The organism is Rhodococcus sp. 06-470-2, from assembly GCF_002258235.1.
In the GTDB taxonomy this organism is placed as follows: domain Bacteria; phylum Actinomycetota; class Actinomycetes; order Mycobacteriales; family Mycobacteriaceae; genus Rhodococcoides.
The window spans coordinates 229,006-342,340 of sequence record NZ_NOYB01000041.1; the positions used below are offsets into that span (position 1 = coordinate 229,006).

113 protein-coding genes, 2 tRNA genes and 1 other RNA gene (2 of these 116 running past the window's edge) are annotated in these 113,335 nt (G+C 64.9%); 61 read left to right on the plus strand and 55 right to left on the minus strand.

Going from position 1 to position 113,335, the window contains the following annotated elements:
• A protein-coding gene (locus CH276_RS24390; RefSeq protein WP_094632036.1) for a homogentisate 1,2-dioxygenase crosses the window boundary here: on the minus strand, positions 1-506 show its 5' end (the start). Its footprint begins 688 nt before the window's first position; the window shows 506 of its 1,194 coding nt (coding positions 1-506); it begins with the start codon at positions 504-506; its stop codon lies beyond the left edge, outside the window.
• A 72-nt stretch (positions 507-578) separates the two neighbouring features.
• On the minus strand, positions 579-1,151 hold the full coding sequence (locus tag CH276_RS24395; RefSeq protein ID WP_082322465.1) for a MarR family winged helix-turn-helix transcriptional regulator: 573 nt from the start codon (positions 1,149-1,151) through the stop codon (positions 579-581).
• A gap of 49 nt (positions 1,152-1,200) precedes the next feature.
• Between CH276_RS24395 and CH276_RS24400 the strand changes: the two genes are divergently transcribed.
• On the plus strand, positions 1,201-1,410 hold the full coding sequence (locus tag CH276_RS24400) for a hypothetical protein (RefSeq protein ID WP_032395383.1): 210 nt from the start codon (positions 1,201-1,203) through the stop codon (positions 1,408-1,410).
• Here CH276_RS24400 and CH276_RS24405 read toward each other — a convergent pair.
• The gene (locus CH276_RS24405) at positions 1,382-1,783 is read right to left on the minus strand and encodes a hypothetical protein (RefSeq protein ID WP_094632038.1); all 402 of its coding nucleotides are present in this window, start codon (positions 1,781-1,783) and stop codon (positions 1,382-1,384) included. The genes CH276_RS24400 and CH276_RS24405 overlap by 29 nt on opposite strands.
• Before the next feature lie 83 nt (positions 1,784-1,866).
• Between CH276_RS24405 and CH276_RS24410 the strand changes: the two genes are divergently transcribed.
• From CH276_RS24410 to CH276_RS24425, 4 genes are all read left to right on the plus strand, one after another.
• The gene (locus CH276_RS24410) at positions 1,867-2,748 is read left to right on the plus strand and encodes a dioxygenase family protein (RefSeq protein ID WP_094632040.1); all 882 of its coding nucleotides are present in this window, start codon (positions 1,867-1,869) and stop codon (positions 2,746-2,748) included.
• A gap of 212 nt (positions 2,749-2,960) precedes the next feature.
• A complete protein-coding gene (locus CH276_RS24415; RefSeq protein ID WP_373557279.1) occupies positions 2,961-4,382 on the plus strand; it encodes a lipase family protein in 1,422 nt (473 codons plus the stop codon).
• Between the two features lie 54 nt (positions 4,383-4,436).
• Positions 4,437-5,078: a TetR/AcrR family transcriptional regulator gene (locus CH276_RS24420; protein WP_032395380.1), complete on the plus strand. Its 642-nt coding sequence runs from the start codon at positions 4,437-4,439 to the stop codon at positions 5,076-5,078.
• Between the two features lie 31 nt (positions 5,079-5,109).
• Positions 5,110-6,219, plus strand: a complete 1,110-nt coding sequence (locus CH276_RS24425; RefSeq protein ID WP_094632042.1) for a CaiB/BaiF CoA transferase family protein — start codon at positions 5,110-5,112, stop codon at positions 6,217-6,219.
• On the opposite strand, the gene CH276_RS24430 is transcribed toward CH276_RS24425, so the two are convergent.
• Together CH276_RS24430 and CH276_RS24435 are read right to left on the minus strand one after the other, a co-directional pair.
• Positions 6,216-6,947 (minus strand): SIMPL domain-containing protein, encoded by a 732-nt coding sequence (locus CH276_RS24430; RefSeq protein WP_230596768.1) that lies wholly within the window; start codon positions 6,945-6,947, stop codon positions 6,216-6,218. The two genes, CH276_RS24425 and CH276_RS24430, sit on opposite strands and share 4 nt — an antisense overlap.
• 38 nt (positions 6,948-6,985) lie before the next feature.
• A complete protein-coding gene (locus tag CH276_RS24435) occupies positions 6,986-7,537 on the minus strand; it encodes a YceI family protein (RefSeq protein WP_094632044.1) in 552 nt (183 codons plus the stop codon).
• A 66-nt stretch (positions 7,538-7,603) separates the two neighbouring features.
• On the opposite strand from CH276_RS24435, the gene dhaL reads away from it, so the two are divergent.
• The gene (gene dhaL / locus CH276_RS24440) at positions 7,604-9,256 is read left to right on the plus strand and encodes a dihydroxyacetone kinase subunit DhaL (protein ID WP_094632046.1); all 1,653 of its coding nucleotides are present in this window, start codon (positions 7,604-7,606) and stop codon (positions 9,254-9,256) included.
• On the opposite strand, the gene CH276_RS24445 is transcribed toward dhaL, so the two are convergent.
• The 5 genes from CH276_RS24445 to CH276_RS24465 form a co-directional block, all read right to left on the minus strand.
• Entirely contained in the window at positions 9,240-9,725 is a 486-nt protein-coding gene (locus tag CH276_RS24445) for a GAF domain-containing protein (RefSeq protein WP_045198226.1), read from the minus strand. The two genes, dhaL and CH276_RS24445, sit on opposite strands and share 17 nt — an antisense overlap.
• Positions 9,701-10,390, minus strand: a complete 690-nt coding sequence (locus CH276_RS24450) for a DUF998 domain-containing protein (protein ID WP_230596767.1) — start codon at positions 10,388-10,390, stop codon at positions 9,701-9,703. Before CH276_RS24450 ends, CH276_RS24445 begins: the two co-directional genes overlap by 25 nt.
• A 9-nt stretch (positions 10,391-10,399) precedes the next feature.
• Positions 10,400-11,440, minus strand: coding sequence for a hypothetical protein (locus CH276_RS24455; RefSeq protein ID WP_141214777.1), 1,041 nt, complete (start codon positions 11,438-11,440; stop codon positions 10,400-10,402).
• Positions 11,441-11,524: 84 nt separating this feature from the next.
• The gene (locus CH276_RS24460; RefSeq protein WP_094632050.1) at positions 11,525-11,941 is read right to left on the minus strand and encodes a very short patch repair endonuclease; all 417 of its coding nucleotides are present in this window, start codon (positions 11,939-11,941) and stop codon (positions 11,525-11,527) included.
• Positions 11,938-13,086 (minus strand): DNA cytosine methyltransferase, encoded by a 1,149-nt coding sequence (locus CH276_RS24465; protein ID WP_176459437.1) that lies wholly within the window; start codon positions 13,084-13,086, stop codon positions 11,938-11,940. The genes CH276_RS24460 and CH276_RS24465 overlap by 4 nt, the downstream gene beginning before the upstream one ends.
• Before the next feature lie 178 nt (positions 13,087-13,264).
• Here CH276_RS24465 and CH276_RS24470 point away from each other — a divergent pair, with 178 nt between their 5' ends.
• Positions 13,265-15,058: an ABC transporter ATP-binding protein gene (locus tag CH276_RS24470; protein WP_094632054.1), complete on the plus strand. Its 1,794-nt coding sequence runs from the start codon at positions 13,265-13,267 to the stop codon at positions 15,056-15,058.
• Positions 15,051-16,874 (plus strand): ABC transporter ATP-binding protein, encoded by a 1,824-nt coding sequence (locus tag CH276_RS24475; RefSeq protein WP_094632056.1) that lies wholly within the window; start codon positions 15,051-15,053, stop codon positions 16,872-16,874. Before CH276_RS24470 ends, CH276_RS24475 begins: the two co-directional genes overlap by 8 nt.
• 10 nt (positions 16,875-16,884) lie before the next feature.
• Here the strand turns inward: CH276_RS24475 and CH276_RS24480 are convergent, their stop codons facing one another.
• Positions 16,885-17,226 (minus strand): hypothetical protein, encoded by a 342-nt coding sequence (locus CH276_RS24480; protein ID WP_094632203.1) that lies wholly within the window; start codon positions 17,224-17,226, stop codon positions 16,885-16,887.
• Positions 17,227-17,414: 188 nt separating this feature from the next.
• On the opposite strand from CH276_RS24480, the gene CH276_RS24485 reads away from it, so the two are divergent.
• Positions 17,415-17,930: a putative glycolipid-binding domain-containing protein gene (locus CH276_RS24485; protein ID WP_032395594.1), complete on the plus strand. Its 516-nt coding sequence runs from the start codon at positions 17,415-17,417 to the stop codon at positions 17,928-17,930.
• On the opposite strand, the gene CH276_RS24490 is transcribed toward CH276_RS24485, so the two are convergent.
• Positions 17,903-18,874 (minus strand): prephenate dehydrogenase, encoded by a 972-nt coding sequence (locus tag CH276_RS24490; protein WP_094632205.1) that lies wholly within the window; start codon positions 18,872-18,874, stop codon positions 17,903-17,905. The two genes, CH276_RS24485 and CH276_RS24490, sit on opposite strands and share 28 nt — an antisense overlap.
• Before the next feature lie 63 nt (positions 18,875-18,937).
• On the opposite strand from CH276_RS24490, the gene CH276_RS24495 reads away from it, so the two are divergent.
• The 4 genes from CH276_RS24495 (at position 18,938) to CH276_RS24510 (ending at position 20,423) form a co-directional block, all read left to right on the plus strand.
• Positions 18,938-19,477 carry a tRNA adenosine deaminase-associated protein gene (locus CH276_RS24495; protein WP_094632207.1) on the plus strand — a complete coding sequence of 180 codons (540 nt, stop codon included), beginning with the start codon at positions 18,938-18,940 and terminating at the stop codon, positions 19,475-19,477.
• Positions 19,478-19,501: 24 nt separating this feature from the next.
• The gene (locus CH276_RS24500; protein WP_045198239.1) at positions 19,502-19,936 is read left to right on the plus strand and encodes a nucleoside deaminase; all 435 of its coding nucleotides are present in this window, start codon (positions 19,502-19,504) and stop codon (positions 19,934-19,936) included.
• Positions 19,937-20,043: 107 nt separating this feature from the next.
• The gene (locus tag CH276_RS24505) at positions 20,044-20,241 is read left to right on the plus strand and encodes a CsbD family protein (RefSeq protein ID WP_032395366.1); all 198 of its coding nucleotides are present in this window, start codon (positions 20,044-20,046) and stop codon (positions 20,239-20,241) included.
• Between the two features lie 91 nt (positions 20,242-20,332).
• Positions 20,333-20,423: transfer RNA gene (locus CH276_RS24510), tRNA-Ser, on the plus strand.
• 220 nt (positions 20,424-20,643) lie between these two features.
• Here the strand turns inward: CH276_RS24510 and CH276_RS24515 are convergent.
• From CH276_RS24515 to CH276_RS24525, 3 genes are read right to left on the minus strand one after another with little or no spacing between them, the layout of a single operon-like run.
• Positions 20,644-21,099 carry a hypothetical protein gene (locus CH276_RS24515; protein WP_094632058.1) on the minus strand — a complete coding sequence of 152 codons (456 nt, stop codon included), beginning with the start codon at positions 21,097-21,099 and terminating at the stop codon, positions 20,644-20,646.
• Between the two features lie 35 nt (positions 21,100-21,134).
• Positions 21,135-22,049, minus strand: a complete 915-nt coding sequence (locus tag CH276_RS24520; RefSeq protein WP_032395348.1) for an alpha/beta hydrolase family protein — start codon at positions 22,047-22,049, stop codon at positions 21,135-21,137.
• Positions 22,046-23,056: a PHP domain-containing protein gene (locus CH276_RS24525; RefSeq protein WP_094632209.1), complete on the minus strand. Its 1,011-nt coding sequence runs from the start codon at positions 23,054-23,056 to the stop codon at positions 22,046-22,048. Before CH276_RS24525 ends, CH276_RS24520 begins: the two co-directional genes overlap by 4 nt.
• A 120-nt stretch (positions 23,057-23,176) precedes the next feature.
• Here CH276_RS24525 and CH276_RS24530 point away from each other — a divergent pair, with 120 nt between their 5' ends.
• Positions 23,177-23,866, plus strand: coding sequence for a YceI family protein (locus CH276_RS24530; protein WP_032395347.1), 690 nt, complete (start codon positions 23,177-23,179; stop codon positions 23,864-23,866).
• Here the strand turns inward: CH276_RS24530 and CH276_RS24535 are convergent.
• Positions 23,847-24,752, minus strand: a complete 906-nt coding sequence (locus CH276_RS24535) for a sterol desaturase family protein (RefSeq protein ID WP_045198246.1) — start codon at positions 24,750-24,752, stop codon at positions 23,847-23,849. The two genes, CH276_RS24530 and CH276_RS24535, sit on opposite strands and share 20 nt — an antisense overlap.
• A 114-nt stretch (positions 24,753-24,866) precedes the next feature.
• Between CH276_RS24535 and CH276_RS24540 the strand changes: the two genes are divergently transcribed.
• The 7 genes from CH276_RS24540 (at position 24,867) to tgt (ending at position 34,095) form a co-directional block, all read left to right on the plus strand.
• On the plus strand, positions 24,867-25,502 hold the full coding sequence (locus CH276_RS24540) for an SOUL family heme-binding protein (protein ID WP_254924431.1): 636 nt from the start codon (positions 24,867-24,869) through the stop codon (positions 25,500-25,502).
• Between the two features lie 59 nt (positions 25,503-25,561).
• Entirely contained in the window at positions 25,562-26,020 is a 459-nt protein-coding gene (locus CH276_RS24545; RefSeq protein WP_032395344.1) for an RrF2 family transcriptional regulator, read from the plus strand.
• A gap of 86 nt (positions 26,021-26,106) precedes the next feature.
• Complete coding sequence (locus tag CH276_RS24550; RefSeq protein WP_094632062.1) at positions 26,107-26,745, plus strand: TetR/AcrR family transcriptional regulator; 639 nt, start codon at positions 26,107-26,109, stop codon at positions 26,743-26,745.
• A gap of 2 nt (positions 26,746-26,747) precedes the next feature.
• On the plus strand, positions 26,748-29,048 hold the full coding sequence (locus CH276_RS24555; RefSeq protein ID WP_094632064.1) for an MMPL family transporter: 2,301 nt from the start codon (positions 26,748-26,750) through the stop codon (positions 29,046-29,048).
• A gap of 80 nt (positions 29,049-29,128) precedes the next feature.
• Positions 29,129-30,859, plus strand: a complete 1,731-nt coding sequence (locus tag CH276_RS24560; RefSeq protein ID WP_032395341.1) for an ABC transporter ATP-binding protein — start codon at positions 29,129-29,131, stop codon at positions 30,857-30,859.
• An 8-nt stretch (positions 30,860-30,867) separates the two neighbouring features.
• Positions 30,868-32,808 carry an ABC transporter ATP-binding protein gene (locus tag CH276_RS24565; protein WP_303396068.1) on the plus strand — a complete coding sequence of 647 codons (1,941 nt, stop codon included), beginning with the start codon at positions 30,868-30,870 and terminating at the stop codon, positions 32,806-32,808.
• A 48-nt stretch (positions 32,809-32,856) separates the two neighbouring features.
• On the plus strand, positions 32,857-34,095 hold the full coding sequence (tgt, locus tag CH276_RS24570) for a tRNA guanosine(34) transglycosylase Tgt (protein ID WP_094632068.1): 1,239 nt from the start codon (positions 32,857-32,859) through the stop codon (positions 34,093-34,095).
• Here the strand turns inward: tgt and CH276_RS24575 are convergent.
• Positions 34,049-34,735 carry a pyridoxamine 5'-phosphate oxidase family protein gene (locus CH276_RS24575; RefSeq protein ID WP_094632070.1) on the minus strand — a complete coding sequence of 229 codons (687 nt, stop codon included), beginning with the start codon at positions 34,733-34,735 and terminating at the stop codon, positions 34,049-34,051. The two genes, tgt and CH276_RS24575, sit on opposite strands and share 47 nt — an antisense overlap.
• Position 34,736: 1 nt before the next feature.
• Positions 34,737-35,219 (minus strand): MarR family winged helix-turn-helix transcriptional regulator, encoded by a 483-nt coding sequence (locus tag CH276_RS24580; RefSeq protein ID WP_032395585.1) that lies wholly within the window; start codon positions 35,217-35,219, stop codon positions 34,737-34,739.
• Positions 35,220-35,332: 113 nt separating this feature from the next.
• Between CH276_RS24580 and CH276_RS24585 the strand changes: the two genes are divergently transcribed.
• From CH276_RS24585 to CH276_RS24600, 5 genes are all read left to right on the plus strand, one after another.
• Complete coding sequence (locus CH276_RS24585) at positions 35,333-36,937, plus strand: DHA2 family efflux MFS transporter permease subunit (protein ID WP_094632072.1); 1,605 nt, start codon at positions 35,333-35,335, stop codon at positions 36,935-36,937.
• Positions 36,934-37,071 (plus strand): hypothetical protein, encoded by a 138-nt coding sequence (locus CH276_RS28640; RefSeq protein WP_176459420.1) that lies wholly within the window; start codon positions 36,934-36,936, stop codon positions 37,069-37,071. Before CH276_RS24585 ends, CH276_RS28640 begins: the two co-directional genes overlap by 4 nt.
• 32 nt (positions 37,072-37,103) lie before the next feature.
• On the plus strand, positions 37,104-41,492 hold the full coding sequence (locus CH276_RS24590) for an amino acid adenylation domain-containing protein (RefSeq protein WP_254924433.1): 4,389 nt from the start codon (positions 37,104-37,106) through the stop codon (positions 41,490-41,492).
• Positions 41,493-41,560: 68 nt separating this feature from the next.
• Positions 41,561-42,037, plus strand: coding sequence for a DUF2231 domain-containing protein (locus CH276_RS24595; RefSeq protein WP_032395336.1), 477 nt, complete (start codon positions 41,561-41,563; stop codon positions 42,035-42,037).
• A complete protein-coding gene (locus CH276_RS24600) occupies positions 42,030-42,749 on the plus strand; it encodes a VIT1/CCC1 transporter family protein (protein WP_032395335.1) in 720 nt (239 codons plus the stop codon). The genes CH276_RS24595 and CH276_RS24600 overlap by 8 nt, the downstream gene beginning before the upstream one ends.
• A 2-nt stretch (positions 42,750-42,751) precedes the next feature.
• Here CH276_RS24600 and CH276_RS24605 read toward each other — a convergent pair whose 3' ends face one another.
• Entirely contained in the window at positions 42,752-43,633 is an 882-nt protein-coding gene (locus CH276_RS24605; RefSeq protein WP_094632076.1) for a M56 family metallopeptidase, read from the minus strand.
• A complete protein-coding gene (locus tag CH276_RS24610; protein ID WP_032395333.1) occupies positions 43,630-44,001 on the minus strand; it encodes a BlaI/MecI/CopY family transcriptional regulator in 372 nt (123 codons plus the stop codon). The genes CH276_RS24605 and CH276_RS24610 overlap by 4 nt, the downstream gene beginning before the upstream one ends.
• 144 nt (positions 44,002-44,145) lie before the next feature.
• On the opposite strand from CH276_RS24610, the gene CH276_RS24615 reads away from it, so the two are divergent.
• Genes CH276_RS24615 through CH276_RS24625 form a run of 3 tightly spaced genes read left to right on the plus strand, consistent with a single transcriptional unit; the run spans position 44,146 to position 47,040 of the window.
• Positions 44,146-45,000: a tryptophan 2,3-dioxygenase gene (locus tag CH276_RS24615; protein WP_032395332.1), complete on the plus strand. Its 855-nt coding sequence runs from the start codon at positions 44,146-44,148 to the stop codon at positions 44,998-45,000.
• Positions 44,997-46,208 carry a kynureninase gene (locus tag CH276_RS24620; protein WP_094632078.1) on the plus strand — a complete coding sequence of 404 codons (1,212 nt, stop codon included), beginning with the start codon at positions 44,997-44,999 and terminating at the stop codon, positions 46,206-46,208. Before CH276_RS24615 ends, CH276_RS24620 begins: the two co-directional genes overlap by 4 nt.
• On the plus strand, positions 46,189-47,040 hold the full coding sequence (locus tag CH276_RS24625) for a PaaX family transcriptional regulator (protein ID WP_094632080.1): 852 nt from the start codon (positions 46,189-46,191) through the stop codon (positions 47,038-47,040). The genes CH276_RS24620 and CH276_RS24625 overlap by 20 nt, the downstream gene beginning before the upstream one ends.
• Here the strand turns inward: CH276_RS24625 and CH276_RS24630 are convergent.
• The 4 genes from CH276_RS24630 to CH276_RS24645 all read right to left on the minus strand — a co-directional run bounded on the left by CH276_RS24630 (position 47,000) and on the right by CH276_RS24645 (position 50,256).
• Positions 47,000-47,749 (minus strand): queuosine precursor transporter, encoded by a 750-nt coding sequence (locus CH276_RS24630; protein ID WP_094632082.1) that lies wholly within the window; start codon positions 47,747-47,749, stop codon positions 47,000-47,002. The two genes, CH276_RS24625 and CH276_RS24630, sit on opposite strands and share 41 nt — an antisense overlap.
• A 78-nt stretch (positions 47,750-47,827) precedes the next feature.
• On the minus strand, positions 47,828-48,568 hold the full coding sequence (locus CH276_RS24635) for a hypothetical protein (RefSeq protein ID WP_094689135.1): 741 nt from the start codon (positions 48,566-48,568) through the stop codon (positions 47,828-47,830).
• A 103-nt stretch (positions 48,569-48,671) separates the two neighbouring features.
• Positions 48,672-49,532 (minus strand): tRNA glutamyl-Q(34) synthetase GluQRS, encoded by an 861-nt coding sequence (gluQRS, locus tag CH276_RS24640; protein WP_094632086.1) that lies wholly within the window; start codon positions 49,530-49,532, stop codon positions 48,672-48,674.
• Positions 49,533-49,542: 10 nt separating this feature from the next.
• Positions 49,543-50,256 carry a haloacid dehalogenase type II gene (locus CH276_RS24645; protein ID WP_254924436.1) on the minus strand — a complete coding sequence of 238 codons (714 nt, stop codon included), beginning with the start codon at positions 50,254-50,256 and terminating at the stop codon, positions 49,543-49,545.
• Between the two features lie 285 nt (positions 50,257-50,541).
• Between CH276_RS24645 and wrbA the strand changes: the two genes are divergently transcribed.
• Positions 50,542-51,141, plus strand: coding sequence for an NAD(P)H:quinone oxidoreductase (gene wrbA, locus CH276_RS24650; RefSeq protein ID WP_032395327.1), 600 nt, complete (start codon positions 50,542-50,544; stop codon positions 51,139-51,141).
• Between the two features lie 44 nt (positions 51,142-51,185).
• On the opposite strand, the gene CH276_RS29115 is transcribed toward wrbA, so the two are convergent.
• From CH276_RS29115 to CH276_RS24675, 5 genes are all read right to left on the minus strand, one after another.
• A complete protein-coding gene (locus tag CH276_RS29115; protein ID WP_254924437.1) occupies positions 51,186-51,317 on the minus strand; it encodes a hypothetical protein in 132 nt (43 codons plus the stop codon).
• Positions 51,318-51,475: 158 nt separating this feature from the next.
• The gene (locus tag CH276_RS24660; RefSeq protein WP_094632090.1) at positions 51,476-52,507 is read right to left on the minus strand and encodes an ABC transporter ATP-binding protein; all 1,032 of its coding nucleotides are present in this window, start codon (positions 52,505-52,507) and stop codon (positions 51,476-51,478) included.
• On the minus strand, positions 52,504-53,277 hold the full coding sequence (locus CH276_RS24665) for an ABC transporter permease (RefSeq protein ID WP_094632092.1): 774 nt from the start codon (positions 53,275-53,277) through the stop codon (positions 52,504-52,506). The genes CH276_RS24660 and CH276_RS24665 overlap by 4 nt, the downstream gene beginning before the upstream one ends.
• Positions 53,274-54,113, minus strand: coding sequence for an ABC transporter permease subunit (locus tag CH276_RS24670; protein ID WP_094632094.1), 840 nt, complete (start codon positions 54,111-54,113; stop codon positions 53,274-53,276). The genes CH276_RS24665 and CH276_RS24670 overlap by 4 nt, the downstream gene beginning before the upstream one ends.
• Positions 54,110-55,321, minus strand: coding sequence for an ABC transporter substrate-binding protein (locus CH276_RS24675; protein ID WP_254924438.1), 1,212 nt, complete (start codon positions 55,319-55,321; stop codon positions 54,110-54,112). The genes CH276_RS24670 and CH276_RS24675 overlap by 4 nt, the downstream gene beginning before the upstream one ends.
• A gap of 168 nt (positions 55,322-55,489) precedes the next feature.
• Between CH276_RS24675 and CH276_RS24680 the strand changes: the two genes are divergently transcribed.
• Positions 55,490-56,158, plus strand: coding sequence for a TVP38/TMEM64 family protein (locus tag CH276_RS24680; protein ID WP_254924439.1), 669 nt, complete (start codon positions 55,490-55,492; stop codon positions 56,156-56,158).
• Positions 56,155-56,766, plus strand: a complete 612-nt coding sequence (locus CH276_RS24685) for a CDP-alcohol phosphatidyltransferase family protein (RefSeq protein ID WP_094632098.1) — start codon at positions 56,155-56,157, stop codon at positions 56,764-56,766. Before CH276_RS24680 ends, CH276_RS24685 begins: the two co-directional genes overlap by 4 nt.
• Here CH276_RS24685 and CH276_RS24690 read toward each other — a convergent pair.
• Entirely contained in the window at positions 56,738-58,174 is a 1,437-nt protein-coding gene (locus tag CH276_RS24690; RefSeq protein ID WP_254924440.1) for a dihydrolipoyl dehydrogenase family protein, read from the minus strand. The two genes, CH276_RS24685 and CH276_RS24690, sit on opposite strands and share 29 nt — an antisense overlap.
• Positions 58,175-58,237: 63 nt before the next feature.
• On the opposite strand from CH276_RS24690, the gene CH276_RS24695 reads away from it, so the two are divergent.
• A complete protein-coding gene (locus tag CH276_RS24695; protein WP_094632102.1) occupies positions 58,238-58,888 on the plus strand; it encodes a class I SAM-dependent methyltransferase in 651 nt (216 codons plus the stop codon).
• Between the two features lie 116 nt (positions 58,889-59,004).
• Positions 59,005-59,433 carry an NAD(+)--rifampin ADP-ribosyltransferase gene (gene arr, locus CH276_RS24700; RefSeq protein ID WP_094632213.1) on the plus strand — a complete coding sequence of 143 codons (429 nt, stop codon included), beginning with the start codon at positions 59,005-59,007 and terminating at the stop codon, positions 59,431-59,433.
• Positions 59,434-59,582: 149 nt separating this feature from the next.
• Here the strand turns inward: arr and CH276_RS24705 are convergent, their stop codons facing one another.
• Both CH276_RS24705 and CH276_RS24710 read right to left on the minus strand, forming a co-directional pair.
• Positions 59,583-60,305, minus strand: a complete 723-nt coding sequence (locus tag CH276_RS24705; RefSeq protein ID WP_032395321.1) for a mycothiol-dependent nitroreductase Rv2466c family protein — start codon at positions 60,303-60,305, stop codon at positions 59,583-59,585.
• Positions 60,306-60,369: 64 nt separating this feature from the next.
• Positions 60,370-61,278, minus strand: coding sequence for a LysR family transcriptional regulator (locus tag CH276_RS24710; protein WP_176459421.1), 909 nt, complete (start codon positions 61,276-61,278; stop codon positions 60,370-60,372).
• Positions 61,279-61,415: 137 nt separating this feature from the next.
• Between CH276_RS24710 and CH276_RS24715 the strand changes: the two genes are divergently transcribed.
• Positions 61,416-62,831: an MFS transporter gene (locus CH276_RS24715; protein WP_094632106.1), complete on the plus strand. Its 1,416-nt coding sequence runs from the start codon at positions 61,416-61,418 to the stop codon at positions 62,829-62,831.
• Complete coding sequence (locus tag CH276_RS24720) at positions 62,828-63,574, plus strand: 3-hydroxybutyrate dehydrogenase (protein ID WP_032395318.1); 747 nt, start codon at positions 62,828-62,830, stop codon at positions 63,572-63,574. Before CH276_RS24715 ends, CH276_RS24720 begins: the two co-directional genes overlap by 4 nt.
• Before the next feature lie 214 nt (positions 63,575-63,788).
• Here the strand turns inward: CH276_RS24720 and CH276_RS24725 are convergent.
• Positions 63,789-63,876, minus strand: a tRNA-Ser gene (locus CH276_RS24725).
• 95 nt (positions 63,877-63,971) lie between these two features.
• Here CH276_RS24725 and ffs point away from each other — a divergent pair.
• Positions 63,972-64,066, plus strand: an RNA gene (gene ffs / locus CH276_RS24730) — signal recognition particle sRNA small type.
• Positions 64,067-64,119: 53 nt separating this feature from the next.
• Complete coding sequence (locus tag CH276_RS24735) at positions 64,120-65,406, plus strand: aminotransferase class I/II-fold pyridoxal phosphate-dependent enzyme (protein ID WP_032395317.1); 1,287 nt, start codon at positions 64,120-64,122, stop codon at positions 65,404-65,406.
• A gap of 54 nt (positions 65,407-65,460) precedes the next feature.
• Here the strand turns inward: CH276_RS24735 and CH276_RS24740 are convergent, their stop codons facing one another.
• The gene (locus CH276_RS24740; protein WP_032395316.1) at positions 65,461-66,978 is read right to left on the minus strand and encodes a DHA2 family efflux MFS transporter permease subunit; all 1,518 of its coding nucleotides are present in this window, start codon (positions 66,976-66,978) and stop codon (positions 65,461-65,463) included.
• 104 nt (positions 66,979-67,082) lie between these two features.
• Here CH276_RS24740 and CH276_RS24745 point away from each other — a divergent pair, with 104 nt between their 5' ends.
• Positions 67,083-67,754 (plus strand): TetR/AcrR family transcriptional regulator, encoded by a 672-nt coding sequence (locus tag CH276_RS24745; RefSeq protein ID WP_032395315.1) that lies wholly within the window; start codon positions 67,083-67,085, stop codon positions 67,752-67,754.
• Between the two features lie 185 nt (positions 67,755-67,939).
• Entirely contained in the window at positions 67,940-69,190 is a 1,251-nt protein-coding gene (locus CH276_RS24750; protein WP_094689136.1) for a lipase family protein, read from the plus strand.
• A 25-nt stretch (positions 69,191-69,215) separates the two neighbouring features.
• Here the strand turns inward: CH276_RS24750 and CH276_RS24755 are convergent, their stop codons facing one another.
• Positions 69,216-69,545 (minus strand): YnfA family protein, encoded by a 330-nt coding sequence (locus CH276_RS24755; RefSeq protein ID WP_032395314.1) that lies wholly within the window; start codon positions 69,543-69,545, stop codon positions 69,216-69,218.
• Between the two features lie 105 nt (positions 69,546-69,650).
• Here CH276_RS24755 and phoU point away from each other — a divergent pair, with 105 nt between their 5' ends.
• From phoU to CH276_RS24790, 7 genes are all read left to right on the plus strand, one after another.
• A complete protein-coding gene (phoU, locus tag CH276_RS24760; RefSeq protein ID WP_032395313.1) occupies positions 69,651-70,304 on the plus strand; it encodes a phosphate signaling complex protein PhoU in 654 nt (217 codons plus the stop codon).
• A 37-nt stretch (positions 70,305-70,341) separates the two neighbouring features.
• On the plus strand, positions 70,342-71,145 hold the full coding sequence (locus CH276_RS24765) for a transglutaminase-like domain-containing protein (RefSeq protein ID WP_052049483.1): 804 nt from the start codon (positions 70,342-70,344) through the stop codon (positions 71,143-71,145).
• 33 nt (positions 71,146-71,178) lie between these two features.
• Complete coding sequence (locus CH276_RS24770; RefSeq protein WP_141214778.1) at positions 71,179-72,411, plus strand: hypothetical protein; 1,233 nt, start codon at positions 71,179-71,181, stop codon at positions 72,409-72,411.
• A gap of 326 nt (positions 72,412-72,737) precedes the next feature.
• Complete coding sequence (locus CH276_RS24775) at positions 72,738-75,461, plus strand: helix-turn-helix transcriptional regulator (protein ID WP_094632110.1); 2,724 nt, start codon at positions 72,738-72,740, stop codon at positions 75,459-75,461.
• Positions 75,462-75,567: 106 nt separating this feature from the next.
• Positions 75,568-76,143: an HhH-GPD-type base excision DNA repair protein gene (locus CH276_RS24780; protein WP_032395311.1), complete on the plus strand. Its 576-nt coding sequence runs from the start codon at positions 75,568-75,570 to the stop codon at positions 76,141-76,143.
• Between the two features lie 51 nt (positions 76,144-76,194).
• The gene (locus tag CH276_RS24785; protein WP_094632112.1) at positions 76,195-78,588 is read left to right on the plus strand and encodes a helicase-associated domain-containing protein; all 2,394 of its coding nucleotides are present in this window, start codon (positions 76,195-76,197) and stop codon (positions 78,586-78,588) included.
• Between the two features lie 44 nt (positions 78,589-78,632).
• The gene (locus tag CH276_RS24790) at positions 78,633-80,891 is read left to right on the plus strand and encodes a DNA polymerase III subunit gamma and tau (protein WP_094632217.1); all 2,259 of its coding nucleotides are present in this window, start codon (positions 78,633-78,635) and stop codon (positions 80,889-80,891) included.
• A gap of 12 nt (positions 80,892-80,903) precedes the next feature.
• Here CH276_RS24790 and CH276_RS24795 read toward each other — a convergent pair whose 3' ends face one another.
• Complete coding sequence (locus tag CH276_RS24795) at positions 80,904-81,140, minus strand: hypothetical protein (RefSeq protein WP_094632114.1); 237 nt, start codon at positions 81,138-81,140, stop codon at positions 80,904-80,906.
• A 232-nt stretch (positions 81,141-81,372) separates the two neighbouring features.
• Between CH276_RS24795 and CH276_RS24800 the strand changes: the two genes are divergently transcribed.
• Positions 81,373-82,584 carry an acetyl-CoA C-acetyltransferase gene (locus tag CH276_RS24800; RefSeq protein WP_094632116.1) on the plus strand — a complete coding sequence of 404 codons (1,212 nt, stop codon included), beginning with the start codon at positions 81,373-81,375 and terminating at the stop codon, positions 82,582-82,584.
• A gap of 9 nt (positions 82,585-82,593) precedes the next feature.
• The gene (locus tag CH276_RS24805; RefSeq protein WP_032395307.1) at positions 82,594-84,729 is read left to right on the plus strand and encodes a 3-hydroxyacyl-CoA dehydrogenase NAD-binding domain-containing protein; all 2,136 of its coding nucleotides are present in this window, start codon (positions 82,594-82,596) and stop codon (positions 84,727-84,729) included.
• A gap of 64 nt (positions 84,730-84,793) precedes the next feature.
• Here CH276_RS24805 and CH276_RS24810 read toward each other — a convergent pair whose 3' ends face one another.
• The 5 genes from CH276_RS24810 to fadD5 form a co-directional block, all read right to left on the minus strand.
• Entirely contained in the window at positions 84,794-85,456 is a 663-nt protein-coding gene (locus tag CH276_RS24810; RefSeq protein ID WP_176459422.1) for a GntR family transcriptional regulator, read from the minus strand.
• 12 nt (positions 85,457-85,468) lie between these two features.
• Positions 85,469-86,641 carry a cation:proton antiporter gene (locus CH276_RS24815; protein ID WP_094632118.1) on the minus strand — a complete coding sequence of 391 codons (1,173 nt, stop codon included), beginning with the start codon at positions 86,639-86,641 and terminating at the stop codon, positions 85,469-85,471.
• Positions 86,642-86,660: 19 nt separating this feature from the next.
• The gene (locus CH276_RS24820) at positions 86,661-87,143 is read right to left on the minus strand and encodes a cation:proton antiporter regulatory subunit (protein WP_032395305.1); all 483 of its coding nucleotides are present in this window, start codon (positions 87,141-87,143) and stop codon (positions 86,661-86,663) included.
• 68 nt (positions 87,144-87,211) lie between these two features.
• Positions 87,212-87,526: an integration host factor, actinobacterial type gene (gene mihF / locus CH276_RS24825; RefSeq protein WP_008712632.1), complete on the minus strand. Its 315-nt coding sequence runs from the start codon at positions 87,524-87,526 to the stop codon at positions 87,212-87,214.
• 246 nt (positions 87,527-87,772) lie between these two features.
• Positions 87,773-89,329, minus strand: a complete 1,557-nt coding sequence (fadD5, locus tag CH276_RS24830) for a fatty-acid--CoA ligase FadD5 (protein WP_094632120.1) — start codon at positions 89,327-89,329, stop codon at positions 87,773-87,775.
• 183 nt (positions 89,330-89,512) lie between these two features.
• On the opposite strand from fadD5, the gene CH276_RS24835 reads away from it, so the two are divergent.
• Complete coding sequence (locus CH276_RS24835) at positions 89,513-90,715, plus strand: TetR/AcrR family transcriptional regulator (RefSeq protein WP_254924442.1); 1,203 nt, start codon at positions 89,513-89,515, stop codon at positions 90,713-90,715.
• 11 nt (positions 90,716-90,726) lie between these two features.
• Here the strand turns inward: CH276_RS24835 and CH276_RS24840 are convergent, their stop codons facing one another.
• Together CH276_RS24840 and CH276_RS24845 are read right to left on the minus strand one after the other, a co-directional pair.
• The gene (locus CH276_RS24840) at positions 90,727-91,623 is read right to left on the minus strand and encodes an oxygenase MpaB family protein (protein ID WP_094632124.1); all 897 of its coding nucleotides are present in this window, start codon (positions 91,621-91,623) and stop codon (positions 90,727-90,729) included.
• A gap of 2 nt (positions 91,624-91,625) precedes the next feature.
• Positions 91,626-93,122 carry an aldehyde dehydrogenase family protein gene (locus CH276_RS24845; RefSeq protein ID WP_094632126.1) on the minus strand — a complete coding sequence of 499 codons (1,497 nt, stop codon included), beginning with the start codon at positions 93,120-93,122 and terminating at the stop codon, positions 91,626-91,628.
• Between the two features lie 122 nt (positions 93,123-93,244).
• On the opposite strand from CH276_RS24845, the gene CH276_RS24850 reads away from it, so the two are divergent.
• Positions 93,245-94,387 (plus strand): acyl-CoA dehydrogenase family protein, encoded by a 1,143-nt coding sequence (locus CH276_RS24850; RefSeq protein WP_094632221.1) that lies wholly within the window; start codon positions 93,245-93,247, stop codon positions 94,385-94,387.
• A 6-nt stretch (positions 94,388-94,393) separates the two neighbouring features.
• Entirely contained in the window at positions 94,394-95,032 is a 639-nt protein-coding gene (locus tag CH276_RS24855; protein ID WP_094632128.1) for a GntR family transcriptional regulator, read from the plus strand.
• On the opposite strand, the gene CH276_RS24860 is transcribed toward CH276_RS24855, so the two are convergent.
• Positions 95,021-95,629, minus strand: a complete 609-nt coding sequence (locus CH276_RS24860) for a TetR/AcrR family transcriptional regulator (RefSeq protein WP_094632223.1) — start codon at positions 95,627-95,629, stop codon at positions 95,021-95,023. The two genes, CH276_RS24855 and CH276_RS24860, sit on opposite strands and share 12 nt — an antisense overlap.
• 92 nt (positions 95,630-95,721) lie before the next feature.
• Here CH276_RS24860 and CH276_RS24865 point away from each other — a divergent pair, with 92 nt between their 5' ends.
• Entirely contained in the window at positions 95,722-96,540 is an 819-nt protein-coding gene (locus CH276_RS24865) for an oxygenase MpaB family protein (RefSeq protein ID WP_094632130.1), read from the plus strand.
• Positions 96,541-96,549: 9 nt separating this feature from the next.
• Here CH276_RS24865 and CH276_RS24870 read toward each other — a convergent pair whose 3' ends face one another.
• Genes CH276_RS24870 through CH276_RS24880 form a run of 3 tightly spaced genes read right to left on the minus strand, consistent with a single transcriptional unit; the run spans position 96,550 to position 99,826 of the window.
• Positions 96,550-98,916: an FdhF/YdeP family oxidoreductase gene (locus CH276_RS24870; protein ID WP_094632131.1), complete on the minus strand. Its 2,367-nt coding sequence runs from the start codon at positions 98,914-98,916 to the stop codon at positions 96,550-96,552.
• A gap of 48 nt (positions 98,917-98,964) precedes the next feature.
• A complete protein-coding gene (locus tag CH276_RS24875; RefSeq protein WP_032395297.1) occupies positions 98,965-99,225 on the minus strand; it encodes an acyl-CoA-binding protein in 261 nt (86 codons plus the stop codon).
• A gap of 16 nt (positions 99,226-99,241) precedes the next feature.
• Positions 99,242-99,826 (minus strand): TetR/AcrR family transcriptional regulator, encoded by a 585-nt coding sequence (locus CH276_RS24880; RefSeq protein ID WP_045198328.1) that lies wholly within the window; start codon positions 99,824-99,826, stop codon positions 99,242-99,244.
• Positions 99,827-99,849: 23 nt separating this feature from the next.
• Here CH276_RS24880 and CH276_RS24885 point away from each other — a divergent pair, with 23 nt between their 5' ends.
• Together CH276_RS24885 and CH276_RS24890 are read left to right on the plus strand one after the other, a co-directional pair.
• Entirely contained in the window at positions 99,850-100,782 is a 933-nt protein-coding gene (locus CH276_RS24885; protein ID WP_094632133.1) for an oxygenase MpaB family protein, read from the plus strand.
• Between the two features lie 29 nt (positions 100,783-100,811).
• Positions 100,812-101,594, plus strand: coding sequence for an alpha/beta fold hydrolase (locus CH276_RS24890; protein ID WP_094632135.1), 783 nt, complete (start codon positions 100,812-100,814; stop codon positions 101,592-101,594).
• Positions 101,595-101,646: 52 nt separating this feature from the next.
• Here CH276_RS24890 and CH276_RS24895 read toward each other — a convergent pair whose 3' ends face one another.
• Positions 101,647-102,963 carry a class I SAM-dependent methyltransferase gene (locus tag CH276_RS24895; protein WP_094632137.1) on the minus strand — a complete coding sequence of 439 codons (1,317 nt, stop codon included), beginning with the start codon at positions 102,961-102,963 and terminating at the stop codon, positions 101,647-101,649.
• Complete coding sequence (locus CH276_RS24900; RefSeq protein ID WP_176459423.1) at positions 102,960-104,405, minus strand: FAD-binding oxidoreductase; 1,446 nt, start codon at positions 104,403-104,405, stop codon at positions 102,960-102,962. The genes CH276_RS24895 and CH276_RS24900 overlap by 4 nt, the downstream gene beginning before the upstream one ends.
• A 256-nt stretch (positions 104,406-104,661) precedes the next feature.
• Between CH276_RS24900 and CH276_RS24905 the strand changes: the two genes are divergently transcribed.
• Positions 104,662-105,096: an SRPBCC family protein gene (locus tag CH276_RS24905; protein ID WP_032395571.1), complete on the plus strand. Its 435-nt coding sequence runs from the start codon at positions 104,662-104,664 to the stop codon at positions 105,094-105,096.
• Here CH276_RS24905 and CH276_RS24910 read toward each other — a convergent pair.
• Complete coding sequence (locus tag CH276_RS24910) at positions 105,093-105,755, minus strand: hypothetical protein (protein WP_254924443.1); 663 nt, start codon at positions 105,753-105,755, stop codon at positions 105,093-105,095. The two genes, CH276_RS24905 and CH276_RS24910, sit on opposite strands and share 4 nt — an antisense overlap.
• 63 nt (positions 105,756-105,818) lie before the next feature.
• On the opposite strand from CH276_RS24910, the gene CH276_RS24915 reads away from it, so the two are divergent.
• From CH276_RS24915 to CH276_RS24930, 4 genes are all read left to right on the plus strand, one after another.
• The gene (locus CH276_RS24915) at positions 105,819-106,250 is read left to right on the plus strand and encodes a hypothetical protein (protein ID WP_217901434.1); all 432 of its coding nucleotides are present in this window, start codon (positions 105,819-105,821) and stop codon (positions 106,248-106,250) included.
• Between the two features lie 209 nt (positions 106,251-106,459).
• Complete coding sequence (locus CH276_RS24920; protein WP_032395293.1) at positions 106,460-106,798, plus strand: YbaB/EbfC family nucleoid-associated protein; 339 nt, start codon at positions 106,460-106,462, stop codon at positions 106,796-106,798.
• 9 nt (positions 106,799-106,807) lie between these two features.
• The gene (gene recR / locus CH276_RS24925; RefSeq protein WP_045198346.1) at positions 106,808-107,416 is read left to right on the plus strand and encodes a recombination mediator RecR; all 609 of its coding nucleotides are present in this window, start codon (positions 106,808-106,810) and stop codon (positions 107,414-107,416) included.
• 126 nt (positions 107,417-107,542) lie between these two features.
• On the plus strand, positions 107,543-108,550 hold the full coding sequence (locus tag CH276_RS24930; protein ID WP_094632145.1) for a type IV toxin-antitoxin system AbiEi family antitoxin domain-containing protein: 1,008 nt from the start codon (positions 107,543-107,545) through the stop codon (positions 108,548-108,550).
• 32 nt (positions 108,551-108,582) lie between these two features.
• On the opposite strand, the gene CH276_RS24935 is transcribed toward CH276_RS24930, so the two are convergent.
• The 3 genes from CH276_RS24935 to CH276_RS24945 all read right to left on the minus strand — a co-directional run bounded on the left by CH276_RS24935 (position 108,583) and on the right by CH276_RS24945 (position 111,529).
• Positions 108,583-109,293 carry a type 1 glutamine amidotransferase gene (locus tag CH276_RS24935; protein WP_094632147.1) on the minus strand — a complete coding sequence of 237 codons (711 nt, stop codon included), beginning with the start codon at positions 109,291-109,293 and terminating at the stop codon, positions 108,583-108,585.
• Positions 109,286-110,548, minus strand: a complete 1,263-nt coding sequence (locus CH276_RS24940; RefSeq protein ID WP_094632225.1) for a Mur ligase family protein — start codon at positions 110,546-110,548, stop codon at positions 109,286-109,288. Before CH276_RS24940 ends, CH276_RS24935 begins: the two co-directional genes overlap by 8 nt.
• A gap of 84 nt (positions 110,549-110,632) precedes the next feature.
• A complete protein-coding gene (locus tag CH276_RS24945; protein WP_094632227.1) occupies positions 110,633-111,529 on the minus strand; it encodes an EamA family transporter in 897 nt (298 codons plus the stop codon).
• Between the two features lie 72 nt (positions 111,530-111,601).
• On the opposite strand from CH276_RS24945, the gene CH276_RS24950 reads away from it, so the two are divergent.
• Positions 111,602-112,513, plus strand: coding sequence for a LysR family transcriptional regulator (locus tag CH276_RS24950; protein WP_094632149.1), 912 nt, complete (start codon positions 111,602-111,604; stop codon positions 112,511-112,513).
• Here CH276_RS24950 and CH276_RS24955 read toward each other — a convergent pair.
• Positions 112,482-112,859, minus strand: a complete 378-nt coding sequence (locus CH276_RS24955) for an SHOCT domain-containing protein (protein ID WP_032395289.1) — start codon at positions 112,857-112,859, stop codon at positions 112,482-112,484. The genes CH276_RS24950 and CH276_RS24955 overlap by 32 nt on opposite strands.
• A gap of 134 nt (positions 112,860-112,993) precedes the next feature.
• Positions 112,994-113,335, minus strand: the 3' portion of a protein-coding gene (gene leuA, locus CH276_RS24960; RefSeq protein WP_032395288.1) for a 2-isopropylmalate synthase. It continues 1,470 nt past the right edge of the window; only the last 342 of its 1,812 coding nucleotides appear in the window; its start codon lies off the right edge, out of view; it ends in the stop codon at positions 112,994-112,996.

The following is a 113,335-nucleotide window of genomic DNA, read 5'->3' on the forward strand; positions in this document are numbered from 1 at the left end:
CGCAGGGTGCCGTCGGGAATCCAACGGTGCGTCGTCGAGCGCGGAATGAGTACGTAGTCACCCTGCTGTGCCTGGAGGGTTCCGAATACCGTTTCCACTGCAGCAGAACCGGATTCGATGTACACCATCTCGTCACCGATCGAATTGCGATACAGCGGTGAGGTTTTCGACGCGACAACATAGGACAGTCTGACGTCGGCGTTACCGAGGACGAGTCGCCGGCCGGTGACGACGTCGGTGTCGGCGACGACGGAGTCCGGGAACAGTTCGTGCAACGTCAGGTGTCGCGGCTTCAGCGGATGGTTCGGCGTCGTCGATTGATCGGGAAGCTCCCAGATCGTGGCATCGACGATGGCCGACGGAATGTGGCGGTGATAGAGGAGAGACGAGTCCGAGGAGAAGCCCTCTTCGCCCATCAGTTCCTCGAAGTAGAGGTTGCCCTCTGGAGTTCGATGCTGGGTGTGCCGCTTCGGCGGCACCGATCCGAGCTGCCGGTAGTAGGCCACGTCGTCGCTCCTGGGTCGAGTTCACCGGATGTAGTAAATACATTAACTATTTTGACGTGATCTACGCAACTCTCAGTTGCGTCCGCGGACGTCGAACTGGCTTCGATTCGTGATCAGCTTGGTCAACAACATCACCAGAATCCGCTGCTCGGGCTCGGTGAGCGCGCTGGCCCACGCGTTCTCCCGCTCGTTCTGCTCGGCGAACGTCTCGACCATCTCTGCGTGACCACGCTCGGTGAGGGCGAGGCGAACCGAACGCCCGTCCGACTCGTCGGGGGTGCTGACGAGCAAACCGCCCGCGATCAGGGATTTGGACAGGTTCGATACGGTCGCGCGACTCATGCCGGTCAATTCGGCGGCCCGCTTCGGCTCGATCGGACCCGCCAGCCACGTGACGAACATCAGCCGGAACGACGACCACGACCAGCCTCGCGGGCGATGAACCGTCGACTCCAGGTCGTACGTGACGATGTTCGACGCGCGGTTGAGCGTCAGTAGAACCTCTGTGGCCAGCTGATGCTCGAATCCGTACTTCCGGGCCAACGTGCTGTTGGCGGTCTCGATGAACGACCAGAAATCGGGCTCGGGTGAGTCGGTCACGGATTCACTGTAACCACGAAACCATCTGATCAACACCTTTATCATTTCGCTGGGCGCGATTCGTGCTTCGTCCCGCAGGAGTCATGATGGACGCATGAGCTCGAAGAACCTGTTCGGCGGCCCCCGGACTCTGCTGATCGTGGCCGCGGTGGTCGTCGTGATCGCACTCGTCGCTGCCGCTGCAACGCTGATCGTCCGCGCCGTGCTCGGGCCGCCCGAGGGCGAGAACAAGTTCGAGATTCAGGGTTACGCCGTCGTGCAGGTCGATCCCCAGGTCAGCGACCTAGCGCTCGCCACACGTTAGCCGACTTCGCGGCGACCTCAGGGTCGTGTGTGCGCTGAAAGTTCCGTCCGCCACGGGCGAAGGTGTGCAGCGTCGCGGCCGGTACCCGATGTTCGGGAACAGGCTCGTCGGTCCACTCGCAGTCACGCACGAAGATCATGTTCGACGCCACCGCATCGGCGCTGTGGTCCTGGCGAAGCGGACCGGATATTCGGCCGAGGAAGTACTCGCCGCGCTCGGTACGCGTCCAGACCCAGGAGCCGTCCGCGACCTGCTCGAAGCGCTCTACCCGTCGTAGTGATCGTTCGTCGTCGGCCGCCATCCCGCAGAGTCCGAAGGTGAGGGCACGTTCGACACCCCCGGGCATCGGTGCGCGGTAGACGGCGTCCGGCATAGGTCCGAGCGTAGCGATGCTGGCCAGAATGCACGATCGGTGCTAACTTGAAGGTTCAACTTAAGCACTTCGAAGGACCTGTCATGCCATCTGTGATCAACCCGCCGGTCGCGGGCGCTGCGTTCGACGCGTTTCTCGCCGATGCCGCGCCCGCGAGCCGGTCGCAGAAACTGTGGACCCCGAACGACGGACCGATGCCCGCCCTCTACATCAGCCACGGCGCACCCCCGGTCTTCGACGACGCCCTGTGGATGGACCAGCTGTTCACCTGGTCGCAGTCGATGCCCAAGCCGAAAGCGATCCTCATCGTCAGCGCACACTGGGAAGAGGCACCGCTGAGTCTGTCCGCCTCGGGTGCTGCAACCCCATTGGTCTACGACTTCGGTGGATTCGCTCAGCGCTACTACTCGATGGAATATCGGACGCCCGACGCCGAGGAGCTGGCCGCACGCGTTGCCGCGGCCATTCCGGCGTCGGAGAACCTGCATCAGCACAACTCCCGAGGCCTCGACCACGGTGCCTGGGTTCCGCTGAAGGTCATGTACCCCTACGCCGATGTTCCCGTTCTGCAGTTGAGCCTGCCGACGCACGCTCCCGATCGGCTGATGGCGATCGGCGCCGCGTTGAAGGAACTTCGCGCCGAGGGAGTCTTGGTGATCGGTTCCGGGTTCATGACGCACGGTCTGCCGTTCCTGTCCCGGGAGAATTTCGCCACCAACACTGTGCCGACCTGGTCGGAGGACTTCGATCTCTGGGCGGCCGACGCGTTGTCGCGTGGTGACGTCGCGACTCTGGCGGACTTCCGTAGTGCTGCGCCGGGGATGCCGTACGCCCACCCCACCGTCGAACATTTCACGCCACTGTTCGTCACTCTGGGTGCGGCCGAGAACCCGGAAGCTCCGGTGACCACCGCCATCACCGGCTTTCAATTCGGTTTGGCGAAGAGGTCCTTCGCGGTCGCGTGATGTCGTAGGAGGGGCAGGCATGGCCGGCTGGAGATGGAATCGGTTCACTTCTGAATTCTTTTCGAACCGGGGATTGTTATCCACACCACTTCGCTCTACAGTTCTCAGCACCATCTCGGACATCGGTGTCCAAGATGGTCGGATGCGCTGTACGAACCGACGCCGGGCGCGCGTCCTACGGAGCCCGTCCTCCGGCGCGAAGGAGTACAGCCGTGTCTTCTGCTCGATCTTGGACGCTTCGGGTCGCAATCGGCCTGGTGACTGCCGTCGCCGCCATTGCGGCGACGACCAGTCCCGCTGCCGCTGCACCCGACGTCAGCGATCCGCCCGAGGTGGTGGTCCAGCCGCCTCTGGCACCGTTCACGTGGCCGACAATCCCCGAGTTCGACACCGGCTTCTACCGTCCTCCCGCCGACGTCGTGGCCGCGGCCGAACCAGGTCAGATCATCGCCGCTCGGCCCGTCGAGCTGGCCACTCTCAATGTCATCCCCACACAGGTGGACGCCTGGCAGCTATCGTTTCGGTCCAACAACGGACGCGACGAGCCGATAGCTGCGGTCACCACGGTCATCAAGCCCCGTGGCGTGCCCGCGGCACCGCGCCCGCTGATATCCATCCAATTGGCCGAGGATTCTCTCGCCGCCTACTGCGCGCCCTCGTATGCGATGCGAGCGGGGGCAATTCCCTGGCCGGTCACGGGCGCAGTGACGTCGGGTGCTCAATTCCTCGAGGTGCAGGCAGCGTTGGCTCAGGGCTGGGCGGTATCGGTACCCGACCATCAAGGTCCGAACAACTCGTTCGCCGCGGGGCCGGTCGCCGGTCGGATCACCCTCGACGGCATCCGAGCGGCCGAGAACTTCGCGCCGATGCAGTTGTCCGGGGAGGCCACCAAGGTGGGGATGAGCGGCTACTCCGGTGGCGCGATAGCCACCGGTCATGCAGCCGAGCTGGCCGGAAGCTATGCGCCCGAGCTCGATATCGTCGGCGTCACCGAGGGCGGAACCCCGGCTGAACTCGGGGCCCTGGTCGACAACGCGAACAATGCCCTCGGCTCCGGCATCGTCGCTGCCGGCATCATCGGTGCCAGCCGCGAAGATCCCGAGTTGGCCGACTTCATCGACCGGCACATCGATCCGCTCGGCCGAACTTTGTTCGCGGCCAAGGACAATCTCTGTGTCGGCTACTCGTCGGCGCTGCTCCCGTTCGTCAACCTGAAGGGTTTCCTGCATACCGACGGCGACCCGATTCAACAACCCGTGGTGAAGAAGGCCCTGTCCGCGATGCGACTCGGTGGCACCACCCCGAACATGCCGCTCTACGTCTACCACTCGAACCCGGATTGGCTGGTGCCGATCGGGCCGGTCAACGCGATGGTCGATTCGTACTGCAGCCGTCCCGGTGCCGATGTCACCTACACCCGTGACCATTTCAGCGAGCACATCACTCTGGAGCTGATTGCCTTTCCGAGCGCGGTGTTGTGGATGCGCGACCGGTTTGCCGGTGTTCCTGTGGAACCGGGTTGCCGAACGAACGATGTCGGCTCGATGGCGCTCGACACACGTGCACACCCGCTCTTCGTCGATGCCGTCGGCGAGATAATCGCCGGACTGTTCGGCAAGCCGATCGGGGCGTGACGGGCCCGATCGGCCTCAGGCCCGCTAGACAGTCACCGGCGGTAGACTCCGCCGGTGACTGTCGCCGACGATCAGGGCCGCATCTACGCCGGACAATCGTCCGCCGCGCGCAAAGCCGATCGACGCGCACGGTTTCTGCAGGCCGGGATCGAGGTCATCGGGGTGCGCGGATATGCAGCCACTTCGGTCGCCCATATCTGCACCGCGGCCGGTTTGGCGCGCAGTCAGTTCTACAGTGAGTTCGCCAACCGTGAGGCGCTGCTCGTGGATGTCTACGACCTGATCCAAGACGACGCGTTGGCTGCAGTCGTCGCCGCACTCGACGGGCAAGTCGACCGAGACCGACGCGCGCTGGTCGTCGCCGCGATGACCGCCTTGGTCGGATCGATTGGAGGTGACCCACGGCGAGCGCGGATTTCGTATCTGGAGATGCTGGGTGTCAGCGATGCCGTCGAACAGCACCGGACGCGCCGCCGTGCACAGTGGGTGGAATTCTTCGAGAACACCCTGCGCTCGGAAGTCGGTTCCGACTTCGTTCCCCCGGGTGGATACCGTTTGGCTGCAACAGCATTCCTCGGAGCGCTCACCGAGATCGTCTCCGACTGGTCCCGTACCGCCCCGCCCCGGCCACCCATCGAGCTCATCGTCGAGACGATGGTCGCCGTGCTGGGAGCCTTCGTTCCCGACCTGAACTGAACTGCAGGGTGCCGCGCAATACAGTGGACCGATGACAGCTGCCACCGGACCACTCGCAGGACTCGTGGTCGCGGATTTTTCTCGTGTACTCGCCGGACCGTACGCGACGATGATGCTCGGCGACATGGGTGCCGAGGTGATCAAGATCGAGCGACCCGGAATCGGAGACGACACCCGATCATGGGGTCCCCCGTACGACTCTGCCGGTACGGCAACCTATTTCAACTCGGTCAACCGCAACAAGACGTCGAGGTTCATCGACCTGCAGTCCGAGAGCGGGGTAGCCGAGGCACGCGAGATCGTCGCCGGCGCGGACATCGTGATCGAGAACTTTCGCGCCGGTGCGATGGACCGACTCGGACTGGGCTATTCGACGCTCTCGCAGCGCAATCCCGGTTTGATCTACTGCTCGATCACTGGATTCGGCACCGGCGGGGGAGCAGCGCTGCCGGGCTACGACCTCGTGGTTCAGGCGGTCGGCGGGCTGATGAGCGTCACCGGCCCGGACGCGGAGGCACCGACCAAAGTGGGTGTGGCGATGGTCGACATCGTCACCGGACTCCATGCGCTCAGCGGAATCCTTGCGGCGCTGCATCATCGATCGAACACAGGTGCAGGCCAGCAGATACACACCTCACTGATGGCGTCGGTGCTGTCCGCACTGAGCAACCAGTCGTCGGCCTATCTGGGGGCCGGCGTCGTACCCGTGCCGATGGGCAACAAGCACCCCTCACTGGTGCCGTACGAGGTGTTCGAGACCGCCGATCGACCCCTCGCACTTGCCGTGGGCAACGACCGGCAATTCGCTGCCCTGGTCGAGGTTCTCGGATCGCCTGCACTGGCAGCGGACGAGCGCTTCTCGTCCAATTCCGCTCGCGTGAAACATCGAGACGAGCTGGTCGACGTTCTGACCTCGGCGTTGAGCGCCCGCACCGCGGACGAGTGGTATCGAGAACTGATGGCCCGCAACGTTCCCGCGGGACCGGTCAATTCTCTCGAGGAGGCCTTCGCGTTCGCCGAATCACTCGGTCTCGAACCGCGCGTGCAGGTTCCGGGTTCAGTGGCCGACGGCGTCCGCAACCCACTGGACTTCTCGGCAACACCGGTGAACTATCGCCTGCCACCGCCCGCCGAGTTCTAGTTCAACGCCCACTTCACCGACACGGACACACTGACCGTCTGCTGGCCAGGTTCGATGGGCACCGCCGTGTCGAACGAACTGGCGGAGTCGCCGAACGTCCTCGGCTGCTCCTGGCCGGTGATCGACTCGGTGATCGACAGGACGTCTCCGAGTTCGCCGCCTGCGAGCGTCGCGTATTGCTCGGCGCGATCGCGGGCATCGGCGAACGCCCTGGACCGGGCATCGGTGATCAACTCGGAATCGTCGTCGATCTTGAACGAGACCCCGGAGATTCGGGTCGCGTTGCCACCGGCCGATGTGGCGTCGCCCAACACTTCGGACGCCTTCGACAGGTCGCGAACCGTCACCTGCAAGGTGTTGGTGGCCTGATATCCGGAGATGGCCGAGGTACCGCCCGGCAGAGCACCGGAATACTGCGGATCGATCGAGACCTGCTGAGTCTGGATGTCCTCGCGAGCGACGCCGGCCGCGATGACCGCGTCCGTCACTTCGGTCACCGCAGCGTTCGCCTGTTCGATCGCGGCGGTGACGTCCTCGGCCGTGGCCTGGACGCCGATCTGGGTTGTCAACGTATCCGGTGCGCCCTGGACTTCTCCGACGCCGTTGACGTTCACCCCGGGAGGTCCATCGGGGGACGTGGTCGCTGGACTGCTGCAGCCCGCAGTCAGGGCTACGGCCAGCACCAGGGCCGATGCGCAGGATCCGACCAACCATCTGTTTCGACTCACCGCCGTAGTGTCCACCATTGCAGGTGAATTGGAAAGGCTCAGGGCTTGCGATACTCGGCGTCGAACGTCACGGTGACCTCGTCGACCACCTTCATGGCTCCGAACATCTGCGAATACGGAGTGATCTTGTAATCCGACTGACGCACAGTGGTTTCGGACCCGACACGCCACCGATCGCCGAGGTCTGTGACGTCCACATCCACGGTGATCTCCCTCGACACACCGTGGATCTCGGCCGTGCCCGCCAGCCTGAATCCGGAGTCGACGGCCGTGATCTCGGTGGAGTGAAAACGAATCGACGGATATCGGTCGGCGTCGAAACTCTTGAGCGCGTTGGCTTTCGCGACGATCTTCTCCGGTCCGATCAACGGTGTCAGTCCACCCTCGCCGTGGACCACGTCGAGTGAACTCACCTCGGCGGTCAAGGTGACAGCGGTAGGTGCGTCCCCGGCCCACTCGACTGTCGCAGCCCAGGAGGTCATCGCGATCGTGAGGCGATGCCCCATCTTGGATGCCCTTCCTGTGACATCCGTGCGAACAGCCAACTGCCCGCCGTCGGATGCGTCGAGCGTCCAGGTCTCGGTACTCATCCCCCGACTGTATCCGTCCCGCAGAACCGACGACGGGACTCAGGCGCAGGTGGTTAGGGTGGAGGTATGTTCTCCAATTCCCCTCGAACATTCGTCGCCGACGCCCTCCGCGGCTTCGTCGCCGCCACCGACGACGTCGCCTGGCATGCCGACCCCGGCTACCTGACGCGTCGCTATCGCATCTCCGACGGCCAGGTCGCGCTGCTGTCCGGTGGGGGATCGGGCCATGAGCCGCTGCATGCCGGCTTCATCGGCCGCGGCATGCTCACCGGCGCGTGCCCGGGCCTGGTGTTCACCTCACCCAACGCCCTCCAGGTGCACGAGGCATCCAAGGCCGTGGACTCGGGCGGCGGCGTGGTCCACATCGTGAAGAACTACACCGGCGACGTGATGAACTTCAAGATCGCCCGAGAGTTGTTGCAGGAGGACGGCATTGTCGCCGACGTCGTTCTCGTCGACGACGACGTGGCCAGTGAGAGCGAGGACGGCCCTAGCCGCCGCGGCACCGCAGCGACCATCGTCGTCGAAAAGGTGTGCGGCGCAGCGGCAGAACGCGGAGACAGCCTGCAGGCGGTGGTCGCGCTTGGGCGTCGGACCGCGGAGAACGCACGCAGCATGGCCGTCGCGATGAATCCGCCCACATTGCCGGGAGCGGACGAACCGTCGTTCGACCTCCCGTCGGAGGAAATCGAACTCGGCATCGGCATCCACGGAGAACGCGGCACCGACCGGGTGCCGCGCCTGCCCGCCCAGGAGATCGTCGCGAAACTGACCGATCCCATCGTGGACTCGCTCGGGTTGAACTCGGGCGAATCGGTGATCGCGGTGGTCAACGGGCTCGGAGCAACGCATCCGCTGGAGCTGCATCTGCTGTTCGGTGAACTCTCGGAGTACCTGCACGGCAAAGGGATCGAGATCTCCCGCTCGCTCGTCGGCAGCTTCGTCACCGCGCTCAACATGGGTGGAGCCTCGATCACCCTCGTGCGCGCCGACGACGAGATGCTCGAGCTCTGGGACGCCCCCACCGACGCACCCGGTTGGCCCAACGCCCACAGCCGCGGCGTGAAGTCGGTGGGCGAACGTGGAGGCTTCGGGCCCTCGTTCGAGCCCTCCGACACCGGAGAGGTTTCGGCGTTCGCCTCGACGTGGATCGGGACTTGGGCGCAGCGGGTACTCGACGAAGAACCGGCCCTGACCGAGCTGGACCGCAAAGCAGGCGACGGCGACTTCGGAACCAACATGGTGGCCGCCCTCGAACAGCTCGATCTGGATGCCGTCAAGGACACCTATTCGGCAGCAACGGTATTCGAGGCCGTCAGTGAGGCCTACCTGGGCCACGCGGGCGGTACCTCGGGCGCGCTGTTCGGGATCTGGTTCCGCCAGTTCTACCGGACGATGCTCGAATCCGAGCCAGGTACTGCTGCCATCGCGGCCGCGGCCCGGGCAGGCCTGGACAGCATCACCGAACTCGGTGGCGCACGGGTAGGCGACAAGACGATGGTCGACGCCATCGCCCCTGCCGTCGATGCACTCGAGAAGGACGGCGGCACCCTGCAGCAGGCCGCGGACGCTGCGAAAACCGGAGCCGAATCGACCGAGGACATGACCGCCAACCGCGGCCGCGCCAGCTACGTCGGCGAGGCCGCGCGAGGCGTCGTCGACCCCGGTGCGCTGGTCATGGCCTGGTTCTTCGAGGCAGCTGCTAGCTCAGCGAACTGAGAAAGACCTCCGCGATCGCTTCGAGGCCGGCCTGATCGTCGGCGTCGAAGCGGTCGGGAACAGGGCTGTCCAGATCGAACACACCGATCAGGGTCTCGCCCTGGTACAGCGGTACGACGACCTCGGAGCGTGTATTGGCATCGCACGCGATGTGACCGGGGAAAGCGTGGACGTCGGCGACGCGCTGCGTCTCGCGGGTGGTCGCTGCTGCTCCGCAGACACCCTTGTCCAGGGCGATGCGCACGCAGGCGGGCTGACCCTGAAACGGCCCGACCACCAGTTCGGTGCCGTCGAACAGGTAGAAGCCGACCCAATTGACCTCGGGCAGAGCGTGATACACCAGCGCAGACAGGTTGGCGGCGTTGGCGACGAGGTTCGATTCCTCGAACACCAGGCCACGGGCCTGCTCGGTGAGCTGCTGATACTGCTCGACCTTGGATCCGTTCAGTTCGGTCGCGGTGAAAGACATGCGCCGAGTTTAAGCGCACACCCCAGCACCACCAGATACGCCGACATGCCGCCTACCTGTATCCGTTGCGCGATGCCGAGACCGTACTCACCGGGCAGATTGTCGGCGATCAGCAGCCACGCGGTAGCCAGTGTCGTCACGATCAGGACGGCCAGGCCCAGCGTGCGCAGCAGCGGGTAGAGCCGGTAGCGAAATGCGGCCACCGTGAACGCGATCATGACGGTGAAGATCGCGAACACCGCGATGGTGCTGGTCAGCGCATGCAGGTGATGGAGTTGCGGGAACAATCCGCTCGGCTCGATCGGACAGCTCGGATCGTCGGCCGCCACACACTCGAGGGGGAGTTTCGCGTCGGCGATGGTCGCAATGCCGAAGATGCCCGACGCCACCCAGCCGGTGACGACGAGCCGTCGTCGCGGGGTTGCCAGGAAGCCGAGAATCGCCGCGAGAATCATCAACGAACCCGTAACGACGTCTGCGGTGGAGAAGAATTCGCGGTACGGCTGATCGCGGGCGTCGAGTTCGCTGAGGAACGATGTGGTCGGGTCGAGACCGGTATCGAGGAAGAATTCGGCGACCCAGGCCGAGTACAGCAGGCCGGCGAGGATCAAGCAGATAGCCACTACGACGCGGCGGATATCCACGCCTTCGGTTCTCGAACGCACCGACCAAGGCTAGCCAGTGAGTACCTCGGCGGTTGCCACCGCCAGTGCGACGGCGGACTCGCAGCTGTCGGTCAGGACGGACAGTGTGGGAACCGTGCGGGCATAGCGCGCGGCAGCGTCGTCTTTCTCGGGCATGCCGAGCACGGGGTTGCCCAGCACGATGTCCGCGAAGCAGGACGAATCCGAGGCGCGTGTCTCGACGGTGTAGCCGCCCTGCTGGACGGGCTCGCTGTCGGTCGAACGCAGATCCGAGTCGACATACGTGAGCGTGACGTCGAGCATCGCCAGTGTGTCCTCGAACGTCGACGACGACGCCGTGAAGTGGCAACGGTACGGATCGGACGCGGGGTTCCAGCGGGCCACCGTCCAGGTTGCGGGCAGGTGTTCGAGGACGGCGCACGGGTCCTTCGTGGCCAGCGGAAGGTCGTACTTCGAGTCGGCCCGCAGTGGTGGATCGTCCAACAGGCTCAGTGCGGTCTCGGCGAAGGTTGTCGCCACTGCACACGCGTCGGCGACGGCCCGATCGACGTCGATCGTGGCAAAGCTACGACCGGATTCGGTGAGGAAGCCGTCCATGGCCCCGGTGGCGGCCCCGTCGAACTCGTCGCGCAGCGGAAAGCTGACGCGGCACTGCCCTTGCGACAGGTCGTGGAGATACACCTGTTCGCCGCCGATCGTGATCCGCTCGGAGTCCGGGTCGTCCGGCGTCGGCTGATATCCGTTCAGATCGATCGAGACGGAGTCGATGGCGCTCGAGTTCGCCGGGTTCAGACTGGCCGAGCACGTGCTCAATTCGCCGTCGGGGCGCAGTTGCACCACCGTGCCGAGCTCAGCGAGGTCGTTTTCGGTGAGAAAACCGCAGGGGTCGATACTGCGTACGAACGCCGCCGAGTCCGCGAGGTACCGGTCCGCCTCGGACAGCACGAATCCGTACCGGTTCTGCGGCGCACTGCTGACGGGGGAGGCGCTGCCGAGCAAGACCACCGCGCACCCGCTCGTCGATACGGCCATCGCCAGCGCTGTTGCCGCAAGCCACCAATTTCTACGCACCGTTTCCCCCGGAACTCGAATCAACCGATCATGGGGTTGGACGCGCGGGGGCCGGAGATGGTTTCAGTCTCCGGACAGGTTGTTTCAGTCTCCGGAAAGTTCGTCGACCACTCGATCGGCGGCCTCGGCGGGGTCCTCGTGTTCCCAGATTCGTACGACGCGCCAGCCCTCCGCGAGGAGCTTGTCGTCGGTGTCGCGATCGCGCGTGACGTTGGCCGCCAGTTTGTCGGCCCACCACTGCGCGTTGTTGCGGGGCTTGGTCGCGTGCACCGGGCAGCTGTGCCAGAAGCAACCGTCGACGTAGACCGCGACTTTGCGTTTGGGGAAGACCAGATCTGCTCGACGCCTCATGCCCTTCAACGGAGCTCGATCGACGAAGTAGCGCAGACCTCGACGGTGCAGTGCCTGCCGTAGCGCCACCTCGGGCTTGGTGTCGCGGCGTTTCTGCTTGCTCAGTCGCGCGCTGGTCCTGGCGTCGGTGGCGGGCCGGTCTCCGCTCACGCCGACACCCTCTCGGCGTACCCGCCCATGCGTTCGAGATGGGCGTCGAGGTCGTCGAGAAAGCCGTCGACGAAACGGAGATTGCCCGCTCTGGCGCGCTTGAGGAACCCGGCGGTCGCTCGCGCCGAGAGCAGCTTCGCGTCGTCCAGGAAATCGATCAGGTCCTCGTACGGCTCGTGCACCGGCATGGTCGTCACCGCGACCCGATAGCTGGTGCGGTCGCGTCCCCAGGCTGCGGTCGGCCAGGCCTGACCAGGCAGCAGAGCCGTATCGTTCGAGGCGTCGTACGGCTGGGGATCGTCGAGTGCGCTCGCCGCCCAGGACGCCATGCGCACACTGACGGCGTTGCCGACGAGCTTCCAGCGATGCCCGCTGCGGACGCCGGGCTGCTGGACGGCGGGCAGCGTCCACTCCGGATCGAATCCCTGCAGACGTTCGGCACCGATGATCCCGGGAGTGACGATCTCCCCGGACGGCAACCGAACCGCCGGCGGACTGGCTATGCCGAGCGAGGATCCGCCCTTGAGCGTCGGGACCGCATTGACGGCCCAGCCCAGCCCGCGAATGCCTTCGGTCCAGTAGAAGCCGCACGGCTGCGTGGCCGGGTCGCCGTCGGGTAGCGGTCCTGCATCCTGCGAGAACAGCACCTCGCGTGGATCGTCGGTACGCGAGGCCAGCATCACCACCCGCTGCCGACGCTGCGGCAACCCGAACGCGCGGGCGTCGACGACGCGGTATGCCCACATGTAACCGAGGTCCTCCAGCGCGTTGGTGATGTGTCGCATGGCCGCCCCACGGCCGAGCTGGAGCATGAACGGCACGTTCTCCATCAGCAGCCATCGCGGGCCGCGTCGACGCGAGACCAGCCGAAACACCTCGTCGACCAGGCCCGATCTGGCACCGGTGATGCCTGCGGTGCGTCCGGCCTGCGACAGGTCCTGACACGGGAAGCCGGCTGCGACGAGTTCGGTGTCGGCGGGCAGGCCTCGAAGAGTGGTGACGTCGGTGTGCAGGGGCACCTCGGGCATGCGCGCTTTCAGGACGGCCCCGGCTCCGGGATCGATCTCGCACAGCAACTGCGTCGTCCATCCGGCATCGGCCAGTCCCAGCTCGAGGCCGCCGATCCCCGCGAACAACCCGACCATCGACCGTGCGCTCACGTATGCCCTTCCCTTGCCCGACGGCCCTACGTTACTCGAGAGTCGGTTCGCTTGACCTCGACCGAGCTCGAGGTTTCACACTGGAATGCGAGGGCCGAAAAATCGGTTGGAAACTGAGCCTGTGCAATGAAAGCATTCGAGCACAGCAATAAGGAGAAGAACTGTGTCTACGGGTGTGCTCGATCCCGAAACCCGAACCCTCGATCAGCCATACCCGGACACCGCGAAGCCGCCCAGCTCGCTGCGCCGTTTCGCGCCGTTTCTGCTGCCGTACAAGTGGTTCTACATCGCCTCGATCGTGGTCTCGCTGATCGCCACCATGACCGGTCTGGTGATACCGCTGGTGATGCAACGCGTCATCGACGGGCCCATCACCGATCGCAATTTCTCGGCCGTCTGGTGGCCCGCGGCGTTCGTCCTGTTGCTCGGCACCATCGATGCACTCGGCATCTGGGTTCGCCGTTACCTGGTCTCCCGCCCGTCGAGTCAGTTCGAGATCTCAGCGCGTGCAACAGTATTCGACAAACTCCAGCGACTGTCGGTCGCGGCTCACGAGAGCTGGGAATCGGGTCAGCTGCTTTCTCGTGCCATCGCAGACCTCGGTTCGCTGCGGCGGTTCATGGCCTTCATCGGCCCGTTCATCATCATCAACGCCGTCACACTGGTCGCAGGCATCGGCGTACTGCTGGTGCAGTCATGGCAATTGGGACTGATCATGCTGGCGACGTCGGTACCGCTGGTGATCGCCTGCACCAAGTTCGAGACGCTCTATCGCGTCGTGGCCCGCGACGCTCAGGATCAGGCTGGCGACGTCACGACGACGGTCGAAGAGTCCATCCAGGGTATTCGTGTCCTCAAGGCGTTCGGTCGAAGTGCGCACTTGGGCAAGCAGTTTCTGCGTCAGGCCCGCACATTGCGGGGCACCGAGCTGAAGAAGGTGCGCTACCTGGCGATCATCTGGGCGGTGATCGTCGGGCTGCAGCCGATCACCATCGGCGCGATCCTCGCCGTAGGCACGTACTCCATCGTCCAGGGCACCATGACGGTCGGCACCCTCGTCGCCGCCATCGCCATCGTCACCTTCCTGCTGTGGCCGATCGAGTCCTTCGGGTATCTCCTGGCCGAGCTGAACAACGCCCGCACGGCGGCGGATCGGTACTGGGAGATCATGGATACTCCCGAAACCGTGACCGATCCGGACAATCCCGTCGAACTACCCGAAAAGATCCGTGGCCGAGTGCAATTCGATCGCGTCGGATTCACCTTCCCCGACGCGTCCGTACCGCTTCTCAAGGACGTCAGCTTCGTCGTCGAGCCGGGGGAGACCGTCGCGCTGGTCGGCAACACCGGTAGCGGAAAGACCGCGCTGACGAACCTCGTACCCCGGCTGTTCGACGCCACCGAGGGCTCCATCACCATCGACGGAATCGACGTGGCCTCGATGCGGTTGGCCGATCTGCGGTCGATCGTCACGGTGGCGTTCGAGGATCCGGTGCTGTTCTCGGCCAGTGCGCGCGAGAACATCGCGCTCGGTTCGCCCGGAGCCTCCGATGCCGAGGTCGCCGAGGCGTTGGAGATCGCGCACGCAACGGATTTCGTCGAGCAGTTGCCGTGGGGCCTGGCCACTCGCATCGGTGAGCAGGGAATGAGCCTGTCCGGTGGGCAGCGGCAGCGGCTCGCACTGGCGCGGGCGGTGCTGGGCAAGCCCCGGGTACTGGTGCTCGACGACCCGCTGTCTGCGCTCGACGTGGACACCGAAGCCAAAGTGCAGAAGGAATTACGACGCGTGTTGGCGCACTCGACGACACTGCTGGTGGCGCACCGGCCGTCGACCGCTGCCTTGGCCGACCGCGTGCTGTATCTCGAGAACGGACGAATTGTGGAGCAGGGAACACACGAGGGACTGCTGGCGTCGTCGCCGCGGTACCGCGAAGTGATGGGGTCGATTCATGGCTGAGCAAACCGCAGCCGCGGATTGGCGCGGCGTCGGCGGCGAGGAATCGGAGGTCGACGCAACCGGAAACCTGGTGTTGGCCGGGCGTTCTCGCCGGTTGCTCGCCTCGTTGGTTCGGCCGTACAAGAAGCAGGCCCTGCTGTCGTTCCTGATCATTCTGGTCGACAACATCACCTACGTTGCCGGTCCGCTGTTCATCGCCTATGCGCTGGACAACGGTGTCGGCGCTGCAGCACAGGGTGATTGGGCTCCGTTGCTGTGGGCGATCGGCGGCTACACCGGCTTCGGTCTGCTCGGGATGCTCACCACCTACGCCTTCCTCACCGTCTCCGGTCGGCTGAGTCAGAACATCCTGTACGACCTGCGCGGTCGGGTGTTCGACCATGCCCAGAAGCTGAGCCTGTCGTTCCACGAGAAGTACACCTCGGGACGGTTGATCTCGCGTCTGACCAGCGATGTCGAATCCCTGCAGACGCTGCTCGAAAGTGCGCTCAACGATGCTCTGACGGCCATCCTGTCGATGGTGTCGATCGCGATCATCCTGGTGTACCTCGACGTTCCGATGGCGATGATCGTGCTGGCCGGATTCGTTCCGCTGGTCCTCGTCACCCGGTGGTCGCAGCGTCGACAACGCCAGGGATACCGTCGAACACGGGTGGCGATCGCCCGCGTCGTGGTTCATTTCGTCGAATCCATGGGCGGTATCCGTGCGGTACAGGTGTTCCGGCGCGAGGGCCGCAACGACGCGATTCTGAGCACCGAGGATTCGGAGTACCGCGACGCCACCACCGCAGCGCTGCGCGGGATGGCGAGCTACACCGGCATCGTGCGCTGGATCGGCAACGTCACGCTCGCGATCATCCTGGTGTTCGGTAGCTGGCGAGTGATCAACGGCCACATGGACATCGGTGTGCTCGCCGCCTACGTATTGTATCTGCGCCGGTTCTACGGACCTCTCGACGAGCTGGCAATGGTCTTCAACGCCTACCAATCCGCTGCGGCTGCACTGGAGAAGATCTCCGGGGTACTTGAGGAAGAACCGTCGGTGACAGCGCCGACGAACCCGGTGGAGATCGGAACAGCCAAGGGCGACATCACGTTCGACGATGTGCACTTCTCGTACGGCTCCGAGCGCGTTGTGCTGCCCGAGTTCTCGTTGCACGTGCCCGCAGGCCAGGTGGTTGCGATGGTCGGGGCCACCGGAGCCGGAAAGTCGACACTGGCAAAGCTGTTGGCGCGTTTCTACGATCCGACGGCCGGAGCCGTGCGACTCGACGGCATCGACATGCGGGACATCAGCGACGTGGACCTACGCCGCAACGTCGTCATGGTGACGCAGGAATCGTTCCTGTTCTCCGGTTCGGTGGCGGACAACATCCGTCTCGGACGCCCGACGGCGACCGATGCGGACGTGCGGGCTGCGGCCGACGCCGTCGGATTGACCGAGTTCATCGCGTCGCTGCCCGACGGCATCGACACCGACGTACGCAAGCGCGGTGGCCGATTGTCCTCGGGTCAAAGGCAATTGGTGGCCTTCGCGCGGGTGTTCCTCGCTGCGCCGTCGGTGATCGTGCTCGACGAGGCAACATCGAGCCTCGACATCCCGAGTGAGCGGCTGGTGCAGCGCGCGCTCGAGACCATCCTGCAGGGACGAACGGCGCTGATCATCGCGCACCGACTCTCGACGGTGGCCATCGCGGATCGAGTACTCGTCATGGCCGACGGAAACATCGTCGAGGACGGAACCCCCGCGGACCTCATCGCGGGAGAGGGACGCTTCGCTCACCTGCACGAGGCGTGGGAGGACTCGCTCGTCTAGGTGCCGTGGTTCAGGTCCACGGAGTGATCGGCGGCTTGACCCACATGATCTTCTCGTCGGCGTGCTGGGGCATCGCACCGTCGTGGCCCGGGTGTTCGGCCGCCCACACGGATTTACGGTCGAGCAACTCGGCCACGATGGTCCACGTCTCCATCGTGCTCGGCGGATGCAGGTCGGCAGCGCGGGCCAGCTTCCGGCGGACCGCGTCGGTGAGGTCGAGTAGCTCGGCACCGGTGATGCCGCGATCCCACACATAGCGCGCCAGAGCCTTCGCCTTGTCCTGCCGACTCTTCGCAGCCTGTTCGGAGTGCGCGAAATCGAACTGCCCGCCGCCCGCGTTCTCTGTCGTCACGGGCACAACATTAATGAACTGCGAGAAAAGGCACGTCCGCTTGATCTTCTGGGGGCCTCGTCGCCTACCGTAGGTGGGTGATCACTCAAGCATCGGGTGCAGAGCAAGTCTCCATCCCCGCGACCGATTCCACAGACGCGAAAACCTGGCCGTCGATCCTGACGTGGCGAGCGCACGACGTTCCCCGCATGGAGTCCGTGCGGGTCCAGCTCTCGGGCAACCGCATCAAGGCTGCCGGACGCATCATCGGTGGCGCGTGCAGCGATCACCCCGCCTTCAGTGCGTCCTACGACCTGGTGACCGACGAATACGGCGTCACCAAGAGGCTCTCGGTGCGCACATCTCTCGCGTCCGGTGACCGCCAGGCCTCCGTCAGCCGTGACGACGAGGGCTACTGGATGGTGGAGAACAGCACCAGCCATCAGCGCTCGACCTACAGTGGCGCGCTCGACGTCGACATGGTGCTCAGCCCATTCTTCAACACTCTGCCGATCCGTCGATTCGGTCTGCACACCCAGGTCCAGGACCTCGAGGTGCCCACGGTGTACGTGAACCTGCTCGACCTCAGCATCCAGGAAGCCACGCTGACCTACAGCAGTGGTTCCGAGGGAATTCACGTCATCTCACCGGTCTCGACGTCGTCCGTCACGGTCGACGCCGACGGTTTCGTTCTCGACTACCCGGGACTGGCCGAGCGAATCTGACGTACGACGCCACCGCGTCGACCCGCGTCCTGCAGTTTTTCCCGCCACCCCGGTTCGCCCGGGGTGATGTCGGTGATCTCGAAGCGTTGATGCTGCTCGTACTGCAGGCGCGCCGTGTTTCCGGCCTCGACCAGTGATTTCGTCGAACCTTCGTCGAGTTCTTCGCGCGCTGCCGTGAGTGCGTCCAGTGCCTCGTCCAGCGCCGTCCGCAGAGCGGCGGCGTTGCCCTCGGTCATCGCCCGAACGAGATTCGGCGACGAGGAGGCCACCCGCGTCCCGTCCCGAAACGAGCCCGCAGCCAGGCCCAACGCCAGCGGTCCACCTGCCGCGCCCACGATCGCGAGTGTCTCGGCCAGCACGTGCGGCAGATGAGAAATTCTGGCGACGGCGCGATCGTGCTCGACGCTCTCGGCCGGCACCACCACCGAGCCGCAGTCGAGGGCGAGCCGGGCCACCCGAACCCACACGTCGGCGTCGACTCCCGGGTCGGTGGACACCACCCACACCGCGTCGGTGAACAGTGTCGGATCGGTGGCCGACCACCCCGAGTGGTTGGTGCCGGCCATGGGATGTCCCCCGACGTAGCGTGCCTGCAAACCCTGCGCCTCGACCGCGGCCGCCATCTCGGCCTTGACGCTGACGACATCGGTCAGCGGAGCTGTGGGGGCATGCTCGGCGACAGCAGTCAGAATCGACTGGACGGCAGGCATCGGAACGGCGACGACGATCAACGCGTCCTGGGCTGCGGCCCTGCTCAGTGCTGCTACCAGATCGGTGCCGACGTCGTATCCATCGGCCACAGCACCTGCAATCGCGTCGGCCGATCGGTTCCATCCCCATACCGGACGGCCCGCATCGTGTGCCGCGCGCAGGATCGACCCACCGATCAGTCCGAGCCCCAGAACGCACACCGAAGAAGAAGTCACCCGATCAGATTGGCACAGGTGGTTGACGTCGATCGGACGTGGACTTCGAATACAGGCCCCTACCGGACTACCGTTGCGCGCATGGCCGCACAGCGCGCGAACAACAACCGCGCATCCGCACCGGAATACGACGACCTCGAGGGATTCGGCGTTGCAGTTGTCCGAGAGGAAGGCAAGTGGACCGTCACGCCGCTGTCCGACGACGCACTGACCAGTCTGTCGGCGGCAGAGACCGAATTGCGTGAGCTGCGCAGTTCTGGAGCGGTGTTCGGAATGCTCGACGTGGACGAGGAATTCTTCGTCATCCTGCGTCCCGCACCGAACGGCACCCGACTGTTGCTGTCCGACGCGGTCGCCGCCGTCGACTACGAAATCGCCGCGGACGTCCTCGATGCGTTGAACATCGAGATCCCCGACGTCGACCCCGACGAACTCGACGACATCGAACCCTTCGAGGAGGGTGACCTCGCGTTGCTGGCCGATCTCGGACTCCCCGAAGCTGTGCTCGGCATCATCGTCGCCGAGACCGACGACTACCCCGACGAGCAGCTGCAGTCCATCGCCGAACGCCTGGGCTTCGAGGACGAGTTCACCGCAGCGGTGAACAAGCTGCGGCGGTAGTCCGTGTCGGTATCCGACGCGGACATGATCCGCGCAGCGCTGGCGGCTGCCGCCGAGGCGTCGGATGCCGACGTCCCCGTCGGAGCCGTCGTGTTCGACGCCTCCGGACGTGAGATCGCCCGAGCCTGCAATGCGCGGGAGGCGTCGGGCGACCCCACCGGACACGCTGAAGTGATCGCCCTGCGTCGAGCAGCGGCCGTGCACGGGGACGGCTGGCGACTCGAAGGCTGCACCCTGGCCGTCACCTTGGAACCATGCACGATGTGCGCCGGGGCGCTGGTGCTCGCTCGCGTCGGAGCCGTGGTGTTCGGAGCGTGGGAACCCAAGACCGGGGCCGTCGGGTCGCTGTGGGACGTGGTGCGAGACCGTCGACTCACCCATAGACCGCAGGTGCGCGGCGGCGTGTTGGAAGCCGAATGCGCCGAAGTGTTGACCAGGTTCTTCGCTCGCCAGAGATAACGATCCCGTCTCGAGGTGAGGGGCGAGGTGGCCGGGTCCGTCGGTTTTCAGGAGTGTGGAGAGCAGGGGTGCGACGACGCGCTCCAACCTCTGCGAAGGAGAGCACTATGGGAATCGGCGACAAGATCTCGAACAAGACCGAAGACCTCGGCGGCAAGGCAAAGGAAGCCGCTGGTTCGGCCACCGGAGACAAGGACCTCGAAGCAGAGGGCAAGGGCGACCAGACCTCGGCAGCAGTCAAGGACGGCGTCGAGAAGGTCAAGGACGCAGCCTCGAACATCAAGGACAAGCTCACCGGCAACTAGTCACCGGAGTGGAGCCTGCGGAATGACCGATGGATTTGCGTGCTGAGCAGGCGATTTAGCCTCAGGCCGTCATTCCGGTACAGTCTTCTGCGGTGGCGTGTCCGAGCGGCCTAAGGAGCACGCCTCGAAAGCGTGTGACGGGTAATCCCCGTCCGAGGGTTCAAATCCCTCCGCCACCGCCAAAACTCCCCACCCGATCCGTCGGGTGGGGAGTTTTTTTGTGTGCGCAGTCTGGGGTGGGGTTCAGCCGCAAACGCGCGCGCATTCGTCGGTTGCGTGCGGATTCGCCACCGATTCGGGTCTATTTCACGCGCACCTGGCAAGTGCGCGCGCGTTTGCGGGATGGGTGGGCGGGAATGGGCGCGGGCCAGGCCGGGCACCGAACCGCAGCGACTCACATGCTCAGCATTGCCCCGCACCCGCGGCGTCGAGTCCCCGCAGAATTTCGGTCTGATCGCCGGGTGGCACGTCGTTCCAGCTCGGCGCGGTGGTCATTTCGTTGCGCAGACCCTCGACCGACTTGGCGCGATCGGAGATTCCGGTTTGCTCGAGCGCATCGATCGACGGCAGAAACTGTGTACAGGTCTGCTGGTAGAGCGCTTCACCGGTGACGCCGGAGGTCGCGTCGGTCGGAGCTGCAGGCTCGGCAGCGGGCGGTAACTCGGACGCAGGAGCGGGCTCGGGTGAGGGCGCGTCGACCGTGGTGGTCGCGGGGACAGTCGTGGAAGTCGCAGTGGTCGTCGTCGCTGCGGCGACGGTGGTGCTCGACGCTTCCTCGCTCGACGGGTCGTTGCTGCATCCGGCAATCGAGACGGCCACGATCAGCCCGAGCAATCCGGTCGCGATTTTTCCGTTCATCGCAACTGTGTACCACCCCGGCGGAACCACCGACGTCAGAGCAGGGTCTGCGCACGTCCGGTGATGGTGCTCAGCGCCGTCGACCAGGCGAGGTTCTTCGGGTCGAGGAATGCTCCGTGCCCCGCTCCTGGCAGGACGACGAGCTCGGGGTCGGTGCTGCCCGCCTTCGTCGATGCGTCGATGTAGACGCGGCTCTGGTTCACCGAGACGGTCTGATCGGCGTCACCGTGCAGCGCAGTGAGCGGAACGTCGAGGGGGAGGTATTCGATGGGGGAGGCGATCTCGTAGCGTCCGGGCACCTCGTTCGGCATGCCGCCGAGGAAGGCAGGCACGAACTTGTCGCCGCCGATGTCGGCTGCCCGCTTCATGTCGAAGACGCCGGCCATGATGGTGGCGCTGCGTGGTCGGATCTTCGGTTCCGCGCCCGGCGCGTCGACCGGCATGAGGTGTCGAGCCGCGACCCATGCAGCGAGTTGGCCGCCTGCCGAGTGTCCGGCGACGTGGACGCGATCGAGATCGAGCCGACCATCGGCAGCATTCTGGACGACGGTTGCCAGTGCCTCGGTGGCGTCGTCGACGTCGGAGAGGGTGTTGGCCCAGTTGTTCGGCCCGCGTCGGTATTCGACGTTCCACACGGCGATGCCTTCGTCGGCGATGGCCGTCGACATCTGCTGGAAGTACGACAGGTCGAGGTCTTCCTGCCATCCGCCGCCGTGAATCATCACCACCACCGGGAGGGAGGTGGCGTTGTTGTCGGGGAGGTACAGGTCGCCGATGTTGTCCGGTTCGTATCCGTAGTTCAGTCGAATGGGATCCCCGGCCGGGCCCGATACCGGTTGCAGCGCAGCCGAATACGTCTCTGCGGTACTCGGTGAGGAGTCGGTGTCGGCCGAGCTGCAGCCGACCAGCGCGACCGCCAGCAGGCCGGAGAGGAAGTGGCGACGATTCACGCGTGCCGATCCGTCCAGTCGAGCAGTTCGGTGAGCGGCCAGGTGTTGATCACGCGCTCCGCGGGGACGCCGCGCTCTTCGGCTCGGATGCAGCCGTAGCCCTGCCAGTCGAGCTGTCCGGGTGCGTGCGCGTCGGTGTCGATGGAGAACAGGCAGTCGCGCTCGAGGGCGATGTCGATCAGTCGCTCCGGGGGATCCTGGCGCTCGGGTCTGGCGTTGATCTCCACTGCGGTGCCGAACTGGCGGCATCCCTCGAACACCACGGGGGCGTCGAACGTCGATTCGGGTCGGGTTCCGCGGCCACCCTCGACGAGCCGTCCGGTGCAGTGACCGAGTACGTCGACATGCGGGTTGGCGATGGCGGTGACCATACGTTTGGTCATGGTCTTGGAGTCGGCTCGCAGGTTCGAGTGCACGCTCGCCACCACCACGTCCAGCTCTGCGAGCAGACCCTCGTCCTGGTCGAGCGATCCGTCGTCGAGAATGTCGACTTCGATTCCGGTGAGGATGCGGAACGGTGCGAGCCGCTCGTTGAGTTCGGCGATGACGTCGAGTTGTGCGCGCAGACGCTCGGCGGTGAGACCGTTGGCGACCTTGAGGCGTGGGGAATGGTCGGTGAGAGCGCAGTACTGGTGACCGAGCCTCGCGGCGGTGCGCATCATCTCCTCGATGGGGCTGCCGCCGTCGGACCAGTTGGAATGGGTATGCAGATCGCCCTTCAATGCACCGCGAAGTTCGTTGTCTCCGATGGGTTCTGCCGCGTCTCGTTGCTCGCGGAGATAGTCCGGGACGTCCTGAGTCAGTGCCTGGCGAATGATCAGCGAGGTCTTGGCTCCGATGCCCATCAGCGAGGACCAGCTGTCTGCCTTCTCGTGCTCGGATTGTTGTGCGGGCGTGAGGGATTCGACCACATCTGCGGCCCGACGGTAGGCCTTGACTCGATGGGTGTCCGAGCGGGAGCGTTCGAGCCAGAAGCCGATCTCTCGAAGTGCGTCCACCGGATCCATGCGGTCCATTGTGCCTGGCGGTACCGACACGTGTTCACGGGGTAAACGGACAAAACTCTCAGGGACTTACCAGGTCGCTCACTCCCCATAGGCTTGAAGCTGCAACTACCATCGGCAGTCATGACCAAGAAATGGTGGATTGTCGGCGCGATCGTCGTTGTCGTAGTGGCGCTCGGACTGTATTTCGGCCCCAAGATCTATGCCTCGTTCGAGGGCGACGACGCACCGGCGGCAACCGTGTCGACCTCCGGCGCGCAGGCCGCGACCACACAGGACATCGACGGACGGTGGATCGTCACTCCGGGCGACGCCGCCAACACGACTGCCGCGGGCTACACCGTCGACGAGTTGTTGAACGGGTCCGATGTCACGGTCGTCGGGTCGACGACCGAAGTCGCGGGCAACGTCGTCATAGCCGACAACACGCTCACCGAGGGACAGGTGGTCGTCATGACCAACTCGATCAGCACCGACAGCGACCGTCGCGACAGTCAGTTCCGCGGCAATATCTTCGACACCGCGACCTATCCGACGGCGACGTTCAACATCGACTCGCCGATCGATCTGTCCGCACTGCCCAAGGACGGCACCACCATGACGGTCACCGCCGAGGGCACGTTGACGCTCAAGGATCAGACACGTCCGGTCTCGGTGGAGATGGAAGTGCTGCAGTCCGGCGACACGCTCATCGCGTCGGGTGCCATTCCGACGACGTGGACCGACTACCAGATCGAGCCGCCGTCACTCGGCTTCGTCACCGTCGATCCGTCCGGGACCATCGATTTCCTGATCAATCTGAATCAGCAGTAGCGGGTTCTCGCGCGGGCTCGGGCGTCCATCCCGGCGGTCCGACGAGATATCCGATGCGTTCCTTCCATGACCGCGATGCCGCAACATCCCGCGCGATGTTGCGGTATTCGTGTGTCTGGAGGGTCCAGATGTTGAACGTGTCGACGGGCTTGGTGAGTCCGTAGTTGGGGCGCTCGACCTCCTCGGCGTAGGTGCCGAACAGGCGGTCCCAGATGATGAGGATGCCGCCGTAGTTCTTGTCGAGATACTGCGGATCGCGGCCGTGATGGACGCGGTGATGCGAGGGCGTGTTGAAGACGTACTCGAACGGACGCGGCAGCCGGTCGATGCGCTCGGTGTGCACCCAGAACTGGTAGACGAGGTTGATCGAGAATCCGACGAACACCATCCACGGCGGCATGCCCAACAGGGGCAGCGGTAGCCACATGATGACCTCGCCGCTGTTGTTCCACTTCTGTCGCAGCGCCGCGGCGAAGTTGAAGTACTCGCTCGAATGGTGGGACTGATGCGTCGCCCAGATGATGCGGGTCCGATGCGCGATGCGGTGATATCCGTAGAACAGCAGGTCGACGCCCAGGATCAGGATCACCCACGTGTACCAGGCGTCGGCCGGAAGATGCCACGGCGCGACGTAGACGTAGATCGCCGTGTAGGCGACGAGGGCGAGCGCCTTCCATGCCGTGGTGGTCGCGATGGACACCAGTCCCATGCTCAGGCTCGAGCGCGCATCCCTGGCGGAATAGCTACCTCGTTCACCGTCCTCGAGCTTCGCGGCCGCGATCCACTCGATCGCCAACAACAGTGCGAACGCGGGAATGGCCAGGGCCACGGGATCGCGCAGCGGTTCGGGGAGTGCATTCCACGCCGAACCGATCCACTCGCTCATCGAAACCTCCTGCGTGACAGTTAGAGGTTGAGTGTAACGCTTTTCTGTTCGGTTTCCCCAGGGCTCGTACCGTGGAGGACGGCGCACCAATCGGCCGAGAGAGCGGAGTCGGACTTGTTGCAGAAAATCGCGTCCACGATGGGACAGGTGGTCGAGTCGGCGTTGGGTGTCGTCGGTATCAGGGTCGGTACCGAGGAACCGCCGCATACGAGCCGTCGACTGACCGATGCGGTGGAGATCCGTCGTTACCGACCACGCATCGCGGCGCAGACAGTCGTCGCCGCCGATGAGGAAGAGGCACGGCAGGAGGGTTTCCGCCGCCTGGCTCGCTACATCTTCGGCGGGAACGGAGGCAAGAAACGGGTCGCGATGACCGCTCCCGTCAGTCAATCGCCGGCAGGGTCGCAGAAGATCGCCATGACTGCGCCGGTATCGAGTACGCCCGGCAGCGACGGGTGGGTTGTCCGGTTCTTCATGCCTGCCGAGTGGACGATGGACACGCTGCCCGAGCCCGACGACGACCGCGTGACGTTGACGGAGGTTCCGGCGGAGACGGTCGCTGTACTTCGTTTCAGCGGTGGCCGCGGCCGAGGCGATGTCCAACCGCAGATCGCGGCGTTGACCGAAGCGTTGCGAGCCGAGGGTATCGAGATGCTGGGTGAGCCGATGACCTGGTTCTACGATCCGCCGTGGACCTTGGCGCCGTTGCGTCGTAACGAGGTGGTCGTGGCGGTACCGGACGGTTCCTGACGCGTCGGGGTGTCCCGCACGTGCTCGCTAATTCCCTACTGCGATGGTAGGAATTGAACGTGCACATCACGGCCAAGGCGGACTATGCGGTTCGCACGCTCGTCGAACTCGCTGCCGTCGGTGGTCAGCGGCCCGCGAAGGCCGAGGCGCTGGCCATGGCGCAGGGCATCCCGCACAAGTTTCTCGAATCGGTGCTCTCGGATCTGCGTCGCGCAGATCTCGTGTGTAGTAGGAGGGGACCCGACGGCGGCTACTGGTTGGCGCGGGAGGCGTCGGACATTTCGGTTGCCGATGTGATGAGAGCCGTCGAAGGCCCGTTGGCGTCGGTGCGCGGTCAGCGGCCCGAGGATGCGGAGTATTCCGGTCCGGCCGAGCCGCTCACCCGGGTCTGGCTGGCGGTACGCGTCAATCTGCGTGCGGTGCTCGAGGCGGTGTCGCTGGCGGACATCGTCGACAACGAGCTGCCGGACTTCGTCGGAGAGCTGATCAGCGAGCCGACCGCGTGGGCGCGTCGATGACCTGAGTCACATCCAGTGCCGGCTGTGGCGGGATCGACAAAATTGCACACCACTGCAAACTTGCAGAACAGTGCAAGTTCCGTAGGTTGGTAATCGTGACTTCTCCGACTGGCCTTCGCGATCTGAAGAAGGCGGCCACCCGCGACGCGCTCGGCATGGCTGCCGTGCGTCTGGGCAAGGAGCACGGCATCGACGCGGTCACCGCCGACGCCATCGCGCACGAAGCGGGAGTCTCCACCCGCACGTTCCACAACTACTTCTCCAACAAGGAAGAAGCAGTTCTTCACCACATCGAAGTGTCTGCCCTCGAATGGTTCGAGCTCCTGCGTGCCAGGCCGTCGACCGAACCGATCTGGGACTCGTTGCGGCACATCGCAATCGACCTCGTCGCGGACCCGGGCCGGGATCTGGACGACACCTTCGCGGCAGCGCGGCTGATCGAAGCCAACCCCGCCCTGATGGCCCGCAAGCTCGAGATGCACCAATCGCTGACCCGCAAACTCGGCGAAGCCATCGCCGAGCGAACCGGTACCGACATCGACACCGACCTCTACCCCAACCTGCTCCAGATGGCCGTCGGTGGTGCCGTCACGGCAGCACTGAACATCTGGGTCACCGATTCTGCAGGCGCATCGACGCCGAGGGCCCTCATCGAGGACGCCTTCGACCAACTGCGCGCTGGACTTCCCGAGCCGCAACCGTCCGAACCCAACCGAGGAGCTTGACAGTGGCCACCTATCTCTACCGAATCGGAAGATTCGCGTACCGACGCAAGGGCATCGTCCTCGGACTGTGGCTGGCGATTCTGGTGCTCGCCGGAGTGGGCGCAGCGACGCTGTCCGGCCCCACCGCGAACTCGTTCAGCATCCCGGGAACGCCCGCGCAGGCTGCGTTGGATCTACAGTCCGAGCGGTTCGGCTCCGCCGAGGACCCGCTCACCGCCGTCAGCGCCCAGTACGTGTTCCAGGCACCCGACGGGCAGACGCTGGACACTCCGCAATACACCTCCGCGATCGACGCAACCATCGCCGAGATCGAGAAGATCGACGCCGCCAAACCCGCCGAAGGTGCGCAGCCGCTGGCGAATCCGGTTGCGGCCAATCAGTCGATCATCGAGCGATACACCGAGGCGGCAACCGAAGCGGGCACCCCGGCCGACCAGGTGGCCGCCGACGCGGCAGCCACGTCACCGCTGAGCCCCAACGGCAACGTCGGCACGGTCACCGTGCCGATCAACGTCGAACTCGCCGACGTCACCGACCAGATCCGCACCGAGCTCGACGAGGCCGCGCAGCCCGCTCGAGACGCCGGACTGACCGTCCTCCTCGGCGGCACCGTCGCGCAGGAGAACGTCGCGCCCGGTGGTACGTCGGAAATCGTCGGTCTGGCCGTCGCCGCCGTCGTGCTGCTCATCATGTTCGGATCCGCCGCGGCCGCCAGCCTGCCGCTGATCACCGCCATCGTCGGAATCGGTATCTCGAGCCTGGCGATCACCACGGCGTCCGGCTTCGCGAGCCTGTCGTCGTTCACGCCGGTGCTCGCGATCATGATCGGTCTGGCCGTCGCGATCGACTACTCGCTGTTCATCCTCGCCCGTTATCGCCACGAACTGACGTTGACGGACGACCGAGAAGAAGCCGTCGGACGGTCCGTGGGAACCGCGGGCTCGGCTGTGGTGTTCGCCGGTGCCACCGTGCTCATCGCCCTCGTTGCCCTGCGCGTCGTCGGGATTCCGTTCCTCTCCCAGATGGGCCTCGCCGCAGGTTTCGCGGTGTTCATCGCGGTCCTGATCGCACTGACGTTCCTGCCGGCGATGCTCGGCCTCTACAAGGGCAAGGCCTTCGCGGGCAAGATCAAGTTCGTCAACACCACCGACCCGGAAGACCCGAACGCCACGCCGACCAACGGACTTCGCTGGGCCCGATTCCTGGTCAAGAGGCCCGCGCTGGGACTCATCGGCGGCATCGTCCTGCTCGGTGTCATCGCAGGACCCACCACCGGTCTGTCGCTGGCACTGCCGTCCACCGCCACCGCCGACCCGTCGACGCCTGCACGTCAGGCCTACGACATCGTCGACGAGGGCTTCGGTCCCGGACGCAACGGCCCGCTGCTGGTCATCGCCGACGCTTCCGGCGTGACCGAGGCCGATCGCACGGCGTCGTTCGGCAAGGTCGTCGAGACCATCACCGGCCAGCCCGACGTCACCAACGCCCAGATCATCGCCGTCAACCAGGCCGGGGACACCGCACAGATCCTGGTCACTCCGTCGTCCTCACCGAACAGTGAGCAGACGAAGAACCTCGTGGCGAATCTGCGCGACGCCGAACCGGGCGTGGTGGCCAGTGACGGCGTCTCCTACGGAGTCACCGGTCAGACGGCACTCGAGCTCGACGTCTCCGAACGACTGCAGGACGCGTTGATCCCGTACCTGGCAGTGGTCGTCGGCCTGGCCTTCGTTCTGCTCATGCTCGTGTTCCGCTCCATCCTGGTGCCGCTGACCGCAACGCTCGGGTTCCTGCTCAGCGTGCTCGCGACCTTCGGTGCCACGGTGTTCATCTTCCAAGAGGGCGGCCTCGGCCTGATCTCCAACCCACAGCCGATCGTCAGCTTCATGCCGATCTTCCTCATCGGTGTGGTGTTCGGTCTCGCGATGGACTACCAGGTGTTCCTCGTCTCGCGTATGCGCGAGGAATTCGTTCACGGAGCCGCCGCCAAGGATGCCGTCGTCAACGGGTTCAAGTACGGCGCACGCGTGGTCACCTCGGCTGCGGTCATCATGATCTCGGTGTTCGCCGCATTCATCGCCGAGCCGGACTCGTTCATCAAGTCCATCGGATTCGCGCTCGCCGCGGCCGTGTTCTTCGACGCGTTCGTCGTGCGGATGGTGCTGATTCCGTCGGTGATGGCACTGATGGGCGACAAGGCCTGGTGGCTGCCGAAGTGGCTGGACAAGATCCTGCCCAACGTCGACATCGAAGGTGCCAAGCTGAAGACGGCACCAGAGAAGGACGCCCGAGTAACGGTCTGAGCCGGTCGGCCGAAGATTACCCGCAACACTCGAAAAACGGAGAGACTGTTATCCATGTGTACGAGTAATCTTCGGCCATCATGCTGATTCCCCTGCTGCGCACGTATCTGGCTCCGTACAAGATGCCGATCGTCGCGCTGGTTCTGCTGCAATTGGTCGCCACGCTGGCGGCCCTGTTCCTGCCCAGTCTCAACGCCGACATCATCGACAAGGGTGTGACCACCGGCGACACCGGCTACATCCTCTCGGCCGGTGGCGTCATGTTGCTGGTGTCGGCGGTGCAGATCATCAGCTCGGTCGCGGCGGTGTTCATCGGTGCGCGCGCAGCCATGGGTGTCGGACGCGACCTGCGCGGTGCCATCCTGCATCGCGTCGGTACGTTCTCCGCCCGTGAGGTCGGCCAGTTCGGTGCGCCGTCGCTGATCACCCGCAACACCAACGACGTTCAGCAGGTGCAGTTGGTGATCGTCATGGGGTTCACCATCGTGGTGATGGCCCCGATCATGTGCGTCGGCGGCATCGTGATGTCGCTGCGCGAGGATCTCGGGCTGTCCTGGATCCTGCTCATCGCAGTACCGGGACTGGCCATCTCGATGGGTCTGATCATCGTCAAGATGGTGCCGGCGTTCCGCTCCATGCAGAAGCGCATCGATGCCGTCAATCGCGTTCTGCGTGAACAGATCACCGGCATCCGCGTGGTACGGGCGTTCGTTCGCGAGGACTTCGAGGTCGACCGTTTCGGGGCGGCCAACAGCGCGCTCACCGATACCGCCCTTCGCGTCGGACGGCTCATGGCCCTGATGTTCCCGACGGTCATGCTCATCAGCAACGTCACCAGCGTCGCCGTCATCTGGTTCGGCGGCCACGCGATCGACGACGGCACGATGCAGATCGGCTCTCTCACAGCACTTCTGAGCTACATCATGCTGATCCTCATGTCGGTGATGATGGCGTCGTTCATCGCGATGATGGTGCCCCGTGCGTCGGTGTGCGCCGATCGCATCAGCGAGGTACTCGCCACCGAATCCTCGGTCGTGTTGCCCGACAAGCCGAAGACGTTCACGTCCTCGCCGGGAACGGTCGAGCTCGTCAACGCCGAATTCTCCTTCCCCGGGGCCGAATATCCGGTGCTGTGCGGGGTGAACCTGCGGGCCGAGGCCGGCAAGGTCACCGCCATCATCGGCGGTACCGGCTCGGGAAAGTCCACTCTCGTCAACCTGATTCCGCGACTGATCGACGTCACCGGCGGTGAGGTACGCGTCGGCGGGGTCGACATTCGTGAACTCGATCTGGACCTGCTGCGCTCGGAGATCGGTCTGATTCCGCAGAAGCCGTACCTGTTCTCGGGCACCATCGCGAGCAACCTGCGCTACGGCAAATCCGACGCCACCGACGCGGAACTGTGGGAGGCACTCGAGATCGCCCAGGGTGCCGACTTCGTTCGGGCCATGCCCGAGGGACTGGAAACACCCGTCGCGCAGGGCGGTACGACGGTCTCCGGCGGTCAGCGGCAACGCCTCGCCATCGCCCGCGCGTTGGTCCGCAAACCCAGCATCTATCTGTTCGACGACTCGTTCTCCGCGCTGGACCTCACCACCGACGCCAATCTGCGTGCGGCGCTGAAGGCAGTGACGCGAGATGCGTGCATGATCGTTGTCGCTCAACGCGTCTCGACCATCATCGACGCCGATCAGATACTCGTACTCGACGACGGAAAGCCGGTAGGTGTGGGTACCCACGACCAATTGATGGCCGATTGCCCCACCTACGCCGAGATCGTCGACTCGCAGCACGCCGTGGGTGCACTGTGACCGCGCAGGTGGAGAAGGCGGAAGAGGAAGACATCGCTCCCGTCTCCAAGACTGTGAAGCCGGGAACCAAGGCCCGCAACTTCAAGGGCTCGTTCAAACGACTGATCGGCCTGCTCGCTCCCGAGCGAGTGCTCCTGTCGATCATGCTGGCGTTCGGTATCGCCAGCACCGTCCTGACCGTCGCCGCGCCCAGCGTCCTCGGACACGCGACGGACCTCATCTTCAACGGTGTGGTCGGCCGCGAGCTCGATCCGGGTCAGACCAGAGACCAGGCCATCGACCAGCTGCGCGCCCAAGGCAACGACTCCATCGCGGATCTGGTGTCCGGCACGAACCTGACTCCCGGAGCCGGAATCGACTTCGGTGCAGTCGGAACCGTACTGATGTGGGTCCTGGTTCTGTATGTGCTCTCTGCGGTGCTGGCCTGGGCGCAGGGATACATCCTCAACATCGCGCTGCAGCGTCGAATCCTGTTGCTGCGCGGCAGCGTCGAAGCGAAGGTGCATCGACTGCCGCTGAAGTACTTCGACAACAATGCTCGCGGCGAGACGCTGAGCCGCGTCACCAACGACATCGACAACGTCTCGACCAGCCTGCAGCAGACGCTGAGCCAATTGATCACCGGCATCCTCACCGTCCTGGGCATCCTCGGCGTCATGATCTGGATCTCGCCGTTGCTCGCTCTCGTTGCGGTGCTGACCATTCCGGCGTCGTTCGCGGTCACCGCCGTCATCGCCAAGCGTTCACAGCCGCACTTCGTCGCGCAGTGGAAGCACACCGGCAAGCTCAACGCGCAGATCGAAGAGACCTACACGGGCCACGAGATCGTCAAGGCCTTCGGCCGTCAGGCCGACGTGGAACGCGAATTCGGCGACCGCAACGAGAAGCTGTTCCAGTCGAGCTTCCGGGCGCAGTTCATCTCCGGCATGATCATGCCCGTCATCATGTTCCTCGGGAACATCAACTACGTGGTCATCGCCGTCGTCGGCGGGCTGCGGGTGGCGTCGGGCACGCTCACGCTCGGTGAGGTGCAGGCGTTCATCCAATACTCGCGTCAATTCACGCAACCGCTCACCCAGGTGGGTTCGATGGTCAACCTGGTGCAGTCGGGTGTGGCGTCCGCCGAGCGCATCTTCGAGGTGCTCGACGCCGAGGAAGAGGACGCGGACCCGGTCGATGCCGTTCGACCCACTCAGCGCCGAGGACGCGTCGAATTCGAGAACGTCTCGTTCGGCTACTCGCCCGACCGCCCGCTGATCGAGAACCTGTCGCTGGTTGCCGATCCCGGGCATCTGGTCGCGATCGTCGGACCGACCGGTGCTGGCAAGACCACGCTGGTGAACCTGATCATGCGGTTCTACGAGATCGACTCCGGCCGTATCACCCTCGACGGCGTCGACACCATGAAGATGACCCGCGAAGAGCTGCGCGCCCGTACCGGAATGGTGCTGCAGGACACCTGGCTGTTCGGCGGAACCATTCGCGACAACATCGCCTACGGCGACCCGAGTGCCAGCGAAGAGGAAATCCTCGAGGCCGCGCGGGTGAGCTACGTCGACCGATTCGTGCACTCGTTGCCCGACGGCTACGACACGATCATCGACGAGGAAGGCAACAACGTCAGCGCCGGTGAGAAGCAGCTCATCACCATTGCCCGCGCCTTCCTGGCCAAGCCGCTGATCCTCATCCTCGACGAGGCCACGAGCTCCGTCGACACCCGCACCGAACTGCTGGTGCAGAAGGCCACCGCAAAGCTGCGCACCGATCGCACCAGTTTCGTTATCGCGCATCGGCTTTCCACAATCCGCGACGCGGACACCATCGTGGTGATGGAGAACGGCAGCATCGTCGAGCAGGGCAATCACGAGGAACTGCTCGCGGCCAGGGGTGCCTACTTCCGGCTGAATGCGGCTGGAGCGGCTGCGCCGCAGGTGCACGGCAATTCGTAGCAGGCTACGAATTTCCACTCACAAGCCGCGGAGCGGCATACTGACGCGGTGAGTTCCTCCAGTTTCGGCTTCGATATCGGCACCCGGCTCGACGGTGAGCTCGGTCGTACCGGCACCATCCACACTCCGCACGGTGACATCGCCACCCCCGCGTTCATCGCGGTGGGTACCAAGGCGACCGTCAAAGCAGTGCTGCCGGAAGCGATGAAGGAACTCGGCGCGCAGGCGGTGCTCGCCAATGCGTACCACCTGTATCTGCAGCCGGGCTCGGACATCGTCGACGAGGCGGGTGGGCTGGGCAAGTTCATGAACTGGGACGGGCCGACATTCACCGACAGCGGCGGATTCCAGGTGATGTCCCTCGGCGTCGGCTTCAAGAAGGTCATCTCGATGGACGCCTCGCGGGTGGAGTCCGACGACGTCATCGCCGAGGGCAAGGAACGCCTCGCGCATGTCGACGACGACGGGGTGACGTTCAAGTCCCACCTCGACGGCTCCAAGCATCGCTTCACCCCCGAGGTCTCGATGCAGATTCAGCATCGCCTCGGTGCCGACATCATGTTCGCGTTCGACGAACTGACGACGCTGATGAATACCCGCGGCTACCAGGAGAAGTCGGTCGATCGGACGCAGGCGTGGGCCGAGCGGTGCGTCCTCGAACACGAACGGCTCACGGTCGAGCGCGCCGACAAGCCGTACCAGGCCCTGTTCGGGGTGGTCCAGGGCGCGCAGTACGAGGATCTGCGACGCAAGGCTGCACACGATCTCGAGACCATCACCGGAGAGACCGGCAGAGGATTCGACGGCTACGGCATCGGCGGCGCACTCGAGAAGCAGAACCTCGGCACCATCACCCGGTGGGTGAACGAGGAACTGCCCGAGCACAAGCCGCGTCACATGCTCGGCATCAGCGAGCCGGACGACTTCTTCACGGCCATCGAGAACGGTGCCGACACCTTCGATTGCGTCAATCCCTCACGGGTGGCGCGTAATGCGGCGATCTACGTGCCGACGGGCCGTTTCAACATCAACACCGCCAAGCATCGACGCGACTTCACCCCGATCGACGACAGCTGCGACTGCTACACCTGCGCGCACTACACCAAGGCGTACATCCATCACCTGTTCAAGGCCAAGGAGATGCTTGCCTCGACGCTGTGCACCATCCACAACGAGCGCTTCACGGTCAAGCTCGTCGACGACATCCGCGCCTCCATCGAGCAGGGACGCTTCCCAGAGTTCAAGACCGAGTTCCTGGGTCGGTTCTATGCTGCGAAGACTGCGTGAGCTGATCTTCGAGCTCCGAAATGCGCTGTAGCAGTTCCTGTTCCCGCTCGACTGCCTTGCGCTGGTAGACCTCGGACAGCTCCGCGAGGTAATTCGCGTCGTAGCGGGGAATGATGCTGCGGGTGCAGTTCCAGTCGAAGGCCTCGACGTCGATGACGACGCTGCGTTCGCACGTGGCGGCGACGGTCGTGTCGCCGATCCTTCTCAGTCGGTACAACAGTTCGGGATTGTCCGCCGCTTCGACGGTACGGGCCCGCCCGTAGAGCTTGAGACGTTGCCGCAGAGGGTAATTCACCAGAAACAGTGCGACGCGGTCATCGTGGTCGAGATTGGCCGCCGTGACGTACTGGTGGTTTCCGGCGAAGTCGGCGAAGCCGAGCGTGTGATCGTCGAGGACCTGCAGAAAGCCCTTCGGTCCACTTCGATACTGGATGTAGGGCCACCCGGTCTCGGCGACGGTGGCGATCTGGAACTGATCCAACGCGCGAATCATGGCCTTCTCGCGAGTGTCGAGAGGCGTCGGGCCGTCGTCGGGACGCTCGGTCTGCGAGCCGTAGGCGGTGTAGCTGCCGTCGACCTTCTGCCGCGCAATCGCGGCAGGGCCGAACATCAAGTGGTGATAGTGGTTGTTCTGCGGCATCTCACGGTGTCCTGGGATCGGTCAGTTCGGTCTGCATGGTGTCGACGAGCTCGCCGACGAAGCTCTCGAACTCCGCGAGCATGTCGGGTGGGTACCGGGCCATCATCGTGTCGAGACGGTTACCCAGGGGGCCGAAGAACTCGTCGGCCATCTCGTGCACGCTGGACCCACTTCGTAGTGTCACGGTACGTCGATCGGTGCCCTCTCGTGTGCGCCGAACGTGTCCGGCCCGTTCGAGTCGGTCTATCAGTGTCGAGGTGGCCCCTGAGGTGAGTTGTACTCGCTCTGCCAGTCGAGACGGGGACAACGGGACGCCGCGTTCTTCGGCGTAGACGATCTCCATCAGCGCTTCTCCGTCGGTGGGATGCAGTCCGGACCACTGGGCGAACCGTCGGCTGAATTGATTGAAGGCGGATCCGTACGTTCGCAGCGCCTCCATCAGGCGGGTTCGTTGTTCGGCAATGTCGGACCGATCGTCGCTCATCGAATCGCCTCGCTTCTGCTGCGTGGTGCCCCGCGTGCACGGAGCTGCGTTGACAATCTACCGATCCCCGATATAACTTCACGATAAAGTAACTTTACGGTGGAGGTAGTTCGATGACGATGTCCCATTCGTTGCGCCGTTGGCTCGGTCTGATCGCCATCGCGCTCGGTGTCGCGCTCATCGTCGTCGACACCACGATCGTCAACGTGATCGTGCCCTCGATCATCGACGATCTCGGTATCGATTCCGCTCAGGCGCAATGGATTCAGGAGTCCTACGCCATCGTTTTCGCCGCGCTGCTCCTGCTGGTCGGCCGCATCTCCGACATCGTGGGTGCACGAAGAGTCTTCGTGACAGGCGTCGTTGTCTTCGGAATCTCGAGTCTGTTGGCCGGTGTCGCCACCAGTGGCGAGTTGTTGATCGGAGCCAGGTTTCTCCAAGGTGTGGGTGGCGCGCTGATCCTGCCGACGTCGTTGGCGCTACTGAATGCGACGTTCACCGGGAAGGCCCGGGGGCAGGCGTTTGCGGTGTGGGGCTCGACAATCGGAGCTGCGTCGGCCCTCGGCCCACTCCTCGGTGGATGGCTTGCAGAACACGCATCGTGGCGTTGGGCATTCGGCATCAACATCCCCCTCGTCGCCCTCATTCTCGTCGCTTCGCTGTTGTTCATCGATCGGTCACCGCGTGGATCCGGACGAATCGACTCACTCGGTGCGGTGCTGTCGATCGCCGGACTCGGACTGTTGGCGTTCGGGCTCATCGAAGGGCGCACATACGGCTGGGTTGTGTCCACGGAGCCATTCGAGTTGTTCGGGGCGACCTGGGGCGTGGGCGTCTCCGTGGTGTTCGTGTCGTTGGCGCTGTCCGTATTGTCGTTGGCGGCCTTCGTTGTTCGACAACGAGCCCTCAGCCGCGGTGCCGATACGAACAAGGCCTTGATGGACACCCGCCTGTTCTCCATCGCTTCGTTCCGCGGTGGCAATATTGCGACACTGCTGATCGGGCTGGGTGAGTTCGGAATCATCGCCGTACTACCGTTGTGGCTGCAATTCACGTTGGGATACAGCGCAGTCCAGGCCGGTGCCATGCTCGTTCCCATCGCGATCGGCAGCTTCGTCGCCAGCGGGGCGAGTTTCGCTCTCGCAGCCTCGCTTTCGCCGTTGAACCTGGTTCGGATCGGGCTGGGCCTCGAGGTGGTCGGGCTTGCCGGGCTGGGGTTTGTCGCGGCGGTGGACAGTCCGTGGTGGCACATCGCGATCGTGTTGTTCTTCTATGGGATCGGTGTTGGATTCGCAACTGCTCAGGTTACGAATGTCGTTCTCGACGACGTGCCCACCGCCAGTGCCGGTCAGGGATCCGGAATTCAGAGTGCCTTCCGGCAACTGGGTTCCGCCCTGGGCATCGCGGTGCTGACGACGACCTTCTTCACCACTCTGGGCTCGCAGGTACGTGACTCGCTCACGGGAGTTCCGGATGCCGAGATGCTGGCGCGGTCGATCACCGACAGTGCAGGCGGAGCTATCGCCGGATTTGCGAGCCTCCCCGAAACGGAGTTCGTCGCCGACGCCGCGCGTGACGCTATGACGCACGGGGTCAACCTGGGAGGGTTCATCGCAGCCGGCTTCGTCGCGTTCGGACTGCTTGCCACCGCTCTGATTCCGAACCGACCAGCGCAGTCGGTTCCGCGGAGCGACGCGCACGAGGATGTCGCAGCATGACGGCGTCGGGTGGCGACGAACAGGATGAGGATCGGGAAAGCGCTCGTCCGGCGACGTTTCTGGACATGTTCGTTGCACTGGATGCAGCCCTCCGCAACCCCGACGAGAACGGGATCGAACGCGGGACTCGCTGATCGTGGTACTACTGAATGTGTAGTAATTCGTGATGCTTGGGGGGACCACCATGTTCGACGCCCTGCCGCTGACTTCGTCGCAGGCCGACATCTGGCTGGCCCAGCAGTTCATGCCCGACGTTTCGTTCGCGATTGCGTACTACGTCGACATCGTCGGCACCGTGAACGTCGACACCCTGGCTGCCAGCGGCAGCACGGCGCATCGAGAATTTTCCTCGTCGACGATGCGAATCGCCGAGGTCGACGGCATTCCGATGCAACGATTCGTGGACGCGGATACCGAGGCGGTGGAGATTCTCGACTTTCGTGAACACGAACGTCCGGTAGAAACAGCCCGACAGTGGATGAACGACGACTGCCGAACGCCCTTCTCGATGGACGGACAGCTGGTGCGCTTGCGGGTTCTGCGCGTCGGGGACGACCGTGTGTTCTGGTACACCCGAGCCCACCACATCGCGCTCGACGGTTATGCGTCGATGAAGGTGCTCGAGCGGGCGGCGACGCTGTACTCGGCAATGCTCGGTGGCGTCGAGCCCGAGCCGATCGATGCCACTTCACCGGCCGAGCTCCTGGCCGAGGACGAACGCTACCGAACGTCCACCCGCGCGCGACGCGATCGGGCACATTGGGCGTCCGCCGATCTGGGTTGTGGTGCGCCATGGGGGCGAAGTGCCCAGCCTGCATCGGTGCCGATCGTCGTCGGCGAGGATCGATCGATCTCTCGGACCGCTTCGGGTCGTGCGACGTCGACGGTGGTGATCGCCGCGTTCGCCGCGTACCTGGCGAGTATGAACGACGCCGACGACGTGGATCTGTCGTTGCCTGTCTCTGCGCGGCCGACAGCACTGCTGCGTCGGGCCGGGTCGTCGTTGTCTCATGTGGTGCCGTTGCGGTTGCCGGGCGTCGGATCGGCGACGGTGAACAACGTGGTCAAGTCGGCCGAGGTGGCGATCGGAGCCGTACTTCGGCGTCAGCGCAGCCGACCACCGGTGTCCGAGAGTGGACATGCACTGCGCGCAGGGCGTTTCGGGCCGACGATCAACGTGATGATGTTCGCGAACACTGTGGCCGTCGGCGACTTCGACGGTGAGATCGACATTCTGACCACCGGCCCGGTGTCGGACCTCGCCGTCAACATCTATCCCGGTCGAGGTGGAGAGCGGCCACGCATCGACTTCGAGGCCAACTCGAACGTCTACACACCGAGTGACCTCGCTCGCCGCCACGAACGGTTCCTGCGTTTCCTCGACCTTTTCGCCGACTCCGGCTGCGGGGACACGGCGGTGGCGGACCTGGACCTGTTCTTGCCGGAGGAGCCGCGTGCGACACCCGCGTCGGTCGGTGCCGCCTCGACGGAGCCGGGATCGCTGAACGACGTACTCTCGACGGTAATCACGCAGCACGGCAATCGAATTGCGATCCAGGATGCGGAGGTGTCGGTCACCTACGCAGAGTTGGACACGAGAGTCGCCGCACTCGCATCAGCCTTGACTGCCCGAGGAATCGGCACCGAGGACCGGGTCGCCGTGCGCATCGGCCGATCCGTCGAGGGAGTCGTCGCGTTCTGGGCGATCGCACGAGTGGGTGCGGTGTACGTCCCGGTAGACCCCAGCCACCCCCGCGAGCGAGCGGAGTTCGTGATGCGAGACAGCGGAGCGGTGGTGGGCCTGTGCAGCGGAGGCGGCCAGTTCGGTGAGGTGGAGTGGTTGGACCTCGATGATGTTCTCGCGGAGGGTGGCCCGGGTGATGAATCCACACCGACGGCACCGCACCGAGCGGCATACGTCATCTACACCTCCGGCTCCACCGGCACTCCCAAGGGCGTCGTCGTCACCCACGATGGCATCGCCGCTCTGGTGCAACAGATTCGGAGCAGCTACGACCTCGACGTCGAGTCACGAGTCTGTCATCTGGCCTCGCCCGGATTCGACACGGCCATCGTCGAAGTGTTGGCCGCAGCGACCGCAGGCGCGGCAGTGGTGATCGCGCCGCCGGACAGCTACGGCGGCGCAGAACTGTCGGAACTGATTGCCCGGCAGAAAATTACACATCTGCTGATCACACCCTCCGCACTGGCGACGCTGGATCCCGCAGCACTGGCGGGCGTCGGGACCATCGTCATCGGCGGTGAAGCGGCCCCGCAGGATACGGTCGACCGCTGGTCGGTGGATCGACGACTGCTCAACGCGTACGGCCCCACCGAGACGACCTGCAGTGTCACCATGACGGCGCCACTGAACCCGGGCAGCGCAGACGGGATCGGTCGAGCCATGGTGGGGGCGGTGATTCACCTCCTCGATCGAACTCTGCGGCCCGTTCCGTCGGGTGCGGTCGGCGAGATCTACATCGAGACCCTCGGCGTCGCGCGAGGATATCTCGGTCGCACGCCGGATACAGCGGCGCGCTTCGTCGCGAACCCGTTCAGCAGTGCAGGACTGCGGATGTTCCGCAGCGGAGATCGGGCGCGTCTGCGCGGCGACGGGACGCTGGAATTCCTCGGCCGCTCCGACGATCAGATCAAGATTCGAGGAAATCGCGTCGAACTGGGGGAGATCGACGCAGCGTTACGATCGCTTCCCGAGGTTGCTGCAGCGTCATCGGCTCTGCGACGCAGCCGCACCGGGGACGCCCGTATCGACGGTTACGTCGTGGCCGGCCGCAGCGAACAGGTGCTCGACACCGAACGCATTCGTCGGGATCTCGCGGGGCGATTGCCTGCCCACATGGTGCCGGCGACCATCTCGATCCTCGACGAGATTCCGCTGACGCTCAATCGCAAGGTCGATCGCGGCGCACTCCCTGTTCCCAGCCCGACCGCGCGGTCGACCGGTACTCCGATCGAGCCGTCCGGTGCCACCGAGGACATGGTGGCGGCAGCGTTCGCACGGATCCTCGGCCGCGACGGTATCGATTGCGCGGCATCGTTCTTCGATCTCGGAGGTGACTCGTTGGCGGCGACCAGAGTCGTCGGATCGGTGCGGGCCGAGGCTTCGGTCGAGATCGGTGTGCGAGATCTCGCCGAGGCCCCGTCCGTTCAGGCCTTGGCGGCACGAATAGACGAGCGTCGTCTGGTTGGGCGGCAACAAAATTCGCGGCCCGAACGCGGAATGGCGGAGGGCGTAGTTGCAATTCCGCTCGCTCCGCAGCAACGCCACATCGATCGAAGCGCACGGCTTCCAGTATCCAACCTGCCGTTCACGGTCACGATTTCCGGGGAGTTCCACGCAGCAGCAGCCTCACAAGCGATGACCGACCTGATCGATCGGCACCACACCCTGCGGACGCACTACCCGGATGTCGACGGGGTTTCGGTGCAGGTTGTCGAGCCGGATTCGGCGAAGGCTGTACCGAACCTCGATGTTGTCGACTTCGATGACCATGCGGTGGTGCAGACGCTCGAGCACCCCTTCGACGTGCGCACCGAGTTCCCGATCCGGGCTCGCCTGTTCGCGGTTGCGCCCGACCGCCATGTACTCGCGTGCGCCGTTCACCACAGTGCGGCGGACGGTTGGTCGCTGGGGCTGTTGGCGTCGGATTTCGTCCTGGCGTATCACGCCAGGATCGCGGGCACCGCACCGTCGTGGCCCGAACTACCGCTGCAGTACGCCGATTACAGCGTCTGGGCCGCCGACCGCGACGTGTCGGCCGATCTCGACTTCTGGCGCACGGAACTGGCAGACATGCCCAGCTCGAGAGGCTTGCCGTTGGACCGACCGCGCAGGCAGGAATGGGACTTCACCGGCTCCCGCACGTCGCTTCGTTTCGACGCAGACGCCACCGAGAGAATGTCGGATCTGGCGCAACGTTGCGGGACAGGCCGATTCACCGTGCTTCGTGCGGCGCTGTTGATCTTGCTCGCAGAGACGACGACATCGACCGACCTCGTCGTCGGAACCCCGGTGGCCGGCCGCGACGACCCGAGACTCGAGCAGCTGGTCGGTACCTTCACCAATACCGTTGCGATACGGACGAACATCGGGTCCGCAACGAGCGTCGAGGACGTTGTGCAGTCGGCTCGGGTCAGTGAACTGCGTGCTTTCGACCACGCATCGGTACCGTTCGAGGACGTCGTCGCCCACCTCGGTGCCCAGTCGACGGAGGCGCGGCATCCGATCTTCCAGGTGGCGCTGTCGTTGGATGTCTTCACCGCCGCAGCCTTCGACGTCGGGGACGTGCGATTCGAGATCACGCCGCGGCCCCTCGACATCGCCAAGTGCGACCTTCACTTCCACGTCACAGAACATCGAGACAATGAAGGTGAGGCTATCGAGAGTTCGGTCGATATCGTCTATCCCACAACACTGTTCGACGCTGATACCGCGCTGGAGTTGGGCCGGTGTTTCGAGCGGATCGTGCACGCGATGGTCGCAGCTCCGGACTCGGCGTGGCGGGATCTGCTCGCGATCGAACCGCCGACGTAGTTACTACACGGTGTGTAGCATGTGCGGTGCGTGAGGTGCACGCGACTTCGAAGCCAGCGGGAGAACGTATGTCTACCTTCAACGGCCTTCCGGCCCACATTCTGCTCGTTCACTTCATCGTGGTGCTGGCACCGCTGACCGCGATCCTCGCCGTCGCCGCCAGCATCTGGTCCGGCGTGCGCAGCCGGCTCGTGTGGCTCATCGCAGCCCTGGCGGTGATCACCCTGGTGCTCACTCCACTGACGACGGAGGCAGGCGAGTGGCTCGAGAAGCGTGTCCCCGAGACCGCGGCCGTCGAACAGCACACCGAGATCGGTGACTGGATGATCTACTTCTCGGTCGGCTTGGTGATCGTCGCTGCGTTGCTCGTGTTCCTGCACCTTCGTGAGCGTCGCGGCAACGCGCCTGTGCGGTGGCAGTCGATCGCAGTGGTGGTGTTGGCAGTGGTGATCGGAGCGACCACAATCGTGCAGGTGTACAGAATCGGAGAGTCCGGCGCGCGCGCCGCGTGGGACGACGTATCGGTGACCGCCGGCGATGAGTGAGCCTGAGCCGAGCCTGCACGAGCACGAACCACACGGAGATCTGTCCGGTCGGTTGAACTGGCTGCGGGCCGGGGTGCTGGGTGCCAACGATGGCATCGTCTCCACCGCCGGTCTGGTCGTCGGTGTCGCTGCTGCCACCACCGACCGCGGGTCGCTGCTGACCGCGGGCGTTGCTGGCCTTGTCGCGGGGGCTGTATCCATGGCGCTCGGGGAGTACGTGTCGGTGAGCACGCAACGTGACGCCGAACGTTCTCTGCTGATCAAGGAGCGGCGGGAACTGGCAGAAGAGCCCGAGGAGGAGTTGGCGGAACTGGCTGCGCTCTACGAGGCCAAGGGGCTCTCGACCGAGACCGCGCAGAAGGTTGCGCAGGAGCTGACCGACCACGATCCGTTTGCTGCACACGTCGACATCGAATTGGGAATCGACCCGGATGCGTTGACCAATCCGTGGCAAGCGGCCGCGTCGTCGGCGGTGTCGTTCATCAGCGGTGCCCTTCTGCCGTTGCTCTCGATCCTGCTTCTGCCTGCTTCTCAACGCATTCCGGTCACATTCGTCGTCGTGTTGCTGGCTCTGGCGTTGACCGGAACCATCAGCGCACGCCTCGGTGGAGCGCCGAGTCGCCCGGCGGTGACTCGAATCGTGATCGGTGGCGCGATCGCGATGGCCGTCACGTATGCGATCGGCCAACTGGCGGGCGTCGCGGGTATCTGAGATCAGCGAAAGATCGCTGTCGCCGCTTCGCCGGTTTCCGGTGCGATGACGTCCTGGACGACGTCGAACAGCGATACCGAGATGACCGCGAACGTCAGAATCAAGATCACTCCGGCGGCGAAGACTCGGCGATCCTGACGCGACGGCGGTGGTTCGCTCAGGGCCCGCACCCGGCGTACGACATCTCCGCCCGTGCCGGCGAGGGTGCGCGGACCCCGCTCGACGTGGGCACGCAGCAGAGCGATTCTGGCGATGGCGGACAACGTGTCCGGCCGACTGTGTGCCGCTGCGCTCTCGTCCGCATGACGCTCCGCAGCGTGGCGCACCCTGGCGGCGATCGGTTGCAGGATCGGGTCGAATTGCGTTGCGATCTCGCACATCTGGATCCAGAAGCTGTGGCGGTGTCGAAGATGCGCATGTTCGTGCTCGATCACTGCGCGTAACTCGTTGTCCGACAGCGCCTGTGCAAGTCCCGTCGTGATCACGACGGCACCGCCGCCGGAAGGAACGGCGAACGCGTCGGGCATGTCGGTCTCGACGAGCACGACGCCGCCCGATTCCCGTGCCTGCGCCCCGAACTCGGATGCGATGGACGACCCCACGGCGACGCGTCGAACATGTTGTGTCACTTCGAGAATGCGCCACAGAATCCATACGGCGATACCGGCACCCAGCGCTACCGATGCGATCTCGCCCGACGCCAGCAGCACCGCCGCGAGTGCCGCCATCGACGACAGGACCGCGAAGGCGGTGACCACGGACAGCAGTGGAAACAGGACGACGGCGGTCTGTGGGTTCAGTCGCCGGTCGATGTGCTCGGATCCGAATCGGAGACCGATCGACAGCAGCCACGGGAGGGCTGCAACGACCAGCAGGAGGGTCATGGCCGAGTCTCGTCGGCCTTCGCCAACAGGCTGCGCAGCGTTGCCTCGTCCTCGGGGTCGAGTGAGGCGACGAAGCTGGCCAGCACGTCGGCGCGTTCTGGTCTGGCTCCGAGCTCGGTGCGCATGCGCATTGCAGCCCGAAGCGCGGGGATCTCGTCGACCGGAGCGTTGAGGGTGTAGACGAAGGACCGCCCACGGCGCTCGCGATCGACGAGGCCTTTGCCGTGCAACCGCACCAGTGCGGTCATGACGGTGGTGTGGGCCAGGTCGGACCCGAGATGCTCGCGAGCCTGGGCCACCGACAGTTCCGTGTGCGCGCCGAGCAGCTCGAGGATCGATTCCTCCAACTGTCCGGACGCTCTACGCACTGCACTTCCTCACTCGAGTCGATTACTTCGAGGATAGGCCACGTTCACGCCCGTCTTCGAGGCGTGGATATGTCACTGATCTAGCGGGCGGCGTGATCGTGTAATACTCTTGGCCCTGTCGGACCACCACCTCGAGGACTAGTCATGGGCGTCGAAGCCAATACTCGCGCGATAGAGAAGAATGTCGTCACCGACTTCAGTGACCGCATGAGCTACAGCGCGTACCTGGACCTCGACACTCTGCTCAGCGCCCAGAAGCCGGTGAGTAGACCGGAGCATCACGACGAACTGCTGTTCATCATTCAGCACCAGACCACCGAGCTGTGGCTCAAGCTGGTCATTCACGAGACGCTGGCCGCCAGAGCGGCTCTGGACGTCGACGACATCGGCACCGCACTCAAATGTGTCGCCCGGGTCAAACACATCCAGAAGACACTGACCGAGCAGTGGTCGGTGCTGGCGACATTGACCCCGACGGAGTACTCGCAGTTCCGCGACTTCCTCGGTAACTCCTCGGGTTTCCAGTCGTACCAGTACCGGGCGGTGGAATTCGTGCTCGGCAACAAGAATGCGGGCATGCTGAAGGTCTTCGAGTCGGATCCGGCTGCGCATGAGCTGCTGTCGACGCTGTTGCATCAGCCGAGCCTGTACGACGCATTGTGGCGGTCGTTGGCGCGGCAGGGGTACGACGTACCGGCATCAGCCCTCGATCGCGACGTCACTGCGGCATACACGTTCAACGAGGACCTGATGCCGCTGATCACATTCGTCTACGAGAACCACACCGAGCACTGGGCGGTGTACGAGGCCTTCGAGGAGTTCGTCGATCTGGAGGAGAACTTCCAGCTCTGGCGCTTCCGTCACATGCGGACGGTGCTCCGTACCATCGGAATGAAGAGCGGAACCGGTGGATCGAGTGGAGTCGGATTTCTGCAGAAGGCGCTGGAGCTCACCTTCTTTCCCGAATTGCTGGCTGTGAGAACGGATATCGGACGATGACGCAACGCGTAGACGAACTGGACGCCCAGGATCCACTCCGTAGCTACCGCGACAGATTCCTCGGTATCGACGACCCGTCGATCAGCGCGTATCTCGATGGAAACTCGTTGGGCCGGCCTACCAAGGCCAGCGTCGAACGGATCAACACCTTCATGACCGACGCCTGGGGTGGACGCCTGATCCGCGGCTGGGACGAGCAGTGGTTCGACCTGCCCGTCACCATCGGCGACGCCCTGGCCGACGCCACCCTGGGAGCCGCGCCCGGGCAGACCACGATCGGCGATTCGACGACGGTGTTGCTGTACAAGCTGGCACGGGCGGCGATCGCCATGCGGCCGGGTCGCACCGAGATCGTCATCGACCGCGACAACTTCCCGACCGATCGCTATCTTCTCGAAGGCATTGCGGCGGAATCGAACATGACGCTGCGATGGATCGAGACGGACCGCCGCGGTGGTATCGAACCGGAACAACTCGCCGAGGTGGTGGGGGAGAACACCGCGCTGGTGGTGATCACCCACGTTGCCTACCGGTCCGGCTTCCTCGTCGACGTGGCCGAGTCGACACGTATCACGCACGAGGCCGGCGCACTGATGCTGCTGGACGTGTGCCATTCCGTCGGCTCGGTGCCGCTCGAATTCGAGTCCTGGGGAGTGGATCTGGCCGTCGGGTGCACCTACAAGTACCTCAACGGCGGTCCCGGATCGCCCGCGTTCGCGTACGTGCGCAGTGATCTTCAGGGCGAGTTCGTCCAGCCGATCTGGGGCTGGATGGGTCGGGCCGATCCGTTCGAGATGGCGCAGGGTTACGTTCCGGCACAGGGTATTCGACGGGTCATCAGTGGAACGCCGTCGGTGTTCGGCATGATCGCGATGCAGGACACCATCGAGATGATCGCCGAGGTGGGGATGGACGCGATACGCGCGAAGTCCGTTGCGCTCACCGAGTATGCCCTCGAACTGGTGCGTGAGATGTTGGTGCCGTTGGGAGTGGAGATCGCCTCACCCGAGGATTCGACGCGACGCGGCGGGCACGTCACCATCGACCATCCCGAGTTCGAGGCCATCACCGCTCGTCTGTGGAAGCGAGGTGTCATCCCGGATTACCGCGCGCCACAGGGTATTCGATTGGGCCTGAGTCCACTGAGCACCTCGTATCGCGAGGTGTACCTGGGAATCGTGGCGATCCGTGACGAACTCCGCGCCTAGCACCGCCGGGGCAATTCTCGACGATTTCGACTCTCGTCCGGGAAGCGCCACCTCACTGGTTCGCACGGTGCTCGGGGCGTACGTTCGGCCCCTCGGAGGGTGGTTTGCCATCGCCGACTTCGTCGTGTGGATGGATGCGGTCGGAGTGGCACCGGAGAGTACGCGCATCGCGATGACCAGGCTGAAGAAGAAGGGCGTCGTCGAATCCGATAATCGTGAGGGCCGCACCGGCTATCGCATCACCGAGCAGGCCGACACCATGTTCGCGCGCGGTGACGGTCGGATCTTCGGGTTCCGTCGGATGGCCGACGGCGATCCGTTCCGGCTCATCTCGTTCACCATTCCGGAGACGCAACGTGCCGCGCGCCACCAACTGAGGCGTCGACTCACCGCAATCGGATGCGGAACGGTCTCACCCGGTTTGTGGATCGCGCCCGAATACCTCGCGCGTGAGGCGGGCGACATCATCGACGCATTGGAGTTGTCGGAATACGTGACGAGCTTCGTGGCCTCCGAGGTAGCGCCACCGGCCACACTGCGTGAGAGCGCCGCCCAGTGGTGGCCCCTGGCGGGCATCGCCGCTCGGCATCGGGCATTCCTTGCCGCTCACGACGGCGGGTCGCCGGCCCGGAACCCCCGCGACGCGTTCGTCACGTTCGTGCCGTTGCTCGACGAGTGGCGCGTCATTCCCTACGTCGACCCGGGCCTGCCTCCGTGCATGACACCGGAGGACTGGCCGGGGACCCGGGCCGTCGCGACTTTCGATGCGGCGCGTGAGCGCTACCTGGAGATCAGTCGGGTATGGGTCGATACGACGGTTCGCGCTTCTTGATGTACGAGATGACGCGATACGTGATCGGCATGACGATGACCTCGGCCAGGGTCTTCCACAGGAATCCGACGATGACGTAGTTGATGAAGTCGGTCCAGGTGCTGATGCCGATGACTCCGGCGGCAATGGAGCAGAAGATCAGGGTGTCGAAGAATTCGCCGACGATGGTCGACCCGATCAGTCGCGCCCACAGGTGCTTTTCCTTGGTGCGTTCCTTGATCTTGACCAGGACGACCGAGTTCAGGAGCTGCCCGACGGTATAGCCGGCGAGACCGGCGAGAACGAGGCGGGGGACGACTCCGACGACGGTTTCGAGGGCCTCTTGGTTCTCGTAGAAGGACGCGGCGGGAAGTTCGATGGCGATCCAGAAGCACACCGAGGTGAGCAGCAACGATCCGAAGCCGAGGTAGATCGCGCGGCGTGCGGCCTTGAAGCCGTACACCTCGCTGAGGACGTCTCCGAGGATGTAGGCGAGGGGGAACAGAAAGAATGCGCCGTCGGTGTTGATCGGCAGGATTTGGAAGGGTCCGAGCATGACGTCGGACGAGGCGAAGAAGGCGACACCTTTGCTGGCGGCCACATTCGAGATCAGCAGCGTCGCGACGAAGAGCGCGACGATGGTGGGGTAGTAACCCCGGCTGATGTGAGCGAATGTGGCCTGCCCAGACTCGGTGCCGCCGTCGGGGGCGGTGTGTTCGGTAGTAGTCACCGCTCGATCCAAGCACCGAGACGACGATGGGCGCGAATCCCGGGTGAGGGATGCGCGCCCATCGAGGCGTATCACCGGTCAGGCGACGCGGCCGCCCACGGTGACGCGGTAGGCGTAGGTGCCGGCGATGATCGTGATCGGAATGGTCACCAGAAGACCGATGCCGAGCAGGATCGCGCCGACGATGTTGAGGCCGAACAGGGCGAGCGCGAGGACGAAGATGGTCCCGCCGTTCGATGCGATCGCCTTGGCGCTGGCCTTGATGGCGGGGATCGGCTCGTCGCCGCGGTCGATGACGAACTGGAAGGTCCACCAGGTGAAGAACGTGACGACGAGTCCTGGGATGACCAACAGGATGTAGCCGATGCCGGTTGCGATGCCCACGAGGACGCCGGCGATGACGATGGCGAAGACGTTGTTGAACTGGAAGAAGGACCCGAAAGCGGGCTTGATCCCGTCCACCTCGTGCAGAGCGCCGCGGACGAGTGCCGCCTGAATGAGGAGGGCGACGACTCCGACGATGACGCTGAAGATCAAGCTGAGGACGAAGTTGTCGGAGGTCAGCACGAAGTTCAGGACGCCCTGGATGATCGCGGCGATCAGGACGATGCCGATCCAGACGAGGGCGTTCTGCTTGAACTTCTCGAAGCCGTATCCGATGGCGGAACCGACCGACAACTGCGTCGGCATCGGCGACTCACCGAACGACGGAGGCGGCGGGTAGTTGCCCTGGGGAGGTGGTGGGTAACCGCCCTGCGGCGGCGGATAGCCACCGGGGTTCTGTGGATCCTTGTCGGGGTCGTAACCGCCTGAGGTCATCGTGTCCTTCTCCCTCGGGAAGAGTTGTCGCGGTCACTGTACGTCCGATCGATCCCGAGTTGGGTCCCGTCACATTGCAACGTGATCTCGATCGGTTCGTGGATCAGGGATTCGCGGGGTCGAACACCCACGGTTCGCGGGGTACCTGCGTCGGCTTCCACCGCTCGAGTAATTCCTCGGCGTTCTTCACGTCGGGCACACCGAGGGAAGTGGTGATGAGTGCCCACGCGTCGGGTCGTTCGCGTAGCGTCACCGCGCCGTCTCGCTTGGCCAGACGCTTGCCCTCGACGTTGAGCGCGAGGGGCACGTGGACGTACGTCGCGGGGGTGAGGCCGAGGAGCTGAGCGAGGTAGCCCTGTCGCGGCGCGGAGGTGAGCAGGTCGTCGCCGCGCACGATCTGATCGACGCCCTGCGCGCCATCGTCGACGACGACAGCCAGGTTGTAGGCGGGCACGCCATCGGATCGACGCAGGACGAAGTCGTCCACCTGGCCTCGGAACAGGCCCTGCAGCTGATCGACGATGGTGAATTCGGTTACCTGTGAACGCAATCGAATGGCAGGTGGGCGGTCCTTCGCTGCTCTCTGGTTTGCGGTGAGGTCGCGGCAGGTTCCGGGATACGCGCCGTCGGGAGCATGCGGGGCGGAGGCGGCCTGGAGGATTTCCCGACGCGTGCAGAAACACTCGTACGTCAGCCCGGCGGCGGTCAGCGTGCGAATCGTGGCGTCGTAAATTTCCCGACGCTCGGATTGCCGCATGATCGGCCCGTCCCAGTCGATTCCGATGGCGGCGAGGTCGTCGAGTTGGCGTTGCTCCGAGCCGGGTTTGACGCGATCGAGGTCTTCGACGCGCATCACGAACCGACGTTCGGTGGAGCGGGCGAAGAGCCAAGCCAGAAGCGCGGTTCGGAGATTGCCGAGATGCAGATCGCCCGAAGGACTGGGGGCGAAGCGTCCGGCGGGCATGAGGACAACTCTAGGTCGAGTGCCGCAGAAGTTGCTCGAGGTGGAGCAGTGAGGTCGCCTCGAGGTCCGGCGCGGTGAAGTGCTGCGGGTAGGTGGTGCCGGTGCGGTTGATCCAGGCCGTGGCCAGTCCGGCACGGTGGGCACCGTCGATGTCCCAGGGGTGGACGGCGACGAGCATGGCCTCGTGGGGTTCGACGCCGCACCGATCGAGTGCGTATCGGTACGACTGTCCGGCGGGCTTCCATGCCCCGGCTTGGTCGACGGACAGCAGCATCTCTGCGTGTTCCAGAACTCCGGCACCGTCGAGCAGTTTTCGAGCAACGCCGACCGCGCCGTTGCTCAGGGTGATCAGCCGAATCTCGAGCGCAGCCAGTGCTCTGATGCCGTCTGCTACGTCGGGATGCACGTCCAGGCCCATGAAGCCGCCCATGATGTGCTCGACGGCGTCGTCGATCTCCCGATTCAGCGCCTCAGGTTGCAGCATCACTGCAAGTAGCCCGGATGCGACGTCCGCGAAGGGCTGCGCCGAGCCGGCTGCGGTGAGGGCGAAGCCGTCACGCAGGACACTCGCGAACCACAGCGACGCGAGTTCGGCGGGGGCTCCCACGTCGGCGAAGCGCTCCGACAACGGCGACATGTCGGACAGCGTTTCGTTGACGTCGAAGACGATCACGCGTGGTCGACGCAGCGCAGGCGAGATGTTCGGGTCGTGGGGATCGTTCACGAACTGAGCTCCTTGTGGTGGTTCTCTTTTTCCTGGGCAACGACGACGCCGCATTCCCGGAAACGTCGATCGGTGTCGCTTCCGAGATCCTCCATCGCGCCAGTATCGCAGCACGCTCCGGCAGGTAGATGGTTGACAAAGCAACTACTTCGGGTACGGTCGAAGTTGTTGACATCGCAACGACTTGCAGGCCGACGGCGCACGTTGCCGAAGCGCCCGGTGAGACGTCAAGAAGTCACGTCCGCCGAGGGCCGACCTGCTCCGCATACCGAAAGGCGTCATCACATGACCAAGATCGCGATCATCTACTACTCGGCAACCGGTCACGGGGCCACCATGGCGAACAAGCTCGCCGACGCAGCCACAGCTGCGGGAGCGGAGGTCCGCGTGCGGCACATCGCAGAGACACGTGACCCGAGCACCTTTGCCGAGAACCCCGCCTGGACGGCGCAGTACGAAGCAACAAAGGATCTTCCGGCTGCCAGCGGCGACGACATCGTCTGGGCCGACGGCGTCATCTTCGGATCGCCGACGCGTTTCGGTAGCACCGCGGGACAGTTCCAGACCTTCATGGACTCGCTCGGTGGCTACTGGGCCAAGGGACAACTTGCGGACAAGGCGTACGCCGCGTTCACCTCCAGCCAGACTTTGCATGGCGGCCAGGAGACGACGCTCACCGGTTTGTACACCTCGCTGATGCACTTCGGCGGCGTCCTGGTCCCGCCCGGATACACCGACGGTCTGAAGTTCGCCGACGGCAACCCCTATGGCGTCAGCCATGTGACCGGGGGCGACAACCAGAACGAACTGGAGGATGCCACGCTTGCGGCCCTCGAGCACATGGCCACCCGCGTGGTCACCGTCGCAACGGCATTGTCGCGGTGAGCAGGACGAGCGGCTCGTAGCTCCATCACTCGGCATCGGGTCACTCAGGGCGGGTTGTGTCCTGGGTGACCCGATGCGATGGATTCCACGAGTTGCTCGATGACCGCTCGCGAGCCTGCCGGTGACGCCGCGTGCGTCAGCAACCCCTCGACGACGAACGTGCTGATGCGGAGCATGGCGTCGGCCGCGTCACCGGACAGGCCTCGGAAAGACCCTCAACCCCTTCGAACTGCGAGATCCGCTCGCCGGCCTGGTACAGAACAACAGCATCGACCGCATACCGAGCGCTCATCGAGTTCGGCCACGTTCTCTGCGAATCGCCCCACTCACGAACTCAATCCGTGACAACAAACCTCGCCCCACGCGGAATCTGCAACCCCGCCGCATCCCCGACCCGCAACGCAGACCCCGCCGCCAACTCCACTTTCACAGTCAGTGACCCCACGGTCACGTCCGCGATGCTGCGAAACCCGGTAGGCCGCAGGTTGGAAACAACCCCACGAATCCCGTTGCCATCCAGAGTGATCAGCTCATGTCGCAACAACAGCACGGCCGGCCCAGCCGGAAGAGAAACCCCGTCGACCTCCAACTCCCCGAGCTCGGAGCGATGCACCCCAACCCCGTCCCACTGACCCTCGATTTCGTTGACCCCACCCATCAGTCGCGACACTGCCAGCGTGCTGGGGCGCGTGTAGGCCGTGGCGATATCGGAGTGATGCTCCAATCGACCGTCGATGAGCACCGCCACCGAATCGGCCAGCACCGCCGCCTCCTGCTGATCGTGAGTGACGAGCAGCAGAGTCTGATCCAACGTCGAACGCAGTTCGCGAACCAGGTCGTGCATCTCGCTGCGCAACAACGGATCCAGTGCACTGAAGGGCTCGTCCAACAACAACACGCGCGGTGAGCCGGCGAGCGAACGCGCCAACGCCACCCGCTGAGCCTGCCCGCCCGATACCTCGGACACCGCACGACCTCCGATATCGCCGAGGTGGACCAGGTCCAGGTACTCCCGGGCACGTTCGCGCGACCGCTTGCGACTGTCCCCGGCGGCGCGGTAGGCGAAGCCGATGTTGTCGAGTACCGACATGTGCGGGAACAACATCGGACGCTGGAACACCATGCCGACCCCGCGATTCTCGGCCGCGACGTCGTTCACCTCGTGTCCGTCGATGCGCACCGTGCCGGCAGTGGGTGAATCGAGTCCCGCGATGAGTCGTAGCGCAGTGCTCTTGCCCGATCCCGACGGCCCGAGAATCGCCGTGCAAGACCCCGGTGACACGGTGAGATCCAACGAATCCAACGCCGCAACCGATTGACCGGCATGGACTTTCGTGAGTCCGTGAACGGACAGTTCGACGCTCATCGTGCACTCCTACGACGCAACCGGGCCAGCATGAGCACCAGCAACAACGGCGGCACCACGGCGGCGACCGACAGCGCAGCCACCACCGAATCGTTGCCGGTCCCGGCAGCGAACGACGCGACGAGAATGGGCACGGTGACCAGTCTGCCTCCACCGATCAGCAGGGTTATCACGTAGTCGCTCCACGCCACGAGGAACGCGAGCAGTGCCGAACCCGCCAACGCCGGAGCCAACAGCGGAATGCGAATCCGTCTCAGCACCATGGCATTCGACGCACCGAGTGTGCGAGCTTCTTCCTCGTAGCCGATGTCGTACGCGCCGAATGCCACTCGCATCAGATACGTCGTGTACGGAATGGCCGCGACGGTCAGCAGAGCGATCACCGCCACCGTGCTCGGAATGCGCGAGCGCAGCACCAGAACGTCGAGCCCCAACGCCACGGCGAACGGGGGTAGAGCCACAGGCGCGAACAGAACACCGGCCACGACAGCAGGAAGGCGCACGGTACCGTTCACCAGGGCGCGAGCGGCCAACGCGCCCAATGGCGTTGCGATGGCGGCGACGGCGAGAGCGAGAAGCGTCGATCGCATGAAAGCATCGGTACCCCCGGCATCGAGGGCGCTGCGAACGCCGTCGAATCCCCATTCCTGGGGAACCGAACCGGGAAACGACCAGCGATTGCTGATGGCCCACAGGACAACCGGAATCAGCGGCAGCAGGAACCACAGGACCAGCACGGCCCGGCCGGCGAAAGGAGGAACGCGATTCATTTCCACGCTGCCGATCTGCGCAGATAATGCAGTGCCACCGCGGCCACAACCACCGTCAGCGCGGTGGCAACGGTCGCCGCAGCAGCAGCCTGCGGACGCGTCTCGAGATCGATCGACGTGAACAGGCGAATCGCCATCACCGACAACGGCTCCGGATACGGGCGACCCAGAATGCGGGCCACCTCGAACGAGCCGACCGTGTAGGCGAACGCGATGGCCGTCGACGCGATCAGTGCGGGCCGAGCCAACGGCAGCGTGACCAAACGGAGCCGAGCCCACCGGCCTGCACCGAGGGTCGCGGCCGTCTCGTCGAATGCTGCTATTCGGGTGGCGAGCGTGCCCGCCACGACGACGGCCACGAAAGCCGATTCCTTCCAGGCGTATTCGAGGACCACGGCGATCCACCACTTCCCACCGACCAATTCCGGCCAGCCACCGTCGGTCATGCCGAGAATGCGGGGAAGCATCCCCGAATCGGCCAGCAACAATGCCATCGCGGCGGCACTGATCAGGTGCGGCACCGTGACCGTCACCCCGGCCGCGACCAACGCGGCGCGTCCACCCGACAGAGCCGTCAGTGCAACGGCCAGCCCGATCACCGCGGCAAGAGCCGTCGAGACGATGGCAATCGACAGCGTCAGCCCCACTGAGCGCCACAGGTCATCGCCGAGCGCCGAATACGCGCCGACCGACAGTTCGGGGGTGCCGACCAATGGCATCAGACCCAAGCTCTGCAGCACCACCGTCCCGAGACCGCCGCCGACGACGAGAACGACCAACACGACGGCAGGCAGCACCGCCGCCGTGCCGCGAAAGCTCTTCGTAAACGCGCTCACTGACCTGCGAGCACGCTTCGACGCCAACCCTCGTCGAGCGGCGAGACCCAGTCCGCCGAGAGTTCGGGATGCGCATTGGCCGACAACTCCTCGTAGGAGGGCAGCACCGTCGAACTCGGCAACGCCTCGAACTGTGCGCGAGACTCCGGCGTCAACCGATCCAGGTCGAGAACGGTGAATTGACCCCACACGTCCGGCGTCGCCTTCGCGAGTTGTTGCTCGGGCGACAACGCGAGGTTGGCGACCACCTGTGCCGCTGCCGACTTCCCCGACGTCGATGGGATGGCAAGGAAACTCGCATTCCCGACGGTTCCCTCGTCGAGAGTCAGGACGCGAGTCTCCGGCGGGAAGGTGCCGTCGGCGACGAGTTTCGGGAGGGTCGCGGGGCCGTACGTCATGGTCATGTCGACCTGGCCGCCGGCGTAGAGGGCGTCGAGCTCGGAGGAGGACTGTGGATACGTCGTTCCTTCGCGCCAGAGTGACGGGGCGAGCTCGTTCAGTCGATCGAACAATGCCGGGGCCAAGCGGGCGTAGGAGTCCTGATCGAACCGAGCGGGTACCTCGTCGACGCCGCCCGAGGCATTGATCAACGCCTCACGCAGAAACACCGATCCGGTGAAGTCCGGGGGAGCGGGGTAAGTGAAGCGGCCCGGGTTCGCGCGAGCCCGGTCGAGCACGCCGTCGAATGTCGTCGGCGGATCGGGGATGGCCGCCGCGTTGTAGACCAATGTGAATTGAGCCTTGTGCCAAGGTGATTCACAGTTTTCGACCGGAGTGCCGAAGTCGTCGAGCAACAGTGGATCCTCGGGATCGGTCAGTTCCATGTTCGGCAGGTTCTGCGTCCACCCGCACAGCCACGCGCCCGCCTGCTTGCCGGTGCCGAAGTTCGCGCCGTTGACCCACACCAGGTCCACTTCGCCGTCGGTGACCCCGGCCTGCCGCTCGGACAGGATGCGGTTGACGGCATCGGTGGTCGATTCCACCGGTACGCGCCGCAGGGTGACGCCTTCCTCGGCCGCCGCGGGGGTGAGCACATCGTCGACGTAGGCGTTGCCCTGCTCGTCGCCGCCGTACATCCACAGCGAGACGGTCTGCCCCTGTGCCTGCTGTTCGATCTCGCTCCACGACTGCGCCTCGGCGATCGGAGCTTCCGAATCCGGCGCAGCGCAGGCCGTGAGCAGCAGCCCTGCGCTCGCGGCAATCGTCACTGCGCACCGTACCGAACGAATCACCGTGGGCCTCCAGATCAACCGAAGCAGCCGTCGACGACGCTGCCCTCACCACCGTAATCGGTCGAATGAGACAACCGCTGAACACGCGGGCAGACCGGCCGTGTGCACAATGGAGCGTGAACCGTCGGACGAGAGGCACACACCGTGACGCAGGACCGCCCGACGCGTCGCCGGCGAGGCACCACCCTGAAATTGCTCGGGGCCGCCGTGGTCGTCGTCGCTCTGGTGATCGTGCTCGGCACCGTCGAGCTGCCCGATCCGTCGTACATCCGAGACCGAGTGGCGTCGGCCGGGCCCTGGGGCATCGCGTTGTTCGTCGTGCTCTACGCCGTCCTGTCCGCTACTCCGTTCCCCGCCAGCACGTTGACCATCGCGTCGGGACTGCTGTTCGGATTGGCGGTGGGCGCAACCGTCGTGGTGGTCGCCGCCACGATGGGGGCGTATCTCGGGTACTGGGGAGCGCGGGCGCTGGGCCGCGGGCAGGTGGCCCGCACCGAATGGGACAGGCTCCGCCGACTCGACGCCATGCTCGGCCGTCGGGGATTGCTGTCGGTTCTGCTCGTGCGTCTGGTGCCGCTGCCGTTCTCGTTGGTCAACTACGCGGCCGGAGTCAGTGCGGTGGGCCAGCGCGACTACGTGGTGGGCACCATGATCGGCATCGTGCCCGCGACCGTCGCCTACACGGCACTCGGGGCCTACGGAACGTCTCCGCTGTCGTGGCCGTTCGCCATCGCACTGCTCGCGGTGCTGGCGATCGCGGCCGGTTCGGCACTGTTGGCGCGACGTCTGGGACTCACCGGAGCTGCCGAATGATCGACAGCTTTCTGCGCCGCCATCTCGAAGGCCCGCTCGATCGCTGTGCCCGCACGCTCGACCGCCCGTCGATCACGCCCGACCGCATCACCGCCGCCGGACTCGTGCTCGGTCTCGGTAGTGCGCTGTCAGCGGGTCTGCAGTTCTGGTTGCTCGCGTTGGCCTTGTGGATCGTCTCCCGCATCGCCGACGGCCTGGATGGGCCGCTGGCGCGTAGGCGGGCGACAACTGCCGGTGCCGGTGGATTCTTCGACATCACCGCCGATTTCATGGTCTACGGAACCACCGTGGTGGGCGTCGCGGTCGGTGCCTCGGCCGCATACGCCGCCCCGTGGTGGCCGTTCCTGCTGGTGCTGTTGGCGTACTACATCAACGGCACCGCGTTTCTCGCGTTCTCCTCGATCGCCGAACGCAATGGCCGCACCATCGACGACGGCCGCTCGCTGTCGTTCCTCGGAGGCCTGGCCGAGGGTGCGGAAACGATTGCGGTGCATTGCCTCTGGCTGCTGCTGCCCGGTATCTCATGGCAGATCGCGGTGGTCTGGGCGGCAGTGGTTGCAGTCAGTTCCGGCCAGCGAATCATCGCCGGCTATCGCGCCCTCTCCTGATCCACGTGCCGCGCACTTTCGCCAGCGCGGCGGTTGCTCGGGAAACCACCGGAGAACCCAACTGCGCCTTCACGTCTGCTATCGCCGCGTTCCACGGCCCGTCGTTGTACGTCGGATACGGGTGCGTGGCCCCTGCGAGGTCGCGGGTACGCAGCCCCTGCTCGATGGCGATGATCAGCTCCCCGATCGTCTCGCCCGCTCGCGGTCCCACCACGCAGGCCCCGACGATGCGACGCTTGGCGTCGAGCACGAGCGTCGTCGATCCGTTCGTTGTCCTTTCGGTGACGGCCCGATCGACGTGATAGTGGTCGAGAGTCTGCAGCCGCAACCCGCACTGCCTGGCGGTGCGCACATCGATGCCGGCCGAGGCGATCTCGGGATCGGTGAACGTCACTCGTGGAGTTCCCAAGGTACTCACCTTTCGTCGAAGGCCGAGGACTGCATTGCTCGCGGCCAGACTGCCGTGCACGCCTGCGGTGTGCGTGAACTGCGGATGACCGGTGAGATCCCCGGCCGCCCAGATGCGAGGATTGGTGGTCCGCAAATTCTCGTCGACCTGTACGAATCCGTTGTCGCTCAAAGCCACTCCGGCCGTGTCCAAGCCGAGTGCCGCGGTGCGCGGCGTTCGTCCGGTGGCGATCAGAACGCGGTCGAATTCGAGTTCGACGCCCGTGTCGGTGCTGGCCGAGCCGTCGTCGATGCGGACGACGGCGGTGGAGGTCAGGACCCGCACGCCCTCGTCCGTGAGGGTCCGAGTCAGTACGGACGAGGCCGACCGGTCCTCGCGGGGAAGGACCGTGGCCGACCGCCCAACGAGGGTCACGTCCGACCCGAGACGCGAGAATGCCTGCGCCATCTCGCAACCCACCGATCCGGCTCCCACGATCAGCAGTCGCTGCGGTAAGTCCGTCAGATCCCAGAGGGTGTCGCTGGTCAGGTAGTCCACGTGCTCGATGTCGTCGATTGCCGGCACCGTGGGATGCGCGCCGGTGGTCACGATCGCCTGACCGAAATGCAGTATCCGCGTACCGACTCTCACAGTGTTCGGACCGGTGAAGACCGCGTCGCCGCTGATCACCTGTACTCCGGCCTCGGTGAGGGCCGCAGGTGAATCGACCGGCGCGATCTCGGCGATCGCACCGTGCACGTGCCGCATCACGCGCGCGAAATCGACGCGTGGAGGTTCGGTGTCGATGCCGAAGCGGGAAGCGGATCGAACCGTCGCGGCCACCGAAGCCGCCGCGAGCAATGCTTTGGACGGAACGCATCCGGTCCACAGGCAGTCGCCGCCGGTGCGGTCACGCTCGATCAGTACGACACGTACACCGAAGCCCGCCGCGGTCTTCGCTGCCACGATGCCGGCGGTACCGCCGCCCACGATGACCACGTCGGCACGGTTCTCGGGCACACTCGAAGACGAACGACGGATTCCCATACCTCCCACTATGCCTGCGCCTTGGAGAGACCCGAGATGAGACGACCGACCAAGTACACCGTCTCGGCGCGCCTGTACGACGTGATCTCCTTCGAGTGGCCGGTGTATCGCGCCGGGCGGGAGGCGGCGTTCGAGTTGCTGAATCTGCCTGTGGGGAGCCATGTTCTGGACCTCGGCTGCGGGACGGGGCTGAATTTCGCGGGGCTGCAGCGGATGATCGGCCCGACCGGCTCGATCACCGGAGTCGACGCCAGCCCGCAGATGCTCGAACAGGCCCGACGGCGAGCCGACCGGTTCGGTTGGAGCAACGTCACGCTCGTCGCAGCCGACGCCACCGCCCTGACGTCCGCGGATCTGGGGGAACAGGCCCCGTTCGATGCGGCCCTGAGCACCTACGCGCTGTCGCTGATGACGCCATGGCAGGCGGCCCTCGAGGCGATGATCGCGGCGACGAGAGTGGGCGGCGTCGTGGCTGTCGTCGACATGCAGCGTCCCGTCGGATGGTCGGCGGGGTGGACCCCGCTGGCGAAACTCGCGTGTCGACTCGGTGGGTCGGACATCGAGGCTCATCCGTGGACGGCGATGACGCCACTGCTGCGGGATCTGTCGACTCGCGCTGTCCGCGGCGGCCACATTCAGATTCGCGTCGGGACTGTCGGCTCCCGTCTCGCAGAGCCGAATTACTGAAGGTCGCACAACTGTCGTTGCCTTCAGTGTATCGCCGGGTAGGGGGCTTGCGGCAAGACCCCGTCGGCGGTGCACACTCTTCCGGCTACCGACACGGAGGAGTTGTGATGGCAGACATGGCCGATACACCGGAGCGATTTCGCGTACACGAGTCCGGTGCCTACTTTCATGGCACGAAGGCCGATCTCGAGGCCGGTGATCTTCTGGTCCCGGGCTATCGCTCGAATTATCGTCCCGAGCACATCTCGAACTACGTCTACATGACCAAGGTGCTCGACGGTGCCGTGCTCGCGGCCGAAATGGCCGTCGGCGAGGGGAATCCGCGGGTCTACATCGTGCAGCCGACCGGCAGTGCGGAGGACGACCCGAACGTCACGGACAAGAAGTTTCCCGGCAACCCGACCCACTCCTATCGCAGTGCAGAACCGGTACGCGTCATCGCGGAGATGACCGACTGGGTCGGTCATTCGCCCGAATACCTGCAGCGTTTCCGAGACGGACTGGAGGCGTTGCGGCGAACGGGAACTGCCGTTCTCTACGACTAGGCGACACTCTCCGGTGATTTTTCGCTCGGGCCGAGGTTCACCCGATCACGACGGCACGTGCGTTGCGGTCACCTGATCGGAGCCGATTCGCCGAGAGCCTGCGAAAAGCGTTGGGGTGAAAACGAACAACAAGCAAGCCGGCCGCACCATCACTTCTTCTGGCGTCGGCTCCCGCCGTGCCAATCCTGGACCACGCCCGCTTCGTCGTCCTGCACACCGAGGGCCTTCAACTGAGGAAGCTCACGCAGACTGCGCTTCATCTCGGCGAAGCCGGGGAACCGAGCGAGGCCGATCACGTTGTCCCACAGTGCTACTGCCTCCTCGTCGCTGGGGAGTCGGCTGATCACCGGGCCGAAGAAGGCAACTCCGTCCGGCGGCTCGAAGGCGATGATGGGTGTGCCGACGTCCTTGCCGGTCAGTGACAGCGCATGATCGGTTTCGGCTCGGATCTCCTCGTCCAGAGACGAATCATCCAGTGCTGCGGTGTGACGGGTGGGTAGCCCGAGTTCTTCGAGGATCGGCCCGAGGAATTCCGCGGTGCCGCGATGTCCGTGGCTCGCAGCGTCGTCGGGCACCACCTCGGTGTCGAAGATGTGCGTGCCGAGGGCCTCGTACAGTGGCCCGATCGCGTCCGACCCGTGCTCGCGACGAATGTCGGCGGCAGCCCGCAACAGTCGCAGACCTGCGGTGTGACCGGCCTCGTACTCGGGTGGAAAGTGCGCGTCGTAATCGATGTGCGAATTGAGCAGCCGCAGCGAGATGAACCGCCAGTCGACGGTGTAGTCGCGTTGGGCTTGGACCTTGCGGACCCATTTGCTGGTCATCCAGGCGAACGGGCACACCGGATCGAAGTAGAAGTCGATATCGGCCATCGAGGGGACGCTCCTTCTGGGACGGAAGTTCCGTGTGGTCGACGGTATACCCGCGCCGACGCTGTCAGTTCTCGCCCAACAGAGCCGCGCGCTGCTCGTTCACCACCGCGCGGATGGCGTCGACCACCGCCGACACCTCCGGCCGTCGCAATGTTTCGCTTCGGGTGACGAGCCAGTAGGTCAGTTTCACCGCGATGGCGTCGGGCAGGATTCGTTGTAGGTCGGAATGGCGGTCGGCCATGAAGCACGGCAGCAGTCCGATGCCGGCCGAGGCGCGAGTCGCCTCGACGTGAACGAAGACGTTGGTGGAGGTGACCGATTCGCGCATCGTCGGGGTGAAGTTGGGGGCCAGATCGAGATCGTCGACGTGCAACATGGAATCGATGAAGTAGATGAACGGGTGCGCGGAGAGGTCGGCCGGCACCTGCGGAGTTCCGTGGTCATTCAGATAGGCCTCGGATGCGTAGAGGCCGAGTAGATAGTCCCCCAGCCGGATGGCCTCCGCGCGGTGCACCTGCGGTTGGCCGACGACGATCTCGATGTCCAGGCCTGATCGCTGCTGCGATGCCCGTCGGGTGACCGCGACGATCTCGACACTCACCCGCGGGTGAGCGCGCTGCACCCGCGCCGCGGCCGGGGCCGCGATGTAGGCACTGAATCCGTCGGTGGCCGAGATGCGTACGACGCCCTCCAACGCACCCGCGTCGCTCGAGACGAGGGTGCGCAGCGCGTCCTCGACGGCCTCGGCAGCGGCCAGCGCGCCGCGGCCCAACTGCGTCAGCTCCCAGCCACCGGCACCCCGCGTCAGGACCCGGCCACCGAGGGTGTCCTCGAGCGCGGCGATGCGTCGGGAAATGGTCGTGTGGTTGATACCCAGGTCGTCGGCCGCAGAACTGTAGCGACCTGTTCGACTGACAGCGAGCAGCACCAGCAGGTCGTCTGCACTGGGGATCTTCGCGCCACCGAGCGTCATGTCTGCAGTTTTGCAGATCCGACCTGCGTTCATGGCTCTTGCGCCGAGAAACATCTGCACCAATACTCAGAGCAACCCGCCAATGTGTGGTCTGTCACAACAGTGACCATCGAGTGTCGAGTAACACAGGAGAGTCAATGAGCGTCGATCAGCCGCAGGCAGAACGGTCCGAACCGGACCCCGATGCCACCCCCGCAGGCCTCAAGAAGGTCGTCGGGGCATCGATGGCAGGCACCATCGTCGAGTGGTACGAGTTCTTCCTCTACGGAACCGCCGCGACACTGGTGTTCAGCAAGATCTTCTTCGCCGCCGGAACCAGCGAGCTCGACGCCATCCTCGCTGCCTTCGTCACCTACGCCGTCGGCTTCGTCGCACGACCGTTGGGTGGCATCGTCTTCGGCCACTACGGCGACAAGTACGGCCGCAAGAAGTTGCTGCAGTTCAGCCTCGTCCTCGTCGGCGGAGCCACGTTCCTCATGGGCTGCCTGCCGACCTTCGAGGCGATCGGCTACTGGGCACCGGCCCTGCTGGTGACCCTGCGATTCATCCAGGGCTTCGCCGTCGGCGGCGAATGGGGCGGCGCGGTTCTCCTTGTCGCAGAACACAGCCCCAACAAGTCCCGCGGATTCTGGGCCAGCTGGCCGCAGGCAGGCGTGCCCGCCGGCAACCTGCTCGCCACCGTCGCTCTGCTCGTCCTGACGACCACCCTGTCCGACGAGGCCTTCCTCAGCTGGGGCTGGCGCGTCGCGTTCTGGCTCTCTGCCGTCATCGTTTTCGTCGGCTACTACATCCGCACCAAGGTCTCCGACGCCCCGATCTTCCTCGAGGCCCACAAGCAGGCCGAGGTCATCAAGGCCGCGTCGTACGGCGTCTTCGAGGTCGTCAAGCGTTACCCCCGTGGCGTGTTCACCGCAATGGGCCTGCGCTTCGGTGAGAACGTCATGTACTACCTCGTGGTCACCTTCTCGATCACGTACCTCTCGGTGGAAGTGGGAACGGATACCTCCACGATCCTGTGGTGGATGCTCATCGCCCACGCGATCCACTTCTGCACGATTCCGTTGGTGGGCAAGCTCGCCGACCGCGTCGGGCGTCGCCCCGTCTACTTCGCCGGTGCCATCACCGCCGCGACGTGGGGCTTCTTCGCCTTCCCGATGATGAACAGCGGACACAACGTCGTCATCATGCTGGCCATCATCATCGGCCTGATGTTCCACGCCTTCATGTACGCCACGCAGCCGGCCATCATGGCCGAGATGTTCCCGACGCGGATGCGCTACTCCGGTGTGTCCCTCGGCTACCAGGTCACCTCGATCGTCGCCGGTTCGCTGGCCCCGATCATCGCGGTGAAGCTGCTCGACGTCTACGGCTCGTCCGTGCCGATCGCGGTGTACCTCGCCGTGGCCTGCGCGATCACCGTGGTTGCCGTCGTCATCGCAAGGGAAACAAAGGGACTGGCGCTCGAAAGCATCGACATCGCCGACGCCAAGAACCTGGCCACCGAAGCCGAGCTGGCCAAGGCTGGTCTGCTCGATCAGAATGTGAAGCAGTGACCGACCTGACCGGACGCTCCGCCCTCGTCACCGGGGGAGCGTCCGGCATCGGGGCCGCGTGTGCACGCGAGCTGGCCGGCCGGGGCGCACGCGTCACCGTCGCCGATGTGAACGACGTTGCGGCAAAGGAATTGGCGTCGGAGATCGGCGGTGACGTCTGGTCGGTGGATCTGCTCGACACCACCGCTCTCGACGACCTCCGATTGGACGTCGACATCCTGGTCAACAATGCGGGCATTCAAACCGTCGCACCGATCGTCGACTTCGACCCAGGCGCGTTCCGCAGAATTCAGACCCTGATGGTCGAGGCTCCGTTCCTGCTCATCCGAGCTGCCCTGCCGCACATGTACTCTCGCGGCTTCGGTCGAGTGGTCAACCTGTCTTCGGTGCACGGTCTGCGGGCATCGGAATTCAAGGTCGCCTACGTCACCGCCAAACATGCGCTCGAAGGCATGTCGAAAGTGACGGCCCTCGAAGGTGCCGCCCACGGTGTGACGAGCAACTGCGTCAACCCGGGATACGTGCGCACGCCGCTGGTCGAGAAGCAGATCGCCGACCAGGCCAAGGCACACGACATCCCCGAGGACGAAGTACTCGAAAAAGTCCTGTTGACCGAGGCCGCCATCAAGCGACTCGTCGAACCCGCCGAAGTCGCCTCACTGGTGGGTTGGTTGACCTCCGAGCACGCAGGCATGGTCACCGGAGCGTCGTACACGATGGACGGTGGTTGGTCGGCTCGATAGTCCGCGCCCCGCGTCAATGGACCACTGCACACGTCTGAGCGTGTCAATGTGCCATCGACGCGGAATCGTGAACTGGGTGAATGGACCCTTGCACACGTCTGACCGGTGCAAGGGTCCATTGACGCGAACGGGGTAGGCGCGAACCAGGGCGGGCGGGTGAAGGGACCCATCCCGAACAGCAAGAAGCCCCCGTGACGTGTCACGGGGGCTTCTCTGGCGGAGGATAGGGGATTTGAACCCCTGAGGGCGTTAACCCAACCCGCGTTCCAGGCGAGCGCCATAGGCCACTAGGCGAATCCTCCGTGGGGGAGCTTACCCGGTTACCCCCACCATCTCCCAAATCGGGAGGCGCGAAGGGTGGTGATGTGTTGCCCGGCGGGAGGCGGCTACACTTCCTAACGGATCCCGCGCGGCGCGCATCCTGTGAACTCCCCCAGGGCCGGAAGGCAGCAAGGGTCAATGGGCTCTGCCGGGTGCGCGGGGTCCCCTTTATTCAGTGGCAGCAACACTGTCCGGGGAACCCAGTCACCGAGAGGCCGCTCCGCATGTCAGCGCAAACCCAGTTGGGTCTGATGAACCATGAGGAGCTTGCCTCCGAGCACGAGCGGCAGAGCGCGAAGTACACGCAGCTCAAGACCGAGAATCTGAAGCTGGATCTCACCCGCGGCAAGCCGTCACCCGAGCAGCTCGATCTCGCTGCCGAGCTGTTGACGCTCCCGGGCGCGGACTACAAGGACGGCAACGGCACCGATTGCCGCAACTACGGTGGGCTCGCGGGCCTGCCGGAACTGCGCGCCATCTTCGGTGAACTGCTCGGCATCCCGGTGAAGAACCTGCTGGCCGGCAACAATGCCAGCCTCGAGATCATGCAGGACCTCGTGGTCTGGGCGCTGCTGCACGGTCTGCCCGACTCGCCGCGGGCCTGGTCGGCCGAGCCGAACGTGCGCTTTCTGTGCCCGGCTCCCGGCTACGACCGGCACTTCGCGATCACCGAGAGCTTCGGCATCGAGATGATCTCTGTTCCCATGGGACCCGACGGCCCCGATGTGCACGAGATCGCCAACCTGGTGGCGTCGGACCCGCAGATCAAGGGCATGTGGGTGGTGCCGAACTACGCGAACCCCACCGGTGCCGTCTACTCCGAGGAAGTTGTGCGAGCGCTGGCCACGATGCCCACGGCTGCACCGGACTTCCGACTGTTCTGGGACAACGCCTACGCGGTCCATCCGTTGACCGAGGAGTTCGCGCCGTCGTACGACGTGCTCGGCATGGCGGCCGAGGCAGGCTTCCCCAACCGCGCGTTCGTGTTCGCGTCGACGTCGAAGGTCACGTTCGCCGGTGCGGGCGTCAGCTTCTTCGGCAGTTCCGAGGAGAACCTCGCCTGGTACCAGAAGCATCTCGGCAAGAAGAGCATCGGGCCGGACAAGCTGAACCAGCTGCGGCACCTGCGTTTCTTCGGTGACGCCGCCGGCGTGCGGGCCCACATGGCCAAGCATCGCGAGATCCTGGCCCCGAAGTTCGCTCTGGTGCAGCAGATCCTCGAAGACCGTCTCGGTGCGTCGAAGATCGCGTCGTGGACCGAACCCAAGGGTGGCTACTTCATCAGCCTCGACGTGCTCGAGGGCACAGCCGCCCGGTCGATCGCGCTGGCCAAGGACGCCGGAATCGCGCTGACGGCCGCCGGCTCGGCCTTCCCGTACGGAAAAGATCCGGAAGACAAGAACATTCGCCTCGCCCCGAGCTTCCCGTCGCTCGGTGAGCTGGAGAAGTCGATGGACGGCGTCGCGACCTGCGTGCTGCTGGCCGCGACCGAGAAGCTGCTCGAAAGCTAGTGGTGTGGTTATGCGCCCCCTGAGGCGCATAACCACACCACTGCGCGTAGCGCACTAGTGCCCGACGACAACCGCACCTTCGGGAGCCGACGGTAGCGGTCCCTTCTTCAGCAGCGTGGCCGAGAGCACTGCGCCGAGCAGGAAGATTCCCGAAGCCCACCAGAACGTGGTGGTGTAGCTGGCGATCTCGGCGTTGGCCTGCAGCAGAGCCGCATCGGTTGCCGTCGCCATGTTGGAGCTGACGTAGCTGGTGGCGGCGTTGGCAGCCACTGTGCTCAGGAGCGCCGTGCCGATCGAGCCGCCCACCTGCTGCATCGTGTTCACCGTTGCCGATGCGACGCCGGAGTCGTCCGGGTCGACGCCCGAGATCGCGCCCTGCATGGCCGGTGCCATGGTGGCACCGAGTCCGAGGCCCATGATCACCAGGCCGGGCAGGATGTGCGTGACGTAGCTGCTGTCGATGTCGATCTGCGTCAGCAGTCCCATTCCGACCGAGGCCACGATCAGGCCGGTCGTCATCAGGATGCGCGGCCCGAAGCGGGGGAGGATCAGCGCCGTCGACAGGGTCGCGGTGAGGATCAGCGACGCGATCATCGGCATGAACGCGAACCCGGTGGTGATGGGTGTGTACTTCAGGGTGTTCTGCAGGTAGTAGGTCAGGAACAGGAATACCGCGAACATGCCTGCGCCGGTGACGAATACGGCCAGGAACGATCCCGCACGGGTGCGATCGAGGACGATGCGCAGCGGCAACAGGGGGTGCTCGACGCGCATCTGGATGGTCACGAACACCGCGAGCAGAACGACACCAGCGGCGAGGAATCCGAGGGTGACCGAGTTGCTCCAGCCGTCGGACTCGGCGTGTGCGAAGCCGTAGACGATGGAGAACAGTGCAGCCGAGACCGCCAGGGTGCCGGGGATGTCGAGCTTCGGCCGGACGTCGACCTTGTGCTTGGCCAGGAAGAGGAACCCGCCGACGAAGGCGAGTGCAGCGAAGATCAGGTTGACGTACAGGCTCCAGCGCCAGTTGGCCCATTCGGTGAGCATGCCGCCGAGCAGCAGGCCGAGTGCGCCGCCGCCGCCTGCGATGGCACCGAAGATGCCGAATGCCTTGGCGCGTTCCTTGGTGTCGGTGAAGGTGGTGGCCAACAACGACAGGGCCGCGGGGGCCAGTAGTGCGCCGAAGAGACCCTGACCGGCGCGAGCCGCGACGAGCATGCCGAAGTTGACGGCCGCGCCGCCCACCGCAGACATCAACGCGAAGCCGACGAGGCCGATGAGGAAGGTGTTGCGGCGACCGAAGAGGTCGCTGAGCCGTCCGCCGAGCAGCAGCAGGCTGCCGAACGCGAGGGCGTATGCGGTGACGACCCAGGAGCGATCGGCGTTGTCGAAGCCCAGGTCGAGCTGGGCAGCGGGGAGTGCGATGTTCACGATGGTCGCGTCGAGCACGACCATGAGCTGGGCCAGGCCGAGCGTGGCGAGAATCAGCCATCGATTCCTGTGCGCACGTTCGTCCGCCGGTGTCGTGGTCGAGGTCGCGTCGCCCACGTTCTCCGATGAAAGGGTGGTCATGGTGTCCTCGGTTCGACTATGCGGAGGTGTATCCTCCGGTTGTAGAACAAGGTAGCAGCGAAGTGGAGGACTGTCCTCCGCTTATCGGGTGAAACGGACATCGAATGAGTGTGAGAGCCGACACATCGGCAGCGAAGCCCCTCCGTGCGGACGCCGAACGCAACCGTCGACGCATCGTGGACGCGGCGCGCGAACTGTTCGCCTCACGCGGAATCGACATCACACTCGACGACGTCGCTGCCCACGCCAAAGTGGGCGTCGGAACCGTCTACCGACGGTTCTCCTGCAAGGAAGAGTTGATCGACGGCGTCTTCGAGCAGCGACTCGAAGACATGCTCGCGACCGCGGAGCGCGCACTCGAGGCCGAGGATCCGTGGGAGGGGCTGGTGCAGTTCCTGGCCGAGGTGTGCGAGGGGATGTCCTCCGACAGGGGACTCGGTGAGGTCGTCCTCGGCTCGGACGAAGGCTGTCGCGGCATCGCTCGGGTTCGTTCGCGTATCGATCCGTTCTTCGAGAAGATCGTCGAGCGAGCGCTCGCGTCCGGGCAGCTGAGGTCCGATATCGCGGTCAACGACTTCTATCCGGTGCTCGGCATGATCGGCGCGAGCGTCGAATTCTCCAGCGCCGTCGATGCGACCAACTGGCGTCGCTACTTCACCGTCCTGCTCGACGGTCTGCGGGGCGACGGTGTCCCGCGCTCGGCGCTTCCAGGGCGTCCCTTCACCAGCGACGAGGTCGACATGGCCAAGACGGCGATGCATCGTCGTCGACGCTGAGTGAACTGGGTCCACGTCACGAAACCCTTTGCGTTGTGCGATCGATCACGTAGGGTCCCTAACGGAATTGAGTGCTACCCGATGTACCGCTTACTCGGGAGCTGGGGATCGACGTTGGGGGATTCGAGTTGCGTTCGACGCGTGTCATTTTTTCGGCAGTAGCGGTATCCGCGGTGCTCATCGGTATGACCAATCCGATTGCATCGGCAGCCCCGGGCTCCGGATCGTCGACGGGTTCCACCGTCGAATCGGACTTCTACGTACCGCCGAGCCCGCTGCCCGCAGGCTCCCCGGGTGATGTGATCCGGTCCGAGCCGTCGCATCTCGCTCTGTCGGTCCCCGGAATCGGTGGCCCTCTGCCCGGCGCGGCAACGCGAATCATGTACCGCAGCACCGACTCCAACGATGCGGCCAATGCCGTCACGGGCACCTACATCGATCCTGCCGCACCGTGGACCGGGCCGGGCCCGCGTCCGCTCGTCGTCCTCGCCCCAGGAACCCAGGGCCAGGGCGATCAGTGCGCGCCATCGAAGATGCTCAACAACGTCATCACCTACACCCCGCCGCTCGGCTTCATGGTCGAGTACGAGGTACTCGCCGCATACTCCCTGCTGTCGCAGGGATACGGCGTCGTCATCACCGACTACGAGGGCCTCGGCACTCCCGGTGCGCACACCTACGTCAACCGCGCCTCGGAAGCGCACGCTGTGCTCGACGCCGCCCGCGCAGCGCAGAACCTGCAGGGCACCAAGATCTCCGCGGACGGTCCGGTCGCGGCGTACGGCTACTCGCAGGGCGGCGGAGCAGCGGCTGCTGCAGCGGAAATCGCCGGAGAGTACGCACCGGAGATCGACCTCGTCGGCACCTATGCGGGCGCACCCCCGGCGGATCTGAAGGCGACCCTCGAGCAGGTCGACGGCACCATCCTGACCGGCGTGATCGGCTACACCCTCAACGGTCTGCTCAATTCCGATCCCGGTCTGCAGCCGATCGTCGACGAGAACATCAATGACGCAGGCAAGGCCATGCTTAACCTGGTGGCGAATCAGTGTGTGGGAGAAACGATTCTGAACGTCGGGCTGCACCGCACCAACGAGTACACCAAGACCGGCGAGCCGCTCTCGGTTGTACTGGACCGGCTGCCCATCGCCGCGGAAATCCTGGCCAAGAACAAGATCGGTGAGCGCACGCCCAACGCTCCGGTGCTGATCCAGTCCGGTACGTCCGACGACATCGTGCCTCACGGACAGGCCGTCGGGCTGGCCGGTGACTGGTGCGGCAAGGGTGCCACCGTGCAGCTGACTGCCGCGCAGGTACCCGCAATCGTGCCGGGTTCCGGTGCCGGACACCTGATTCCGGACCTTCTCGGTCTCGGCGAGGCGCAGAACTGGATCAAGGATCGGTTCTACGGAGTGCCCGCGCCGTCCAACTGCTGATCTGCCGATGTACGGCCCGCGCGGGTCAGCGCGGGCCGTACATGATCACCGCCACGCCGATCAGTGCGATCGACGACCCGGCGATGTCCCAGCGATCGGGTCGAAAGCCGTCGGCCACCATCGCCCACAGCAGTGATCCCGCAACGAACACACCGCCGTATGCCGCCAGGATCCGACCGAAATTGGCGTCGGGCTGCAGCGTCGCCACGAAACCGTAGGCACCGAGGGCGATCACGCCCGCTCCCGCCCAGAGCCATCCGCGATGTTCGCGGACCCCCTGCCACACCAGCCACGCCCCGCCGATCTCGAACACGGCCGCAACCGCGAACAGCATGACCGACTTCACAATGTTCATGCGACAAAGGCTCCCACAGCCCCGACCTGGTGTAGAAAGATGCCTTTGGGGGTACAGGCCTACAGGCCCCGCGTCGAGGGCCGAGTCGGTAGGGGTGAGTTTCACATGCGGGACAGTTACACGGAGACGCTCGATTCCTTGGCGTCGAACCTGTCCGAAATGTCGCGAATCGCCGAGAAGGCAATGGTCGACGCCACCCGTGCACTGCTGACCGCCGATATCGTCATGGCCGAGCAGACCATCGAATACCGCGAGGAGATCGATACCCTCGCCGCCGAGTGGGAGCACGGAGCATTCGGCTTCCTGGCCCTGCAGGCACCGGTCGCCCACGATCTACGACGCGTCGTCTCCGGGATCAATATCGTCGCCGACCTACAGCGGATGGGCGGACTCGCCGTCCACGTCGCAGAGCTGGCTCGCCGCCGCCATCCCGCGCACGTACTTCCGCCCGAGGTCGAGGGAGTGTTCGAGGAGATGGGCCGGGTTGCCGTCGCCCAGGCAGCGGCCACCCAACGCGTGCTGGAAACCCGAGACGCCGAACTCGCAGCCGACCTCCGGATCCAGGACGAGGAGATGGACGCGCTGCACCGCAGCCTGTTCATGCTGACCTCCGCACCCGATTGGCCGCACGGTGTGCCGGCCGCAGTGGACATCACGCTGCTCGGACGCTTCTACGAGCGATACTCGGACCACACTGTCGAGGTCGCCAAACGCGTCATCTTCCTGGTGACCGGCGATCGCCCCACCGACGAGTCATAGTCTGCGCGAACGGCTCGAAGATGGCAGGATCGGCACGATGAAACGTGACGTCTCTGCGTACCTCGATGTCGACGTGACCGAGGCCAGCACCCTCGAGTTCCAGATCGCAATCGCACCTCATCCGGGAACCGATGTGTGGGAAGCACTCTCGTTCACACTCGACGGTCAACCGATCGAGGCGCAGGAGATCAGCGGCGCTCACGGCACCCGCATCCACAAGATCCACGCCGACGTCGGCAAGCTCGAGGCGTCGTATTCGGCGACCATCTACGGCAACACCGAGCCTGCTCCGGTCTCCGACTACGACCTCTCGCTCTACCTGCGGCCGAGTCGATACTCCGAAGCGGACAAGTTCTTCGGTTTCGCGGCAACGGAATTCGGTTCCTACCCGCCGTCGGAGAAGCTGCTCGCGGAGGTCTCGTCCTGGGTCGGTGCCCGTCTGAGCTACGTCCCGGGCAGCAGCGACCCCATCGACGGCGCGGTCGACACCCTCCTCGCCGGAGCCGGAGTCTGCCGCGACTACACCCACCTCGTGGTGGCCCTGCTGCGTGCGGTCAACGTCCCCGCTCGCCTGGTCGCGGTGTACGCACCGGGCTGCGATCCCATGGACTTCCACGCGGTCGCCGAAGCATTCGTCGAAGGCCAATGGCGAGTGGTGGACGCGACGTGCCTCGCACCTCGATCGACCCTGGTGCGCATCGCCACCGGACGCGATGCATCCGACACCGCCTTCCTCGACAACCACGGCGGATCGATCATCCTCAACAGCGCCGTCGTCGGAGCCGTCGTCGACGGACCACTGCCCTTCGACGACATCACCCAGCTGGTCTCGATCACCTGATCGCGCCGAGTCGGGCCGCGTTAGGCTGCGGCCGTGCGAATCTCTTTGCGGCGTGGTGGGGAGCGAACCGACGGGGTCGTCATTGGCGTGATCGTCGCCGTTGGAACAGTTGCCGCGGGTCTCACCCACCAGCCGATGGGGCAGTCGGGATCGGGCTACGTCAGTGAGCCTGTCGAGTACCCGGTGAACATTCCTGGATGCGAATCGGTGGAGCCGCCCGAGGAGGAGCAGTTCTACGGCGTGCTGACCACGGGCCAGGAGGATTACGACAACCCCGCCTACCCGTGGTTGACGTCGAAAAAGGCGAACGCGATGTCGATTGCGGTGCGCGAGGCCCTACCCCCTCGAGTCGACACTGTCGACGGTTCGTCGCTTCGGTATGCGGGCGATCCTCTCGTCTTCCAACCCGCAGCCAGCGCGGACGGTGCGTATGACCCCGGCACTTCCGCGGACGGGCTGGTCACTCGCGACGGCGTCGAAGGTTCGGTGACGGTCAATGTCACCCGCGTGGACGATGGGCCCAAGCCATGCCAGGCCGGCTGGCTCGACGCTCGCGAAACTCTGCCCGACGGAACCGTCGTCGACATTCGGGACACCTGGGATGAATTCGACGGTGACCGCTCCCACTCCAATATCGTGCGTGTGTATGCACGCGATGGTTCCGTCGTCGTAGCGGCGTCATCGGACCGGAACGCGGACTACGAATCCACCGGTACCGTGCCACTGTCGATCGATGAGTTGCGCAGGATTGCGCTGCGGCCCGAACTGCTCTGGTCCGCACCTGTTCCCGATGGAATTCCCCCGCTCCCGATGTCGTGTGACACCAATTCCGAAGGCGCAGGGCAGTTCTCGTCTCAGGCAGTCGATCGCCTCAATGCCTCGCTGGACGACTTCTGGCAATCGGCCGGGATTCCGGTGGAACTCGACAGACCGCTGGGCTCGATGCGGACGTCCCCATCGGGATCGGCCGGCGCGTGCGGAGCCGTGATGGCCGGCGACGGCACCCTGATGATCAGAGTGATCGACGCGGACTACGAGCCGTCCCCGAATCCCTCGGGTGCGGTGACATTGGCGGACGGCTCGCAATTTCGTGACGACTACCCGGGTGCGAGCGGAATGACCCTCGACGGCGACCCGATCGACGACATCACTTTGGTCAAACCGTCGGGCACCCGAGTGGACGTGCAGATTGCAGCAGCACAAACCCTTGTGGACCGACCCCTTCTGCAGGCGATTGCGTTGACTGTGGCAGGGTCTGTCGACTGACATCGGCGTTCGTCGCGATCGTGCACACGGACAGATGGATGAACTCGTCCGGATCATAGTGAGCGTCGGTGACGTCTGTCGGATATGACCAGGTGCCCCGAGACTGTTCCCTAGGGCGCTCTCGCACGACGGTTCGACCGAAGATAGGGAACTCGTCCGATGTGTGGACGGTGCGGCGGAGCAAGAGTGGGTTCCATGTACCCCACCTATGATGTTCTGGCCGATCATGAACGCCGTGTTGCCGATTCGCTGCGAGCGTACGACCGCCGGGTGCGCAGCCGCGCACAGAACGACCGCAGGCCACGAGCGCGGCGTAGTTTGTTAGCGTGGCTCGCACTCTGATCGGACGGGATGCCGAACTCGCGGCGCTCGAACAGGTCGTCGCCGACGCTGCCCGCGGTGCACCTGCCGCGGTCGTCGTGTCCGGTGACGCCGGTGTCGGCAAAACGCGGCTGCTGGCAGAACTGTGGCGCAATGCGGAAGCACGCGGAACTCGGGTACTGGTCGGGCGGTGCTTGGACCTCGGTGAGGTCGGTATTCCGTACCTCGCGTTCACCGAACTGTTCGGTCCACTCCCGCACACCACCCGGTCCGAACTGTTCGATGCTGCCCTCGTCGCACTGACTGCAGCTGGGGCCGACCGCCCGGCGCTCCTCATCGTCGAGGATGCGCACTGGGCGGACACCTCCACCCGTGAGCTCATGACATTCCTGCTGTCGAGACTCGCGAAAACGCATGTGTCCTTGGTGATCTCGTATCGTAGCGACGATCTGCATCGCAAACACCCACTCCGGCAGTCGCTCTCCGAGTGGACACGTCTGAGCTACGTCCGTCGAGTCGACGTGACGCCTCTCGATGTCGAATCGTCGTATCGCCTCCTCGATTCGCTTCCGGCAGCGACGGATGTGGCATCCCGGGACGTCATCGTGGAGCGATCGGGCGGCAATCCGTTTTTCATCGAAGAACTCGTCTCTGCCGGCCAGCGTCCCGGATCGTCGATACCGCCGGGCCTTGCCGAGCTACTGCTGGTCCGGCTCGACGCCTTGTCGCCCGAGGCGAAGTCGGTAGCCGAAACGATGGCGGTGGGTGGCCCCCGCGTCGCGCACGAGGTTCTGGCTGAGGTGACCGGTCTTGACGACGACCGGCTCGAAGACGTGATCCGCGAAATCGTCGACGCCCGGCTCGTGGAGACCACCGACTTCTATTACGTCTTCCGGCACGCGCTCCTGGCCGACGCCATCTACGACGACGTCCTGCCCGGCCGTCGTGCGAGGTTGCACGCTTCTTTCGTCGATACGCTCACCGAACACCGGCATCGTGGTGCCGCCGCGGACCTGGCTCGACACGCAGGATTGGCCCACGATCTGCCGAAGGCGTTCGGAGCCCACGTCGACGCGGGCCGCGAGGCGATGACGCTGGCTGCTCCCGCTGAGGCCATGGCTCACCTCGCCGCCGCATTGGAACTGCGACAGCCGCAATGGGAGCCGACGGAAACGGCGCTGGTGCTGGAATACGCGTCGGCGTCGACGGCGGCAGGGCAAGACCAGCGGGCGCTCTCGGTCGTCCGAGCCGAACTGGAACGGGGTGGGGATGCGCTGACGATCCCCGAGCGACTCGACTTGTTGCATGCCGAGGCGACATCGGCTCTGGCGATCGAACGAGAGGATGCGGCCCTGGCGGCCGTCGAGCACGCTTTGATCATCGCGGCCTCGGAGGAATTCGCTTCATGGAGAGTGCACTTGACCGGTCTCGGTGCTCGGATAACCGAGGCGTTGGGCCGGGAGGATCAGTCGCTCGCCTGGGCCGAGGAGTCTGTACGTATCGCAGAATCCCTCGGCGACCCGGGGCTGTCGGCAGATGCACGAATCACCCTGGCGCGCTTACACAGACGCCACAACGACCCCGCGGCGTCGCGCACGCTCCTCATACGAACCGCTGCGCTCGCACGGCAAAGCGGTGACATCGGGAATCTGTTGCGCAGCAAGTTCAATCTCGGGATGGTCGAATTCGACGACGGAGATTTCGTATCGGCTCAGGAGTCGTTCGAGGAGGCAGTCAAGATCGCCCGATCCGCCGGCCGCCAATGGACACCTTACGGCGTCGGGGCGCGTGTCCAGTTGGCGAACGTGCGGTACTACTCGGGTGATTGGACCCTGGCCCTTACCGACCTGGCTCGGATCGAATCGGACGCAGCACCTTTGGGTTCGGCCGAGCAGCTGTGTGCAGGGTTTCAGATTCGCGCCGCAATCGGGGACGAGGAACTCGCGTCCGACATCGAACGTGTTCGACCCTTCCAATCTCAGGATGGTTTCATCACCATTCTGACGAGCACAGCTGTTGCCTATACAGCGTTGTGCAACGGGCGGTTCGGCGAAGTGATCACATCCCTCGAAGCCGCTGTCGCCACCGTGGGCGCGCAGTGGCACAACCCATGGTTCGGGGGACGCATCCGATTGTCGGTACTGGCGATGGAAGCGGCGCGCCGCGGGTCGACCGTCATCGGAACTCAGGCCGCACTGGACATCGGATCACGCCTGCACGCCGACATCGAACGCACCGCGAGTTCCAGCCCGTCATACGGTTGGGAGTCGACTGCGTGGATACTGCGGGGCGAGGCCGAGTTGGGTCACCTGCGTCTCAACTGCGGATACGGGCATGCTGCCTCGGTAGTGGCGGCATGGCGTGCGGCTGTGGACGCGTTCGCAATTCAGCCGTTCGAGCGTGCCCGTGCCCTGCAGTCGCTCTCCGAAGCCCTCGAGGCGGCCGGGGACCGGTCGTCAGCCGCACACGCGGCCGATCAGGCCATCGCGATCTACGACCGACTCGGGGTCACCGTGAGACTCGGCGATGCGCGCCGTCCCCTGGGCACCGACCTGTTGACTCGTCGCGAGTGGGACGTTCTCGAACTCCTCGGCGAGGGATGCACCAACAAACAGATCGCCGAGCGGCTCGTGATCAGCGTCAAGACCGTCAGCGTGCACGTGTCGAACGTGCTGACCAAACTCGGAGCCCGGAACCGCACGGAAGCAGCGCGCTTCGCGAAAGGGTGAACGAGACGTCCGGAGCTTCTTCGGACAATGGAGAGCGCATGGAACTGAACCGGATCTGTTGCGGCCCCGGCCACGGATCGAGATCCACCGTGGCAGGATCGAGGCCATGTCTCGCACACTGCACCTCGTCGGCGATCCCGAGGCCGATGCACTGCTCGCCGAGGATCCGTTCGCGCTGTTGATCGGCATGTTGCTCGATCAACAGGTACCGATGGAGTCGGCGTTCGCAGGCCCCAAGAAGCTCGTCGACCGTCTCGGCGACCTGAAAGTCGACACCGTCGCCGACGCCGATCCCGAGGAATTCGCGGCCCTGTGCGCGCAGACCCCGGCCGTCCATCGGTTCCCGGGTTCGATGGCCAAGCGCATCCAAGGGCTGGCGGCGTTCCTGGTCGAGAACTACGACGGAAAGCCGCAGGAGATCTGGACTCGCGACGATCCCAACGGTGCCGAAGTGCTGAAACGACTCAAGGCCCTCCCCGGCTACGGCGATCAGAAGGCCCGCATCTTTCTCGCGCTGCTCGGTAAGCAGATGGGCGTCACGCCCGACGGCTGGCGCAAGGCCGCCGGACCGTACGGCGACGACGGAGCGCGTCGATCCATCGCCGACGTGGTGGACGAGAAGTCGTTGCTCGAGGTGCGCGAGTTCAAGAAGGCGGCGAAAGCGGCAGCCAAGAACAAATAAGTCTGTCGGTGCCGGTCGTTACAGTGACCAGAACTTTCACCGGGGGGCGAGATGACCGACAGTATCGGGACGTACGAGGGCTGGCTGGCGTCTCTCGACGAGGACGCGCTGACCGATCTGCTGCACCGTCGGCCGGACGTGGCGACCGACCCACCACCGCGCTCGTTCGGCTTGCTCGCGCAGTTGCTCGAAGCCCCGTCTCGGGTGTCGATGCTGCCGCGTCGACTCGACAGCGGTGCGCTCGCTCTCCTCGAATTATTTGCGCTCATGGGCGATCTGAGCCGCGCGGAGATCGGGCACTGGGCGAGTGAAGGATCGATCAACGAGACACCACACATCGATGCAGCTCTGGCCACACTGACGGCCCACGGGTTGATCTGGCCGAATTCCTCACTCGGCGCAGGCACTGTCGAATACTCACCCGTCGACCTGTCCGGGGTGTTCTCGCATCCGTTCGGACTGGCCCGCAGGCAGCGAAAGCTGTTCCTGCACTGCGCAGTCGAGCAGGACAGGGTGGCTGTGCTGTCGCTCCTCGGTATCGACCCGACGCTCGAGCGAGCGGCGCGCGCGGATTCCGTTGCCACTGCCATGACGCCCGAACGTATCCGCGAACTGTTCGACGGCGGGCCGGAGGAGATGCGAGAGATGTTGTCTCGCTTCGTTGATGGCAAGCCGGTGTCACTGATCTTCGATGTTCCTCCGACTGCAGGCGCGGCCGCATTCGAGCGGGGATTGTTGTATCGACTCGACGGGCATCGCGTCGAGATGCCGTTGGAGGTGAGCATCGCCCTGCGAGGGGAGCGGTGGCGTCTGCCCATCGAACTCACGCCGCCGACATTCGACACCCGAGTGCTCTCGCACGACGACGTGCGGCGCACACGTTCGATCGCCCTGCTGCAGTTCTGCGAACACACGCAGGCGTTGCTGACGGCCATCGACGCCGACGGCCTGACGACGATGAAGACCGGTGGCGTCAGTGCCAAGGGGATTCGGTCGCTGACGAGCAGGCTGGGATTCGCCGACGAACACGACACCGCGTTGATGCTGATGCTGGCCCGCGAAGCCGGACTGCTGGCCGAACGCGGGAAGACCGGAATCGCGTTGACTTCGGCGTACGAGACATGGTCCACGAGCACGCGGGCCGAACAGGCGGCCACATTGCTGACGGCATGGTGGAGTTCGCCCTTCACGCCCACCCACCGAGTGCCCCGTGCGTCCCAGAAGACCGTTCCCGTTCTCAAGAAGATGCTCGACGACCCGGCGGCAGCGGACCTGCGTGCGACGGCGCTGACGGCTCTGCTGCGATACGAGGACGCCGACGCGCCGGCGACGGTTCTGCATGGTTCGGAGGATTTTGCCCGGTATCTGGACTGGCACATCCCGGTCGTCTCGACCAGCGCCGGGGCCGGTCACGTGCACGCGCTGTGGCTCGAGGCCGGTCGACTCGGGGTACTGGCCGACGGTGCGCCGACCGATCTGTGCCGCACCCTCACCGAGTTCCCTGCGGGTCGAGACGGCGACCCTCGCGAGATCCGCGCGGCTCTGACAGCACAGTTGCAGGACATGGCCGGGTGGGTTCCGTTCTCCGTTCGGCTGTTGCCCGATTCCACGGCGGTGGTGACCGGACCACCCAGTACCGAGGTGGCGTCGATACTCGGCTCGGCGGCGCAGCCCGAGTCGAGGGACGTCGCGTCGGTCTGGCGTTTCACCCCGGCGACCATCCGGGGTTTCTTCGACACCGGCGGCACCGGCGAGGAGTTGATCGATGCGTTGACCGCGATGGCCGACACCGAGTTGCCTCAGGCACTGGACTACACGATCCGAGACTGCTGGCGCAGCTACGGCGCACTGGCCGTGAGGAGGATCCCGTGCGCGATCGTCTCCGAGGACGTCGTCCTGTTGACGAACATCGAGACCGACGAGTCACTGGCCGTGCTGCAGTTCCAGCGCCTCGCTCCCACCGTCCTGGTCAGTTCGGCCACGCCCATCGACACCATCGCCGTGCTTCGCAGGCACGGATACTCCCCGGTGCGGCACTCCGACACCGGGCAACTCCAACTCGACAGCGCGCCTCGATTCCGCACGGGGGAGACTCGGGAGACCCATCGTGCCGTCCACCCGGCACGGCACCGCCGCGAACCACGCGAGCTCGCGCGGCTCCTGCTGGCCGGCGGCGACGGAGCCGTCGACGAGGCACGAGTGCGGTCTGCACTCGATTCACACAGCCGGCTGCTGCCGCGTGAGCTGGATCTGTTGACCGACGCCGCAGCGCGCGGCACACCCGTCTCCATCGACTACCAGAACTCCAGAGGAGCCATCGTTCGGCACGCGATCTCGGATGCGCTGCAGGACGGCCACTGGCTGCACGCGCTCTCGGAATCGACCGGCAGCCGCGAGAGCTTCGCCATCATGAACATCAGAGCGGTATCCACCCGTCCACAATGACCGGCGATGCAACTGTGTCCGTGGTCGCCGGTACCCTTTCGGGCGTGGCCCTCTACCGGAAGTACCGTCCCGCGACGTTCGCCGAGGTCGTCGGTCAGGAGCACGTCACCGAGCCGATCAGCGTGGCGTTGGACAGCAACAGAATCAACCACGCGTACCTGTTCTCCGGGCCGCGTGGCTGCGGAAAGACCTCCTCGGCGCGCATCCTCGCCCGATCGCTGAACTGCGCCGAGGGTCCGACGTCGACCCCCTGCGGCGTGTGCAACTCCTGCGTCGCCCTCGCACCGGGCGGACCCGGCAACTTCGACGTCGTCGAGATGGACGCGGCCAGCCACGGTGGCGTCGACGATGCGCGAGATCTGCGAGACAAGGCCGTGTACGCCCCGGCTGAATCGCGCTACGTCATCTTCATCATCGACGAGGCACACATGGTGACCCCGGCGGGCTTCAACGCGCTGCTCAAGGTCGTCGAGGAGCCACCAGAGCACCTCGTCTTCATCTTCGCCACCACCGAGCCCGAGAAGGTGCTCCCCACCATCCGCTCGCGTACCCACCACTACCCGTTCCGGCTCCTCGCGCCGTCGACGATGCGCGGTCTGCTCGAGAAGATCTGTGGCCAGGAACAGGTTCCGGTCGAGGATGCGGTCTACCCGCTGGTCATCCGCGCCGGCGGAGGTTCGCCCCGTGACTCGCTCAGCGTCATGGATCAGCTCCTGGCCGGAGCCGGACCCGAGGGCGTCACGTACCCGCGCGCACTCTCGCTTCTCGGCGTCACCGACGTCGCACTGATCGACGAAGCGGTCGACGCGTTGGCCGCGGGCGACGGCGGCGCACTGTTCGGCACCGTCGACAAGGTGATGGACGCGGGCCACGACCCACGCCGCTTCGCCATCGACCTCCTCGATCGCATGCGAGATCTGATCCTGATGAAGGCCGTGCCCGACGCCGGAGAACGCGGTCTGGTCGACGTTCCCGGCGACGTCCTCGAGAGACTGCGTGACGAGGCCGATCTGCTCGGTTCGGCGACACTGACTCGGTACGCCGAGATCGTGCACTCGGGCCTCGGCGAGATGCGCGGTGCCACGGCCCCGCGTCTGCTGCTCGAAGTGATGTGTGCCCGAATGCTGCTGCCCTCGGCGTCCGACGCGGAATCGGCGGTGCTGCAACGACTCGAACGCGTCGAGCGCCGCCTGGACGTCACCCTTCCGGCGGGGGAGCAAGCAGCCGTCGCCCAGGCAGCCGCAGATCCGACGCGACCGCAGTTGCAACCCACCGAGGAACCCGCGCCCCCGGGTCCGGCACCGGTGAGCAAGTTTCAGCGACCGTCGCAACGTCCACCGGCCGCAGAGCCGGCAGCGCCCGCACCGGCACCTGCTCCAGTGGCGCCCGCACCCGCTGCCTCGATTCCCACACCGGCACCGGAGCCTGCACGACCCGAGCCGGCCCCGATACCCGAGCCCGCTCCGACACCCGAGCCCGCTCCCACACCCGAGCCGACACCGGAACCGGCCCCCACACCCGAGCCGACTCCGGAACCGGTTTCGGCATCACAGGAACCGGCCCCCGCTGCCTCGGTTTCCCACGAAGATTTTCCGCCGGAGCCCGAGGACGATTACGGCCCCGAGCCGGATCCGGTGTTCGAGTCGGAACCGGAACCCGTGGCGGCCCCCGCCGCCGTGTCGAGCGAGCCCGACGCAGCCGCGGTTCGAGCTGTGTGGTCGGAGGTGCGCACGAAGGTACGAGACCGGAGCCGGACCGTCGAGGTGATGCTCTCCGGTGCCTCGGTGCGCACCGTCGAGAACGGCACCATCACGCTCGGTCACGACTCGGCACCGCTGGCCAAGCGGCTGGAGGAACCGCGCAACGCCGACGTCATTCGCGACGCTCTGCGTGACGTATTCGGGGTCGAATGGTCGGTGGTGTGCCTGGTCGGTGCGGCGGCACCGCCGGAACAGTCATCAGCAAAAAAAGATGAACCGGCAGCGAAACCCGCGTCGCTGCCGAAGTTCTCGAGGCCGAGCCAGGCAGGGGCTTCCCGTCCCACGTCGGACGGGTTCGGATCAGCGGGCGATGGATCCTCGGCCGGCATCGGGGCGGACGACATTCCGATGCCCGAAGCGCCGGACTACCCCGACGAGCCCGAGCCGGTAGGGCCACCGCCACCGGAGACCCCGGAGGACGAGGAAGAGCTGCTCAAGGCCGCGGCCGAGCCTGCCGATCCGACGGTTCGACGCGATCCGGAGACCGTCGCGATGGAGCTGCTGGTCAGCGAACTGGGAGCGGTACCGCTCAAGGAGACCTGATCGACGGGTGACTCAGCCGACGGTCAGGTCCTCGTTGTCGGCGAACACCAGGCGTCCGCTGTCGAGCGCCACGGCCCAACGCCGTGCCACCGCCCAGTCCCGGGAGGTGGTCTCGGGTGTCTGGACACCGAAGTCCTCGACGATCGCCCCGGTCTCGTACGTGTCCTGAGCAGCTTCGTCATCGGTGCCGGTGGTGTGAATGCGTACTTTGACGCGAGCGCCCACGGTCAATTCGTTGTTGGTTTCCATGGAGGTCTTCTTCCGCGCTCGGTAGATCTGATCTATCGGAGTGTCCCACGATCAGGTCGTTCAAACGTGAACCTTCGCGTCGGTCATGTACAACGCTCGTTTCGGTCCTTACGCCGGATCCATCGCCCGCCCTACTGTGGCATGAGCTGAGGTCTGTCATGGCCTCGCACCGACGCGGTCGGCCGGCACGGCGACCGCAAGAAGATCGAGTATCTGGAAGGAACTGCGCGCTGTGACTACAGAGGCATTCATTTACGAGGCCATCAGGACTCCCCGAGGCAAGGGAAAGAACGGCTCCCTGCATTCGGTGAAGCCGATTTCCCTGGTGACCGGTCTGATCGACGAGCTTCGTCGACGGTTCCCCGACATGGACGAGAACCGGATCTCCGACCTCATCCTCGGCGTGGTCTCACCCGTTGGAGATCAGGGTGCCGATATCGCGCGCACGGCGGTGCTCGCAGCGAAGATGCCCGACACCGTCGGCGGCTTCCAGCTCAACCGCTTCTGCGCGTCCGGTCTCGAGGCCGTCAACCTGGCTGCACAGAAGGTGCGCTCGGGCTGGGACGAGCTCGTCATCGCCGGTGGCGTCGAGTCGATGTCGCGTGTGCCGATGGGCAGTGACGGCGGCGCGTGGGCCATGGACCCCGTCACCAACTACGACACCTACTTCGCCCCGCAGGGCATCGGTGCCGACCTCATCGCGACGATCGAGGGGTTCAGCCGCGAGGACGTCGACGCATATGCCGTCCAGTCGCAGGAGCGCGCCGCCGCAGCGTGGTCGGGTGGCTACTTCGCGAAGTCCGTCGTTCCGGTCACCGACCAGAACGGCCTGCTCATCCTCGATCAGGACGAGCACATGCGTCCGGGTAGCACCGTGGCATCGCTCGGCAAGCTGAACCCGGCCTTCACCGGTATCGCGGCCATGGGCGGATTCGACGATGTGGCGCTGCAGAAGTACCACTGGGTGGAGAAGATCGATCACGTGCACACCGGCGGAAACAGCTCCGGCATCGTCGACGGCGCAGCACTCGTCCTCGTCGGCAGCGAGCAGGCCGGTAAGGATCTGAACCTGGTTCCGAGGGCGCGCATCGTCGCGACCGCCACCAGTGGTGCCGATACGACCATCATGCTGACCGGGCCCACCCCGGCGTCGAAGAAGGTTCTCGCGACCGCGGGCCTGACCGTCGACGACATCGATCTCTTCGAGCTCAACGAGGCGTTCGCCTCCGTGGTGCTGCGCTTCCAGAAGGATCTGAACATCCCGAACGAGAAGCTCAACGTCAACGGTGGTGCCATCGCCATGGGCCACCCGCTGGGAGCGACCGGAGCGATGATCACCGGCACCGTGCTGGACGAGCTCGAGCGCCGCGGCGGCCGGTACGCCTTGATCACCCTGTGCATCGGCGGCGGCATGGGCGTCGCCACCATCATCGAGCGAGTCTGAGGTATTACGATGTCTGACAACATGATTCAGTGGGACCAGGACGCCGACGGTATCGTCGTTCTGACGATGGACGACCCCAACCAGGGCGCCAACACGATGAACCAGCTGTACAAGGATTCGATGGGAGCGACCGTCGACCGCCTCGAGGCCGAGGTCGACTCCATCACCGGCGTCGTGATCACCTCCGCCAAGAAGACGTTCTTCGCCGGCGGCGATCTGCACACGCTCATCGCTGCCAAGCCCGAGGACGCTCAGCAGGTGTTCGACGAGGTGCAGGAAGTCAAGGGCCAGCTGCGTCGTATCGAGAAGCTCGGCAAGCCGGTCGTGTCCGCCATCAACGGCGCAGCACTCGGCGGCGGACTCGAGATCGCGCTCGCGACTCATCACCGCATCGCGGCCGACGTTCCCGGCGTCCAGATCGGTCTTCCCGAGGTTTCCCTCGGCCTGCTGCCCGGCGGCGGTGGAGTCGCCCGCATCACGCGACTTCTCGGCATCCAGACCGGCTTCATGACCGTGCTCGCGCAGGGCACCCGGTTCCGTCCGGCGAAGGCACTCGAGATCGGTCTGATTCACGAGTTGGTCGGCAGCATCGACGAATTGGTGCCCACCGCCAAGGCCTGGATCAAGGCCAACCCCGAGGGTGGCGTCGCACCGTGGGATGTCAAGGGCTACAAGATTCCCGGCGGCACGCCGTCCAATCCGAAGCTCGCACAGATCCTGCCCGCATTCCCGTCCAATCTGCGCAAGCAGATCAAGGGCGCTCCGATGCCTGCACCGCGTGCGATTCTCGCGGCGGCGGTCGAAGGTGCGCAGGTCGACTTCGACAACGCGTGCACCATCGAGTCGCGGTACTTCACCGAGTTGGTCACCGGCCTGGTGTCCAAGAACATGATTCAGGCGTTCTTCTTCGATCTGCAGGCGATCAACGCCGGCAAGTCCCGTCCCGACGGCATCGAGAAGACCACCTTCACCAAGGTTGCGGTTCTCGGCGCAGGCATGATGGGCGCGGGCATCGCGTACGTGTGTGCCAAGGCCGGAATCGACGTGGTGCTCAAGGATGTTGCTCTCGAGGCGGCGCAGAAGGGCAAGGCGTACTCCGAGGCCATCGAGGCCAAGGCGCTCTCGCGTGGCAAGACCACCCAGGAGAAGTCCGACGCTCTGCTCGCGCGGATCCACCCGACGGCCGACGCCAAGGACGTCGAAGGCGCAGACCTCGTCATCGAGGCCGTCTTCGAGTCGGAAGAGTTGAAGCAGAAGGTGTTCCAGGAGATCGAGGACCTCGTCGATCCGACGGCGTTGCTCGGTTCCAACACCTCGACGCTGCCCATCACGAGCCTCGCTCAGGGCATCAAGCGTCAGGAAGACTTCATCGGAATCCACTTCTTCTCGCCCGTCGACAAGATGCCGCTGGTGGAGATCATTCGCGGCGAGAAGACGTCGGATGCGGCCTTGGCCAAGGCATTCGACCTGGTGCAGATCATCAAGAAGACCCCGATCGTCGTCAACGACAGCCGCGGCTTCTTCACCTCGCGTGTGATCGGCACGTTCATCAACGAGGCCATTGCGATGCTGGGCGAGGGCGTCGAGCCGTCGACCATCGAGCAGGCCGGTCTGCAGGCCGGTTACCCGGCTGCGCCGCTTCAGCTCTCGGACGAGCTGACGCTCAACCTGATGCAGAAGATCCGCAAGGAAACCTACGACGCCCTCATCGCCGCGGGTCAGACTCCTCCCGAGGATCCGGCCGGTGCCGTCATCGACAAGATGGTCGACGAGTTCGAGCGTCCGTCGAAGGCCAAGGGCGCGGGCTTCTACGAGTACGAGGACGGCAAGCGCACCGGACTGTGGCCCGGACTGCGTGATGCGTTCAAGTCGGGTTCGGCGGACATCCCGTTCGAGGACCTCAAGGAACGCATGCTGTTCATCGAGGCCATCGAGACGCAGAAGTGCTTCGACGAGGGTGTGCTGAACACCACCGCCGACGCCAACATCGGCTCGATCTTCGGCATCGGCTTCCCCGCCTGGACCGGAGGCGTGCACCAGTACGTCGTCGGCTACCCGGGAGGTCAGGCCGGATTCGTCACTCGTGCAGACGAATTGGCGAAGAAGTACGGCGATCGCTTCCAGGTTCCTGCTTCGCTGCGCTAGTGCCGAGGCAGTGGTGCGATCGAGTGCCCCCGGTGGCACATAACCGCACCACTGCCGAAGGCATCTACCCGCGATGCGCGATCAACCTCTCGGCGCCGTCTGTGAATTGTTGCTTCATCAATTCGCAGGCGGCGTCGATGTCGTTTCGAACGAGTGCCTCGATGAGTTCCTCGTGGTTGCGGACGGCCGCTCGGCCCCAGTCACGATCGGTGGCATAGAGGCGGGTGGGTGTGTAGCGGGTGGCGTTGTTGAGAAACCACGCCAGTTTCGCCGAGTCGGCGAGTCGGTTGAGGACGCGGTGGAACTCGAACTCGCAGTTCTCGACATCCTCCGGCCTGCCGTTCTCGACGGCCGCGGACAGCAGTGCGGTGAGTTCGGCGAGTCGGGCGAGTTCGGCCTCGGTGATCTTCGGTGCTGCGCGGCGCACCAGTTCGACAGCGATTTGGCCCTGCAACCAGAAGATGTCGACGATGTCGTTCGGCGTCAGCGGCGAAACCTTGTAGCCGCGATGCGGGACGAGTTCGACGATGCCCTCACCCCGCAGCGTCAGCAGTGCCTCGCGGACCGGGGTGACGCTGACGCCTAGTTCTGCGGCGGTCTCGTCGAGTCGGATGAAGTCGCCCGGACTCACTTCGCCGGACATGACGAGGTGCCGGACGTGGCTGGCCACCTCCTCCGACAGCTGCGGCCGTCGGCGCAGAACCGATGCTCGACGCTTGTCCACCATTCCGAAAGCCAATCACACGGCGGGCTTCGCGCGAAGGAGGACCTGCGCGACCGGTTCGACGACTCGGGCCGCGATGGGCCCCAGGATTGCCATCAGCAGCACGTATGCCGTCGCCAGAGCCGCGAGTTCGCCCTCCACCGCGCCTGCGGCCACGGCCAGTCCGGCGATGACGATCGAGAACTCGCCCCGCGCCACCAGTGCCGCACCGGTGCGCAACCGGCCAGGTCGTCCGATTCCCTGACGGCCCGCCGCCCACCAGCCGGTCGCGACCTTCGTGGCTGTCGTGGTCACCGCGAGCACGACGGCCCAGCCGAGCACGGGTGGGATGGTCGCCGGGTCGGTGGCGAGTCCGAACACCACGAAGAACATCGCGGCGAAGAGATCGCGCAGTGGCTCGAGCACGCGGGTGGCGTTGTCGGCCGTCGACCCGGATATGGCGATACCGAGCAGGAACGCGCCGACGGCGGCCGAGACCTGCAGTTCCGACGCGATGCCGGCCACCAGCAACGCGGATCCGAGGACCTTGAGCAGCACCACTTCGCGGTCGGGGCTGTCGAGTACTGCGGAGACGAGGTTGCCGTAGCGCAGTGCGACGACCAGCACGACGGTGAGGACGAACAGTGAGATGCCGAGCGCTTCGAGTCCGCCGAGGAAGCTCACGCCGCTGAGGACCGCGGTCAGGATCGGCAGATAGATGGCCATCGCCAGGTCTTCGAACACCAGAATCGACAGCACGACGGGGGTTTCGCGGTTTCCCAGTCGGCCCAGATCGGTGAGGACCTTGGCGATGATGCCCGAGGACGAGATGTACGTGACACCGCCCATTACCAGCGCTCCGACTCCGCCCCAGCCGAGCAGAAACGCGGCCACTGCACCCGGTGCGAAGTTCAGCACGATGTCGACCAGACCGGCCATCCAGGATCGGCGCAGACCGGTGACGAGTTCGGCGGCGGTGTATTCGAGTCCGAGCAGGAGCAGCAGCAGAACGACGCCGATCTCGCTCGCGATCTCGCTGAACTCGTCGATGCCGCTGAGATTGACGATGCCGCCGTTTCCGAACGCGAGACCGCCGAGCAGATAGAACGGGATGGGGGAGACACCTATTCGACCCGCCAGACGAGCGAGTAGTCCGAGAACGAAGAACACTGCACCCAGCTCGGTGAGGGCAAGTGCGCTCTCGGCCACTGTTCAGCCCCGACTGATCTCAGGCATTGCCGAGCAACTTGGCCGCTGCGTCCAGTCCGTCCGCGGTACCGACGGCGACCAGTAGGTCACCTGCGGCCAGCGTGAAGTCGGGGGTGGGGGACGGTTGAACCTGACCGGCGCGCATGACAGCGACGACCGATACCCCGGTTTTGGTGCGCATGGCGGTATCGCCGAGTGTGCGGCTGACGAACCGTGAGTCGGCGCGAATGGGAAGCCGACGGGTGTTGATTCCGGGAAGGTCACGATGCTCTTCCCCGAGCTGAGCGATGAGTTGCGGCGACCCGAGCAGATTGCCCAGGGCCGCCGCTTCCTCATTGCTCAACGTGATGGATTCCTGCGTCGCATCGGGGTCGTCCTTGCGCGAGACGATCAACTCGTTCACGCCGTCCTTGCGGGTGATGACGCCTATGCGACGCCCGGAAGCGAGTGCGAAATCCTTTCGCACTCCGATTCCCGGCAGCAGGGTCACTTCGACGTTCATGGTCGAAATGCTAGCCCTGCAGGCAGCGCATTATCGAAGGATCGGGCGTGCAGCCCGACCCGTCTCGATCAGGATGCGACGGCAGCCAGGAGGGCTTCGCGCTGGTTTGCGCCGAGGCCACCGATACGGCGGGTATCGGCGATGGACAGCTGCTCGAGCAGCTGTGCGGCGCGCACGGAACCAACACCCGGCAGGGCCTTGATCAGGGCGGACACCTTGGTCTTCTTGACGATCTCGTCGTTCTCCGCCTTGGCGAGAACGTCAGCGACGCTGAGTTCGCCGGACTTGACGGATGCGAGCAGCTTCGACCGCGCAGTGCGTGCCTCGGCCGCCTTGGCCAGCGCCGCGGTGCGCTGTTCCGGTGTCAATACTGGTAAAGCCATGGCCTGTTCTCCTCGATTGTGGTGACCCGTCGCTCGTTGACAGGTCTCGACCCTCTTGCATCGTGCCTGGTGGCTCTTCCAATCTAACCGAACAACACGGCTGTCATTCCGGTCGAGCCACCGAACCTTCCCAGCCAGGCTACGTCCTATCCGATTCGGGGTGTGCCCCGACCAGCACTTCGGCCCCGTGTCGGCTCTCGAAGGGCGTCGTGTACCGGGCATGTCCGACGCGTCCCTGCCGGTCTCTCAGGCAGGTGCAGGCGAGTAGGTCTTCCTGAGTGCGACCTTGACCACCTTGCCGCTCGCGTTGCGCGGGAGGGCGTCGACGACGACCAATTCCTTGGGGTGTTTGAACCGCGCGAGATGGTCGCCGAGCCACACGAGAAGCTCGTCGAGAGTCAGGTCGGGGGTGTCGGGGGAATCGTGCAGTGCGACCACCGCGACGGGTACCTCGCCCCACCTGTCGTCGGGTCGGCCGATCACTGCGGCCTCGAGGATTCGGGGGTGGGAGAACAGGACGTTCTCGACTTCGGCGCAGTAGATGTTCTCACCGCCGGAGATGATCATGTCCTTCTTGCGGTCGACGACGAACACGAAGCCTTCCTCGTCCTGGCGTACGAGGTCGCCGGAGTGGAACCAGCCGCCGTGGAACGCGTCCGCGGTCGCGTCGGGGTTCTCCCAGTATTCGCGCATCAATGTGGGCCCTCGATAGACGATTTCGCCGATCTCGCCCTGCGCCACGTCGTTCATGTCGTCGTCGACGACGCGTGCTGCGACGGTCGGGACGACGCGTCCTACCGAGCCGAGTTTGCGAAGGGCATCGACGTCGTCGAGCACACAGGTGATGGGCGACATCTCGGTCTGCCCGAACACCGCGACGTTCATCGCACCCGGGAACGTGTCCGACATCGCGCGCAGAACGGTGTCCGATGCCGGGGCGGCGCCCCAGGAAATGACCCGCAGGGCAAGTTCTCTCGGGTTGGCCGCCTGCTCGGCGCACATCGCCTGCCACTGCACGGGGACGAGAAACAGATTGGTGACACGTTCGGCGGCGAGTACGTCGAGCAGGGTGCCCGGATCGAATGCCCCGACCGGGTGGACGACGGTGGGAATCCCGAGCAGCAGGCTCGGCGCGAGGCTGCCGAGTGCGGCGATGTGAAACATCGGTGAGGCGCAGAAGCCGACCTCGTCGGTGGCGCTCATCTGCAGTGCCCGGACACAGGTGAACGCCTGCGCCTGCATGTTCGCGTGTGTGAGTACCGCGCCCTTGGGCCTTCCGGTGGTGCCCGAGGTGTACATGATCAGCGCCGGGGCGTCGTCCGGCACGTCGACGGGGTCCGCCGGTTCGGCGGTGGACAGCAGCGCCTCGTACGCGTCTCCGGCGACGATGATTCCGGTCAGTGAATCACTCTGCGCTACAACTGCTTCGGCCAGTGGAGCGAGCGTCTCGTCGGAGATCACCAGGGACGAGCCGCTGTTCTGCGCGAGAAACGTCACCTCAGGCGGAGTCATCCGGAAGTTCACCGGGACAGCGAGTGCGCCGAGCGCGTTGATCGCCAGGACCGCCTCGAGATATTCGGGGCGGTTGAGCATCACGATCAATACCCGGTCACCGAATCCGATTCCGCGGCTCTGCAGCGCGCCCGCGAGCCGCGCGACGCGGTCGTCGAGTTCGCGCCAGCCGATCGATCGCCCCTGAAACCGAAGCGCCACTGCCTCGGGCTGCATGAGGGCGTGCCGTCGAACGTGGTTGTTCCAGTTGTTTCGGGTGGACAATCCGGGTTCGTTGGGGTGAGCGGCCATCGCCGGTTCCTCTCGTCAGCCGTATGAGCGGGGGATCGAATGTGATGCAGCTTACAGACTGTTGGCCGCTTTGTCCGGAACTCTGTTGACTGCATTTCAGCAGGTCAGTGACGCATTAAGTTTGTGATCATTCGCATCGATCCCGCTACTATGAGCACTCGAGACGACCGGCGAGGTGAGGCGATGAGCGAGACGAGTGCCACGGAGCCGCGGCGTCGGCCACGGAATCGGAAGTCGCAGCTTCTGGTGGCCGCGGCCGAGGCCTTCAGCGAGCGCGGCTATCACCCCGTCGGAATCGAGGACATCGCTGCCACCGTCGGTATTTCCGGGCCCGCGCTGTACCGGCACTTCCCGACCAAGTACTCCCTGTTCGTCGACACCGTCATGCGGATGACCGACTCCTTGGTCGCGGCAACGGATCCGGCCGTCATCGATCCGGCCGTCGACGATGTGGAGGATCCACAGTCCCGGATCGACGCGGTCATCGGTGCCATCATCGCCACCACCATCGACAATCGCCGCACCGGTGGGTTGTATCGATGGGAGGGGCGCTATCTCGTCGGTTCGGACCGCGAATACCTACGGCGAGCGTTGCGCACGGTGCACGAGCGAGTGACGGTGCCGTTGCGACAGCTTCGCCCCGATCTGTCCGAGGCGGACGCCGCTCTGCTGGCCACGGCGTCGATCAGTGTGGTCGCCAGCATCACCGCGCATCGATCGGCATTGTCGGCCAAGCAGATCAAGGAGTCGATGCTCGCTGCCGCACGGTCGGTCCTGCGGACCGAACTTCCGCAGCAGGGCAGCGAATCGCCCCACCGCGACTGTGTGCTCGAGCATGCATCGAAACGGGAAGAGTTGCTGCACCATTCGATTCGGCTGTTCTATCTGCACGGGTACCACGAGGTGGGCCTCGACGACATCGGCGCAGCAGCGTCCATCACCGCCTCGAGCGTGTACCGCTACTTCCCCAGTAAGGCCGAGCTGCTCGAGGCCGCGTTGCATCGGGCCAACGCCCAGCTCACCGACACCCTCGCCGGCGCGCTCGAGCACTCGAACTCCCCGGTCGACGCCGTGCGGACCTTCGCCAGGCTGTACACCGAATTGACCTTCCGGCAGGGCGAACTGGTGGCCGTGTACTTCGCCGAGATCGGAAATCTACCGGCCGATCGGCGCGCGACACTGCGCCGGATTCAGCGCCACAACGTCGACGGCTGGGCGCAGCTGCTGCGTGAGGCCCGGCCGAACACGAGCGTGGTGGTCTCACGATTTCTGATCCACGCCGCTCTCGGGTTGGTCTTCGACGTGGGTCGGACGGTGCGGTTCGAGCGGTCCGACCGAACAATGGCGCGGGTGCAGCAGACGATGACGGCGGTACTTCTGGGATGAACCCTCCGCGTTCAGGCCGGAGTCGGCGCAGCGGTGTACGGGCATGCTTCGGTGCCCAGATCTCGGGGGCGGTAGCCGACGGGATAGCCGGGGTAGGTCCTGTTCGACGCGTCGGCGGTGGCCCGAGATCGCGTTCGCTTGGGTAGGAACCGCTCGACGCGGGCCCTGGCGCGCAGAGCCCGCACGGCCACCCGCTCGACCGTCGGTGAGCCTGCAGGGAACCCGAAGGCACCGGCCATCCGGTCGTCCAACAGTGCGAACACTCCCTGCTTCACTGCGGGGGTCAGTGCAGCGGGGTACCAGGAGCAGTAGAGATCCAGGGTGTACGTGCCGATCCGACGATTGTCCTCGGTGAAGCGGAACGTCCGCTCCTCGTAGTCGAGCTTGAACTGCGCGAACTCGGTGTACGACTCGGGAATGTTCTTGATTCCCATTCGCTTTCCCACTTCGCGGTAGAAGTGGAACGTCGCGAGTCGTTCCTTGGGGTGCAGGCGACGCCATCCGTAGGTGTCGATCCATTCGATCGGCTCGTAGACGAACGTCGTCAACACGTAGAGCATGTCGTCGTTGGAGATGTCGTACCGACCGTGCATTCGGTTGACCGTCCGAAGCGACTCACGCCCCCGCTCGGAGTCGTATCCGTGCTCGAGCAGTTCGGCCATCAGTAGCGAGGTGTCGTCGTAGCGCTTCTGTGGGCGGTTCTCGAATTCGCCGGTCTCGGCCAACAGTGCCGAGATGGTCGGCACGCAGTAGGTACGGAACAGCGCGAACTCGAGTGAACGCTGATAGTCCCACGGGAACTCGTAGCCGGCCGTGATGCGGTGGATGGTGTGACAATCCCGCACCGGGTCGAGTTCCTCGATGCGTCGAAGCCAGCCGAAGCGCCCCCTCTTCGGCGTGATGTCCATGGTCAGCCCCGTCCGTGCCGAAGCTTCAGTGCCAGCACGGAGAGCTTCATGTTTCGCGCTTTGCGCTTCATCGTCAGCAGATTGATCGGAGCTGCGAAACTCTGCACGGTCAACGATTTGACGGTGCTGAACTCGCGCAGGCCGTCGGCCCCATGGATGCGGCCGAATCCCGAGTCGCCCGTGCCGCCGAACGGCAGCGCTGGAACACCGGCGAATCCGAGGACCGAATTGACCGTCACGACACCACAATCGAGCTTCTCGGCGGCGCGTCTGCCCGCTGCTCCGTCCTGGGTGAACACCGATGCGCCGAGTCCGTACTTGGACGCGTTGGCCCGCTCGATGGCCTCGTCGAGATCGCGAACCTTGTTGACCACCACGGTCGGACCGAAGGTCTCCTCGGTGATCGCCGTCGAATCCTCGGGTACGTCGGTGAGAACCACCGGGTCGATGTACGGCCCGTGCAGCGACTCGAGGCCGCCGACGACGGCTTTGCCGCCCTTGGCCAGAGCGTCCTCGATCTGGCCGCGCACGATGTCGCTCTGTTTGCTCAGTGTCATCGGGCCGTAGGACGAGGTCTTCGTTCCGCCGGGCTTCAGCGCTTTCACCGCGGCGGTGAATTCACCGACGAACCGGTCGTACACCGGAGCCGCGACGTAGATGCGTTCGACGCCTGCGCAGGTCTGCCCGGCGTTGCCCATCGCCCCGAACGTCGCGAATTCCACTGCGGCAGTGATGTCCGCGTCTGCGTCGACGAGCATCGCGTCCTTGCCGCCGCACTCGGCGACGAGTGGGGTCAGCGACTTCGCGCAGGTGGCCATGACCTTCTTGGCGGTGGCGGTGGAGCCGGTGAACGCGATCTTGTCCACGCCGGATTCGACGAGGGCGGTACCGGTGGATCCGTCGCCGGTGATGGTCTGGAACACCGGGTGCGGAGCGGCCAGTGACTGCCACTTCTCGGCCAACCAGGTGCCGACGCCCGGCGTCAGTTCGCTCGGTTTGAATACGACGGTATTGCCTGCGGCGAGGGCGTACGCGATGGAACCCATCGGTGTGTAGAGCGGGTAGTTCCAGGGGCCGATGACTCCGACGACGCCGAACGGTCGGTATCCGACGTAGGCCTTCTGGTTCACCGCGAGCAGGCCCGATCCGACCTTGCGCTGCCGCAGAATCTTCTCGGCGTTGCGGGCCGCCCAGTCCAGGTGTTCGACGCCGAGCATGACCTCGAGCAGCGAGTCCTCGTCGGGCTTGCCGGTTTCGGCGGCGATGACGGCGGCGAGGCTCGGGGCGTCCCTGGCGATGGCGGACTTGAATTCCAGCAGCCATCGTTTGCGTCCGACGAAGCCCTGTACGTCCCACCAGCGTGCGGCCGACCGGGCTCGAGCGACGGCGATGTCGACCTCTGCGGGGCCCGCGATCGGATACGTGGCGAGTGCGACACCCGTTCGGGGATCGAGGCTTTCGAAGCTGCTCTCGGTCGTTCGTTCGATCTGGTCCGTCATGGGCTCTATCCTCCAGCGGATCGCATCACATATATTTGATGTGATTCAATGTTGTCCAGGACACACTATGCGTCGTGTCCGGTTGCGACAACCCCCGCTGCCTCGACGTGCAGGAGCAATTCATGAGCATCGATCTCACTCGGGAACAGACCGCCTTCGCGCAGGCGGTTGCGTCGTTCTGCGCGAAAGAGGCCGGCACCAGGGCGCAGCGGGACGCGCTCACCGAGCACGGCGCGCACAGTCACAACCAGGCGCTCTACGACAAGATGGCCGAGTTGGGCTGGTTGGGCGCGATCATCTCCGAGGAGCACGGCGGAGCGGGCGGCAGCACCGTCGATCTGTGCATTCTGCTCGAAGAGTCCGCGAAGGCCATGGCTCCCATCGGCGGCATCGGTCCCACCCTGATCACCGGTGCGGCCTACGAGAAGTTCGGCACCCCGGCGCAGAAGGACACAGTTCTCGGTGGCATCGTCGCCGGCCGAAGCTACTCGATCTCCATGTCCGAGCCCGAAGCCGGCTCTGATGTGGGAAATCTGACCTGCCGCGCCGAGAAGACCGACTCCGGCTGGCTGATCAACGGCCAGAAGACCTGGTGTTCCAACGCGCATTTCGCGGACCGAATTCTGCTGGTGGCACGCACCGGCAAAGACGGTGGGAAGCACGACGGGTTGACCATGTTCGACGTCCCGGCTGATATCGAGGGCCTGAACATCGTCGGCATCGACACGATGGGCGGCAAGGAAGTCAACGACCTCTACTTCACCGACTGTGTGCTGCCCGAGGACGCGGTGGTCGGAGTGGAAGGTCAAGGATGGTCGCAGCTGATGACCGGCCTGAACATCGAGCGCCTGATCCTGGCGGCGATGATGCTCGGCACTGCGCAACGAGCGTTCGACGACACACTCGACTTCGTCACCCAGCGAAAGCAATTCGGCAGGCCCGTCGGGACGTTCCAAGCACTGCGACATCGCATCGCCGATCTGGCGACCGAGATCGAATGCGGACGGCTGCTGGTCTACCACGTGGCTCGGTTGGTCGACGAGAACCCGACGAAGCTGTTCCCGCGAGAAGCCTCGATGGCCAAGCTCAAGCTCACCGAGACCGCGAAGAAGGTGGCCCTCGAGGGCATGCAGATGATGGGCGGCTACGGTTACGCCACCGAATTCGACATGGAAAAGCACGTGCGGACGACTCTCGTGTCCTCGATCTACGGCGGTACCAACGAGATTCAGCGTGACATCATCGGCAAGACGTACGGACTCTAGGCAGTCGTGCTGCATCGCCGCCCGCAGCTCTCGGAGGACGTCGCCGCAAGTATTCGCCAGCAGATCGTCACGGGCGTACTGACACCGGGCACCTTCGTGCGCATCGACGATACGGCGGGCGAACTCGGGGTCAGTGCCACTCCCGTGCGAGAAGCATTGGTGGCGTTGCGCGGTGAAGGTCTGGTGGAACTGGTGCCGCGTCGGGGCTACCGGGTCAACGAGTTGACCGAACGCGACATCGAGGACATCTTCTGGTTGCAGGGCACGATCGCGGCAGCGTTGGCCCGCCGCGCCGCGCAGCACATCACGAACGAACAGATCGAGGCGCTTCGCGCCGTGAACGATCGATTATGTGACGCCGTGGCCCGATCCGACTTCGAATCGGTGGAGTCCTGCGAGTTCGAATTCCACAGGTACATCAACAGATTCGCCGGAGGAACCAAGCTGGCCTGGTTTCTCCTCGGTGCCGTGAGATACACACCCTCGCGGCTGTATGCGTCGAACAGGCAATGGGGTGAGCACGCGGTCCGCCATCACGAACAGTTGATCGAGGCATTCCAGCGGCGAGACGTCGAGCTCGTCGGTGACCTGACGTGCCGGCACTTCCTCTCCGGAGCCGAGCTGGTGACCCGGCTAACGGGGTGATGCGGCCAGTAACAGCTCGGCGCAGCGGACGACCACGGCCTCCTCGTCCATCTCGAGTTCGCCGCCGAGCCACGCAGTGAGCACCTGAGCGAATCCGCCGACGACGAAATAGGTTGTCAGATCGAGATCGTGGTCTCCGGTCGTGCCGTAGAACTCGGTGGCCTGAGTGGCGAGCAGACGGGCGAACATCTTCGTCGACTCGGCCCGTTTCGCCACCACGATGTCGCCGACCGCAGTGACGGAGAACAGGAGGAACCCACGGCGGGGGTCGTCCGCGACTGCGCGCACGATCGCACGAATTCCGGCGTGTACCCGTTCTCGGGCGTCCCTCGGTGCTGCGGCGACCGCGTCGAGCGCGATGGCTGCGACCTCCTCGACGACGTGGTCGTACACGGCCTCCATGAGCGCACTCCGGTCCGCGAAACTCTCGTAGAAGTAGCGGCTCGCGACGCCGGCCCGGCGGCACACCCCTCGAACCGTCAAGTCGGGCTTGGCAGTTCCGAGCAGATCGAGTCCGGTCTCGATGAGGATGCGTCGACGGTCGGCGACTCGGGCCGAACCGTCCACGCCGCCGTAGGTACGGGGTGAATCGGGCATGAACACATCTTGACACCGCTCGGCACCCGCGCCTAGCTTGATCTGAACACGCACGTACTCAGATTGCCGACAGGGGAGGGCTCGACTGCGTCATGACTGTCGACAACGACCTTCTACGCAAGTCCATGACCGCCGTCGGCCTGCTCGCCGGTTCGGCGAACGTCATCATGCAACTCGGGCATCCCGCCGTCGGATACGGGGTTTTCGAAAGCCGCGTGGAATCCGGGCAGATCAACCGGCACCCGATCAAGCGCACCCGAACGACGTTGTCCTACCTGGCGGTTGCGGGTATGGGAGACGATCGGACCAAGGCCGCGTACCGGAAGGCGACCAACAGATCTCATGCCGCTGTGCGCTCGACGGCGGACAGCCCGGTGAAGTACAACGCCTTCGACCCGAACCTGCAGCTGTGGGTCGCGGCGTGCCTCTACCGAGGGTTCGAGGATGTGTATGTCGCCTTGTACGGGCCGCTCGATCCGGACGACGCGGACGAGATGTACCGGTCGTGTCACGTACTCGGATCGACACTGCAGATGCCGCCCGAGATGTGGCCCACCGATCGATCGGCGTTCGAGAAGTACTGGGAAGCAGCACTGGACGACATTCACATCGACCCGACGATCCGGCGCTACCTGCACGGCATTGCCTCGGCAACGTTCGCCCGACCCGCAGTGCTGCACCCGTTGATCGGGCCGTTCTTCCGTTTCGTGACCACTGGATTCTTGCCCCAGCGTTTCCGAGACGAGATGGAACTGCCGTGGGATCCGGTCAAGCGGAGACGGTTTGCGCTTGTTCTGCGCAGCGCGTCCCTGCTCAACCGGATGTTGCCGCCCGCCGTTCGTGCACTCCCGTTCAACCTTCTACTGCACGATGTCCGGCGACGGATGCGCTCGGGCCGGGCGCTGGTCTAGCTCGAGGCCTCAGCTGAGGTGGTGCGGCTGCGGGTGCGACTTGTGCCCCTCGTCCGATCCCTCGTCGTCCTGGTGACCGTTCACCGTGCCTTGCACGCCCGTCCCCGCCGGAACCATCGAGATGATCACAGACTTCGAGGTGGGGCAATTACTCTGCAGCGCAGTCGAATCCAACGGAATCAGCGGATTGGTCTCGGGGTAGTACGCAGCAGCCGACCCACGCGGGGTGTCGTACTCGACGATGCGGAACGACGGCGCACACCGTTCCACGTCGTCGTCGTCCCACTTGGTGACGAGATCGACCATGTCGCCGTTGCGGAAGCCGAGAGACGAGATGTCCTCCCGATGCACGAAGATGACGCGTCGACCGTTCTCGATGCCGCGGTACCGATCGCTGAGGCCGTAGATGGTGGTGTTGAACTGATCGTGGCTGCGCAGCGTCTGCAGGATCAGATGGCGCGGCGGAACCTGCAGCACGTCGATCGGTGAGACCGCGAATTCACCTCGGCCGCTCTTGGTTTCGAACGTCCGACTGTCGCGCGGGGGGTGCGGAAGAACGAAGCCACCGGGGCGTCGAACATTGACCTCGTAGCCCTCGCAACCGGCGACGACGCGGGAGATGTGCTTGCGGATGTTGCGGTAGTCGTCGCGGAAACCCTTCCAGTCGAGACCGTATCGGTCACCGAGGGTCGCCTCGGCGATACCGCTGACGATGGCGACCTCGGAACGAAGGAATTCGCTCGCGGGCTTCAGCGGTCCGCGTGAGGAGTGCACCGAGCAGGTGGAGTCCTCGACCGAGATCCACTGCTCGCCACTGGCTTGCACGTCCTTCTCGGTGCGGCCCAGGGTCGGCAGAATCAGTGCGGTCTCGCCGCAGACCAGGTGCGAACGGTTGATCTTGGTGGAGATCTGCACCGTCATCCGCATCTTGCGCAGCGCCTCGAAGGTGACGTCACTGTCCGGAGTTGCCTGGACGAAGTTTCCGCCGAGTCCGAGGAAGAAGTGCGCCTTGCCGTCGCGCATGGCCCGGATGGAATCGACGGTGTCCAAGCCGTGCTCGCGCGGCGGCTCGAAGTCGAACTCCGCGGCCATCGCGTCGAGAAACTTCACCGGAGGGCGTTCCCAGATGCCCATCGTGCGGTCGCCCTGCACGTTCGAGTGGCCACGAACCGGCAGCAGACCCGCACCTGCCTTTCCGATGTTGCCTTGCGCGAACGCGAGATTGGTGACTTCCTTGATGGTGGCGACGGCGTTGCGGTGCTGCGTCAGGCCCATCGCCCAGCAGAAGACGGTGGCCTTGGAGTCGCGCAGCATCTCGGCGCCCTCGGTGATCTGCGCTACCGACAATCCGGTCACCTCGGTGACGAGATCCCAGTCGACCTCGGCGACGTGCGCCTTCCACGCGTCGAAACCGACGGTGTAGGTGTCGAGGAACTCGTGATCGAGCGCGTCCCACTTCACCAGCAGCGAGCCGATGGCCTGGAAGAGTGCGAGGTCGCCGTTGAGCTTGATCGGCAGATGCAGATTCGACAGGTCCGTTCCCGGTCCCACCATGCCGCGCGGAGTCTGTGGATTCTTGAAGTTGAGCAGACCCGCTTCGCGAAGTGGGTTGATGGACAGAATCTTTGCGCCGTTCTGCTTCGCCAGCTCGAGGGCCGATAGCATACGCGGGTGATTGGTGCCGGGGTTCTGGCCCGCCAGGATGATCAGCTCGGCGTTGTGGACGTCGTCGAGCGTGACGCTGGCCTTGCCGATACCGATGGACTCCTGCAGCGCGATGGACGTCGACTCGTGACACATGTTGGAGCAGTCGGGCATGTTGTTGGTGCCGAATGCCCTGGCGAACAGTTGGTAGGTGAACGCGGACTCGTTGGAGGCGCGGCCTGAGGTGTAGAAGATGGCTTCGTCCGGGCTGGCAAGTGACTTCAGCTCGTCGCCGATCAGGCGGAACGCGTCGTCCCACTCGATCGGTTCGTAGTGCGTGCCACCGGGCCGCTTGATCATCGGATGCGTGATCCGGCCCTGCTGGCCGAGCCAGTGCTCAGTGTGACCGTCGAGCTCGGCAATGCTGTGCTGCGCGAAGAACTCCGGGGTTGCCCGGGTCGTCGTCGCCTCCTCGGCAACGGCCTTGGCTCCGTTCTCGCAGAACTCCGCTGCGTGCCGATGGCCCGGATCCGGGTCCGGCCACGCGCAGCTCATGCAGTCGAAACCCTCGGCCTGGTTCAGCTTGAGGAGCGTCTGCGCGGTGCGCTTGGGCCCCATGTGCCCGAGTGCTCGCTTCATCGACACCGCGACAGCGGTGGCACCTGCGGCATGGGTCTTCGGCTTCTCGATATCGAGCTCGGCCTCGTCGACGTCGCTGTCGGTGCGTCTCATGCGGGTCCCTTCGTTGCGTTACCCCCGCACTCGACCATAGCCTTCGGCTCAGCCGGCGAGGAGTTCGGTCACTAGATCCACGTACTGCTGCTTCGCCGAATCCTGGCTCGTGCCTTCGAGCTTCGCCCAGGCATCGAACTTCGCACGGTTCACCATGTCCAGTCGTCCCGGCCGCTTACCCGAGACGTCACCGATCGAACCCTGCTTGTAGAGCGAGTACAGGCGCAGGAGGTCGTCGTTGCTCGGCTTGGACGTGAGCTTCTTGACGTCCACCTGCGCGTCGGCGAACGACTGGTCGAGATCGGACATGGAAGAACTCCTTCTGCTAGAGGTGGTGCCATCCTTGCACGGCAGCATCGGAAACAAGCCGAATGCAGTGCGCCACGAGGGCTTCGCCGGTGACGGCGAGCGTGCCGTCGAGACAGCCGATGAACAGGGCAGTCAGCGCCCCGACGGTTCCGACGGCGATCAGCTGTCGGTCGGCGGAGTCGGGCAGTTGGGCGTGCACCAGTTCGACGAAGCCCGGCAGCAGGTCGAGTCCGCGTCGGCTGAGCGCAGGCTCGGCCAACGGTGCGATGAGCAGAACCCGTCCCGTTCGTGGTTCGTCGATGATCAGTTCGACGAATGCGCGCACGGGCGCGGCGATGGTGTCCTCGGGGGTGGTTGCCGTCGCGACGGCGTCGATCAACGTCTTCTGGGCTCTCGATCCCACCCAGGCGTACACGGCCCGGACGAACGCGTCGCGATCGGAGAAGCTCTCGTAGAAGTACCGCTCGGTCAGCCCGGCGGTACGGCAGACGGCTCGCACGTTCACTGCCGGTCCGTCGGGCGCGCCGAGGAGCTCGACCCCTGCGGCGAGCAGTGCGTCGTACCGCTTGGATCTGCGTTCCTCCAACTGTTGACTACGCATGTTGTCAACTCTAGTGTGACAACATGCGTAGTCAGTCCGATCGACCCGTTCCGCTCGGTCCCGACTCACTCACCTGGAAGTACTTCGGCGACTGGCGGGGCATGCTGCAGGGCATCTGGGCAGGGTCGATGCAGAACATGCATCCAGGGCTCGGAGCCGGGGTGGAGCAGCATTCGACGTTCTTCGACGAGCGCTGGCAGCGCCTGTATCGATCGTTGTATCCCATCGGCGGGGTCGTGTTCGACGGCGATCGGGCCGAGGAGACCGCACTGCAGGTCCGCGGATATCACACGAACATCAAGGGAATCGACGCCAAGGGCCGCAAGTACCACGCGCTCGATCCCGACACCTTCTACTGGGCACACGCCACCTTCTTCATGGGCACCGTGCTCACTGCAGACCACTTCATGGGCGGCCTGACCGAGGAGCAGAAGGTCACTCTGTTCAACGAGCATGTGCAGTGGTACCGGCTCTACGGCATGAGCATGCGGCCGGTACCCGCAACCTGGCCCGAGTTCCAGAAGTATTGGGATCACATGTGCCGAAACGTCCTGGAAGACAACATGGCTGCCCGAGGTGTGCTCGACCTGTCGAAGCTGGGACCACCGCCCTACGCATCCTGGCTGCCCGAACGAGTGTGGGCGGTGCTGAGGCGTCCGGTCACGGCGTTGTTCGTGTGGATCACCGTCGGGCTCTACGACCCGCCGGTGCGCGAGCTCCTCGGCTACCGCTGGTCCGCGCGGGACGCGCAACGGTTCGCGTTGTTCGGTAAGGCAGTGAACCTGCTGTTCGGGCTGGTGCCACCGCGCCTCCGCCTGCATCCGCGGGGGCGGGCCGGATGGGATCGCGCCCGGGGTCGGACTCCGGCGACATCACCGCTGGTGCACACGCCGGCCCGAAATCTGCCACCGGTCGAGCGCCGATCGGACCCGTCGCACTACAGCCCCAATGTGTAGATCGACGAGCTCCGGGTACAGCGGGGGGTATGTACAACGTCAGAACCGGAACCGGTAAGCCGCTCGTCCTCGTGCACGGGCTCGGGTCCTCGCACCGTAACTGGGATCCGATCGTCCCCGCCCTGGCCGCACATCGAGAGGTCATCGCCCTCGATCTGCCGGGATTCGGGCAGACCCCGCCGCTGCCCGAGGTCTCCATCGCCTCGCTCACCGACGCTCTGCGCACGTACCTCGACGACGAGGGCCTGTCCGACGCAGATCTCGTCGGCAGCTCGATGGGCGCGCGCATGGTCGTCGAGCTCGGCCGCCGTGGTCACCGAGGGTCGATGGTGGCCCTCGATCCCGGCGGCTTCTGGAACGACCGCCAGGTCAAGATCTTCGGAGCCACCATCACGGCGTCGTTGGCGCTGATGAAGAACGTGCAGCCACTGGTGCCGTTCCTTGCCGGTAATCCGGTGACGAGAACGGCTGCGCTGGCTCAGTTCTCGGCTGCGCCGTGGAAGTTGCCGAGTGGATTGGTCGAGCGGGAGCTCAAAGGCTTCTCCACCAAGACATCACCCTCGCTGGACGCCGCCCGGAAAGCCTTGATCCACGGGCCCAAGCAGATCGGTGCGCCGAAGGGGACGTTGCAGGGGTCGCTGCTCATCGGCTGGGGTCGCCAGGACAAGGTGACGCTGCCCAGCCAGGCGAAGGTGGCGCTGGAGCGATTCCCCGACGCCACCCTGCACTGGTTCGAGAAATGTGGACACTTCCCGCACTGGGATCAGCCGACCGAGACCGCGCGGGTCATCCTGCGGGCGACCGGTCGCTAGCTCCCACGTGAGTGGAACTTCGTAGCCTGCTACGAAGTTCCACTCACGAGGCTCAGCCGTTCCACCACGGCCGCAGGGGAACGTTCGCCTGACCCTTCGGCCCGAGTTTGACCGCCAGAACCTGGTGCAGCTGAACCACATTGCGCTCGAATCCCAACCGGGAGCCGGCCATGTACAGGCCCCAGACGCGGGCTGTTCCCTCACCGGCCTCGGCGACGCACGCATCCCAGTTCTCGACGAGGTTCCGGCACCATCCGGCGAGGGTCAGCGCGTAGTGCTCGCGCAGGTTCTCCTCGTGCCGCACCTCGAGTCCGACGTCCTGGATCTCGGTGATGATGCGGCCCGAGCCGGTGAGCTCGCCGTCGGGGAAGACGTAGCGGTCGATGAAACTGCCTGCCTTGGCATGCGCGCGATTGTCCGGCCGGGTGATCGAGTGATTGAGCAGTCGGCCTCCGTCCCGCAGCTTGGACTGAATGAACGCGAAGTACGACGGGTAGTTGTGCACGCCGATGTGCTCGGTCAGTCCGATGGACGAGACGGCATCGAAATTCGTTTCGGGCACGTCGCGATAGTCGGAGAAGCGCACCTCGGCGAGGTCGGAGAGACCCTCGTCGGCAATGGCCTTCTGTGCCCACGACGCCTGCTCCTGAGAGAGCGTCACGCCGATGACCTTGACGCCCCTGCGCGCGGCGTAGCGCACCATCGAGCCCCAACCGCAGCCGATGTCGAGCAGACGATCACCCGGCTTCAGTCCGAGCTTGTCGAACACCAGACGGTACTTGTTCTCCTGCGCTGCTTCCAACGAGTGATCTGCGCTCTCGAACGCCGCACAGGTGTAGGTCATCGAGGGGCCGAGCACCATCTCGTAGAAGGCATTGGACACGTCGTAGTGGTGGTGGATCGCCTCTGCATCGCGAGTCTTGGAGTGGCGCAGACCTTCCGCGATGCGACGCCACCGCGGAATCGCCTCCTGAGGCGGGGGAGCGATGGGCCGCAACACATCCCAGCCGAGCGAACGGGCGATCGACGTCAGTGTCATCGCCGAGGGGCGACGGAAGTGCAGTTCGTCTCCCATCAGTGCCAGCAACTCGTAGGGATCGCCCGGATGAACGCCCGTTGCTTCCAGATCACCCGAGACGTACGCGCGCGCCATGCCGAGATCGCCGGGAGCGGTTGCGAGATAAGTGGTTCCGCGAGGGCTCTTGAGGTTGAGGCCGATTCTCGCGTCCTCGGGTCCTGCGGTGCTGCCGTCGTATGCGGTGAAACGCAGTGGGATGTTGCCGTCGGAGATCAGTTCCAGAATCTCGGAGATCTTGAGCTTCTGGGCACCGCTCACCGTGCGATTGCCGGAGTCCTTGAACGTCGTCATCTGCGTTGCACCGCCTTCGAGTACAAATCCAACAATCGGGATTCGGGATCGTATTTCTTCTTGAGCTGTGTGTATCTCTCGCCGCCGTACAGCACGGCGAATTCATCCTGGGTGTAGTAAGCATCCGAGTACAGCGATTTATGCCCGTCGAACTCGGTCACCTTCTTCTCGATGGCGCGGTTCGCGGCACCCTCGGGTTCGCCTGCAACGATCGGGACCGACGACCAGAAGCCGATGTTGACGTAGGTGCGTTTCGGTTCGAGTGGATACAGCGGCCACGGCCGGGCCGGATTCGCACCTGGCGCGGCAGGCTCGCGAAGGCGCAACGGGCACAACCACAACGGCTCGATCGGGATGTTGTCGAGGAACCACGCCACGAAGCCGGCGGTGTGTTCGATCGGAACCTCGACGTCCTGTACGACGCGTTCGCGTGGCGGATTTCCCTTGCGCTTCTCGAGTCGATCGGCAATGTCGTACTTGCGATCGAAGCCGATGAGCTTCCAGTAGAAACTACTGCGCCGGTACCTGCGTGGCCAGAAGCGTCGAATTCTCGGGTTCTGTGTTCCGAAGGCCCGGGAGCACCAGAACCAATCGGTGTCCCAGCGCCACAGGTAGTCGTGAACGGTGAGGCGGTCGGTCTTCGGTGTGTCCGACGCGTGCTGGATCGAGCGATAGAAGATGTCGGCACCGGTGTAGTCGCTGACCGGTCCCGGTTCGTCGGTCTGAACGCCGAGGGTGAGGTAGCTTTCGTCGGCGCTGAACACCACACCGTCGAGGTACTGAACCTCGATGCCGTCGTACTCGCGCTGTTCGACGATGGTGTCCATCGTGGACTGGAGGGTGTCGAGATCGTGAAATCTCAGGTGGCGCAACGCGACATACGGCAGCACGGGTTCGAGCTGAATCCGCAGTCGAGTGGAGTAGCCCAGGGTGCCGTACGAGTTGGGAAAGCCCCAGTAGAGATCCGAGTGTTCGCCCTCCGGTGTTGCGGTGACGATCTCGCCGCTGCCGGTGAGTACGTCGATCTCGAGCACCGATTCGTGGGGAAGTCCACTACGAAACGACGTCGACTCGATACCGAGTCCGGTGACGGCTCCACCGAGGGTGATCGTCTTGAGCTGCGGGACGACGAGGGGCGCGAGACCGTAGGGAAGCGTCGCGTCGACCAGGTCCTCGTACGTGCACATGCCGGCGACATCGGCTGTACGCGAGTCGGGATCGACGGAGATGACCTTGCTCAGGCCCGACACGTCGAGCCCCGGCGTGGTGGTGGTCGTCCTGGCCCGGAACAGGTTGGACGTCTTCTTCGCCAGACGCACCGTCGCATCGGTCGGAATCGCGCGGTAGCTGCGAAGCAGCTGCTCGACACCCGACCGGTGCGCTGCGTAACCGCTCTCCCTCGGTTCTGGCCGTCGTCCGAGGAGAGCATTCACTGAAGCCACATTCAGACGCTATATCTCGTACCGCACGGTATCCACCGGCATCGGCGTCCGACCGGTGAAACTTCACGCAACTGTTGCCGAATCCGGGTGAGGAATCGGAGTAAATCGGACAAATGGTTGCGTCATGCATGTGGTTTGCGCGTCCAGAATTGTTCTGTGAAGCGCATCACACATGAGTCGGCGCGATGTCGAACGTGGTCGCGGAGAGAGGCAGGATGGATAGACATCCCGTCCGCTAGAGAAGGAGTACGTCTTCGTGGCTCAGGTCAGTGCATCCAGTTCCGCCACCATCGCTGCCACACCGGATCGGGTGCTCGCCGCGCTCGCCGACTACGAGACGGTGCGCCCACGCATCCTGCCCGAGCAGTACCGCGACTACGAGGTGGTCCAGGGCGGGCAAGGAGACGGAACCGTGGCCACGTGGACCTTGCAGGCCACCGAGAAGCGAGTGCGCAACGTCGCCGCGACAGTCACCGTCGCCGGGTCGACCATCACCGAACGCGACGCCAACTCCTCCATGGTCACCACCTGGTCGGTCGCCCCGGAAGGCGCAGGCACCACGGTCACCACGACGACCGAATGGAAGGGTGCAGGCGGAATCGGCGGATTCTTCGAGAAGACCTTCGCACCTCTCGGACTGAAGAAGATCCAGGCCGCGACGCTGGAGAACCTGCGTCGCGAGTTGATCTAGACCCGCTCGAAGTCGGGAGCCTGGATGAGCGCCAGAGTCCCGACCACGACGGTGCGCATCGACCACAGGAACATCCCGTCGGGCCCACGGTCGACCGTGTCGTAGGCCCCGGGCAGGGTGTCGAGGTCGGTGCGCGCCGCGATCGCGTCGTCGTACTCACGATCGCGGCGGACATCGTTGTAGACCATCTCCGCCAAGGCCAGAGCGTGCTCGACGACGGTGATGACGGCCCAGGTCGCCTGCTTCGGAGTGAGGTCGTAGCGCAGTCGGTAGCGCGTTTGGACGGCGTCGGCCATACGAAGAGCATCGATCGAGCTGGGAGTCAGGCCGATCAGATACTCCGCGATCCCGGGGTTGGAGTGAACCAACTCGCGCATCGCGGATGCGAGTGCAAGCAACGCGTCGTGCATCGATTCGTCGTCGGCGGGGAGTGGCGGGGACCAGCGGCGCAGAATCTCCTCCGCCACGAGGGCCTTGAGGGCGCAGAGATCGTCGATGTTGTTGTAGATCGCGACGATCGAGACGCCCAGGCTCTCGGCCACGGACTTCACCGTCACCTTGGGCAGAGTCAGCGCAATGCCCGCCTCGGCCATGGTCTCGGGCGTCACCCGACGCTTGCGAGGGGACTGGCGTCCTTCGGGGGCCGCCGACTGATCCATTCCACGAGACTACGGGCGCTCAGTACTGACGGATGTTCAGGCGCGGGGCTCTAGAATCGCATCGTGTCCTTCTCGTCCGCACTACCCGCGACTGACGGTGATCGGACGCTGGTCGAACTGGCCAGGCGGACAATCGATTCATCGACGGATGCGGGACCTGATGAGGACGGCATCCACACGATGGGTGCGGCGGTGAGAGTGGCGGACGGCCGAACCTTCGCCGGGGTGAATCTCTATCACTTCACCGGTGGCCCGTGCGCAGAGACCGTCGCGCTTGCAGCGGCTCGGGCCGCCGGTGCGACCGAGCCGACTCACATCGTGGCGGTCGGTAACCACGGGCGCGGGGTGAAGAGCCCGTGCGGCAAGGATCGTCAGATCTTTGCCGACCTCTATCCCCTGATGCGCGTGATCATCGATTCGCCCGACGGCCTCGTCAGCGTTCTCGCCGGCGAACTCCTCCCCGCCGGATACGACCATCGCGCGGAGCAACGCTGATTCTCGTTACCGAGGGCGAACCGTCGTGCGGCATCGCCCGAAGGCACTGCGCTGAGTGTCCACTATTCGTCACCGCAGGCGCGATCCCGTGTCTGCCGCGAAATTGTAGACACTAAGGTCGGTATGTCGATTCGACGCGCAGTGAATCACAGCGATCCACGGTGCGGCTACGCTTGAGTTCGCTTCGACCCACGCGAGAGGACGGCACAGTGCAACCCGGTGAACAGCCCGACATGGCATCGATCCTGCAGCAGGCCCAGCAGATGCAGCAGCAGTTGATGGCGGCGCAGGCCGAGATCGCGGAAACCGAAGTGACCGGCCAGGCGGGCGGCGGACTCGTCGTTGCCACCGTCAAGGGAACCGGTGAGGTGGTCGGCCTGACCATCGATCCGAAGGTCGTCGATCCCGACGACGTCGAGACTCTGCAGGATCTGGTGATCGGTGCGATCGCCGATGCGTCGAAGGCAGCTCAGAACGTAGCGAGCGAGAAGCTCGGCCCTCTCGCCGGTGGTCTCGGCGGCGGCTCACTCGGACTACCCGGCTTCTAGGCGAGAAGAGTGTACGAAGGTCCGGTTCAGGATCTGATCGACGAACTCGGCAAGTTCCCCGGGGTCGGTCCGAAAAGCGCTCAGCGCATAGCCTTTCACCTCCTCGGCGTCGAACCTCCCGAGGTGGACCGGTTGATGCGCGCGCTGCAGCGCATTCGTGACGGTGTGCAGTTCTGCGTCGTGTGCGGCACGGTCTCGGACAAGGAACTGTGCCGAATCTGCTCGGACTCGCGGCGTGACCGATCCATGATCTGCGTCGTCGAAGAGCCCAAAGATGTTCAGGCCGTGGAACGTACGCGAGAGTTCAAGGGCCGCTACCACGTGCTCGGTGGGGCGCTCGATCCATTGAACGGAGTGGGACCGGATCAGCTCCGCATCCGAGAATTGTTGACTCGCGTGGGAACGCAGGACGACGGTGTCGACGTCACCGAGGTCATCATCGCCACCGACCCCAACACCGAGGGCGAAGCAACGGCCACGTACCTGGTGCGCATGATGCGTGATTTCCCCGGCCTGGCCATTACCCGCCTCGCCTCCGGCCTGCCCATGGGCGGAGACCTCGAATTTGCCGATGAACTGACGCTGGGCCGCGCGCTGACCGGCCGTCGGCGTATGTAGAGCGGCTTCGCCGCACGTGCACGAAACTTCGTAGCAGGGGTCGAATTTCTGCTCACGACCCGGAGTTATGCACAGCCTGTGGATGGATCCTGACGCGGTCATCGCAAACCGGCGATCCTGAGGTCTATGAAGACGAGACCAGCGGGTACCTGGCAACGAATATTGGACGAGCAGCACGGAATCATCACCACGAAGCAGATGTACGAGAACGGCGTCAACAAGGACTCGATCGATCACTGTGTGGAAACAGGTCAGTGGCTGAGGGTGTTTCGTGGAGTCATCTCGGTGACCAACGGGCCGCTGACTCGTGAGATGCAGCTGTCGGCAGCGTTGCTGTACGCGGGCCGCGGCGCACTGCTCAGCCACGCCAGTGCGGCCGAGGAATGGGGGTGGATTCAGCCTGGACCAGGCCCCATTCACGTCACTGTTCCCTACGGATGCTCGGCGACCAGCAGGCCACCGACGATGCGGCACGCGAAGCAGAACTTCACCTCGGAAAGCAATGAACAAATCCATCCCGGGGTCGTCGTCCATCGTTCCCGTGCCATGGGACACATCGGTGTCGAGACGAATCCGGCGCGGACGAGCATCGCCGACACCGTGCTCGACCTGGCCGTCGCAGAGTCATCGTCGAGGCTGGCGACGATCGCGTTGGTCTCGGCCATGTCCTCGGGTGGTGTGAACGTCGCAGCTATGACGCGCAAGATCGAAGCTCGGCGACCGATGCGTTACTCGAAGCCGATTCTGCACACCCTGGCGCTGATGCGCGACGGCGTCCATTCTGCACTCGAGCACCGCTACGTTCTCGACGTCGAGCAGGCGCACGGTCTTCCGGCCGGACAGCGACAAGCTCCGGTATTCGTCGACGGCCGAAAGCTTTTCGAGGACATTCGCTACGAGATCTGCGACCTCATTGTCAGGCTGGACGGCCAGGCCTTCCACTCGGTCAAGCAGCGTCGATTTCGCGATCGCCGACGTGACAATGCAGCGGAGCTACGGAATCTACCCCGCCTGGTATACGGGTGGCACGAAGTGACCCAGGACCCGTGCGGTGTGTACCGGGAGGTTCGTGAGGTGCTGGTCAGAGAGGGGTGGAACGACGCATCATTTCCGTGTGAACGGTGCGCCTTGTGAGTGCAAATTCGTAGTGGGCTACGAATTTTCGTTCACGTGCGGCGGAGCCGCTCCTCGCGCAATCGAGCCACCTCGGGCAGCTCGAGTGGAGCGAGAGTCGTACCCAATGCGCGCTCCAGCAAGTAGTCCGCCAACTCTGGGTTTCGGGCCAGTACCGGTCCGTGCATGTAGGTGCCGATCACGGACCCTTGCACGACGCCTTCGCGTCCGTCGCCGACACCGTTGCCCACACCGTGGGTGACCTTGGCCAAGGGGGATGCATCCAGGCCGAGAGTCGTTCCGCCGCGATGGTTCTCGAAGCCGGTGAGCTTCTGAGTGAGGCCGTCGAGTGCAGGCTCGGTGACGACCTCACCGATGGACCGAGTTGCCTGCGGTGCTGTGGTCACGTCGAACAGGGAGATACCGTCCACGCGTTCGCCGGCGGAGGTTTCGTACCAGTGACCGAGGACCTGGATCGCGGCGCAGATGGCGAGCACCGGCACCCCGCGGGCAGCCGCGTTCTGCAGTCCCGGGTAACGGGTGAGGTGACGGGTCGCGAGGCGTTGGGCCGAATCCTCGGCTCCGCCAAGGGTGTACACGTCGAGTGAATCGGGAACCGGGTCGTTCAACGTGATCTGTACGACCTCGGCGTCGATGTCTCGCATCCGTAGTCGCTGTCGCAGAATGAGTGCGTTGCCGTTGTCGCCGTAGGTGCCCATCACGTCGGGCAGGACGAGGCCGATGCGAACGGTGGACTCAGACATCTTTCACCTCACGTGCCAGCGCTCGCCCGAGATCGCGGAACGCGGTGTAGTTGGCCAGCACTTCGACGCGTCCCGGCGGGCAGTACGCGATGGCCCGCAACGGATCTGCGATGGTGGTGTGCTGCGAACCGGCGTACAGCAGACGCACCCCGAGGTCGGTCGCGCGCTCACCGGCGGCCACGACGGCGACGTTCTCGAAGTGCTCGAAGCGGACGTCCCACAGCCACGACAGGTCTTCGCCGTCGGGTACCTGACCGTTGACGGCGATGACGAGACCGTCACAGGTGGGATCGATCATCGACAGTGCTTCCTGCCAGCCGGCGGGGTTCTTCGCGAGAAGCATTCGGACGGAATGCGATCCGTACTGGACGGTGGAGTAGCGCCCGGCCACCTCGTCGACGCTCGACGCGGCCGCGACCGCATCTTCCGCGCTCGCGCCCAGGGTCACTGCGGCGGCGACGGCTTGGGCTGCGTTGCCGCGGTTGGCTTTTCCGGGCAGAGACAGCGTCATCGGTAGGACGAGTCCATCGGGTCCGTAGAGATTCTCGTCGTCGAGCCACCAATCCGGCGTCGGACGCTTTAAGTCACTACCGGTGCTGTACCAATGCTCGCCGTCCCACACGATGGGTTCGCCGGTGCGCGGGCAGCTGACCGAGTCGCCTGCCCATCCACCCCCGGCCGCGACCCAGACGACGTTCGGTGCGTCGAAGGCGGCGGAGGTGACGAGGACATCGTCGCAGTTGGCGATGACGACGGTCTCGGGGTGCCGGGCCAGGCCCGCGCGCAGTTTGCGTTCGATCATGTTGATCTCGCCCACACGGTCGAGCTGATCGCGACTGAGGTTGAGCAACACGATGGCCGCGGGATCGACGGCGTCGGACACATGGGGGACATGCAGTTCGTCGACCTCGAGAGCGGCCAGCTCGGCATCGAAATTGGCGTGCAGTGCGGCGACGATGCCGGCGTCCATGTTCGCGCCGTCGGCTTGGGTGGCGACGTCACCGAGGGTGGCCAGCGCCGCAGCCGTCATTCGGGTGGTGGTGGACTTGCCGTTGGTTCCGGTGACGATGACGGTGCGTCGACCTCGGCCCAGTCCGCCGAGGATGTCCGGGTCGATCTTGAGTGCGATCAATCCGCCGATCATCGATCCCTTGCCCCGGCCTGCCTTGCGGGACGCCCAGGTCGCCAGCTCCGCCGCACGCAGTGCCACGCGGCCACGCGCGCTGATACGTCTGCGCTCACCCACTTCAACCATCCGCCGAGTCTGGCACAGAAGAGCGTGCAGTTTCACGTCGGCGGTGGCTCCCCCGGGTCGTTCCGCGGGCTCCACTCCTGCCCCTCACACCGGTACTTTCTCCAGCACCTCGACAGGCCGCCGGACGGCCATACCCCAGAGACATCCCCCGATGACGACAACGCCACCGATCAGCGCGAGCACCGATGGGTTCTCGCCCAGGAAGATCCAGGCACCGGCGATGCCGACGACGGGAACGAGCAGCGAGAACGGCGCGACCAGTCCAGCAGGGTTGCGGCTCATCAGAATGCTCCACAGGCCGCTGCCGACGATCGTGGCAGGGATCACGATGTAGGCCAACGCAACCAGGCCGGGCCAACCCTGCGGGCCGAACGAAGCCGCCAACGCCTGCCAGCCGGTGCTCGGACCCTCGACCATCGCCGACAGCGCCAGCATCGGCACCGGCGGCACGACGGTCATCCACAGCATCAGCGTCATCGGCGAATCGGACTTCGCGAGTCGATTCCCCAGGTTGCCGAACGCCCAACCGAGTCCGGCGAGCAGGGTGAGGATCACCGGGAGCAAGGTGGCGTTCTGAGCGCGATCCCACCCGATCAGCACCATGCCGAGCACGGCGATTCCGATACCGATCGCTTGCCTACGGGTGACGTGTTCGCGGAGCAGGATTGCGCCGAGAACGACCGTGAACGGCGCGGACGACTGCAGCACGAGCGACGCCAATCCGGTGGGCATACCGGCCGCCATCGCCGCGAACAGGAAGGCGAACTGGAGAAACCCGAACCCGAACCCGTAGAGCAGCAACCACTTCAGAGGCACCTTGGGGCGGGGAACGAACAGTACAACGGGGACGGCGATGACCAGGAACCGCAGCGCGGCGAAGAAGAACGGCGGGAAGTGATCGAGTCCGACGCGAATGGCGAGAAAGTTCAGTCCCCACAGTACGACGACGGTCAGTCCGAGGAGGCGGTCGCGGGTGCTCATGCCGTCCATCGTGACTGCGGCAAATGATCAGCACAATCGAATATATCCGTAGTAATAGTTAAGATTCACTACATGAATGTGGAGCGGCTCCGTATCCTTCGAGAACTCGCAGACCGGGGGACCGTCGCTGCCGTCGCCCAGGCGCTGTCCATGACGCCGTCGGCGGTGTCCCAGCAGCTCAAGCTGTTGGTCAAGGAGGCGGGGGTGACGCTCCTCGAACCCGACGGGCGTCGACTTCGGCTCACCGACGCCGGGCGCGCGTTGGTACTCAGGACAGATGATGTGTTCGCCGCCCTCGCCCGCGCCGCGGCCGAGATGGATCGATACCGGGCGTCCCCGCGGGGACGGGTCCGAGTTGCGCTGTTCCCGTCCGGTGCCGCGCTGCTGCTGCCTGGGCTACTGACGCGGATGGCGAATTCGGACGTCGACATCGACGCCCGTGACGAGGACCTGCCCGCATCCTCGGTACCCGAATTGCTGGCGGACTACGACGTGGTGCTCACGCACCGGGACGAGCGAGCGCCGTCGACCGCGGGCCCGCGCATCGAGGTGACCACCCTGATGCGCGAACCCATCGATCTGGTGCTGCCGCCGGATCACGCTCTTGCGCAACACGAATCGATATACCTCCGGGACCTGGTCGACGAACGGTGGATCAGTGTGCGCGGAGGATTCCCAGTGGACGACGTGCTGCTCTCGGTGGCTGCGGCCACCGGCGTCGAACCGCGGGTGGTCCAGCGAGTGAACGACTTTCGCGTCACCGAGGTATTGGTGGCTGGCGGGCACGGCGTGGCCCTGATGCCGCGCTATGCCGTAGTCCATCCGGGCCTGGTGCGGCGAGAACTGTCCGGGGTGCGGGCGGGCCGCATCTACGAACTCGCAACGAGGCCCGACGCGCGGCGACTACCGGCGATCGCCGCTGTGCTCGACGCGTTCAGGGCCGAAGCGACGTTCAGGACAGGGCTTTGGCCTTCAGCGTCCTGAACTCGTCTTGATCGATGGTTCCGTTGTCCAGCAACACCTTTGCGTGGGCAATCTCTTCCGACGCCGACCTCCCGGCCACTTCCTTGATGTACTCCTCCTGCTGGTCCTTCGCGTGCTGCAGGGCAGCAACTTGCCGCTTGGCCATGTTGCTGCCGTTCACGATGAGATAGACCAGTGCGGTCAGGAACGGCGCAACGATCAGAAAGAACACCCACAGGGCCTTGACGACCCCGGATGTCTTGTGGTCACGGAAAAGGTCTCCGATGATCGAGAACATGACCATCAGATACGCGACGAACGCGAATCCGACGATGAGAAGCCAAAGAAAATCCCAGAAAGAGTCCATGGCGAAACTTCCATTCCCTCAAGGTGCCCCGACAGCAGAGTTATTGTCCCACGCGCAGTGTCGCCTCGATGCCGATAAACAGCGAAAAGCCGCCCATTCGCAAGGAATGGGCGGCTTTTCGTCGAGCAGGGGATTTATTTCAGCGCGCGGTTCACGGCCGAGACCACGGCGCGCAGTGACGCGGTGGTGATCGACGTCGCGATGCCGACGCCCCAGACCGTGGTGGCCACACCGGACGGTGAGGTGACCGAGGCCTCGACGTAGGCCGCGGCCTGAGCGTCGTCGCCCGCGGACATGGCGTGCTCGGAGTAGTCGAGGACGCTGACGTCGTAGCCGATGGTCGACAGCGCATCGACGAACGAGGCGAGTGGACCGTTGCCGGATCCGGAGATCTCCTGCTCGACGCCGTCGACCTTGACCGTTGCGGTGATCGTGTCTGTTCCGCCGTCGACCTCGGCAGCCTGCACCGACTGCTT

Coding starts and splice junctions, on each gene's coding strand:
- CH276_RS24890 (WP_094632135.1), top strand. CDS start 100,812: ATGTACAACGTCAGAACCGGAACCGGTAAGCCGCTCGTCCTCGTGCAC.
- CH276_RS24880 (WP_045198328.1), bottom strand. CDS start 99,826: ATGCGTAGTCAACAGTTGGAGGAACGCAGATCCAAGCGGTACGACGCA.
- CH276_RS24400 (WP_032395383.1), top strand. CDS start 1,201: ATGAGCTCGAAGAACCTGTTCGGCGGCCCCCGGACTCTGCTGATCGTG.
- mihF (WP_008712632.1), bottom strand. CDS start 87,526: ATGGCTTTACCAGTATTGACACCGGAACAGCGCACCGCGGCGCTGGCC.
- CH276_RS28640 (WP_176459420.1), top strand. CDS start 36,934: ATGACGGCGTCGGGTGGCGACGAACAGGATGAGGATCGGGAAAGCGCT.
- CH276_RS24735 (WP_032395317.1), top strand. CDS start 64,120: ATGTCAGCGCAAACCCAGTTGGGTCTGATGAACCATGAGGAGCTTGCC.
- phoU (WP_032395313.1), top strand. CDS start 69,651: ATGCGGGACAGTTACACGGAGACGCTCGATTCCTTGGCGTCGAACCTG.
- CH276_RS24425 (WP_094632042.1), top strand. CDS start 5,110: ATGACAGCTGCCACCGGACCACTCGCAGGACTCGTGGTCGCGGATTTT.
- CH276_RS24685 (WP_094632098.1), top strand. CDS start 56,155: ATGATCGACAGCTTTCTGCGCCGCCATCTCGAAGGCCCGCTCGATCGC.
- CH276_RS24695 (WP_094632102.1), top strand. CDS start 58,238: ATGAGACGACCGACCAAGTACACCGTCTCGGCGCGCCTGTACGACGTG.
- CH276_RS24665 (WP_094632092.1), bottom strand. CDS start 53,277: ATGAATCGCGTTCCTCCTTTCGCCGGCCGGGCCGTGCTGGTCCTGTGG.
- CH276_RS24485 (WP_032395594.1), top strand. CDS start 17,415: ATGGAGTCCGTGCGGGTCCAGCTCTCGGGCAACCGCATCAAGGCTGCC.
- fadD5 (WP_094632120.1), bottom strand. CDS start 89,329: ATGGCCGCTCACCCCAACGAACCCGGATTGTCCACCCGAAACAACTGG.
- CH276_RS24405 (WP_094632038.1), bottom strand. CDS start 1,783: ATGCCGGACGCCGTCTACCGCGCACCGATGCCCGGGGGTGTCGAACGT.
- CH276_RS24495 (WP_094632207.1), top strand. CDS start 18,938: ATGGCCGCACAGCGCGCGAACAACAACCGCGCATCCGCACCGGAATAC.
- CH276_RS24710 (WP_176459421.1), bottom strand. CDS start 61,278: ATGACGCTCGGTGGCGCGAAGATCCCCAGTGCAGACGACCTGCTGGTG.
- CH276_RS24530 (WP_032395347.1), top strand. CDS start 23,177: ATGACCAAGAAATGGTGGATTGTCGGCGCGATCGTCGTTGTCGTAGTG.
- CH276_RS24850 (WP_094632221.1), top strand. CDS start 93,245: ATGAGCATCGATCTCACTCGGGAACAGACCGCCTTCGCGCAGGCGGTT.
- CH276_RS24600 (WP_032395335.1), top strand. CDS start 42,030: ATGAGTGAGCCTGAGCCGAGCCTGCACGAGCACGAACCACACGGAGAT.
- CH276_RS24795 (WP_094632114.1), bottom strand. CDS start 81,140: ATGGAAACCAACAACGAATTGACCGTGGGCGCTCGCGTCAAAGTACGC.
- CH276_RS24945 (WP_094632227.1), bottom strand. CDS start 111,529: ATGAGCACCCGCGACCGCCTCCTCGGACTGACCGTCGTCGTACTGTGG.
- CH276_RS24820 (WP_032395305.1), bottom strand. CDS start 87,143: ATGAACGTCGAAGTGACCCTGCTGCCGGGAATCGGAGTGCGAAAGGAT.
- CH276_RS24895 (WP_094632137.1), bottom strand. CDS start 102,963: ATGACGACGTTCAAGGACTCCGGCAATCGCACGGTGAGCGGTGCCCAG.
- CH276_RS24435 (WP_094632044.1), bottom strand. CDS start 7,537: ATGAGTACCGAGACCTGGACGCTCGACGCATCCGACGGCGGGCAGTTG.
- CH276_RS24835 (WP_254924442.1), top strand. CDS start 89,513: ATGAGCGAGACGAGTGCCACGGAGCCGCGGCGTCGGCCACGGAATCGG.
- CH276_RS24875 (WP_032395297.1), bottom strand. CDS start 99,225: ATGTCCGATCTCGACCAGTCGTTCGCCGACGCGCAGGTGGACGTCAAG.
- CH276_RS24465 (WP_176459437.1), bottom strand. CDS start 13,086: ATGGTCGGGTTGTTCGCGGGGATCGGCGGCCTCGAGCTGGGACTGGCC.
- gluQRS (WP_094632086.1), bottom strand. CDS start 49,532: ATGCCCGCCGGACGCTTCGCCCCCAGTCCTTCGGGCGATCTGCATCTC.
- CH276_RS24620 (WP_094632078.1), top strand. CDS start 44,997: ATGACGCAACGCGTAGACGAACTGGACGCCCAGGATCCACTCCGTAGC.
- CH276_RS24955 (WP_032395289.1), bottom strand. CDS start 112,859: ATGGACTCTTTCTGGGATTTTCTTTGGCTTCTCATCGTCGGATTCGCG.
- CH276_RS24860 (WP_094632223.1), bottom strand. CDS start 95,629: ATGCCCGATTCACCCCGTACCTACGGCGGCGTGGACGGTTCGGCCCGA.
- CH276_RS24840 (WP_094632124.1), bottom strand. CDS start 91,623: ATGGACATCACGCCGAAGAGGGGGCGCTTCGGCTGGCTTCGACGCATC.
- CH276_RS24750 (WP_094689136.1), top strand. CDS start 67,940: ATGACCAATCCGATTGCATCGGCAGCCCCGGGCTCCGGATCGTCGACG.
- CH276_RS24590 (WP_254924433.1), top strand. CDS start 37,104: ATGCTTGGGGGGACCACCATGTTCGACGCCCTGCCGCTGACTTCGTCG.
- CH276_RS24715 (WP_094632106.1), top strand. CDS start 61,416: ATGAGCGTCGATCAGCCGCAGGCAGAACGGTCCGAACCGGACCCCGAT.
- CH276_RS24810 (WP_176459422.1), bottom strand. CDS start 85,456: ATGGTGGACAAGCGTCGAGCATCGGTTCTGCGCCGACGGCCGCAGCTG.
- CH276_RS24780 (WP_032395311.1), top strand. CDS start 75,568: ATGTCTCGCACACTGCACCTCGTCGGCGATCCCGAGGCCGATGCACTG.
- CH276_RS24785 (WP_094632112.1), top strand. CDS start 76,195: ATGACCGACAGTATCGGGACGTACGAGGGCTGGCTGGCGTCTCTCGAC.
- CH276_RS24885 (WP_094632133.1), top strand. CDS start 99,850: ATGCGTAGTCAGTCCGATCGACCCGTTCCGCTCGGTCCCGACTCACTC.
- CH276_RS29115 (WP_254924437.1), bottom strand. CDS start 51,317: ATGCTCCGCATCAGCACGTTCGTCGTCGAGGGGTTGCTGACGCACGCG.
- CH276_RS24595 (WP_032395336.1), top strand. CDS start 41,561: ATGTCTACCTTCAACGGCCTTCCGGCCCACATTCTGCTCGTTCACTTC.
- CH276_RS24445 (WP_045198226.1), bottom strand. CDS start 9,725: ATGTCTTTCACCGCGACCGAACTGAACGGATCCAAGGTCGAGCAGTAT.
- CH276_RS24585 (WP_094632072.1), top strand. CDS start 35,333: ATGACGATGTCCCATTCGTTGCGCCGTTGGCTCGGTCTGATCGCCATC.
- CH276_RS24660 (WP_094632090.1), bottom strand. CDS start 52,507: ATGAGCGTCGAACTGTCCGTTCACGGACTCACGAAAGTCCATGCCGGT.
- CH276_RS24755 (WP_032395314.1), bottom strand. CDS start 69,545: ATGAACATTGTGAAGTCGGTCATGCTGTTCGCGGTTGCGGCCGTGTTC.
- CH276_RS24535 (WP_045198246.1), bottom strand. CDS start 24,752: ATGAGCGAGTGGATCGGTTCGGCGTGGAATGCACTCCCCGAACCGCTG.
- dhaL (WP_094632046.1), top strand. CDS start 7,604: ATGTTCTCCAATTCCCCTCGAACATTCGTCGCCGACGCCCTCCGCGGC.
- CH276_RS24765 (WP_052049483.1), top strand. CDS start 70,342: ATGAAACGTGACGTCTCTGCGTACCTCGATGTCGACGTGACCGAGGCC.
- CH276_RS24635 (WP_094689135.1), bottom strand. CDS start 48,568: ATGACCTCAGGCGGTTACGACCCCGACAAGGATCCACAGAACCCCGGT.
- CH276_RS24930 (WP_094632145.1), top strand. CDS start 107,543: ATGAAGACGAGACCAGCGGGTACCTGGCAACGAATATTGGACGAGCAG.
- CH276_RS24940 (WP_094632225.1), bottom strand. CDS start 110,548: ATGGTTGAAGTGGGTGAGCGCAGACGTATCAGCGCGCGTGGCCGCGTG.
- CH276_RS24410 (WP_094632040.1), top strand. CDS start 1,867: ATGCCATCTGTGATCAACCCGCCGGTCGCGGGCGCTGCGTTCGACGCG.
- CH276_RS24505 (WP_032395366.1), top strand. CDS start 20,044: ATGGGAATCGGCGACAAGATCTCGAACAAGACCGAAGACCTCGGCGGC.
- arr (WP_094632213.1), top strand. CDS start 59,005: ATGGCCGATACACCGGAGCGATTTCGCGTACACGAGTCCGGTGCCTAC.
- CH276_RS24805 (WP_032395307.1), top strand. CDS start 82,594: ATGTCTGACAACATGATTCAGTGGGACCAGGACGCCGACGGTATCGTC.
- CH276_RS24525 (WP_094632209.1), bottom strand. CDS start 23,056: ATGGATCCGGTGGACGCACTTCGAGAGATCGGCTTCTGGCTCGAACGC.
- CH276_RS24705 (WP_032395321.1), bottom strand. CDS start 60,305: ATGGCCGATATCGACTTCTACTTCGATCCGGTGTGCCCGTTCGCCTGG.
- CH276_RS24575 (WP_094632070.1), bottom strand. CDS start 34,735: ATGCCGCAGAACAACCACTATCACCACTTGATGTTCGGCCCTGCCGCG.
- CH276_RS24560 (WP_032395341.1), top strand. CDS start 29,129: ATGCTGATTCCCCTGCTGCGCACGTATCTGGCTCCGTACAAGATGCCG.
- CH276_RS24950 (WP_094632149.1), top strand. CDS start 111,602: ATGAATGTGGAGCGGCTCCGTATCCTTCGAGAACTCGCAGACCGGGGG.
- CH276_RS24740 (WP_032395316.1), bottom strand. CDS start 66,978: ATGACCACCCTTTCATCGGAGAACGTGGGCGACGCGACCTCGACCACG.
- CH276_RS24845 (WP_094632126.1), bottom strand. CDS start 93,122: ATGACGGACCAGATCGAACGAACGACCGAGAGCAGCTTCGAAAGCCTC.
- CH276_RS24515 (WP_094632058.1), bottom strand. CDS start 21,099: ATGAACGGAAAAATCGCGACCGGATTGCTCGGGCTGATCGTGGCCGTC.
- CH276_RS24745 (WP_032395315.1), top strand. CDS start 67,083: ATGAGTGTGAGAGCCGACACATCGGCAGCGAAGCCCCTCCGTGCGGAC.
- wrbA (WP_032395327.1), top strand. CDS start 50,542: ATGACCAAGATCGCGATCATCTACTACTCGGCAACCGGTCACGGGGCC.
- CH276_RS24910 (WP_254924443.1), bottom strand. CDS start 105,755: ATGGATCAGTCGGCGGCCCCCGAAGGACGCCAGTCCCCTCGCAAGCGT.
- CH276_RS24605 (WP_094632076.1), bottom strand. CDS start 43,633: ATGACCCTCCTGCTGGTCGTTGCAGCCCTCCCGTGGCTGCTGTCGATC.
- CH276_RS24865 (WP_094632130.1), top strand. CDS start 95,722: ATGACTGTCGACAACGACCTTCTACGCAAGTCCATGACCGCCGTCGGC.
- CH276_RS24500 (WP_045198239.1), top strand. CDS start 19,502: ATGATCCGCGCAGCGCTGGCGGCTGCCGCCGAGGCGTCGGATGCCGAC.
- CH276_RS24615 (WP_032395332.1), top strand. CDS start 44,146: ATGGGCGTCGAAGCCAATACTCGCGCGATAGAGAAGAATGTCGTCACC.
- CH276_RS24395 (WP_082322465.1), bottom strand. CDS start 1,151: ATGATAAAGGTGTTGATCAGATGGTTTCGTGGTTACAGTGAATCCGTG.
- CH276_RS24935 (WP_094632147.1), bottom strand. CDS start 109,293: ATGTCTGAGTCCACCGTTCGCATCGGCCTCGTCCTGCCCGACGTGATG.
- CH276_RS24475 (WP_094632056.1), top strand. CDS start 15,051: ATGGCTGAGCAAACCGCAGCCGCGGATTGGCGCGGCGTCGGCGGCGAG.
- CH276_RS24870 (WP_094632131.1), bottom strand. CDS start 98,916: ATGAGACGCACCGACAGCGACGTCGACGAGGCCGAGCTCGATATCGAG.
- CH276_RS24580 (WP_032395585.1), bottom strand. CDS start 35,219: ATGAGCGACGATCGGTCCGACATTGCCGAACAACGAACCCGCCTGATG.